Raw genomic sequence first — 115,343 nt, 5'->3', positions numbered from 1 at the left:
TGCTGCCCGGATCTTTCCCGCGGATTCCTCCGACGGGCCGGCCCGGTCGGCGCGCAGTGAGTCACCGAAGTTCCCCCGTGAAGAAGACCGGGGGCACTCACACTCTCACCTGAATGGAGCACGCAGTGTCGCTTGACGCCGCAACGAAGAAGCAGATCATGACGGAGTACGCCACCAAGGACGGCGACACCGGCTCCCCCGAGGTCCAGATCGCGCTGCTGTCGCGCCGGATCAACGACCTCACCGAGCACCTGAAGCAGCACAAGCACGACCACCACAGCCGTCGTGGCCTGCTGCTGCTCGTCGGTCAGCGCCGCCGCCTGCTGAAGTACCTGGCCAAGGTCGACATCGAGCGCTACCGCTCGCTGATCGTCCGCCTGGGCATCCGCGCCGGCTCGACGGGCGTTCGCTAAACCGCACAGTGAAGGAGCGGCTCTCCGAGCCGCTCCTTCGCCGTATCAGGACACAGTTTTTGTAGGCTGTGACGCAGCGGTGTGGTGCGTGACACCACACTGCGGCGAAGCAGTTCAACCACCGGGAGTGCCGCACACGCGGCGCAGGCGTCGGCCCAAGGCGCCGGTCCTCGGTAGTGGCCCCCGGGGCCCGGCACATCAGCCGGAACCGACCCGGTGGCTTCGATCGAAGACCGGCCCGGCCGAGCCTGACCCGTCGCGTACACCGCGCACTCCCTTGAAGTGACGAGGAGGGTGCCCCGTGGAGGGTACCGATGTGACCTTCGCCGAAGCCGTCATCGACAACGGCAGCTTCGGCACCCGTACGATCCGCTTCGAGACCGGACGCCTGGCCCGCCAGGCCGCCGGTTCGGCCGTGGCCTACCTGGACGACGACACCATGGTGCTGTCGGCCACCACCGCCTCGAAGCGTCCGAAGGACCAGCTCGACTTCTTCCCCCTGACGGTGGACGTCGAGGAGCGCATGTACGCCGCGGGCAAGATCCCCGGCTCGTTCTTCCGCCGTGAGGGCCGCCCGTCCGAGGACGCCGTCCTCACCTGCCGCCTGATCGACCGCCCGCTGCGCCCGTCCTTCAAGAAGGGCCTGCGCAACGAGATCCAGATCGTCGCGACGATCATGGCGCTCAACCCCGATCACCTGTACGACGTCGTCGCGATCAACGCGGCCTCCATGTCGACGCAGCTGGCCGGTCTGCCGTTCTCCGGCCCGATCGGCGGCGTCCGCGTCGCGCTGATCGACGGCCAGTGGGTGGCGTTCCCGACGCACTCCGAGCTGGAGCGCGCGGTCTTCGACATGGTCGTCGCGGGCCGCGTCCTGGCCGACGGCGACGTCGCCATCATGATGGTGGAGGCCGAGGCCACGACCTCCACGATTGAGCTCGTCAAGGGCGGCGCCGGCGCGCCGACCGAGGAGATCGTCGCCGAGGGCCTGGAAGCGTCCAAGCCCTTCATCAAGGCGCTCTGCGCCGCGCAGCTCCAGGTCGCCGAGAAGGCCGCCAAGGAGACCGCCGAGTACCCGGTGTTCCTGGACTACCAGGACGACGTGTTCGAGGCCCTGTCGTCCGCCGTCTCCGACGAGCTGTCCGCCGCGCTCACCATCGCCGGCAAGCAGGCCCGCGAGACCGAGCTCGACCGCGTCAAGGACCTCGCCGCCGAGAAGCTGCTGCCGCAGTTCGAGGGCCGCGAGAAGGAGATCGGCGGCGCGTTCCGCGCGCTCACCAAGAAGCTGGTCCGCCAGCGGGTGCTGCGCGACAAGGTCCGCATCGACGGCCGCGGCCTGACCGACATCCGCACCCTCGCGGCCGAGGTCGAGGTCATCCCGCGCGTGCACGGCTCGGCGCTCTTCGAGCGCGGCGAGACCCAGATCCTGGGTGTCACCACGCTCAACATGCTCCGCATGGAGCAGATGATCGACACGCTGAACCCCGAGACGCGCAAGCGCTACATGCACAACTACAACTTCCCGCCGTACTCGGTCGGCGAGACCGGCCGCGTGGGCTCGCCCAAGCGCCGCGAGATCGGCCACGGCGCGCTCGCCGAGCGCGCGCTGCTGCCGGTGCTGCCGACGCGCGAGGAGTTCCCGTACGCGATCCGCCAGGTGTCCGAGGCGCTCGGCTCCAACGGCTCGACCTCGATGGGCTCGGTCTGCGCGTCCACGATGTCGCTGCTCAACGCCGGTGTGCCGCTCAAGGCGCCGGTCGCGGGCATCGCGATGGGCCTCATCTCCGACGACGTCGACGGCAAGACCGAGTACGTCACGCTGACCGACATCCTCGGTGCCGAGGACGCGTACGGCGACATGGACTTCAAGGTCGCCGGCACCAAGGAGTTCGTCACCGCGCTCCAGCTCGACACCAAGCTCGACGGCATCCCGGCCTCGGTGCTGGCCGCCGCGCTGAAGCAGGCCAAGGACGCCCGCCTGCACATCCTCGACGTGATGAACGAGGCGATCGACGTCCCGGACGAGATGTCCGAGTTCGCGCCGCGCATCATCACCGTCAAGATCCCGGTGGACAAGATCGGCGAGGTCATCGGCCCGAAGGGCAAGATGATCAACCAGATCCAGGACGACACCGGCGCCGACATCACCATCGAGGACGACGGCACGATCTACATCGGCGCCGTCAACGGCACCTCGGCCGAGGCCGCGCGGAACGTGATCAACCAGATCGCGAACCCGACGATGCCCGAGGTCGGCGAGCGCTACCTGGGCACGGTCGTCAAGACCACGACCTTCGGCGCGTTCGTCTCGCTCATGCCCGGCAAGGACGGCCTGCTGCACGTCTCGCAGCTGCGCAAGATGGCGGGCGGCAAGCGCGTCGAGAACGTCGAGGACGTCGTCAAGGTCGGCGACAAGGTCCAGGTCGAGATCGCCGAGATCGACCAGCGCGGCAAGCTGTCGCTGGTGCCGGTCGTCGAGGGCGAGGACTCGGCCGACGACAAGGCCGCGGACGCAGCCGGTGACAAGGCCGGGGACGACTCCGCCAAGTGACCAGGACGGTAGCCAAGAGCCCGGTCGCCGCGTACGCGCAGCGGCCGGGCTCTACCAAGACCCTGCTCAAGGGCGAGGACGGCGGCATAGTCCGCCGGACCGTCCTGCCCGGCGGGCTGCGCGTGATCACCGAGGCGATGCCGGGCGTACGCTCGGCCACCTTCGGCATCTGGGTCGGCATCGGCTCGCGCGACGAGACGCCCGCGCTGGCCGGCGCCACGCACTACCTCGAGCACCTGCTCTTCAAGGGCACCGCCAAGCGCGACGCCCTGGAGATCTCGGCGGCGCTCGACGCGGTCGGCGGCGAGATGAACGCGTTCACCTCGAAGGAGTACACGTGCTACTACGCACGTGTCCTCGACACCGACCTGCCGCTGGCCATCGACGTGGTCTCCGACATGGTGACCTCGTCGCTGATCCGCGCCGAGGACGTCGACAGCGAGCGCGGCGTCATCCTCGAAGAGATCGCCATGAACGAGGACGACCCGGGCGACCTGGTGCACGAGCTGTTCTCCGAGGCCCTGCTCGGCGACGCCCCGCTCGGGCGCCCGGTCCTGGGCACCGTCGACTCGATCAACTCCCTGACCCGGCCCCAGATCGCGGGCTACTACCGGCGGCGCTACCGGCCGCCGAACATGGTGGTCACCGCGGCCGGCAACGTCGACCACGGCAAGGTCGTGCGGCTGGTCAAGAAGGCGTTCGCCGACGTCGTGGCCGACGCCGACGCGATGCCCGCGGCGCCGCGGGGCGGCGAGCGGACCATTCGCGGCGGGGGTACCGTACGCATCCTCGAGCGCCCGACCGAGCAGGCCCACCTCGTCCTGGGCATGCCCGGCGTCTCGCGCTCCGACGACCGGCGCTTCGCGCTGGCGGTGCTCAACGCGGCGCTCGGCGGCGGGATGAGCTCGCGGCTGTTCCAGGAGGTCCGGGAGAAGCGCGGCCTGGCGTACTCCGTGTACTCCTACACCGCCGCGTACGCCGACCTGGGCATGTTCGGCATCTACGCGGGCTGCCTCCCCGGCAAGGTCCACGAAGTGCTGCGCATCTGCCGCGAGGAACTCGCCAAGGTCGCCGCGGACGGCATCACCGACGAGGAACTGCAGCGCGCCATCGGCCAATTGCACGGCTCGCTCGTCCTCGGCCTGGAGGACTCCGGGTCCCGCATGAGCCGCATCGGCAAGAGCGAACTGGTCTACGGCGACCACCTCTCGGTCGACGAGCAGCTCGCGATCATCGGTGCGGTCACCGCGGAGCAGGTCCGGGAGGTGGCGCGGGACATCCTCGGGGCACGTCCTACGCTGGCCCTGGTCGGCCCCTTCCCCGACCCCGGCGCGTTCGCCGGGGCGGTGGCCTGACCTCTCGGCGACGCCCGACCGGCGGGCACACCGGACAGCGAAGACAGGAGCAAGAGACATGACCGCGCTGCGGGTCGCCGTGACCGGCGCCAAGGGCCGCATGGGCGCCGAGGCGTGCCGTGCCGTCGAGGCGGCCGAGGGGCTGGAGCTGGTGGCGCGCGTCGACCAGGACGACGCCCTCGAGACGCTCACCGAGGCCGGCACCGAGGTCGTCGTCGACTTCACCCATCCGGGCGTCGTCATGGGCAACCTGGAGTTCTGCGTGCGCAACGGCATCCACGCCGTCGTCGGCACCAGCGGCTTCACCCCGGACCGTCTCGACACCATCCGCGGGTGGCTCGCCGACGCGCCGTCGGTCGGCGTGCTGATCGCCCCCAACTTCGGCATCGGCGCGGTCCTGATGATGCAGTTCGCGGCGAAGGCGGCGCGCTACTACGAGTCGGTCGAGATCGTCGAGCTGCACCACCCGAACAAGGTGGACGCGCCGAGCGGCACGGCGCGGCGTACCGCCGAGATGATCGCCGAGGCCCGCTCCGCCGCCGACCTCCCCGCCGTGCCGGACGCCACGACCGACGACCCCGACGGCGCCCGCGGCGCCCGGGTCGACGGCATCCCGGTGCACGCGGTCCGGCTGCGCGGTCTGGTCGCCCACCAGGAGGTCCTGCTCGGCGACGCCGGCGAGATGCTCACCATCCGCCACGACTCGTTCGACCGCACCTCCTTCATGCCCGGCGTGGTCCTCGGCGTGCGACGCGTGGGCGGCGCCCCGGGCCTCACGCTCGGGCTCGAACACTTCCTCGACCTGGACCCGCGGACGTGAGGACAACCCGCCCGTGAAGCAACGCGTCACAGCCCTCGTCCTGATCGGCGTCCTCGTCTTCTACGTGCTGCTCGTCGGCAGCCGCGGCGTCCTCGCGATCAAGGACGGCCGGCTCACCATGATGGCGCTCGGCGTCGGGGTGCTGATCATCCCGGTCATCGGAGTCTGGTACATCTGGCGCGAGCTGCGCTTCGGATTCACCATGCAGCAGCTGGCGCGGGAGCTGGAGGCCGAGGGAGAGCTGCCGGCCGACGAGCTGGAGCGTACGCCGGGAGGCCGCATCGACCGCGCCAGCGCGGACGAAATCTTCGCCAAGCGGAAGGCGGAGACGGAGGCGGACCCGGAGAACTGGCGTACGTGGTACCGGCTTGCCGTCGCGTACTCCGACGCACGCGACAACGCGCGCGGGCGCAAGGCCATGCTCAAGGCCATCAAGCTGCACCGCGCCGAACGGGCCTGACCACCCGAGGGCGCGGCCACCGGCGACACCGCCGCTGCGTCGCACTTGCGCCGCGAGCGCGTCGGTTGCCGTGCGTACGTGTCGGCCTCAGCCGGCCGCGAACCGGCCCGCCTGCCCATCCGGCGACGCGGTCGGGGCCGCGGTCGGAGCGGCGGCCGCCACGGAGCCCGGCTCCGCACGCCCGGGGCGCCGCACCGCGACCCACGCCTCGTCCTCCGGCACGCACCCCGTGCTCACGATCGACGCGAGCGTCTCCTCCGACACCGGCGCCGAGAAGATGCCCACGACCGCGTCCACCAGATCCGCGACGAACACCAGCGGCGGCAGCACATCCTCGGGCATGCCCCCGTGCACCCGCTGCTCCCGGTCGGCCATGGCGTGCACCGCCAGGCTCCCGCCCAACTGGAGCCTGCTGCGCCGTACCAGCGACGGCAGGTGCACCAGCGCGGCACCGATCATCCGGCCGATCCGCGTCGAGCTCCCCTCCACGCCCATCGCGGGCAGCGCGTACACCGACGCCCCCGCGTGCTGGTGCACACGGGCCAGGAACCGCACATAAAAGCTGCCGCCCCCGTCGATCTGCTCGGCCAGCGGACGCACCATCGCCTCGGTCAGCGCCCGCAGATCCGCCGTGCGCCCGTCGCGCACCAGGATGTCCACCATCTCCTCGCGGCGCCGGTTGATCGTCGCCAACCGGAACGCGAAGATCGCCCGAATCAGGTCGTCCTTCGTGCCGAAGTGGTACTGCGCCGCCGAATTGTTGCGCTGCCCGGCCGCCACACTGATCTGGCGCAGCGACACCGCGTCGATCCCGTGAACGGCGAAAAGGCGTTCGGCGGTCAGGAGCAGGCGCTCCCGCGTCAGGGCGCGATTCGAGGTCGGCGTCACGCGCCAACGTTAAGACGCATGTCTTACTACTTCAATGCGTGATCGCCGCGACTTTCCCCACTGTTGGCACGCGCGTCAGCTGTCGCCCACCTCGGCCAACGACGTGTGCAACCGCCACTGCCGAACCCGCTGCGCGCCGCTCTCGTCCAACTCCAACTCACGGTGCGCCCCGTCCGCGGCCCAGCCCGCGGCCTCGAGAAACTCCCGCAGCGGGACGTCCGGTTCCAGCACCCACATCACGAGCGTCCCGGCGCCGCCGCCCCGCGCGTACTCCACCGCCGCGGTCAACAGCCGCGACCCGTGCCCGTGCCGCTGCTCGCCCGGAGCCACCACCAGAATGCTCAACTCGGCGGCCGTCTCGTCCAGATCCGGATCCTGCGCGGGCACCACCGCGGCAAACCCCACCGGCTCCGGCCCGGCACACGCCACCAACACCGTGTGCCGCCGCGACGGCGGATGCGCGGCGGCATGCCCCCACCCCGCCCCCAACACCGCCGCGTCGAACGGCTCCAGCGCGACCTCGGGCAACACCCCGTCGTACGCCGCCCGCCACGCCGTCGACTGGACGACCCCCAGCGCGGGTCCGTCCGCACCCCGCGCGGTTCGCACACTTACGTCCGCCATGCCGACTCCTTCACCACAAAGTACGCCCTGCGGATTGTGCCGCGAATCCCCGCTCCACGTCTGCCGATCGAACGCAACACCCCGACACGCCCCAGGGGGAGGCGGCGACCCCACCACCCGTGCCACGCTGTCCCCGACGCATCCCGCCAGGCGAGAGGAACGCACGATGGGGGCCCGGACGTGGCGCACAACCACCACTTGCGCGGCACTACTGCTCACCGCCACCGGATGCATGGTCGGCCCCACGATCAAAGACACCCCAAAAAAACCCGCAGCGGCCACAAGTGACTTCCCGACGGCAGCACCGCCCAATGGCGGCGGTGTCGCGCCGCCAAACGGCGCTGGGGGCGCAACGGGCACACATCGGCCTGGTGCACCTGCTCCAGCTCCCACGACCACACCGCCGCCGAAGTACGTGATCGGCGCTGACACACCGTTCCAGTTCGCGGACAAGACCAAGGTGACGGTGAAGCGCGTCTTCTCCGACGGGCCTTCGGACAAGTCAGGGATGGTGCGCGTCGGAGTCGAGCTTGAAGTGCGGAACGACTCCATCCGGAGCCTGAAGCCGTACGGTCTCGACATTCGCCTCAACGGCTGTGTCGCAACAGCATGCACGAAGCGAGACGCGCAGGAGCCCAACGCGATCCCCGTCGGCGGCCGCGCCACCGTGATCCGGTACTTCGACGTCGACCCTCAGGAACTGTCGGCGTTCAGCGTCGAGGTCGTCGACTATGAGTCTCGTCCGGCGGTCTTCGTGTGGCCAGGAGCATCCTGACGGTCTGGACCCCAGGGTTGGATCCGTCTCAGCTCGACAACGCAGGCCCCGCCACGATCACCGCGGCTATGACCACCGCACATGCCACCACCACCGTCACAACCGCTATGACGGTGTCTCGCCGCCGTCGGCCACTGTGCTCGTGGAGGTCCACCGGTTCGCCGTGGCGGGGTCTGTCGTCGCTGGATTGCGTGTTGGGCATGACGAGCTCCGAGGTTGCGCCAAATGGGGGCAAACGCCCGTCCACTAAACGCCCAAATGGGTCGTCGCAGTTGCCCCGTTCCCGGCAAATCGGCGGCGAGACGTACGCCTGGCCCCCACGACGTCATCCCCGCGGCTGACGCAGAGCCGCCGCGGTACGGCGCGAGTCGCACTGGCACGCGCTTGCGGACAGTCGCAACCGGGTGCCGACCCGCCGCCTCGGCGGCGCGCCCGAAAGTGCAGGATCGTGGGCGAATCCACCCCCACACCCCACCGGCAGGCGTACCGTGCCTAGCAGGACGCGGCGGCAGCACATGGCGCGGCGTTTGATCGGCGCGCGTGTTGGCGCATTGCCCCTGGACCATCGGTCGCGCCCGGCGATTCACCGAAGGTTTTCGGACGGTCGGGCCAGGGTGAACGCGCATCGTCGGGCCTGCGGCGGCCAGGGAGCCGGACGCCGCGCAGGTTAACCCGGATTCGGATGCCGCGCGTACTCAAATCGGCACAAAGGGTGACGTACAACTTTTTTCGCGTCATTACCCGGCATTTTTCCCGCATGTGCCTGATACTGAAGAAGACCTCGGCGCTGCTTGAACCCCCGAGCAGGCAGCGCCGGGGTCCCTTGCTGTCCGGGGCGGACGAACTAGCGGCCGACGAGCGCAAGAGCGGCGGATGGCCGGAATCCATCCCGACTCGGGAGGCGCCTCCGCGAGACCCCGGCCAAGCCGGCGACACGCCCCAAACTCCGGTGCAACAGCCATCACGCGGCTCCACAGCGCCACGCCGACACCGGCCCCGTGGCCGCGTCGTCGCAACTTTCGCAGCCTTGGCGGAGTCCGAAAGGCGCGCTGGTGAGGACCGGAATGTGGGCCGATACAGCCGTGTTGGTACCTGGCCCGGTACCGTTTGGGGCATGGCTCCGACCTCCACCCCCCAGACCCCTTTCGGCAGGGTTCTCACCGCGATGGTGACGCCGTTCGATGCCGAGGGCGCGCTCGACCTGGACGCCGCGCAGCGTCTGGCCGTGCATCTCGTCGACGCAGGCAACGACGGCCTGGTCCTGAACGGCACCACCGGCGAGTCGCCGACCACGACCGACGCCGAAAAAGCGCTGCTGGTACGGGCCGTCGTGGAGGCCGTGGGCGACCGCGCGTTCGTGGTCGCGGGAGCCGGGAGCAACGACACGGCGCACAGCGTCGAGCTGGCGCAGGCGGCCGCGAAGGCCGGAGCGCACGGGCTGCTGCTGGTGACGCCGTACTACAGCAAGCCGCCGCAGGAGGGGCTGTACCGCCACACGGTGCGCGTCGCGGACGCGACCGAGCTGCCGGTGATGCTGTACGACATCCCGGGACGCACCGCCGTCGCGCTGGAGACCGAGACGATCGTCCGCCTCGCGGAGCACCCGCGCATCGTGGCGAACAAGGACGCCAAGGCCGACCTCGGCGCGGCGTCGTGGGTCATGGCCCGCACCGACCTGGCGTACTACTCCGGCGACGACATGTTGAACCTGCCGCTGCTTTCGGTCGGGGCGGTCGGTTTCGTGAGCGTTGTGGGACATGTTGTGACGCCCGAGCTGCGAGCTCTGGTGGACGCGTACTCGGCCGGCGACGTCGCCAAGGCCCGCGAGATCCACCAGGGCCTGCTGCCGGTCTACACAGGGATCTTCCGCACCCAGGGTGTGATTTTGAGCAAGGCCGCCCTCGCGGCGCAGGGCCTCGTCACCGGCACGCTTCGGCTGCCCCTGATCGAGGCCTCCGACGAGCAGATCGCCCAGCTGAGGCAGGATCTCGCGGCGGGCGGGGTACAGCTGTAGAAAGTGCCCGGACGGGAGCACAACCTGTCCGGGTTTGAACGCATCAATTGCGCGGGCCGTCCGAAAGCGGGCGCCCGCGTGGCGAGGAGAGAACTTGAGTCATCCGCATCCGGAACTCGGAACGCCCCCGGAACTCCCCGAGGGCGGGCTGCGTGTCATCCCTCTCGGTGGTCTCGGCGAGATCGGCCGGAACATGACCGTCTTCGAGTACGCCGGGCGGCTGCTGATCGTCGACTGCGGGGTGCTCTTCCCCGAAGAGGAGCAGCCCGGTGTCGACCTGATCCTGCCGGACTTCACCGCCATCCGGGACCGGCTGGACGACATCGAGGCGATCGTGCTCACGCACGCGCACGAGGACCACATCGGCGCCGTGCCGTACCTGCTGCGCGAGAAGGCCGACATCCCGCTCATCGGGTCCAAGCTCACGCTCGCGCTCATCGAGGCGAAGCTGAACGAGCACCGGATCCGCCCGTACACGCTCGAGGTCTCCGAGGGCGACCGCGAGCGGCTCGGCCCGTTCGACTGCGAGTTCATCGCGGTCAACCACTCGATCCCCGACGCGCTGGCGCTGGCGATCCGTACGCCGGCCGGCATGGTCGTGCACACCGGCGACTTCAAGATGGACCAGCTGCCGCTGGACGGCCGCCTGACCGACCTTCCGGCCTTCGCCCGACTGGGTGAAGAGGGCATCGACCTGCTGCTCGCCGACTCGACGAACGCCGAGGTCCCCGGGTTCATCCCGCCGGAGCGCGACATCGCCGGCGTGCTGGACCGGGTGTTCGCGGACGCCGACCAGCGGATCATCGTGGCGAGTTTCGCGAGCCACGTGCACCGCATCCAGCAGGTGCTGGACACGGCGTACGCGTACGAGCGCAAGGTCGCCTTCGTCGGCCGCTCGATGGTCCGCAACATGGGCGTGGCCCGCGACCTCGGCTACCTGAAGGTGCCCGCTGGCCTCGTCGTCGACGTCAAGACGCTCGACGACCTGCGCCCGGACGAAGTCGTGCTGGTATGCACGGGTTCGCAGGGCGAGCCGATGGCCGCGCTGTCGCGCATGGCCAATCGCGACCACCAGCAAATCCGCATCGTGCAGGGCGACACGGTCGTGCTCGCGTCGTCGCTGATTCCGGGCAACGAGACCGCGGTCTTCCGGGTCATCAACGGGCTCACGCGCTGGGGTGCCAACGTCGTGCACAAGGGCAACGCCAAGGTGCATGTGTCGGGTCACGCGTCGGCGGGCGAACTGCTGTACTTCTTCAACATCGCCAAGCCCCGCAACTTCATGCCGGTGCACGGTGAGTGGCGCCACTTGCGGGCGGCCGCCGACCTGGCGCACAAGACCGGCGTCCGCAAGGACCGCATCGTGATCGCCGAGGACGGCGTCGTGGTCGACCTGGTCGAGGGCGTCGCCCGCATCACGGGCAAGGTCCAGGCGGGGTACGTGTACGTCGACGGCCTGTCGGTCGGCGACGTCACCGAGTCCTCGCTCAAGGACCGCCGGATCCTCGGCGACGAGGGCTTCGTGTCGGTCTTCCTGGTCGTCGACTCGTCGACCGGCAAGGTCGTCGGCGGTCCGCAGATCACCGCGCGCGGGTCCGGCATCGACGACGCCAAGTTCGACGACGTGATCCCGCGTATCGAGGACGTCCTGACGAAGGCGGCGGCGGATGGTGTGGCCGAGCCGTACCAGTTGCAGCAGCAGGTGCGCCGCGTCGTCGGGAAGTGGGTCAGCGACACGTTCCGCCGCCGGCCGATGATCCTGCCGGTGGTCGTCGAGGTGTGAGACACCGCGAGGCAAGGGCCGCAGGGCCGTAGGCCCGGTACGACCTTCAAGGGGGCCCGAGACGGTACGCCGTCACGGGCCCCTTTGCGTTCGCTCCGCGCACCGGCACTGCGCGGGTTTGCGGCAGCCCTTAGGTCGGCCTCGCCCGCCAACCCGTCCCTTCCGCCGTCCAGTCCGCTCCCGCGTCTCTTCCAGGCCGGTCTTCCCGTCGTCCTCGTCCAGCCGGGCTCGATCCGGCGCTACTTTCGCCCCGCCCAGCGTGATCTTGTAATCCTGGTTGGGCCTGTGGGCGTGTCGCCGACCGGTTGTGCGACCCCGACGTCCGCCGGCCGTCAATGCCCGTCGAGACGACCGGCGTGCCATCCGGATTCCTGCGCGAACTACCCCGCCAAACCCGGCAAATCCCCACTCGCCGGTGTGATGATCTGCCTTCTCTGCGTGCCCACGGGACCTCCGTAGCGTCAGCCGTGCCCCGGGAATCGACCCGCGGCACGACGCTCAGGAGGAGCCATGCGTTCCATCTCCCGTATCGCCCGCCGCAGCCGTACGCGCGCCGCGGTGATCATGCTGTCCGGCGCGGTGGCGGCGGGTGCCGGCATCGTCGCCCCGACCGCGGGCGCGTCCGCCCACGCCGCCGGGACGCAGGTCTCCGCGGCGCCGCGGTGCAACTTCGTCCCGCAGGACTTCCGTCCGGAGTTGGGGGAGAGCTCCGAGGGTGAGGCGGTCGCCCAGGTGCAGTGCCTGATCACCACGCGGTCGGCCTACACGAAGAAGTTCGACGTGTCGGGGATCTACGGCCCGGAGACCACGCGCGCCGTGCTGTGGGTCCAGAAGTGCAACAAGGTCACCGAGACCGGGTACACCGATCCGGCCACCTGGAAGGTCCTCTACCGGGCGAAGAAGGGCTGCGGCAAGTCCGCCGCCACCAAGCCGCCTGCCAAGCCCGTCACCAAGCCACCGGCCAAGCCCACCAAGCCCGCCACAACCAAGCCGACCAAGCCGGCCAAGCCCACGAAGCCGGCCAAGCCCGCCGGCGCCACCAAGCCCGGTAAGCCGACCACGACCAAGCCGACCAAGCCGAGTACCCCGACAAAGCCGGCCAAGCCCGTGGCCTACGCCGCACCGTTCGACATCGGCGGCGGGGAACTGCCGTGGGACCAGCGCCTGGTGTGATGAGCGGAACGCAAGGGCCCACCTGTGGACGGCGCGCCGCGCCGCCGTCCGCAGGTGCCCACACTGACGGCATGCCCGGCGATGTCGATCTCACGGACCTGTTCTCCAAACCCTTCACGGCCGCGCAAGCCGCAGAGCGTGGCTTCAGCCTGTCGGTGCTCAGGCGCTGGTTGCGCAACGGCGACATCCGGCGCGTCGTGCAAGGGGTGTACGTCGGCAGCCATCTGCCCGACACACCCACGCTCCGCGCCAAGGCGGTCGCCGCCTTCCTCCCCGGTGCCGTCATCTGTGGGCGAACCGCGGCCTGGATATGGGGGATCGGGGCCGCCGGCACGCACGACGACAAAGGCAAGCCCCTGCCGGCCGAGTTCGCCGTGCCGTCCGGGACCACGCTGCCCCGCCGCAACGGGTGTCTGGGGCGGATCAGGAACTTCGAGAAGGGAGACGTGACCACCGTCGCGGGGGTGCAAGTGACGACACCTCTGCGTACCGCCGCCGACGTCGCCCGTACGGAACCACTCCCGGAGGGCATTGCGATCCTGGACGCCTTCCTGCATCAACGCCAGGTGAGCAAACGCCAACTGGAGTCCATGGCGGGGCGATTCGCCGGGTTCGCCGGGGTGCGGCGCCTGACCGAGGCCGTACGCCTGGCGGACGCGGGCAGCACGGGGCCGGAGGAGACCCGGCTTCGCCTGTCCCTCGCGGAGGCAGGGGTGCCGCCGGCCGAACCGGGCTGGCGGGTCATGTCCGCCTTCGGCCGTGTTCTGCACCGCTTCTCACTGGCCTGGCCGGATCTCCATCTCGCGGCAGACGTGGAGCCGCCAAGGAAACCGACCGCACTCGCCGGAGCTCCGGACCCATCGACGACGTTCCACGGCCCATCTGCCGTGTCACGGGCAGACGTTGGTGAACGAGCGGCACCGTCCGCACCGGACGGCATCCCCGCCATCCGGGTCCGCAGCCGCAGTATCGGCGGCGTCACCTGGCGCGTCGTGGAGTGCGGCGCGGGCGAAGTCACCGCCAATCGAGACATCGTGGTCGCCCACGTGCGCCACGAACTGATGACCCGTTCCACCGCAGGCCCTGAGCCTGCCCGACAAGCGGCCTGAACGCGCCCTGGCGCCACCTGCCCCCCAGGTGACGCGACGGGGGAGCGCCTTCAGGCCAGGGCGCGCCCGACCAGCCCCCCTCGGGCGCGCCCGCCGGGCCGTCGAGACTGCACGCGGGGCCGCTAGAAGATGGTCCGAACTCGGGTAGGCGGCGTCGACTGCTCAGTTCTCGGCGACGCGGAGGACGACGATGGCCATGTCGTCGCGTGCGGGTTCGGCGGCGAAGGCTTCGACCGCCCGGTGGACGCGGGCGGCGACCGCGCCGGCGGTGAGACCGGTGCACCCCGCCAGCACTGTGGCGAGGCCGTCCTCGCCCATCATGCGGCTGCCCTCGCGGCGTTCGGTGACGCCGTCGGTGACACACAGCAGTACGTCGCCCGGGTCGAGGTCGACGGTCTCCGAGACCAGATCCAGTTCGTCCAGCACACCGAGCAACGGCTGTGGTGTGGCCACCTGTTCGACGGTTCCGTCGGGACGTAGCCGGAGCGGAAGGGGGTGTCCGGCCGACACCAGGTTGAGGCGTACGCCGCCGCCGTCGCGGTGGGTGATGTGGCCGTGGAGCAGCGTGAGGAAGCGGCTGCGCGGACCCTCGTCCAGGATCGCGGTGTTGAGGCGCTGCAGCACCGCGGGGACGGGCATGCCCTCGCGGGCCAGCAGGCGCAGGGCCTGGCGGGCGAGGCCGGTGACGGCCGCCGCCTCGGGGCCGGTGCCGCAGACATCGCCGATCGCGAAGCCCCACAGGTCGGGACCGATGGTGAACAAGTCGTAGAAGTCGCCGCCGACTTCGTTGCTCTCGCCGGACGCCTGGTAGACCACCTCGACGTCCAGGCCCGGCACCTGCGGCAGGTCGGGCGGCAGGAGGCTGCGCTGCAGGGCCTGGCTGGTGGCACTGCGCTCGGAGTACAGGCGGGCGTTGTCCATCGCGAGTGCGGCCCTGCGCGACAGGTCCTCGGCGAGCTCCAGGGTTTCGCGCCGGAAGCGTTCGCCGGTCGCGTTGCCCAGGGTCAGCATGCCGATGCCGCGGCCTCGGGCGACCAGCGGGAGGGACACCACCTCGCCGGTCACCAGGTCCTCGTGCTGCGCCGCGGCTTCCGGGCCCAGGCGCCGCAGCCCCGGCCACGCTCGGGCACCCGGCGTCGGGTGGGCGCGCGGCGGGTCGGCCTTGTCCAACAACTCGCGGAGGTCGTCGATGCGCATCTCGTCGGTGTGCCAGACACAGCTGAGGGTCGGGTCATGACCCTCGCCGATCGTGTGCACGGCACACCACGTCGCCAGCCGGGGGACGACGATCTGCGCGACCATCGCCAGCGTCATCTCCGGGTCGAGGGTGCCGGCGAGCAGGTCGGAGGCCTCGGCGAGGAACGACAGCGAGCCGCGGCGGACCCGTTCGAGTTCGGACAGCCGCGCGCTCTCCACGGACAGCGAGATGCGGTCGGCCGCACGTTGCAGGCGCGCCGCGGCGTCGTTGTCGAAGTGCGACGGCGATTCCGAGGCGACGCCGAGCGTGCCGGTCAGTCGGCCCTCGACCTTGAGCGGAGCGGTGACGGCGGAGCGCATGACGGTGTCGGCGAGCAGCGGGACGGCATCGCGGACCGCCTCGGCGTCGTCGTGGACCGCGGGCATGCGTGCGGTGCCGAAGCGGCCGGTCGTGGTCTCCACCGGCACCCGGGCGAACCGCTGTTGCGCGGAGCCGAGGCCGGTGGTGGCGCGAACCTCCATCTCGCTCTCGTCGTCGGTGGCGATGAGCACGAACGCGGCGTCGCCGTCGAGGAGATCGCGGGCGCGCTCGATGGCACGCTGCAGGAGGTCGTCGAGTCCGGGGCGGTTCGCGCCGTCGAGGCCGTCCCATTCCGCGTCGGTGGGCGGCGGCACCGGTGTGCGTCCGGCGGCCGCCGCGGCGCGGTTCTCCAGCACCGCCCGGGCCCGGGCGGGGACGGCCAGCAGGACGAGCTGGGGGTTGTCCGACGCGTCGCGCAGGCGCACGTGCGAGGCGAAGACCCGTACGGGGCGTCCTTCGCCGTGCCGGATGTCGTACATGCCCTGCCAGCGGGACAGTTCGAGCATCGCCGCGAACGGGAGGTCGGCGTCCGAGTTGTCGGGGGTGTGCGGCCAGTCGACCAGTTCGGACAGGCGCATGCCCACCGCGTCCTGTGCCGAGCGGCCGAACAGGTCCGCGGCGTCCACGTTCCAGTGCGTCACGCGCTGGTGCGCGTCGGCGTGCACGACCGCGACGCGGACGGGTGTGTCCGCGCCGGGCAGCACATGCGTGGGCAGGGTCGGTCCGGCCAGGCTGGTGGCGGACCCGCCGTCGGGCAGGTCGAGGCGGAACCACACCTGCTTGACGGACTTGGTGTACTCCACGCCCCACGCCGAGGCGATCGACGCAGACAGGAAGAGGCCGCGGCCGCTTTCGTCGTCGGCGTCGAAGACGCCCACCGGAGCGGGCAGCTCCAGGGTCGGGTAGCGGTCGACGACCTCGATCTGCACGGCGGCGTCGTACCGCACGCAGGACACCTCGGTGGCGGTGCCGGCGTGCACGATGGCATTGGTCACAAGCTCGCTGACGAGCAGGACGGCGTCGTCCACGACCCCCGCCGCGTCCCACTCGGTCAGGGTCTGGCGGACGAAGGATCGCGCGGCGGCCACCGAACGGCCCTCAGGGGCGAACGTGGCGCTCACTCTCGCGGTGACGACCATGTCGGTTTCCGGATCCATGTGCATCCTGCGACGTCGGTGATTGCGGTGGCGCGACCTCGCTGCCCTTCCCGATCTGTCTCGTGGCGAACTGTCGCGATCAGGTGTTATGCCTGGTTCACGACAATTCTGCGGACCTGTCTCGTTGTGCCACGGCTTGACTACCAGGCGCAACGTAGTCACGCGGCAGCTCCGCACATTACCGCGTCGCCGCGACACGGGCGCAGGTCCTTGACGAACATTGACCCCTGTGTACGGCCGTCGGACCTGGGGACTCGGCCCTGCGCCGCGTGGGATGGTGGAAGACTGCCGCTATCAGCGGCGACCGCCCCACCCGGGCCGAGGGACCGGGCGGGCGCCGGGGCCGGGTGGAGGAATCTCGAGATGGCGAACGCTTCCAGGCGGGACGGACGCGCCGCAGGCGCGGCGAAGGGTGTGGGCAAGGCTGCCGGCGGCAGCTCGGCCAAGGCACCGGGAAACTCGCGCAAGGGCGTGCCGCAGGACGAAGCTCCGGGCGCGGGCGGCGGTGTCGCGACCGCCCGTCGCGACGACGAGCGTGAGTTGCGCCAGCTGCTCGACGCGCTGACCGCGGTACGCGACGGCAATTTCCGGCGCCGCCTGTCCGTGTCGAGCGACGGGCTCATGGGCGAGATCTCGGCGGTCTTCAACGACGTCGTGGACCGCAACCAGCACCTGGCCAACGAGCTGGCCCGGGTCCGCCGCGTGGTCGGCCGCGAGGGGAAGCTGAGCGAGCGGTTCGTGCCCGGCCCGGGGGAGGGCGCCTGGGCGACCAGCTTCGACGCCGCGAACGCCCTGGTCGACGACCTGGTCCGGCCGACCGTCGAGGTCGGCCGGGTGCTCGCCGCGGTCGCCGAGGGCGACCTGTCGCAGCGGATGGACCAGCGCATCGGCGACCAGCCGCTGCGCGGTGAGTTCAACCGCATGGGCCGTACGGTCAACGGCCTGGTGGACCAGTTGTCCGCGTTCACCAACGAGGTCACCCGGGTGGCGCGCGAGGTCGGCACCGAGGGCAAGCTCGGCGGCCAGGCGCAGGTGCGCGGCGTCTCCGGAAGCTGGAAGGACCTCACCGACTCGGTCAACACGATGGCCAGCCGACTGACCCTGCAGGTCCGCGACATCGCACTGGTCACCACCGCGGTGGCGAAGGGCGACCTGTCGCGCAAGGTGACCGTCGAGGTCGCCGGCGAGATGCTGGAGCTCAAGAACACCGTCAACACCATGGTCGACCAGCTCTCCGGCTTCGCCGACGAAGTGACCCGCATGGCCCGGGAGGTCGGTACCGAGGGGCGCCTCGGCGGCCAGGCCCGCGTCGAAGGGGTCTCCGGTACCTGGAAGGACCTGACGGACTCGGTCAACGTCATGGCGGGCAACCTCACCGCCCAGGTACGCGACATCGCGCAGGTGACCACAGCCGTCGCGTACGGCGACCTGACCCAGCGCATCACCGTGTCGGCGCGCGGTGAGATGGCCCAGCTCGCCGAGACCATCAACTCCATGACCGGGACCCTGCGGACCTTCGCGTCGGAGGTGACCCGCGTGGCCCGCGAGGTCGGCTTCGAGGGCCGACTCGGCGTCCAGGCCCAGGTGCCCGGCGTGGCCGGCACCTGGAAGGACCTGACGGACAACGTCAACACGGCGTTCTTCAACCTGACCGCCCAGGTACGCGACATCGCGCAGGTCACCACCGCGGTCGCGCAGGGTGATCTGTCGCAGAAGATCACGGTGGACGTCTCCGGCGAGATGCTGGAGCTGAAGAACACCGTGAACACGATGGTCGACCAACTGTCCGCGTTCGCGTCCGAAGTCACCCGCGTCGCCCGCGAGGTCGGCAGCGACGGCATCCTGGGCGGCCAGGCCCAGGTGCCCGGCGTCGCCGGAACGTGGAAGGACCTGACCGACTCCGTCAACTTCATGGCCGGCAACCTCACCGGCCAGGTCCGCAACATCGCCCAGGTGTCCACAGCCGTCGCCCGCGGCGACCTGTCGCAAAAGATCACGGTGGACGTCTCCGGCGAGATGCTGGAGCTGAAGAACACCGTCAACACGATGGTCGACCAACTGTCCGCGTTCGCGTCCGAAGTCACCCGCGTCGCGCGAGAAGTGGGCAGCGACGGCATTCTCGGCGGCCAGGCGCGCGTCGTGCCCGGGGTCGCCGGCGTCTGGCTCGACCTGACCGACTCGGTGAACTTCATGGCCGGGAACCTCACCGGCCAGGTCCGCAACATCGCCGACGTGACCACCGCGGTCGCGCGCGGCGACCTGTCCAAGAAGATCGACGTCGACGCGCGCGGCGAGATCCTCGAACTCAAGAACACCGTCAACACGATGGTCGACCAGCTGTCGGCCTTCGCGTCCGAGGTGACCCGTGTCGCCCGCGAGGTGGGCACCGAAGGCATCCTGGGCGGCCAGGCGCAGGTTCTCGGCCTCGGCGGTGTGTGGCGCGACCTGACGTACTCCGTGAACTTCATGGCGGGCAACCTCACGGGGCAGGTGCGCAGCATCGCGTCCGTGGCCACCGCCGTTGTACAGGGTGACCTGTCGCAGAAGATCACGGTCGACGCGCGCGGCGAGATCCTGGAGCTCAAGACCACGATCAACACGATGGTCGACCAGCTGTCCGCGTTCGCCGGCGAGGTGACCCGTGTGGCCCGCGAGGTCGGCACCGAAGGCCGCCTCGGCGGGCAGGCCGACGTCAAGGGCGTCTCGGGTACGTGGAAGGACCTCACCGAGTCCGTCAACGTCATGGCGAGCAACCTGACGGGCCAGGTGCGCAGCATCGCCGAGGTCACCACCGCGGTCGCCAGGGGCGACCTCACCCAGAAGATCATGGTCGACGCGCGCGGCGAGATCCTGGAACTCAAGGACACCATCAACACGATGGTCGACCAGCTCTCCGCGTTCGCCGACGAAGTGACGCGGGTGGCGCGCGAGGTGGGTACGGAGGGCATCCTCGGCGGCCAGGCGCGCGTACGCGGGGTGTCGGGTACCTGGAAGGACCTGACGGACAACGTCAACTCGATGGGCAACAACCTGACCAGTCAGGTCCGCAACATCGCGCAGGTCGCCACCGCGGTCGCCGACGGCGACCTGTCGCAGAAGATCACCGTCGACGCCCGCGGCGAGGTCCTCGAACTGAAGAACACCATCAACACGATGGTCGACACCCTGCGCGCGTTCGCCGACGAAGTGACGCGGGTGGCGCGCGAGGTGGGTACGGAGGGCATCCTCGGCGGCCAGGCGCACGTGCCCGGGGTGGCGGGGACCTGGAAGGACCTCACCGACAACGTCAACTCGATGGCGGACAATCTCACGGGCCAGGTCCGGAGTATCGCCGAGGTCACCACGGCGGTCGCCCGAGGCGACCTGTCGCAGAAGATCACCGTCGACGCGCGCGGCGAGATCCTGGAGCTCAAGACCACGATCAACACGATGGTCGACCAGCTGTCCGCGTTCGCCGGTGAGGTCACCCGTGTGGCCCGCGAGGTGGGCACCGACGGAATCCTCGGCGGCCAGGCCGAGGTCGAGGGCGTCTCGGGCACCTGGAAGCAGCTGACCGAGAACGTGAACGAACTGGCCGGGAACCTGACCCGCCAGGTGCGTGCCATCGCCGAGGTCGCCACCGCGGTGACCCGCGGCGACCTGACCCTCCAGATCGACGTCGACGCGCGCGGCGAGATCCTGGAGCTCAAGGACAACATCAACCAGATGATCGCCAACCTCGGCGAGACGACGCGGGCCAACCGCGAGCAGGACTGGCTCAAGACCAACCTCGCGCGCATCTCCGGCCTGATGCAGGGCCGCCGCGACCTGATGGCGGTCGCCGCGCTCATCATGAGCGAGCTGACCCCGGTGGTGTCCGCCCAGCACGGCGCCTTCTTCCTCGCCGAGCCGACCGTCGAGGACCGCATCGAGCTGCGCCTGATCGCCAGCTACGGCTACCAGAACGGCGGCGCCCCGACGCGCTTCCGGCTCGGCCAGTCGCTGGTCGGCCAGGCCGCGCTGGAGAAGCGGTCGATCCTCGTCGAGAAGGCGCCGCCCGGCTACATCAAGATCTCCTCGGGCCTCGGCGAGGCGTCCCCGGTCAATGTGGTCGTGCTCCCGGTGCTGTTCGAAGACCAACTGCTCGGCGTCCTGGAACTGGCCTCGTTCAGCGCGTTCACCCAGGTGCACCGCAACTTCCTGGAGCAGCTCAACGAGCAGATCGGCGTCACGGTCAACACGATCATGGCGAACTCGCGTACCGAGATGCTGCTCGCCGAGTCGCAGCGGCTGACCGAGGAGCTGCAGGAGCGGTCCGAGGAACTCCAGCGCCAGCAGGGCGAGTTGCGGCACTCCAACGCCGAACTCGAGGACAAGGCCGAGCTGCTGGCCCGGCAGAACCGCGACATCGAGATCAAGAACAGCGAGATCGAGCAGGCCCGCAAGGCGCTGGAGGAGCGCGCCGAGCAGCTCGCGCTTTCGTCGCGCTACAAGTCCGAGTTCCTCGCGAACATGTCGCACGAACTGCGGACCCCGCTCAACAGCCTGCTGATCCTCGCCAAGCTGCTCGCCGACAACGTCGAGGGCAACCTCACCCGCAAGCAGGTGGAGTTCTCCGAGACCATCCACGCGGCCGGTTCGGACCTGCTGCAACTGATCAACGACATCCTCGACCTGTCCAAGGTGCAGGCCGGGAAGATGGACGTACGACCGGCACGGATCGCGCTGGTCCAGCTCATGGACTACGTCGAGGCCACCATCCGCCCGCTGACCTCCGAGAAGGGGTTGGACTTCACCGTCCACGTCTCGTCCGAGGTGCCGGCCACGCTCTACACGGACGAGCAGCGCCTCCAGCAGGTGCTGCGCAACCTGCTGTCGAACGCGGTCAAGTTCACCGACAGCGGGTCCGTCGAGGTGGTGATCCGGCTCACCGACGACATCCCGGTCAGCGGCGGCGACCTGGAGGACGCCGAGCAGGCCATCGCCTTCTCCGTGGTCGACACCGGGATCGGGATCGCGGAGGACAAGCTCAAGGTCATCTTCGAGGCGTTCCAGCAGGCCGACGGCACGACCAGCCGCCGCTACGGCGGCACCGGCCTCGGGTTGTCGATCAGCCGGGAGATCGCCTGGCTGCTCGGCGGCGAGATCCACGCCGAGAGCGAGCCGGGCCGCGGCAGCACGTTCACGCTCTACATCCCGCTCGACAACGTGCTCGCGGAGGACGACCCGACGCCCGTCGGCGTGGCCCTGGCCCGCCAGGGCGGGGTCCACGGGGAGACCCGGCAGATCGCCGCGCCCTCCGAGGCGCCGGCGGGCGCGGTCGAGGCACCGCGCCGTGCCCCCAACGCCCCCGCGCGCCGCCGCGTCCTGGCGGTCGAGGAGCCGCGCCAGGACGGCGGCCCGATCGTCACGACACTCGCCGGACTCGGCGACCAGGTGGAGGTGGCGACCGCGGCGACGGCCTCCGAGGCCACCGCGGCGGTCGAGCTGTTCGCCCCCGCGTGCATCGTGGTCGACCTGAGGCTGGCCGAGGAGGGCGCCTGGCGGCTCCTGGACGCACTGACGGACCGCGTCGATCTGGAGGACGTCCCGGTACTGGTGCACATCCCAGGGCGCCCCACCCGCTCCGAGGCGGCCCGCCTGCGCGGGTACCGGCGCCGCATCGCCACCCTGCACCGGGTCTCGTCGCCGGACGCACTCGCCGACTTCGTCGCGGACGTGGCGCGGCCCACACCCGCGGAGGCCCGGACCAAGCCGGCCGTGCAGCCGTTCGAGGGGGCCTTCCATGGCGAAAAGGTGCTCATCGTCGACGACGACGTCCGCAATGTGTTCGCTCTCACAAGCGTGCTGGAGCAGTACGGCCTTGTGGTCACCTACGCGGAGAACGGCCGCGAGGGAATCGAGAAACTTCAGGCGGAAGAGGACATCGCCATCGTCCTGATGGACATCATGATGCCGGAGATGGACGGATACGCCACGACTTCGGCCATCCGGCGTATGCCGCAGTACGCTGGACTGCCGATTGTTGCGCTGACGGCGAAGGCGATGAAGGGCGACCAGGAGAAGAGCATTGCCTCCGGTGCGTCCGACTATGTGGCCAAGCCCGTGGACACCGCGCACCTCCTCGGCCTCATCCGCACCTGGCTGGAACAGTGAGGTGGGGCAGGGGAGTTGACGCTGTCCGGCATGTCCGGTTCCCTGACGAATAGTGCATTGTCGTGCCAGGGCTCCGGGCCCGCCCGGGAACCCTGGGGGTGTCGGCGGCGTTGAATCCGTGGGAGGGTTCTGCGGGGTTTTCCGACACCGTACGTTGGTTTTCGGTTACGCCGTGCGGTCGTCGCTTCCGGAACCGCCTGCCTCGGCCCGGCCGAGAGCACTACCATGACCGGGACGACCACAGACCTCGACCAGTATGTGTACGAAGCGGCAGAACACTGAGCCAGAGACGAGCGGAGCCGACCGGGACGCGGGCATGCCCGGGTCGCCGGATCGAAGAGGGTGGGCCATGACGGAGAAGGCCAAGATCCTCCTGGTCGATGACCGTCAGGAGAACCTCCTCGCACTGGAGGCGATCCTGTCCGCACTGGATCAGACCCTCGTGCGCGCCCACTCGGGCGAGGAGGCGTTGAAGGCGCTGCTCACGGACGAGTTCGCGGTCATCCTGCTGGACGTGCAGATGCCCGGCATGGACGGATTCGAGACAGCCGCGCACATCAAGCGGCGCGAGAAGACCCGGGACATCCCGATCATCTTCCTGACCGCCATCAACCACGGGCCGCACCACACCTTCCGCGGATACGCGGCGGGTGCGGTCGACTACATCTCCAAGCCGTTCGACCCGTGGGTGCTGCGCGCCAAGGTCGCCGTGTTCGTCGACCTCTACAAGAAGAACTGCCAGCTGCGCGAGCAGGCGGCGCTGCTGCGCGGCCGCCTGGACGCGGTGCCGGGGGAGACCCGCACCGGCGACGTGCTGGCCGAGCTCTTCACGCGCCTCACGGCGCTGGAGGAGAGCGCGGACGGCATGGCCAAGCAGGTCGAGCTGTCCGAGGACCCGTCCTTGACCGCGTCGGCGAACCAGGTCCTCAGCCGAGTGGCCAGGCTCCGTGCCGCCCTGGACGCCCTCGTCCCGGCTCCCGCGGGCCACGGCGGCCCGCCGCCCGCGGACCAGCGCCAGTCCACCCCGCCCGCGGCACGCCGTCCTCCCGACGCCACCTCCTGATCGCGCGTCCCGGTCGCCTGCCCCGAGCCACCCGTCCTGAGCCACCCGCGCCGAGCCGGTACGCCCCCTCCTGACGGGCCCGCGCCGACCGTCCCCGAGGTGCCGCACGGCCACCGGAACGAATGGGGCGGACCGGGTGGGAGCGGGCGACACGCGCCGGTGAGTTCGTTGTGACACGTGAGACGCGCGTGCCCGGGGGGTAGCCTCGCTTTTATGGCCACGCGTACGTCCGGCGGCGGCGCCCGCACCGGCGGCGCCGCGAAGAAGAAGGCACCGGCCAAGAAGCCGGCGCCTCCGCCGCCGCCGCCCAAGAAGGGCGTGTTCGAGAAGATCGGGGATCTGGTCTTCCGCGCGGTCAAGGGCATCTGGCTCGGCATCGCACACGCCCTCGGCGGGGTCTTCCGCAGCATCGGGCAGGGTGCGCGAGGGCTGGATCCGGCGCACCGCAGGGACGGGCTCGGCCTGGCCCTCTTCGGTCTCGCGATCGTGGTCGCCGCCGGTGTGTGGGGCAACGTCGACGGTCCGGTGGGCGACCTGGTGGACGCCGTGGTCGCCGGGCTCGTCGGGCGGCTGGACGTCCTGGTCCCGTTCCTGGTGGCCGCGCTCGCGATCCGCGTCCTGCGGCACCCCGAACTCGTCGACGCGACCGGCCGCATCGTCATCGGCTGCACGGCGCTGGTGGCCGGCGTCCTCGGCATGATCCACGTCGGTTCCGGCACCCCGCGGCCCGGCGACGGCGCCACCGCGATGCGCACCGCCGGCGGCTTCGTCGGGTACGTCTTCTCCGCCCCGCTGGTGGAGTCCGTCACCAAGTGGGCGGCCATACCGCTGCTCCTCCTCGTCATCTTCTTCGGCCTGCTGGTCGTCACCGCGACGCCGATCGCGTCGGTTCCCTACCGGTTGCGCGGCTACCTGGGCTTCCCCGGCGGGGAGGAGATGTACGACGAGTACGACCCGTACGACGACGAGTACGAGGACGACGTCCGTGCCGAGCCCCTGGAAGAGGAGCCACGTCGCGGGCGCAGACGCTCCACCCCTGCCGCCGACCCCCTCGCGAAGCAGGCCCCCGAGGGCGAGGACGAGGCCCCGCGCCGCGCCCGCCCCCGCCGCCGGCAGGGCGCCATGGGCAAGGGCCCCGACCCCATCGACGTCGCCGCCGCGGCGGCCGCCGCGCTGGACGCCGCGGCACTCCCGGTCCCCTCGGCGCGCAGCCGCAAGACCGTTCCGGACAACACGCGCAAGGCGCCGCCGCACAGCCCGGCGCCGCCGCGCAGCGAGCAGTTGCGGCTCTCCGGCGACGTGACCTACCACCTGCCGGCCAGCGACCTGCTGACGCGTGGTGGCCCTGGCAAGGCCCGCAGCAAGGCCAACGACGACGTCGTCGCCGCGCTGACCCAGGTTTTCGAGCAGTTCAACGTCGACGCGCAGGTCACCGGCTTCACGCGCGGTCCCACGGTGACGCGCTACGTGGTCGAGCTGGGCCCGGCGGTCAAGGTCGAGCGGATCACCGCACTCGCCAAGAACATCGCGTACGCGGTCGCCAGCGCCGATGTGCGCATCATCAGCCCGATCCCCGGCAAGTCCGCCGTCGGCATCGAGATTCCGAACACCGACCGCGAGATGGTCAACCTCGGCGACGTGCTGTGCTCGGACGAGGCGGTCACCGACCTCCACCCGATGCTGGTCGCGCTCGGCAAGGACGTCGAGGGCGGCTTCGTCGTCGCGAACCTCGCCAAGATGCCGCACGTGCTCGTCGCGGGCGCCACCGGCGCGGGCAAGTCGTCCTGCATCAACGGCCTGATCACCTCGATCATGATGCGCGCGACACCGGACGAGGTACGCCTCGTGCTGGTCGACCCCAAGCGCGTGGAGCTGACCGCGTACGAGGGCATCCCGCACCTGATCACCCCGATCATCACCAACCCGAAGCGCGCCGCGGAGGCCCTCCAGTGGGTCGTCCGCGAGATGGACATGCGCTACGACGACCTGGCGAACTTCGGGTTCCGGCACGTCGACGACTTCAACAAGGCCCTGCGGTCCGGCAAGTTGACCACGCCGCCCGGCAGCGAACGCGAACTGACGCCGTACCCCTACCTGTTGGTGATCGTCGACGAGCTGGCCGACCTGATGATGGTGGCGCCGCGCGACGTCGAGGACTCGATCGTGCGCATCACCCAGCTGGCCCGCGCGGCCGGCATCCACCTGGTGCTCGCGACGCAGCGGCCGAGCGTGGACGTCGTGACCGGGCTGATCAAGGCCAACGTGCCGTCGCGGCTGGCGTTCGCGACGAGCTCGCTCGCCGACAGCCGGGTGATCCTCGACCAGCCGGGCGCCGAGAAGTTGATCGGCAAGGGTGACGGACTGTTCCTCCCAATGGGTGCCAACAAACCGGTGCGCATGCAGGGTGCGTACGTCACCGAGGCCGAGGTCGAGGCGGTCGTCCGGCACTGCAAGGAGCAGCTGCAGCCGGAGTACCGCGAGGACGTCGCGGAGGCGGCCGGTCCGAAGAAGCAGATCGACGAGGAGATCGGCGACGACCTCGACCTGCTGTGCCAGGCCGCGGAGTTGGTGGTCTCCACGCAGTTCGGTTCGACCTCGATGCTGCAGCGCAAATTGCGCGTAGGGTTCGCCAAGGCGGGCCGGCTGATGGACCTGATGGAGTCGCGCGGGATCGTCGGTCCGAGTGAGGGTTCCAAGGCCCGCGATGTGCTCATCAAGCCGGATGAACTTGATCAGGTGTTGAGCACGCTGCGCGGGGAATGAGCAAAAATAGTCAACTCATGATCATCTGTGTTTCAGCTGAGCTACAAGGCGCCTGTGAGGCCACTCAGCCGCGAAACCACCGTTCCGCCCAGCCCTAGACTGATTTCCGCCGCAGTGGCTGCACGCTCGGAGGCGCGCTCGTGTCCATCGGTCAGACTCTCGCCGACGCCCGCACCAAAGCGGGACTCACCGTCGATCAGGTGAGTGAGGTCACGCGCATCAGGCAGCCCCTGGTGGAGGCGATCGAGCACGACGACTTCGCGGCCTGCGGCGGCGACTTCTACGCTCGCGGCCACATCCGCTCGTTCGCCCGCGCGGTCGACACCGACCCCGAGCCGCTGCTCGCCGAGTACGACGCGCGCTACGGCAGCGGCCCGGTGCCGAGCCCCACGGTGATCTTCGAACCCGAACGGGTCAAACCCGAGCGGCGGATCGCCCCGAACTGGACCGCCGCGATGGCCGCCGCGGTCGTCGCCGTGATCGGCTTCGTCGCGTTCCAGGTGTTCAGTGGCAAGGACGACGACAAGGGCAGTACGGCGACCGCCACGCCCACCCCGCCGCCGCCCGCCACCCAGGCCGCCCCGGTTCCGCCGCCCCCCGCGCCCCCGCAGGAGGTCGTCGCGCAGGCGCCGGTCGACGTCAAGGTCCGCATCGACGCGGTCACCGGCTCCACCTGGGCCAGCGTCACCAACAGCGCGGGCAAAGAGGTGTTCGACGGCGTCATCGCCAAGGGCAAGGGCCAGGAGTTCACCGATCCCACCCAGCTCAAGGTGGTCCTCGGCAACGGCCCGGCCGCCCGGCTCAACGTGAACGGCAAGGACCTCGGCCCGGCGAGCATCAAGGACCACGTCGTACGCTTCACCTTCAAGCCCGGCGATCCCCAGCAGGGCTGATCCGGCGCCCCGGGCCGCTCCGACGACCCGAACCGCCGCCGGAATGCTTCCCGCGTCGGGTCCGGGTCCCGTCCTGACGTAGGCTTTCCGGCATGCCCGCCCCCCGCACCGCGTCCGATGAACGCCCCGCAGACCACGCCGCAGACTCCGTTGCCGCCACGGCGGGCGGCGGTCGCACCGTGGCGTTGGTCACGCTCGGCTGCGCCCGCAACGAGGTCGACTCCGAGGAGCTGGCCGGGCGGCTGGAAGCGGACGGCTGGCGCCTCACCGAAGACGCCTCGGACGCCTCGGTCGTCCTCGTCAACACCTGCGGCTTCGTCGAGTCCGCGAAGAAGGACTCCATCGACACCGTCCTGGAGGCCGCCGACCTGAAGAAGGACGGCGGCCCCACGCAAGCGGTCGTCGCCGTCGGCTGCATGGCCGAGCGCTACGGCGACCAACTCGCGGGCGCGCTGCCCGAGGCCGACGCGGTGCTCGGCTTCGACGACTACGAGGACATCGCGGGTCGGCTCCGCGCGATCCTCGCGGGCGAGAAGCACACCTCGCACGTACCGCGCGACCGCCGCAAGCTGCTGCCGCTGAGTCCCGCCGAGCGGCAGGACGCCGCCGGAGCCGTCCCGGGCCACGGGGACACCGAGCGCGCCGACGCGGCCGTCCCCGAGGACCTTCCCGAGGGCGTCGCCCCCGCGTCCGGTCCGCGCACCCTGCGCCGGCGCCTCGGCGACGGGCCGGTGGCCTCGGTCAAGCTCGCGTCCGGCTGCGACCGCCGTTGCTCGTTCTGCGCGATTCCGTCCTTCCGCGGCTCGTTCCTGTCGCGGCGGCCGACCGACCTGCTGGACGAGGCGCGCTGGCTCGCCTCGGAGGGCGTGCGCGAAATCGTGCTGGTGAGCGAGAACTCCACGTCGTACGGCAAGGACCTGGGCGACATCCGCCTCCTGGAGACGCTGCTGCCCGAACTCGCCGCCGTCGAAGGCATCGAGCGCGTGCGCGTCAACTACCTCCAGCCGGCCGAAATGCGCCCCGGGCTGGTCGACGTGCTCACCGGAACCGCCGGCGTCACCCCGTACTTCGACCTGTCGTTCCAGCACGCCAGCGAGCCGGTGCTGCGCCGTATGCGCCGGTTCGGCTCGCGCGAGGCGTTCACCGGCCTGCTCGACCAGGTGCGGGCCAAGGCCCCCGAGGCGGGCGCCCGCTCTAACTTCATCGTCGGCTTCCCCGGGGAGACCGAGGAGGACGTCGAGGAGCTCATGCGGTTCCTCACCGAGGCCCGCCTCGACGCGATCGGCGTGTTCGGGTACTCCGACGAGGAGGGCACCGAGGCCGCCGGATACGACGGCAAGCTGCCCGACGAGGTGGTCGCCGAGCGGTTGGAGCGCGTCACGCGCCTGGCCGAGGAGCTGACCGCGCAGCGCGCCGAGGAGCGCGTCGGCACCGAAGTCACGGTCCTCGTCGAGGAGATCGTCGACATCGCCGACGACGGCACCGTCACCGCCGAGGGCCGGGCGGCGCACCAGGCGCCGGAGATCGACGGCCTGACCGTCCTGCGCGGCCGCGATCTGACGGTCGGCACGTTCGTACGCGCCCTCGTGGTCGGCAGCGAGGGGGTCGACCTGTACGCCGACACCGACCTCGACGCCGACCTCGACATCGAACCCGATCCCGATCCCGCCGCCGGGACGGCCGCCGACGCCGCCGCGGCCATCTCCGCCCCGGGCGTACCCGACGACGTGCCATCGGGACCTATGCGGTGACCGAAGACCCCACACCCACGACACCGTCGTCCCGCCCCCGCCCGTCCGAGGCCGCCCGAGCCGCGGCGGCCAAGCGGGCGGAAGCGGTACGCACCGCCGCGGCCCACCGCGCCGAGGCCGTGCGCGCTGCGACCCACCAGCGCGCCGAGGCGGTCCGCGCGGCCGCCGCGCATCCCGCCGAAGCGGTCCGCACCGCGGCGGCCAACCACCCGCCCAAGCCGGACCGCCTGGGCGACCCGACGACGTCGGTCAGTGTGTGGAACGCCGCCAACGGCCTCACGGTGATGCGCATCGCCATCGTGCCGCTGTTCGTGTACCTGCTTGTCCAGGACGGCGGCCACGACCCCGTCTGGCGCGCCTACGCGTGGGCCGCGTTCGCCGTCGCCAGCATCAGCGACCGCTTCGACGGCATGCTCGCGCGCCGGCACGGTCTGGTGACCGACTTCGGCAAGCTCGTCGACCCCATCGCCGACAAAGCCCTGATGGGTGCCGCGCTGATCGGCCTGTCCGCATTGGGCGATCTGCCCTGGTGGGTCACCGGCGTGGTGCTGTTCCGCGAGATCGGCATCACCCTGATGCGTTTCTGGGTGATCAAACGGGGAGTGATCCCGGCAAGCCGCGGGGGCAAGCTCAAGACACTGCTGCAGGGCACCGCGATCGGTATGTATGTCCTCGTGATGACCGGCCCGCTCGCGTCGTTCCGTGCGTGGGTCATGGCCGTCGCGGTGATCGCCACCGTCGTCACGGGCGTGGACTACGTGGTCAAGGCGCTGCGTGGCGGGGATTCGGCCGACGATGCGGCTGACGACCCGGCCGGTTCCTCGGCTGGTTCCTCGGCCGGCAACGCGGCCGGTGACTCGACCGGTGCCGCCGAATCGGCGGCGGGCAGCGGCGTCGGAGCGGCCGTGGACCCGGGACGCGCCCAGCCGGTGCATCCCGAGCTGGGGCGCACCGACTAGGGACACCACAAGGACCACAAGGGACAGGGGGCACGCCAGGTGAAGGTCGAACTTGTCGCGGTCGGCGACGAACTGCTCATCGGCGACGTCGTCAACACCAACGCGAGCCGCCTCGGGCGCATGCTCACCGACGCCGGTCTGCGCGTCACCGGCGTGTCCACGGTCGGCGACGGCCTCGGCGAACTGGTCGAGGTCCTGCGCATCGCGGTCGACCGCGCCGACGCCGTGCTGATCACCGGTGGCCTCGGACCCACCTCCGACGACCGCACCCGCGAGGCCGTGGCCCGGGTGGCCGGCGTGGAACTGCGCCGCGACCCCGAGGTCGAGCAGTGGCTGCGCGACCGCTACCGGGACACCAACCGCACGCTGACCGGCCTCGGACTCCAGCAGGCCGACCTGCCCGAAGGCGGCCGCATTCTCCCCAACGACCGGGGCAGCGCGCCCGGCCTGACCATCGAGGTCCGCGGCACCGTCGTGTACGCGACCCCGGGCGTCCCGCACGAGATGGCCGCGATGGTGGGCGACCAGGTCCTGCCCGACCTGCTGCGCCGCTCCGGCGCCCCCGCGCCGCGGGCGCAGCGGGTGCTGCGCACGGTCGGCGTCGGCGAGGGCGTCGTCGCGCAGCACCTCGAACCGCTGGAGAAAGACCTCGCCGCGTCCGGCGCGGTCGAGGTCGCCTATCTCGCAGAGCCGGGCGAGACCCGCGTCAAACTCACCTCGACGGGCCCGGGCGGCGGCGCCGAGGTGGACGCCGCCGCGCTGCGGGCGTACGAGCTGCTGGGCGACTGCGTGTACGCCGAGGGAACCGAGTCGCTGGTCGCAGTCGTTGCACGGTTGCTGGTGGAACGCGGCGCGACCCTCGCGGCCGCCGAGTCGCTGACCGGCGGGCTGCTGGCCGCGACCGTGGTGACCGTGCCCGGCGTGTCCGCGGCGTTCCGCGGTTCGGTGACGGCGTACGCCACCGACGTCAAGACCTCGGTGCTCGGCGTCGGCGCGGCACTGCTGGCCGCCGAAGGCGCCGTACACCCGCAGGTGGCACGGGAGATGGCCGAGGGTGTGCGGGCGCTGCTGTCGGGTACCTACGGTGTGGCCACGACCGGCGTGGCCGGCCCGGAACCGCAGGACGGCCGTCCGGTGGGCGAGGTGCACATCGCGGTGGCGGGCCCGGAGGGCACCGTGACCGTCTCCCCGCACCTGCCGGGAGACCGTGACAGGATCCGGACTCTGACCGTGGTGCGGACCTTGGAACTGCTGCGGCGCACGATCCTGGGGCTGCCGCAGGAGCCCGCCCGGGAATTCACGGGCTGAGAGGGGGGTTGTGCGACCGATGCGGAACGAAGGTTTTGAACGGTGCGAAAGCGACAAGCCGTCACCCAGGGCGCGTTGGCTCCACGCTCTCGGTGAACAGGACGGCAGACCCGGTACGCAGTCGAGGGATGCCGGGTACGGTGGGGCTGTGTCCGTTGCAGCCGGGGTCCTAGGAGGGAGCGACCGATGATTCTGCTCCGTCGCCTGCTGGGTGACGTGCTGCGTCGGCAACGCCAGCGCCAGGGCCGCACCCTGCGCGAGGTGTCGTCGGCGGCCCGGGTGTCCCTCGGGTACCTCTCGGAGGTCGAGCGCGGTCAGAAGGAAGCGTCGTCCGAGCTTCTCGCCGCCATCTGCGAGGCGTTGGACGTACGAATGTCGATAGTGCTTCGGGAGGTCAGCGACGAGCTGGCGCTTTCCGAGCTGGCGCACAACGAGGGACTGACCTCGCGTCCGGTGCTGGAACCGGTCGGACCGTCGGGGTCGGAGCGCGTTCCCGGGCCGGGGTCGTCCGGTTCGGTCAAGGCCACGAGCCAGGTGGACGTGGTCGTCGCGGCGTAGTCCGCCGGGCCGGGCCCGCGAGGGCGGCGCCCCGGCTGCGGACCTGTGGAGGGCGGTGCGGATCCCGAGGGATCCGGCGCCGCCCTCACGCGTTCCCGTACGCACGAGTCCGCAAGGCACCCGCCCGCGCGTGCAGCCGGTAGCCGATACCACACAAATCATCACGCATGGTGACTACGACATGCGCCGATCGGGTGATTGGCCACCCGCTTCCTGGCCCGACCGGATGTTCCGGGGTGAGGCTGGGGATGCCCCCAAAAGGGGAACCGAGGAGGCCGACCATGAACCAGGTTGGGCAACACCTTGGCAGGACCGCTGGCGGCGCCGCAGGCAGGATCCCTGGGCGCGCTCCCGGCGGCCGACCGGACCGCACGCTGCGGTCCCTGGTGCACGACGTCGTGTACCGCGACGTACGCGACCGCGACGCGGCCACCTGGCTGCTCGCCTCGGTCCTCACGCTGGCCTGGCTCGCCGGCATGGCCTGGGCGCTGCACGCGGAGGCCACCGCCCCGCGCCCCGGCTCCGCGGCCGTGCTGCTCGGCGGGTGGAGCCTGACGCTGCTGCCGGTGCACTGCGCCGCCCGGCGCTTCCGGCGCGCGGCCCGGGTGCCGAACCCGGCGGGCGCGACCGCCGCGGCGGCCGGTACGGGCCTCCCCGTCACGCACGCCGAAAGCGCCGACCGGGACGAGTCCCCGCCGGCGCCTCCCGGGCCCTGGGCAATGTGAGGCACGACGCGGTACGCACCGGCTGGTGCGTACCGCGTGAGACGTGCGCCGTCACGACGCGAAACGCGTCACCAAGGCATCGTCACGCCGCCGTTGGGGCGCAGCACCTGGCCGGTCATGAACTTGGCGGCGTCGGACGCGAGGTAGGCCACCGCGTACGCGATGTCCTCCGGCTCGCCGACGCGCCTCAGCGGCGACATCTTCATCATCGGCGCGGCGACGGCGGCCTTGCGCTCCTCGTCCTGCGTGCCGTCCTCGGCCGTCCAGTGGCGGCCGGTCATGCCGGTCACGGTCCAGCCGGGCGCGACCGCGTTGACGCGTACGCCCCGCGGCCCGACCTCGGTCGCGAGGGTCTTGGTCAGCTGGTACATCGCGGCCTTGGCGGCGCCGTAGCACAGAAGCCCCGCGTTGGCGGTGTCGATGGCGCTGGACGCCATGTTGACGATGCTTCCGGAGCCCTGCTCGACCATGACGCGCGCGGCCGCACGGCAGCCGTAGAAGACACCCTTGAAGTTGATCGACAGGACCCGCTCCAGGTCCTCGTCGGTCGTCTCGATCACGGTGCTGGTGTGCATGATGCCGGCGATGTTGGCCATGACGTCCAGGCGCCCGTGCTCGGCGACGGCCGCGGCGACGAGGGCGTCGACCGAGGCGGCCGACGACACGTCCACGGTGGTGCCGGTCGCGCTGCCGCCCGCGTCGGCGATCAGCTTCGCGGTGGCCTCGGCGCCGGCCTGGTTGATGTCGGCGCAGACGACCGCGGCGCCGAGTTCGGCCAGAACCTGCGCGCTGCTGCGGCCGATTCCGCTCGCGGCACCGGTGACGACGGCCACGCGGCCGGACAGATCGAGGGCTGTGCGCAACACGGGTTCCCCTCCCAAGGAGTGCCTGGGGCCGGGATACCGGGCCCACGGGGGACCGTAGATTCGATCTGACGAACAGTCAATAAACGTCCGCTGTGGGTCCGGTCGCTCCGCCGCAGGTCAGCCCGCCGATGTCGGGCCGGTGGTGTCAGTACGCCGGTGTCAGTACGCCTGCTGCCGACTCAGGCACCACTGGTGCGCCGAGCCGCCCTCCGGGAACACGCCGTACCGCGCGAGCCCGTCGCACGCGTTGCCGGGCAGCGTCGTCGGGGACGGCGCGGCGGACGGCGCCGGAGCGGGACGCCGCGGCGGGACGGTCCCGTGCGTCGGCCCCGGTCGGCGTGGCGGCTGCCGTGGTACGGAGGCCTCGCCGTCGTGCGGTGCGTCCACCGCGGGCACCACTGGCGGCACCACCGACGGTCCGCCGCTCGGCGGCACCGGCGACGGCGACGTCCACGAAACCATCGGCGGCCCGACCGACACCGCCGGCCCCGACGCCGGCGTGGTGGCCACCGCCGGCCCCGCCGGCGCGGCCACCGCCGCGGGCGCGGGTGGCGGCGGCATGTCGAACACCCCCGCGGCGCGCGGCCCGCCGGAGACGCACCCGGCGACCAGCGGCAGGCACAGCAGAACGCCCAGTCGGGGAACGGACAGCCGGTACGCGGTCACAGGAACCTCCGAGGCGGTCGCGCGGACGCCCTGTACGACGACCCAGGCGCCCGGCGGTCACCCCAAGTCCCCCCGAAGAGTGGTCCGCGGCGATCCGCGGAACCGCGGCCCTGGCCCGACCGGTGTCGGCCTCAGATCCCGAACGGCGCCGCGTACTCGATCGTGCCCTGCGGCAGGGGGCGGGCCGGGTCGAGTGCGAGCACCATCATGGCCTCGTCCGGCACCTCCATCGGCGGCCTGATCCCGTGCCCGGAGGCCCGTACGAAGCCGAACTTCGGGTAGTAGTCCGGGTGTCCGAGCACCGTGACGGCGTTCTCGCCGCGCTCGCGGGCCGCCTCCAGGAGCGCCCGGACGCACGCCGAGCCCGCGCCGGTCTTCTGGAACTCGGGCAGCACCGACACCGGGGCCAGGCACAGCGCCGGCACGCCGTCGATGTGGCAGCGGGTCAGCAGCGCATGCCCCGCCACGGTGCCGTCCGGGGTCACGGCCACGACCGAAAGCCCCTCGATCCACGCCGGGTCGGCGCGCAGCGCGTCGACGAGGTCGGCTTCCATCGGGGTCTCGAAGGCGGCCGCGGTGATCGCGTGGATGACGGGGACGTCGGCCCGCGTCTCGGGGCGGACGGTCCAGGTGATGGAGGGGTTCATGGCGCCCATCATCCCGTTCATCCCGTCCTCAGCGCGTGCTTCGGGCATCGTGGTCGCCCGGCTGGCATCGCGGGCACCAGAACACAACGCGCGGCGGTTCGCCCGCCTCGACCTTGCGGATCAGGGTGCCGCAGCGGCGGCAGGGGCGACCGAGGCGCCCGTACACCCAGTGCTGGTGGCCGGGCCGCGGATCGCCCGTCGTGATGTGCCCGTGGCGCTCGCGGTTCGCCTCAAGGGCACGCTTGGCCAGGTCGACCATCGCATGCAGGTCGCCCGCCGCGTCGACGCGCGCGAAAGGGGACACGCCGTGCAGGAAGCACAGTTCGGCCCGGTAGACATTGCCCACGCCGGCAAGGTTGCGCTGGTCGAGAAGAGCCTCGCCGACCGGACGCCCGGGCCGCGCGGCCAACCGCCGCACCGCCTCGTCCGCATCCCAGTCGGGACCGAGCAGGTCGGGCCCGAGGTGGCCGACCACCCGCGACTCGTCCGCGGTTCGCACCAAGTCCACGACCGGCAGCCGCAGCCCGATCGCGGTGTACGCGTCGTTGGCCAGCACCACGCGCACCTGATCCCGCGGACTTGCCCCGACGCGCCCGCCCGCTTCCCGTACGCGCCACGCCCCGTCCATCCGCAAGTGCGTGTGCAGGGTCACGTTGCCCTCGAAGCGGACGAGCAGGTGCTTGCCGCGCGACTCGGCCGCGAGGACCCGGCGGCCCGCGAAGTCCACCGTCGCGTACCGGGGTACGCGGAAGTCCGTGTGCGTGAGAACCCGCCCCGCCAGCGCGCCGCGCAGCAGGGTCGCGGTCTGGAACACCGTGTCGCCTTCAGGCATGGGTCCATTGTCCGTGCGGGCGGCCCGGAAGCGCGGGGAGGGTCGCCGACGGGTACGCGCGCCGCGCTGTCGGGCGCTGCGTCATCTCGGGCACCGCTTCACCGGATGCCGCTCCCGAGAGGCCCTGCGCTGGGCAGGCGCGGCCCCAGGGCACAAAAAATGATCACAACCGGTGTCGCACCCGCGCGGCCAGGAACACGTGCGCGACACCAGTTGCGATCGTCCCCTACCGTGGCGCGTGCAGGGTCGCCACGGGCGAGGTTCCTCCTGGTGGGGAGGTACGGAATGGCGCTGCATCCGTGACTCGATACTGCGCGACCCACGTGACCGGGGTGTTTCGTACGGCAGGCGGACGCGTAACGAAAAGGTCTCACCCACGCAGCCGCAGACCGCGCGGCGTCGCGTGGAATCCGGCGGCCTCCAGGGCCCGGCCCAGCGACGAGGTCAAGACGCCTTCGCCGTCCGCCCGTTCGACGGTGAGCTTGCCGAGCGCCCCTTCGCGCACCGCGAGCGCCAGCGCGTCGACGGCCGGTTGCAGCCGCTCGGGCTGCTCGGTCCAGGTGAGCAGCGACCGGCCGCCCCGCTCGACGTAGAGCACCAGTTCGCCGTCCACGAGTACCACGAGGGCACCGGCCTTGCGGCCCGCCCGGTGTCCGCCCGCGGCCTCGCCGGGGCGGTCCGGCCAGGGCAGCGCCGCGCCGTACGGGTTGGCGGGGTCGGCCGCCGCGAGCAGCAGCGCCCGCGGCCCCGCGTCGTCGCGCGCCTGGGTGAAGCCGGACCGCCGCGCGCCGGCGTCCGCGAAGCCGGGCGGGATGCCGCCGGACGACGCGTCCCCCGTGAACGCCCCGAAAGCCCCGGACGACTCGGCCCGCCGCTCCGCCGCCTGTTGCAGCGCGCGCAGCCGGTCCACCGCCCCGTCGGCCGCGAACTGGGCGGCCCCGAGACCTTCGACGAAGTAGCCGCGGCGTACCCGTCCGGTCTCCTCGAACGCCGACAGCACCCGGTACGCCGCCGAGAACCCGCCCGGGCTCCCCTCCGCGACCACGGCGCCGCGCGTCACGACACCGTGCCGGTCCAACAGCGTCTCGGCCAACGCGTGCGCCCGACGCGTCGGATCCTCCTCGCGCTCGGGCACGAGCGACCACCGGCCCACCGCGATGGGCGGCGCGGACCGCGCGGGGGCGACGGGACGGCCACGGCTGAGCCCGCCGTACCGGCCGCGCGGGGTGGCCCGGCGCGCCCGGTGCGCCGTCGATCCGGCGGTACGCCCGGACCCCATCAGCGCGCGCAGCGGCGCGAGCGTGTCGCCCGTGACATGGCCCGCCCACGCCAGATCCCACAAAGCCGTGACGACCTCGGCATCACTCGGCACGGTGGCGTCGGGCGGCAGGAACTGCGGGACGCGGTCCGCGATCTGCCGGAAGAACAGGCCGTACCCGCCGTCCAGCGCGGTCAGGACCGCCCGGTGCAGCGGACCGAGGTCGAGCGGCGCGGGTGGCGGCAGAAGCAGCGGAGCGGCGTCGGCGAGGTAGAGCGACACCCATCCGTCGTTGCCCGGCAGCGCGCCGTGGCCGGCCCACACCACCTCGCCCGTCGCGCACAACTCGTCGAGCAGCGCCGGGTTGTACGCCGCCACGCGCGACGGCAGCACCAGCTTCTCCAGCGCCGACGCCGGAACCGCCGCCCCCTGCAACTGCTCCACCGCGCGCACCAGGCCGTCGACGCCGCGCAGCCCGCGGGCTGCGGAACCGCCTGCCCCCTGCCACACCGGCAGGAACCGGGCGAGCGCGAGCGGCGGCACCGGCTCGACCTCGTGGCGCAGCGCGGCCAGCGAACGCCTCCGCAGCATCCGCAACACCTCGGCGTCGCACCACTCGGTGCCCGCGCCGCCGGGCCGGAACTCGCCGGACACCACCCGGCCGTTCGCCGACAGGCGCTGGTACGCCCCGGTCACCACGGCCGTCCCCAGCCCGAACCGGGCCGCGGCGTCGGCCGCGTGGAAGGGCCCCCGGGTGCGCGCGTGCCGGGCCAACAGGTCGCCGAGCGGGTCCTTGACCGGTTCGGTGAACGCCTCGGGAACCCCCACGGGCAGCGGTGTGCCCAGCGCGTCGCGCAGCCGCCCGGCGTCCTCGATCGCCGCCCAGCGCTCGACACCCGCGACCCGCACCCGGATCGCCCGGCGCGCCTCTTCCAGCGCGACCAGCCATCGCGAGGTGTCGGCGGGCGTGCCGAGGCTGCGCTCGGCCACCTCATCGGTGCCCAGCGGCCCGAGCAGGCGCAGCAGGTCGGCGACACCCTCGACGTCGCGCGCCCGCCGGTCCTCGGCCAGCCGCTGCAACTCGGCCTCGGTACGCGCGACCACGTCCGCGTCGAGGAGTTCGCGCAGTTCCGCCTGGCCGAGCAGCTCGGACAGCAGGCGAGAGTCGAGGGCGAGAGCGGCGGCACGGCGCTCGGCGAGGGGCGAGTCGCCCTCGTACATGAACTGGGCGACGTACCCGAACAGCAGCGAGCGGGCGAACGGCGAGGGCTCGGGGGTGGTCACCTCGACGATGCGCACCTTGCGGGCGGCGATGTCGGCCATGAGCTCCGCCAGGCCCGGGACGTCGAAGACGTCTTGAAGGCACTCGCGCATCGTCTCCAGGACGATCGGGAACGACCCGTACTCGCTGGCCACCGACAGCAGTTGGGCGGCGCGCTGGCGCTGCTGCCACAACGGGGTACGTCGGCCCGGCATCCGCCGCGGCAGCAGCAGGGCCCGGGCCGCGCACTCCCGGAACCGCGACGCGAACAGCGCCGAGCCGCCCACCTCGGCGGTCACCAGCGGCTCGACCTCCGCCGCGTCGAAGACCGCGAAGTCGGGCGGCAGGCTGAACTCGGCGTCGGCGTCCGCGTTTCCTGGGCTCGATGTCGGGAGCAGGTCGACCCCGGACTCGGGGGCACCGCCCAGCCGCCAGGCTGGGGGAGGATCGCCGGTGTCGGGCAGCCGCAGCACGATGCCGTCGTCGCCGTGCATCGTCTGCACGTCGAGCCCGGTGCGCTCGCGCAGCCGAGCCGCCACCGCGAGCGCCCACGGGGCGTGCACCTGCGCGCCGAACGGCGAGTGCACCACGACGCGCCAGTCGCCCAGCTCGTCGCGGAACCGCTCGACGACGATCGTCCGGTCGTCCGGGATGTGGCCGCACGCCTCGCGCTGCTCCGCGAGGTAGGCGAGCAGGTTGTCCACCGCCCACGCGTCCAGTCCCGCCGCCGCGACCCGCTCGCGCGCGCTCTCGGCGTCCATCGCACCGACCTCGCGCAGGAACGCCCCCAGCGCGCGCCCCAGTTCCACCGGCCGCCCGAGGGCGTCGCCGTGCCAGAACGGCAGCTTGCCGGGGACGCCCGGCGCGGGGGAGACGAGCACCTTGTCGTGCGTGATGTCCTCGATGCGCCACGACGACGTGCCCAGGGTGAACACGTCGCCGACGCGCGACTCGTAGACCATCTCCTCGTCGAGTTCCCCGACGCGCGACTTCTGCTTGCCGTCACCCGCGGCCAGGAAGACGCCGAAGAGCCCGCGGTCCGGGATGGTCCCGCCGCTGGTCACCGCGAGGCGCTGGGCTCCGGGCCGGGCGGTCAGCGTGCCGCCGACTCGATCCCACACCAGGCGCGGGCGCAGCTCGGCGAACGCGTCGCTCGGGTAGCGCCCGGCGAGCATGTCGAGCACGGCCTCGTACGCCGACACCGGCAGGGACGCGAACGGCGCGGCCCGGCGTACCAGCGTCAGCAGCTCCTCGACGTCCCAGTCCTCGACCGACACCATCGAGACGATCTGCTGGGCCAGGACGTCGAGCGGGTTGCGCGGCGGCCGCACGGCCTCGATAGCGCCCGTGCGCATGCGCTCGGTCACCACCGCGGTCTGCACGAGGTCGCCGCGGAACTTCGGGAACACGACGCCGCGCGACACCGCACCGACCTGGTGGCCCGCGCGCCCGACGCGCTGGAGGCCGGAGGCGACCGACGGCGGCGACTCGACCTGCACGACCAGGTCGACGGCGCCCATGTCGATGCCCAGTTCGAGGCTGGAGGTCGCGACTACGGCCGGAAGGCGCCCCGCCTTGAGGTCTTCCTCGACGAGCGCGCGCTGCTCCTTGGACACCGATCCGTGGTGCGCGCGGGCGAGCACCGGCGGGGCGCCCTTGAGGCTCCCGGCCTGGGCCATGAGTTCGGCGGGCGGCCCCGACTCGGGCATCGCCTCGCCGGTCGCCCGCTCGTAGGCGATCTCGTTCAGCCGCCCGCACAGCCGCTCGGCGAGGCGCCGCGAGTTGGCGAAGACGATCGTGGAGCGGTGCGCCTGCACGAGGTCGACGATGCGTTCCTCGACGTGCGGCCACACCGAGGCACGCTGGACCTGGCCGAGTTCGTCGTACTCGGTGGGCCGCTGGGCCAGTTCGCCGAGGTCCTCGACGGGCACGATCACCGACAGGTCGAAGGTCTTGGCGGCGGGCGGCTGTACGACGGTGACCTCGCGCGTGCCGCACAGGAAGCGGGCCACCTCGTCGACGGGCCGCACGGTCGCGGACAGCCCGATGCGCCGCGCCGGGCGGTCGAGGAGCTGGTCGAGGCGTTCCAGGGTCAGCGCGAGGTGGGCGCCGCGCTTGGTGCCGGCGACGGCGTGCACCTCGTCGACGATGACGGTGTCGACGCCGCGCAGCGCGTCGCGGGCCTGCGAGGTGAGGATCAGGAACAACGACTCGGGGGTCGTGATCAGGATGTCCGGCGGCTTCGTGGCGAAGCGGCGGCGGTCGGCGGCGGGAGTGTCGCCGGAGCGTACGCCGACCTCGACCTGCGGCTCGGGCAGCCCCAGCCGCACCGACGCCTGCCGGATCCCGGCGAGCGGGCCGCGCAGGTTGCGCTCGACGTCGACCGCGAGCGCTTTCAGCGGCGAGATGTACAGGACGCGGCAGCGCCGCCGGGCGTCGACCGGCGGCGGCTCGGCGGCCAGCCGGTCCAGCGCCGACAGGAAGGCCGCGAGGGTCTTGCCGGAGCCGGTGGGGGCGACGACCAGGGCGTCGCGGTCCGCGGCGATCGCCGCCCAGGCGCCCGCCTGTGCGGCGGTGGGCCGGTGGAAGGCCCCCGTGAACCAGTCCCGCGTCGCGGGCGAGAACCCGGCCAGAACCTCGGCGGGGTCGACCAAGGCCTCGGCCTCGGTCGGGGCGGCTTCGGGGGGCGTCGCGTCAGGGTCGTCATGCATGGCCATTCCATGGTGCCGGGTCCCACCGACAATCGGCCCCGACAGCGGCCCGGACACGCGGCCGCGGTCCTCTCGGCCGCGCGCACGACCGGACCGGCAGGGCTGTCCGGCCTGGGATAATCGACCCATGCGACTGACCGACTTCTGGGAGCGGATGCGGGCCCACTTCGGCGAGACGTACGCCGACTCGTTCGCCAACGACCACGTCATGACCGAGCTGGGCGGACGCACCGTCGTACAGGCGCTGGACGCCGGCTACGAAGCCAAGGACGTATGGCGCGCCGTCTGCGCAGCCATGGACATACCCCCCTCCCGCCGCTGACCCGCGCGGTCCCGACCCCGTTCCATCTCTGCAGGATCTGCTCGAAGCGGGCGTCAGGCGCTCGGAGGCGGTCCGGAGAGCGAGTCGAGTGCTGCCAGGATCTCGCTGACGAGGACGAGGCCAAGGTCGGCGAACGTCCGGCTGTGCACGGCGGAGGCGTACGCGCCCCGTCCCGTACGGGTGAGTTCGATCGCTTCCAGCGCCTGCGTCGGATTCATGGTCGGCACGCCCGCGTAGATGCCCGGGTGGTAGGACAGCGTCACCTCCCACCCGTCGCCGAGTGGCAACACGCTTGCGCACTGGTATCCGCCCTGACCAGGAGCCTCGCGAAGCCACCCGCGCCGCTCCAGACCCAGCAGCTTGGCCGTCTCGACCGTCGCCCCGGCGTACCGCGCCACCTGGGCGTCCGCCGACTCGCCGGGCAGCGGGGTGTGCACCGCACGGTCGAGTTGCGCGAACGGCTGGGCGATCTCACGGTCCGCGAAGACCTCCACCCATCGCGGGAGGTCGTCGCCCAGCACGGCGGGGTGCGCCACGGCCACGGCCGCGTCGGAGGTCTCGTCGGGCGGCAGAGCGACGACATCGCCGTGAACGTCTGTGAACGCTCCGTCCTCGGAGATCCGGAAGGTGACGGGATCGGCCGCGCCGACCTTGGCGGACCACAAAAGGCGCCGGGCGATGTGCCGGATCAGCGGCTGCTCGGCGATGAACTCGCGGAACTCGTCGGCGGTCCACGTACGGCCGCTGACCATTGCGGCCTCCAGACGCCGCAGCGCCGCGGTCGCCGTCTTGCGGACGTCCTTCTTGAGCGCCGCGAACCGTTCACGGGCGGCACCCGCAATCTCGGCGTCGTCCGCGGGGCCCACCGAGGGCAGGTCCTTGCGGTGCTTCCCGGCCTCGTCGAGGACGTAGGGCCTGAGCTGCGCGTCGAATCCCACCGTGAAGCGGCGCGGTCCGAAGTCGAGAACGGTCGTTCCGTCGGCGTCCAACCCGAAGTCCGGGACGAGGCGCTCGGCGAGCTGGGCGTCGCTCAGCCCGAGCGACGCGGCCACCTCGGCCACTTTGTCCTTCGCCCGGGTACGCACCGCGCGCAGCCCTTGGCCTCGGGACAACGCGAGCAGCCGCCGCAAGGTCGCCGGGGTGCCGATCGCGGCCAGCACGTCGACGCCGTCGACCGCACGCTTGTGTACGCCCTGGTGCGGCCACCGCAGCACAAGGGGTTCCAGTCGTGCCGCCGTGTCGTCCGTACCGAGCACGCCCAGCGCGTGGAACGCCCACGCTTCCTTGGTCGGCATGCCCGCGAGGCGCCAGGCCTCGAAGAGCGCCCAGGCGAACGCGGCCGCCGCCTCGGGGTCGCAGGCGGCCTTGACTTCGACCAGTCCGGCGTACGGCATGCCGGGCTTGGAAATCGCCAGCATCGCCACGAGAGCACCGGCGGCCTCGTCGGGCAGCGCGGTGCCGGACCGGAGGGTGACCTGCGGAAGCATGGACGGAGAGGCCCACTGCGGGATGGCCGGCATGCGCGCCGGCAAACCGAGCGACAGCGGGTCGGTCGCGAACATCGCGTCGATCGCCGCAGCCGCTCTGCTTCCGTACGTCGCGGCGGCCTTGCGTACCACCGCCTCGCCGTCGTCGGCGGCGATGTGGCGCAACGCGCGCTCAGCCGCCCGGCGTTCGGGACCGGCTTTGCCGACGGCGTCGGGGACGAGCAGGCGCGCGGCATCGTCCTGATGCCGGGTGAGCCAGACCGCAGCCACGTCGCGCGGGGCGTCCGAACGGCGGTGCAGCCAACCGGCCATGAGGCGCGCGGTGTCGAGATCCACGACGGGCATGAGCACGTCGGCCCTGTGGTTCGGCGACTCGAGCGCCACGGCGAGCACCAGGGGAATCGCGTCGGCTTCGTACGCGGCCAGCAGCGCGCGGGCGTCGGAGGACGCGAACCACCGGAGGTTCGGCCGCCAGCACAGCAGCTCGTCGGTGAGGCCCGCGTCCGAATTCTGGAGGAAGAGCTGGACGGCCTCCCAATCGGACAGTTCGCCGGCGCGCAGGGCGTCGACACGCGCGGTGGTCAGAGGTATCGGCCGCGGGCTCGGGCTTTGCCGCGCGGCGGCGGCGAACGCTTCGCGCTCCCCGGCTTGCCAGACCAATCGGCCGGTCGCCCCTGCTGCGAGGCCCGGGACCGCGACCGGACGAGTGCGCTTGCGCGTCCACGGGGGAGTCGCGAGCACGGGCGGAACTTCCGCGGCGGACGCGGGCGGCGCCGTGACGACGACGCGCGTCTGCGCATCGATGATCCCGACGGTCTCCGGGTCGAGCATCGGGCGCACCGCCGCGACGAGGTCGCGGTGCGCGTCGATGTGCGTGGTGAGCAGCAGTCGGGCCGTGGCGGCAGCGGGCTCGGGATCCTCCGCGACCGCGTCCGCCAGCAGGCGCAGCGCGCGGACCGGGTAGCGCTTCGCCGCGGCGAGCACCGCAGCCCGAGCGTGGTCCACATGATCGAGCAGGACGCGGAACGCCTCGTCGGTGGGCAGTTCGACGAGGATGCCGTAGAGCTTGCGCCGGTCGGACGGAGAGATGTAGTTGTACGTGTTCTCCATGGTGCCGCTCAGCTCGTGGACGACCGTGGCGGCCCAGACGACGTCGACGCCGTCGAGAGCTGCCGCGTCGGCCTCGCTCCCGGCTGCCGCGGCCAGCCAGTGGGAGATGTACCCGCTGAGCGTGGCGGCGAGCCGCTCGGGGTCGTGCGGCGCCGACGCGCGGAGGGTCGTGGATCGATTCCAGGCGTCCGGCAGAACGAACGTTCCCTCGTGGCGAGTTGCGCGCGTCGCGGTCGTCGGCGTTTCGGTGCCCACCTTGGTCCCCTTTCCGGCCCCGGTGGCCGAGCGCGACGAATCTAGCCAACCGCTCCGACAGGGGGCCGGCGCGTGCGGTGAACGGTCCGCGGGCCGCACGGTCGCCCGTACGGCCGACCGTGCGGTCATATGCCCTAAATTGCATGGATCGCGGCATAGGGTGCATTCCGTGACAGCTACGTCTGCCGTGCCCGAGGGTCCGCGCGCGCCTGCCGCCGGGGGAGATGGCTCGGGGGGCGAGGGGGGTGGGGGCGACGGGGCGGTGCCGTCGGGTGGCGGGATTCTGGGGGAACGCATGCCGCCGTGGCTGCCGCGCGCCGTCCTGCTGGTGTTCGCGACGTTCATCGGGTTCCTGCTGCTGCGGTGGGCGTTCGGGCACTTACGCGGCTTCCTCACCGACTTGTTGATCGCGCTCTTCCTGTCCCTCGCGATCGAACCCGCGGTCGACCGGTTGGCCCGGCGCGGCATGCGGCGCGGTGTCGCCACCGGCATCGTGTTCGTCGTCGTCCTCATCGCCTTCGCCGGGATCATCGCCGCGATCGGCTCGCTCCTGGTCGACCAGGTCGTGGAGCTCGCACACGACCTGCCGGACCACATCCAGTCGCTGCTCGACTGGATCAACAAGCGCTTCGACGCCGAGCTGACGATGGAGAAGATCCAGGGCGGTCTGTTCAAGGACTCGAACACCGTGCAGGGCTATGCCGAGACGATCGCGGACAACGCGCTCGGGCTCGGCGCGGCCATCGTGGGCGGGCTCTTCGAGCTGTTCACCATCGGGCTGTTCACGTTCTACTTCGCCGCCGAAGGCCCGCGCGTACGCCGAGCGCTGTGCTCGCTGCTGCCCCCGACCCGGCAGGCCGAGGTGCTGCGGGCCTGGGAGATCGCGATCGACAAGACCGGCGGCTATCTCTACTCGCGGGCGCTGATGGCCTTGGTGTCGGCCGTCGCGCACTACATCTTCTTCCTCGCCATCGGTCTCGACTACGCGATCGCGCTGGCCATGTGGGTGGGGCTGATCAGCCAGTTCATCCCGACCGTGGGCACGTACCTGGCCGCCGCGCTGCCCGCGATCGTGGCGCTGACCGAGAGCCCGGTGGACGCGTTGTGGGTGATCGTGTTCGCCACCGCGTACCAGCAGTTCGAGAACTACCTGCTGCACCCGCGCATCACGTCGATGACCGTCGACATCCACCCCGCGGTCGCGTTCGGCTCGGTGATCGCGGGGGCCGCGCTGCTCGGTCCGACGGGCGCGCTCATCGCGATCCCGGCGACGGCGACCGCGACGGCGTTCTCCAGCACGTACGTGCGCCGGTACGCGGTCACCGAGCACCCGCTCGCGCCCGCGCACCAGGAACGCCCGAAGCGCCGACGGCTGGGGCGGAAGCGCCCGGACGGCAGCGGTCCCGGCCGCGGGGGTGAGGACGGTTAGCGGCCTCGCGCTACTTCCAGAACTGGAAGAGGCGGTAGCCCGCGGACGCCCATTCGTCCGGGACGTCGAGCGCGTTCGTGAGGGTGTGGACCTGGTCGAAGAACCAGTGGTTGATCTCCGGCGTCAGCAGCAGGCCGAAGAGCAGCAGGGGGGCGTACGGCGCGAACGGCGCGATCGAGCGCCGGAAGTCGTACGGCAGCCACGGCTCGATGATCCCGTAGCCGTCGAGGCCCGGCACCGGCAGCAGGTTGATGACCGCCGCGATGATCTGCAGCTGGGTGAAGAAGACGACCGCCGCGTAGAAGGCCGGGCTCGACCCGTCGAAGACCGACGAGTTGATGAGCGCGACACCCACGCCCGCGAACACGATGTTGACCAGCGGCCCGGCGGCCGAGACCAGGCTGTGCTGCGCCTTGCCGCGGATGAGTCCGCGCTCGATCCAGACCGCGCCGCCGGTCAGCGGGATGCCGCCGAGCAGGACGAATACGGTCGGGATGGCGAAGGTGAACAGCGGGTCGCTGTACTTGAGCGGGTCGAGCGTCAGGTAGCCCTTGTCGATCACCGACGTGTCGCCCGCCCGCAGCGCGGTGAAGGCGTGCATGAACTCGTGGAGGCACAGCGAGACGAGCCAGCCGGTCATGACGAAGAGGAAGACCGGGATCTCCTGGTCGCCGCTGCCGTTCCACAACACGGCACCGGAGATCCCGAAGACGGCGACGAGTGCGAGGAAAAGTGGCGACGGCCGCACGTGGCGCAGGTGTGAACCGCGGCGGGTCCAGGCGTCGGTCATCCCGAAAGTATGCCCCGTCCGCCGCCTCGGCACAGGAGGCGGGGACGGGGCACAAGGGATCCGGACGGGTCTACGCGGGTTGGAGGTCGGCCCGCTCGGCAGCGGGCGGACCGCCCCTGCTCCCCGCGGTCCCGGCAGCCCGTTCGGCAGCCCGGGCTACCTCAGTGGAACGCGTGCTCCGGGCCCGGGTACGCGCCGCCGACCACGTCGGACGCGAACGCCCGCGCCGCGTCGCCGAGGGTGGCACGCAGGTCCGCGTACTGCTTGACGAACTTGGGCAGCTTGCCGGGGGTGAGCCCGGCCATGTCGGTCCAGACGAGGACCTGGGCGTCGCAGCCGGAGCCCGCGCCGATGCCGACGGTCGGGATGTCGAGCTGCGCGGTGACCTTGGCGGCCAGTTCCTCTGGCACGAGTTCGAGGACGACGGCGAAGGCGCCCGCCGCCTGCATGGCCTTGGCGTCGGCGAGGAGCTGGGCCGCCGCCTCGTCGCCGCGGCCCTGCACGCGGTAGCCGCCGAGCACGTTGACGGACTGCGGGGTGAGGCCGATGTGCGCCATGACCGGCACGCCGGCCGTGACCAGGGCCTCGACCTGCGGTGCCATGGCGACGCCGCCTTCGAGCTTGACCGCTCCGGCGCCGGCCTCCTTCATGAAGCGCGCGCCGGTCTCCAGCGCCTGCGCCGGGGAGACCTGGTAGGAGCCGAACGGGAGGTCGGCCACGACCATCGCGCGCTTGGTGCCGCGTACGACCGCACCGGTGAGCATGACCAACTGGTCCACGGTGACGGGGATGGTGTTCTCGTAGCCGAGGTGGTTGTTGCCCGCGGAGTCCCCGACGAGCAGCACGGGTATGCCCGCGTCGTCGAACACCGAGGCGATCATCGCGTCGTACGCGGTGAGCATCGGCCACCGCTCGCCGGTCTGCTTCGCACGGGCCAGGTCGCGGACGGTCACGCGCCGACCGGTGCCGTTGCCGCCGTAGAGGGTGAGCCCGGGGCCTTCCGGTGCCGCCTTGGGTGCGGCCGGGGCGCCTGCTGCGGGCGAGGTGGCGGGGGGCTGTACGGCGGACTGCTGCGAAAGCTGCTCGGACATTGTCTGACTCCTCATCTCGAGGCGCACGGTCGGCGTCCCCGGACTAACGCCATGGTGGCACGTGCCGCGCGACGACAAAAGGGTCGCCGGTCCCTCTTCGGTCCGGTCGGCCGGGGGACCGGACGGCCGCTCGGGCGTCCGCCGCAGTTTGCCGAGTATTTACGATACGAGACTAAACCGTTTCGTAAAAGGGAGTACCGTCGACACGTAAACGAGACCCGTTCGTATCGATTCCCTCGACAGTCCGTCGAGCACCCGTCGAGCACCCGTCGAGCAACCACCGACCGCCTCGCCGGTCACCTCACCGATCGCTCCACCAAGAGGCCCGGACGGGCCGGGACCTGGGGGGACACCTCATGGCAACAGCCGACAACCCGGCGGCCGCGCCGCCCACAACCGTCGACCCGCACGTGCACAAGCGCCGCTGGTACATCCTCGCGGTGCTGGTCGTGAGCCTGCTGGTCGTCGTCCTCGACAACTCGATCCTCAACGTCGCCATCAAGGTCATCGCCGACCCCGACGAGGGCCTCGGCGCATCGCAGAGCCAGCTCCAGTGGGCGATCAACTCCTACACGCTGGTCTTCGCCGGCCTGCTGTTCACCGCCGGCATCCTGGGTGACCGCTTCGGCCGCAAGAAGCTGCTGCTGTTCGGCATGGTCGTCTTCGGCGTCGCGTCGCTGCTCTCCGCGATGTCCCAGAGCCCGACCCAGCTGATCGCCGCCCGCGCGGTGATGGGCTTCGGCGCCGCGTTCGTCATGCCCGCGACGCTCTCGATCATCAGCAACGTCTTCGAGCCGCACGAGCGGGCCAAGGCCATCGGCATCTGGTCCGGCGCGGTCGGACTGGCCATCGCCATAGGTCCGATCACCGGCGGAGCGCTGCTCGAACACTTCTGGTGGGGCTCGGTCTTCCTCATCAACGTGCCGATCGTCATCATCGGCGTCGCCGCCATGATCCTGATCGTGCCGGACTCCAAGGACCCCCGCCCCGGCAGGCTCGACCCCGTCGGCGTCGCGCTGTCCATCGCGGGCCTCGTCTCCCTCGTGTACGGCATCATCAAGGGCGGCGAGGACTCCTGGACGAACCCCGAGGTGCTCGCCACCATCGCGGTCGGCCTCGCGATCCTGGCCACCTTCGTCTGGTACGAGAAGCGCAGCGACCACCCGGCGCTCGACATCCGCTTCTTCCGCGAGCGGTCCTTCTCCGCCGCGTCGGCCGCCATAGGCCTGGTGTTCTTCGCGCTCATGGGCGTGACCTTCTTCATGGCGTTCTACCTGCAGAGCGTGCGCGGGTACACGCCGCTGGAGACCGGCCTGTTCCTGCTCCCGCTCGCGATCGGCCAGCTGCTGTTCGCGCCGCGCAGTGCGGGGCTCGTACGCAAATTCGGCGTCCGCGCGGTCACGACCGTCGGCATGCTGGTGGTCACCGGGACGCTGTCGTCCTTCACCCTCATGGGCCGGGACACCCCCATGTGGATCCTGTGCGTGGTGTTCTTCCTCCAGGGCATCGGAATGTCGCTGGTCATGCCGCCCGCGACCAACTCCGTGATGGCCTCGCTGCCGCGTGAGAAGGCCGGGGCCGGCTCCGCGGTGACGAACACCGTGCGGCAGGTCGGCGGTGCGCTCGGCGTCGCGGTCCTCGGCTCGGTCCTGTCGTCGGTCTACCGCGACGAGATCGCCGGCAACGGCGTACCGAAGGGTGCCGACGAGTCGATCGAGGCGACCCTCGGCGCGGCCGCCCATGCGGGGCCGGCCGGGGCCGGATGGGTGGACCCGGCCAAGGACGCCTTCATCCAGGCGATGCACTACTCCGCGCTGGGATCCGCGCTCGTCGGTGCCATCGGCGCGGTCGTGGTGTTCAAGTGGATGCCTCGCAAGCCGGTGGAGGGCGCGCCGGAGCAGCCGGAACAGCATCGCGAGACCGCTAAGGTCTGACCGATGAACCCGGTGAGAAACGACGCGGCAGACCCCGCCGAGCAGCACGCCGGCGGGGTCGAGCCGCGTGTCGCGGAGGATGCGCCCTGCCCGGTGGGCGACGCTCCGCAGGTCCCGTCCGCGCGACCGAGGGGACGGCCGCGGAGCGCGACCGTGGAGCGCGCGATCCTGGACACGACGCTGCGGCTCATCGGCGAACAGGGCAGCGTGGGCGCGCTGTCCATCGAGGCCGTCGCGCAGCAGGCCGGGGTCGGGAAGGCGACCATCTACCGGCGCTGGCCCAACAAGGAGGCGCTGGTCATCGCGGCCGTCGAGGCCGCGGAGGAGCCGATCCCCGAGTTGGTCGGCGAGAACGTGCGGGACGACCTCGTACGCCTTCTGGAGGCCATGCGCGCCAACCTGGTCGGCCGGCGCGGCGAAGGCCTGGTCGCGATGGTGCTCACCGAGGTCCACCAGCACCCGGAGCTGTATCGCCGCTACCACGAGATGGTCATCGAGCGGCGCCGCGAGGCCATGCGGGTCGTCCTGCGCCGCGGCATCGAGACGGGCGAGCTGCGTGCGGACCTGTCGGTGGAGCTGATGCGGGACCTGCTCGCGGCCCCGATGCTGATCCGCAAGCTCGTGCACGAGACCGAGGTGCCACAGGAGTTGCCGGCGCAGGTGGTGGACACGGTCCTGCGCGGGATCAGCGGGCGGGGGGTTGGTGCCGGGTCGGCGGCTGATTCGGCGGACGGGCCGGGGACCGGCTCGGCGGCCGGCTCGCAGCACAGCGCGGACGTCGGCACGGCGGGTGGTCCGGTGTAGGGCGGAGACCGGTCGGTAGCCCCTCCGATCCCGCTCGAACGAGTGGTTTGTGACGGTCGTGTCCCGGAAACGTCCCGGCGGTGTCGCCGGGGAACCTCCCGGCGTGCGGCGTGCGTCCTCAGAGGACGTATGCGACATTCGCCGCAGGGGGAATCGGCCTCCGCGCCGAGCTACCCCAGGAGACAGCAATGACGTGGCCCACCGCGGAGACCCACGCGCCGCCGGCGACCGCGGCCGGACGGGGCACCCGTCGCGGGCTGCCCCAGTGGCCCGGTTTCAAGGCGCTCATGGAGCGGCCGTCGTGGCGCCGCGGCCGGATCGTCGCCGGGTGCGCGGCCGCCGTCGCGCTGTTCATCGGCGGACACGCGTTCATCCCCAACACCCCGGGACAGATCGGCTCGCTCGTGGAGACGTTCCTGCCGTGGACGGGACTGCTGGTGCTGCCGCTGCTGGTCGCGGCGGGCGTACGGCGGTCCTGGACCGCCCTCGTCGCCACCCTGCTCCCGGTCGCCGTCTGGCTCGCGATGTTCGGCGGCACGGCGTTCTCCGCGGCGGGGAGCGGGCCGTACGACGTGCGCGTGGTCACCCACAACATCAACGCCGAGAACCCCGACCCCTCGGGCACCGCGCAATCGCTGCTGGCCTCGAAGGCCGACATCGTCGCGCTCCAGGAGATCCCCTCGGGCGAGAGCGGGCGGTACGGCACGGTGCTGGACGACGCGTACGAGTACCACGTCGCCGAAGGCACCGTCGCGCTCTGGAGCCGCTACCCGATCGAGAACGTCAGTGCGGTCGACGTCGGCATGGGCTGGACCCGCGCGATCCGCGCCGAGGTCAGGACCCCCAAGGGCGAGCTCACGGTGTACGTCGCCCACCTCGCCTCCGTCCGCTTCGGCCCGAGCGGCTTCGGCGTGGCCTCGCGCGACGACACGGTCCGCCGGCTCGCGGCCGCCGTCGACCGCGACGATTCCGACAACATTGTGCTGATGGGCGACCTCAACGGCACCGTCGACGACCGTGGCCTCGAACCGCTCACCGACGGCCTGACCGACGCGCAGGAGGCCGCGGGCGGTGGCTTCGGCTTCACCTGGCCCTCGTCGCTGCCGATGGCCGCTATCGACCACGTGATGGTGCGCGGCGTCGACACGGTCAGCGCCAAGGTGCTGCCCAAGACGTCGAGCGACCACCGTCCGGTGAGCGCGGACCTCAAGTTCTGACGCTCGGCGCCGGCCTCCGCAGGTGCCAGTCGGTCCGCGTCTGCAGCGCGTGGGCGGCTGTCAGCAGGCGGTGGTCCGCCGCCGGTGCGGCCGCCAATTGCAGGCCGATCGGCAGGCCCGCGTCGTTCGGCGGGCCGGGGAGCGAGACCGCCGGGAAGCCCGTGGCGTTCCACACCGAGGGTAGAAGAGCGGGAGCAGGTGCAGGAGTCCGGCGTCCAGCCGGGGCGCGGCGGTGCCGACGGTGGCACTGAGCACGACGTCGTATTCGCCCAGGAACTCCGCGACCTGTCGACGCCCGCGGGCGCGCACGCGCTGGGCGTGCAGGTAGTCGCGGGCCGTCCAGAAGGCTCCGGCGGCCATGAACACGCGGGTGAGCGAGCCGTACGCCGACCAGTGCCGCGCGAGCCGCTCGCGGTGCGTGTCGTACGTCTCCGCACCCTGCACGATCCGGCACGCCGTCTCCAGGTCCGCGAGACCCGGAACCGCCTGCTCGCGGATGACGGCGCCCGCGTCGGCCAGAACACGGACCGCGTCCGCCACCGCGCGCCCCGCCGCCGGATCCGCACCCGGCCGGTCGAGCCCTGTCGTGTCCACCGCGACCCGCAGCCCGCGCAGGATCCCGGGATCGCCCGGTCCTCGGGCCGGCACGCCCGCGATGACCTGGTAGAGCGCGAGGCAGTCGGCCGCGTCGGCGGCGATCGGCCCGACGGTGTCCACGGTCGGCGCACCCGGCACGACGCCGTCGACGGGGACCGCGCCGAACGTCGGCTTGAAGCCGGTCACGCCGCACAGCGCGGACGGGATGCGGATGCTGCCGCCGGTGTCCGTTCCGATGGACGCGGGGAAAAGCCCGGCGGCGACGCCCGCCGCGCTGCCCGAGCTCGAACCGCCCGGCCAGCGTTCGGTGTCCCACGGATTGCGCGTCACCGGCAGTTCGGGGTCGTCGGAGGCGCCGAAGCCGAACTCCGAGAGCGACACCTTGCCGAGCACGACCGCCCCCGCGTCGCGCAGCCGCCTGGTGACGAGTGCGTCCTCGCCGCCGGTGTGCCGCGGCGGGACCGCGGAGTGAGCGGTCGTGGGTCCTTCGCCCGAGGCGATCAGGTCCTTGAGTGTGATGGGGACGCCGTGCAGAGGTCCGCGTACGTCGCCCCGGGCCCGCGCGTCGTCCGCGTCGCGGGCGGCGGCCAGCGCGGCGTCGTCGAACCGCGCGAGGTAGACGCCGAGCCCGGGGTCGGACGCGTCGGCGCGGGCGAGTAGTTCGGTGACCAGTTCGACGCTCGACACCTTCCCCTGCGCGAGCGCGTCGGCGGTGCGGAGGAGGGAGCCGTCAGGAGTGTGCGTGGCGTCCGGGGCGGTGCCCTCGGCGAAGGCCGGTGCGCGGCCGGGGAGTCCGGCGTTCTCGCCTTCGGCAGGTGCGGTGGCGTGCAGTGTCCGGGCGTCCGCTTCCGCCTGGGCGCGTGCGGCGGCCAGTGCCGCGAGCTCACCTTCCGAGGGCGTGATGCCGTCGGAGGCGAGGAAGTCGCGCACCGCGCCGGAATCAGACGTGCTCACAGGGCCTCCCGGGGCCGAGGCGACGGGGCCGAAAGTCATCAGCCGAGGACTTCTCGAACGTAAGCTGATGCCCCGTCAGGTGCAAGCGACCCGTGGTCACGGCCGTCAGCGCGCCCGGGGCAGACCCAGTACGCGCTGCGCCACGATGTCGCGCTGTATCTGCTCGGTCCCACCGTAGATTCCGGCCGCGCGCGACCACAGATACCCGGTCATCGCCTCGTCGCCCACCAGGTCGAGTCGGAGCCGCCCGATGAGCTTGTCGACGCGCGTGAGCAGCAGCTTGTCGATCGAGCCCTCGGGGCCGGGGCCGGGGACGCGGTCGGCATCGGCGCTGTCGTTCGTGTCACGGGCGTTCAGGCGGGCTCGCACCCGGAGGCGTAGTGCGTACAGCCACCGCTCGGCGTGGTCGAGGCGGTGGGCGAGCACCGGATCGCCGCCGGTTCCCCGGGCGCGCATCTCCGCGACGGCGGCGGCGAGGCGGGACGTCCAGCCGATGTCGGCCGGGCCCCGCTCGTACGCCAGCAGCGCCATCGCGATGGCCCACCCGTCGCCCTCGCCGCCGAGCCGGTCGGCGGCGGGCACGCGTACGTCGTCGAAGAAGACCTGCGCGAACTCCCGCGTCTCGAAGGCGGTGACGATCGGATCGACGCGTACCCCGGGGGCGTCCATCGGCACGATCAGCATCGACAGGCCCCGGTGCCCGGCCTCGCCGGTCCGGCACAGCAGCAGGCACCGGTCGGAGTCCACGGCGTCGCTGGTCCAGATCTTGGTGCCGTTCACGCGGTACGCGTCGCTCTCGCGACGGGCCTTCGTCGTCAGCGCCGCGAGGTCCGACCCCGCTCCCGGCTCGCTGAACCCCTGGCACCACGCGACCGCGCCCGACAGCAGATCGGCAAGGTACGTCTCCCGCTGCGCGTCGCTACCGAACCGCCGCAACGCGTGCGCGAGATGACCGATCGGCGGGACCGGCGGCATGCCGCGGAACCCCAACTCGTCGTTGACGACGGCCTCGTACGCCGCCGGCATACCCCGTCCGCCCGAGGCCGCCGGGAAGGACACCCCCACGTATCCGGCCGAGTAGAGCGCCCGATGCCACGCGAGGCGAGGCCGCCCCGCGCTGTCGTCGGCCCCCGCCTCGAACCCGTCGATCCACGCGACCAGTTCCGCCCTGAACGCCGCCTCGGCAGGCGAGTCCAGCCCTCGAAGATCCGGAAGCACGCCGCTCGCCGTCGTCCCGTCGACCTCCCGCCGCCGACCCGCGTGGGCCCGCCGGAGCCGTATGTGTGCCAGATGCTCCCAGGTCATCCCCATGCCGCCGAGGACCTGGATGGCCGTCTCGCAGACGGCGACGGCAGCCTCTGCGCATACCTCGCGCGCCGCCGCGGCCACGGCGAGTGCCTCGTCGGCCGCCAACGCGTCCACCGCCCAGGCGGCATGCGAAGCGAACGCCTCCGCCGCCGCGAGTTCCACCGCCGCCTCGGCCGCCAGATGCGCGACGGCCTGGAACGCCCCGATCGCCCGCCCGAACTGCGTCCGCGTACGCGCGTGCCGCAAGGCATCGTCCAGCGCCCCGCGCGCGACACCCACGAGATCCGCGCACACCAACGCCAGCGTGAGGGCGGCTTCGCCGCCCGACTCGCCGTCGACGTACGCGACGGGCGCCGACGTACGCGCCAACTCGGTGGCGACCACGGCCACCTGAGCGGCGGTCGCCCCCGCCGCCCGCATCCCCGTCAGCCCGGCCCGTTCCAGAACCGCCAACGCCTGCGCACTGTCCGCGGCCATAAGGCGCGTCGTATCCGCAGGCCGCAGCGACTCGGCGATACGCGCGGCGGTGTCCCGAAGCAGGTCCAGCTCGTCGTCCTCCACCCGCGCAAGCTAACAGGGCAATCTTTACAAGGAAAGACATCCGGCGATTGCCCACAGGGGCGAACTCACTCGCTCAGCGGGATCACATACACATGGACGAAGTACGGCCCACCGACCTCGCCCGCGTGCAAGTGCCCGGAGCGCGCCCGACCGCCCTCCAGCCCGCGCGGATCGGGATCGACAGGGTCGACTACGCGACGCCGTACGGACCGACGAATGCGGGAGTTCCCACAATTAACGCCTTGGTCGAGACGGACCGTCCGCGCCAACGGTGGCGGTCTTGGCTGTCACTTGTCGGGGTGGAGTTGGAGGGTCAGTTCGGCGGTTAGTGGGGCTTCGCGGGGGAGGTCCGGTTGGTAGAGGGCTATGCGGGCGTGTTTGCCGAGTTCGGGGCCGAAGACCTCGATGAGGAGGTCCGAGGCGCCGTTCAGGACGGCGGGGGCTTGGGCGAAGCCCGGGGCGCAATTGATGTAGCCGGCCAGGCGGACCACACGCAGGACCTTGTCGAGGCTGCCGAGTTCCGCGCGAGCCATCGCGAGGAGGTTGATCGCCACGAGGCGGGCGGATGCCTGGCCTTCCTCGATGGTGAGTTCGCGGCCGAGCTTGCCGGTGATCGGGAGTTGGTCGTTGCCGTCCGCGTCCTTGGTGGTGCCGTACGTGCCGGACACGAAGAACAGGTCGCCCGCGCGTACGCCGAAGCAGAAGTTGCCGATCGGCGCAGGCGGCCGTACGTCGGCAAGTCCCAGACGTACCAGCGCTGTTTCGGGGGAGACCGGGGAGGTCGGTGACATGCGGACGATGTTAGGCGTCGCGATAGCCTCGGCCGCTGTGACCGGTCCGATCGCGCCGCCGTGGGTCGACGACCTGTTTCCGTTCGCCACGCCGCCCGCGCTGCGCGTGTTGATCGACGTCGCTTGGCAGCACGCCTACGACACCCTCCTCGAGACCGAGGTGTACGACCGCACCCTCGTTGAATCCCACTACGACTTCATGTTCGACCTGGTCGCGGCGCCGCGTCCGTACAACGGCTGGGAGCAGTACCCGCCGCCGGACGAGGACGACCGGCGACTGCCGGTATCGCTCTACGCCACACCGGAGTTCGTGCCGTTCGGGGCCCTGGGGACCGGTGCGTACGTCGGCTGGCTCGTGCCCGCTCCGGAGCTGGGGTGGACGGACCACCCGGTCGCGCTCGCGAGCGGTCACGAGCACGGGGTGACCTTCATCGGCCCGGACACCCGTTCCGGCCTGGAGTTCATGCTGTCGTGGGCGCTGCGGCGGCTGCGTCAGCACGACGCACCCCCGACGGAAAGACGGGAGCTCGTCGGTCGGCTGCCCGCGGAACTGCACGTGCGGCCGGACCCGGACCGGGTCTACCCGGGGTCGTCCTGGCACGGCTCCGGCGTGACGAGAGACGACGAGTTCGAGATCGTGTTCGACGTTCCGAGAGGGTGGCGCAACGACCCCGGGTACGACGGCATCGGAGTTCTCGCCCCGGCCGCCGCCTTCGACGTCGGGGAACCCTTCGCGCCCGGCGACGAACCGTCCCTGGCCGAGACGTTGGCCGCGGCCCGCCGCGCCCTCGCCGCCGGGCATCCGGCGACTGCTCTCCTCGTGCTCATGGACGCGTTCGTCACCTCTCCCACCTGCCACTTCGCGGAGCTCAAGCCACTGTGGGCGAGGGCCTACCGCGACCTCGGCCGGGCAGCGTACGCCGAGCGGCTCGACCGCATGGCAGCCGGCTACCCGAACTCCTGCGCCTGCCCGGCTCCCCACTGACGAGCCGACCGGGTCAGCTCTCGCGCCAGCGGTTGGTGATGGGCAGGCGGCGGTCGCGGCCGAAGGCCTTGAGGGAGATCTTGGTCCCGGGCGGGTACTGGCGGCGCTTGTACTCGGCACTGTCGACGAGCTTGAGGACACGGTCGACGAGGTCGGGGTCGAAGCCCGCGGCGACGATCTCGTCGCGGCCCATGTCGAGTTCGACGTAGTCGTCCAGAATGTCGTCGAGGATCTCGTAGTCCGGCAGCGAGTCGGAGTCCTTCTGGTCCGGCCGCAGTTCGGCGCTCGGGGGCTTGGTGATGGAGTTCTCCGGGATGGGCGGCACGGTGCCGCGGCGCAGCGCCTCCTCGTTGCGCCAGCGCGCGATGCGCCACACGACCGTCTTCGGGAGGTCCTTGACCGGCGCGAAGCCGCCGACCGCGTCACCGTACAAGGTCGAGTAGCCGCAGGCGAGTTCGCTCTTGTTGCCGGTCGCGAGGACGAGGTGGCCGTCCTGGTTGGAGACGCCCATCAGGGTCGTGCCGCGCACGCGCGCCTGGAGGTTCTCCTCGGCGACGCCGGTCAGGTGCACCGCGTCGAGGTACGCGTCGACCATCGGCGCGATGGGAACCTGCCGGTAGTTGAGGCCGATGCGCTCGGCGGTGTCGGCGGCGTCGTCCTTGGAATGGTCGGAGGAGTACTTGCTCGGCATGGAGATGCCGTACACGTTCTCCGCTCCCACGGCGTCGGCCGCGATGGCCGCCACGAGCGCGGAGTCGATGCCGCCGGACAGGCCCAGGACCACGGACTTGAAGCCGTTCTTCGCGGCGTAGTCGCGCAGGCCGACGACCGTTGCGGAGTAGATCTCGGCGTCGTCGGAGAGGTGGTCGGCGACGGTGGGCGCCAGCGGCTCGTAGGGCGGCACGGGCGTCTCGGACACCGTCGCCTGCACGATCGTCAGTCCGTCTGCGACCACGTCGCCCGCGTTGTACGCGCTCTCGTCCGTCGACGCCGCCGGCAGCTCCAGGTCGGTGATCAGCAGCGCCTCCTCGAACTGCGGGGCGCGGGCGACGAGTCGGCCGTCGTAGCCGACGACCAGGGAGTCCCCCTCGAAGACCAGTTCGTCCTGCCCGCCGACCATGTTGACGTATGCCAGCGCGCACCCCGCCTCGGAGGCCCGCCTCCGGGCGAGGTCGAGGCGTACGTCGTCCTTGGCCAGCTCGTACGGCGACCCGTTGACGACCATGAGCAGCCCCGCCCCGGCCGCCCGCACCGCCGCGACCGGACCGCCGTCCTGCCACAGGTCCTCGCAGATGGCGAGGGCGACGTCGATGCCGTGTACCCGCACGACCGCCAGCGTGTCGCCCGGCACGAAGTAGCGGGCCTCGTCGAACACGCCGTAGTTGGGCAGGTGGTGCTTCGCGGTACGCACGACCACCCGGCCGTCGTGCAGCACGGCCGCCGCGTTCTGCGGTGCCCCGGCCGGGAGGCCGAGCCGCGGCGTGGAGGTGTCGCAGCGGTCGAGGTAGCCGACGACGACGGTGGTGTCGCCCAGGCCCTCGGCGGCGAGCCGCAGCGCGAGCGCGTCGAGCGTGCGGCGCGACGCCTCGACGAAGGACGCCCGCAGGGCGAGGTCTTCGACCGGGTAGCCGGTGAGCACCATCTCGGGGAAGGCGACCAGGTGCGCACCCTTGGCGGCGGCGCGCCGGGTCCAGGCGACGACCAGGTCCGCGTTGCGGGTCAGGTCGCCGACGGTGGGGTTGAGCTGGCTGAGGGCGATCCGAAGCTGAGGCACGACGGCAGTCTAGCCGACCTTGACGTCAAAGTGACGAATAGTGAAGGAGGTCTCGGCGCGCCGCGCGGGTCAGGCCGGCGGGAAGTCCTCCGGCCGGTACTCGAAGTACGGTTCACCGTCCGGCGTGGCGACCGTGCCGAGCTTGTCCGGGTTCACAACTCCCTGGATCCCCACGATGATTCCGTCGCCCGTCTCGAAGCTCAGCAGCAGCCGGACGGTGTCGAAGTCCAGCAGCAGCGCGGGGCCGCCGTTGACCTCGATGCGGTGCGCGCGGGTACGGGGCCAGCGGTCCATGACGCCGAGCAGGAAGCGTACGACCCGCTCCGGCCCGTAGATGGGATTGCGCGCGGCGCTGACCCGGCCGCCGCCGTCGTTCCACAGCACCACGTCGCGCGCCAGCAGCGATTCGAGCCCCTTGCGGTCGCCCGACGCCGCGGCCGCCACGAACCGGTCGACCAGCGCATGGTGTTCGCCGCTGTCGACGCGGAAGCGGACACGGTCCCGGTCCAGCCGTCCGGCCGCGCGGCGGTGCAGCTGCCGGGCGTTGGCGGCCTCGATGCCCAGCGCGTCGGCGATTTCCTGGTACGGCAGTTCGAACGCCTCGCGCAGCAGGAAGACCGCCCGTTCGGGTGGCGACAACTGCTCCATCAGCCGCAACGCGGCCAGCGACACCGTGGACCGCCGCGCCGCGGTCTCGGCGGGGTCGAGCGCGAGCCGGCCCGTGGGCACCGGCTCGGGCACCCAGGGGCCGACGTACGTCTCCCGCCGGTGCCGCGCCGAACGCAGCTGGTCGAGCGCGAGCCGGGTGGTGGCGGTGACGAGCCAGCCGCGCGGGTCGTCGATCGGCGCGGCGCCGGGGTCGGCGGTCGCCCGGCGCCAGCGCAGCCACGCCTCCTGGACGCAGTCCTCGGCGTCCCACCAGCTGCCGAGCATGCGGTACGCGAGGCCGAGCAGCACCTGCCGGTGCCGCTCGAAGACCTCGTCGTACCCGCTCCCGGCGCCGTTCCCGGACGCCGGCCGTTCGGTGAGCGTCTCCGTCACAGGGCCGGGGGCTGGAGGTGTGTGCTCACTGCGACCCGGTTCCACACGTTGATCGTACTGATCGCGAGGATGATGTCGGCGAGCTCCTTGTCCGAGAACGCGTCCTGCGCCGCCGCCCAGACCTGGTCCGTGACACCGTGCTCGCCGAGCGCCGTGACCTCGTCGGTCAGCTCCAGCGCGGCCCGCTCGACCTCGGAGAAGAACGGCGACTCGCGCCACGCGCTCACCGCGAAGAGGCGCCGGCCCTGCTCGCCGTCCTTCAGCGCCTCGGTGCTGTGCATGTCGACGCAGAAGGCGCAGCCGTTGACGACGGACGCGCGCAGCTTGATCAGGTGGAGGAGGGTCGGGTCGACGTTGGCCCGGACGTACTTCTCCAGGCCGATGACGGCCTGGTAGCCCTGCGGTGCGGCCTGGGAGATGTCCATGCGCTGCTGCATTTGAGGCGGTCCTTCCGGTGTTTTTGCGGCCCGCCGCCCGGATGCGGCGGACGTGAGAACGACGGTGCGGCCCCCTGCGGATGTGACAGTCCCCGGGAGCCGCCGGTGTGATGCCGGTCACGCCCGGGGGGCTGATTCGCGCCGCGCTCCCTTTGTTGGAGGGCCCGTAATGTGTTCGCAACCGGGACAGGCCAAGATGTACCCATGGATAAGCAGCAGGAGTTCGTGCTTCGCACGCTGGAGGAGCGCGACATTCGGTTCGTGCGCCTGTGGTTCACCGATGTGCTCGGCTTTCTCAAGTCGGTCGCCGTGGCCCCTGCCGAGCTTGAACAGGCGTTTGCCGAGGGGATCGGCTTCGATGGTTCGGCCATCGAGGGCTTCGCGCGCGTGCACGAGTCGGACATGCTGGCCAAGCCGGATCCTGCGACCTTCCAGATACTGCCGTGGCGCGCCGAGGCGCCCGGGACCGCCCGCATGTTCTGCGACATCCTCATGCCCGACGGCTCGCCGTCGTTCGCGGACCCGCGGTACGTCCTGAAGCGCACCCTGGAGCGCGCGTCCGACCGGGGCTTCACCTTCTACACGCACCCCGAGATCGAGTTCTTCCTGTTCAAGGACATGCCGCTGGACGGCACGCCGCCCACGCCGGTCGACCACAGCGGCTACTTCGACCACACGCCCCAGATGGTCAGCCACGACTTCCGCCGCCAGGCGATCACCATGCTGGAGAACATGGGGATCTCGGTGGAGTTCAGCCACCACGAGGGCGCCCCCGGCCAGCAGGAGATCGACCTGCGGTACGCCGACGCGCTCAGCACCGCGGACAACATCATGACCTTCCGCCTGGTGGTCAAGGAGGTCGCGCTGGAGCAGGGCGTGCACGCGTCCTTCATGCCGAAGCCGTTCTCGCAGTACCCGGGCTCGGGCATGCACACCCACCTGTCGCTGTTCGAGGGCGACCGCAACGCCTTCTACGAGGCCGGTGCGGAGTACCAGCTCTCCAAGGTGGGGCGCTCCTTCATCGCGGGCCTGCTGCGGCACGCGGGGGAGATGGCGGCTATCACGAACCAGTGGGTCAACTCGTACAAGCGGCTGTGGGGCGCGTCGGCGCGTACCGCGGGCATGGGCGGCGAGGCCCCGTCGTACATCTGCTGGGGGCACAACAACCGCTCGGCGCTCGTACGGGTGCCGATGTACAAGCCCACCAAGGGCCAGTCGACGCGCATCGAGGTGCGGTCGATCGACTCGGCGTGCAACCCGTACCTGACCTTCGCCGTCCTGCTCGGTGCAGGGCTCAAGGGCGTCGAAGAGGGTTACGAGCTGCCGGCCGGTGCCGAGGACGACGTGTGGGCGCTGACCGATGCCGAGCGCCGCGCGCTGGGCATCGCGCCGCTGCCGCAGAACCTGGCCGAGGCCATCGCCCTGATGGAACGGAGCGAGCTGCTGCCCGAGGTGCTGGGCGAGCACGTCTTCGAGTTCTTCCTGCGTAACAAGCGCCAGGAGTGGGAGGAGTACCGGCAGCAGGTCACGCCGTTCGAGCTGCAAAAGTACCTGCCGGTCCTGTAACCCGCGCATGCCGTCGGCCGCGTGACGTGTCGGCCGGCGGATGTGCCGACCGCCCGCGCCACCGCCGTACCGACCCGCAACCTGACCGCCTGCCGACGCGTCCCTTCGGGGACACCTCGGCAGGCGTGCCGCATCGCGCGCCGCCCGTTCCCCCGTGGGCGGCGGACCGCCGCGGGCCGCCGAGCCGTCCCCGGTACGCCCGCCGAGGCGGGCGCGCCGGTCACGGCCTCGGGCGCAGCAGCTCCATGATGTAGCGCTTGAACGCGTCGGACTCGTCACCCTGCGGGAGCAGTTGCGGCGCGCCGCGGCGGACCAGCGCGATGCCTACCGCGACCATCCAGGCGGCCAGCGCGTGCTGCCGCGCGGCCTCCGGGGCGAGGCCCAGCTCCTCGTTGAGGGACGCGCCCCACGCGATGCGCTGCTCGGTGACGCGCTCCAGGAAGGGGCCGACGACCGGGTGCGTCGAGTTCACCAGCAGGGTGGTGCTGATGTCCGCGCCCTGCGGTCCGGTGAACGCGAACTCGGTGAGCCACCGCCCGCGTTCGGCCGGATCGGTGATGCGGGCGGCGGCCGACATCATCGCGTCGGACTCTTCGACCCACAGTTCGAGGGCGGCGTGGATGAGCGCGTCGCGGTCCTTGAAGTGCCAGTAGAAGCTGCCCTTGGTCGTCCCGAGACGTTCGGCGAGCGGTTCCACGGCGATGGCGCCGAGGCCGCTTTCGCGCATCGCCTCGAGAGCGGCGCGTGCCCAATCGTCCCGCGACAGCGTGCGTCTGCCGGCCCGTGCGGGTCTGTCTGTTCGGACACTGTCCGGGGGAACACCGTTGCGCATGCCTCACACGCTAACGTAGGGTGACTTCCCGTACGGTGGCGTATGGAGAACTGGCAAGACGGAGGATCCCCCAGGCCGTGGGACGGACGACCTGACGGGACGGTTCTCCTGAACCACCGGGCGGGTAGCGCGTCGGCACCGGTCATCGCGGTCGGGGGACTCGATGGTCGGGACGCGCCTACGGCGTGCGGCCGTCGGGAGCTCCCTCCCGGCGGCCGCATGTTGCGTTCCACCGCAGCTCCCCGCCCGACCCGCCTGTGTCGCCTGGCCTGTGCTGCTCGACGTGTGCCCTGGCCTGATGCTCGTGCCCGCCCAGGCGAGCGCGCCGCCGCCTCGCCGTCCGCATTCCCACATCTGACGGTGGGTCAGCTGTTGGGAGCGGGCCCCCGCGAGGCTACGCTCGGCAGGTGACCACATGGGACCCGGTATCCACGGGAGTGTCGACAGCGCGCCTGGTCAGGCTGGGTTTCACCGATGCGGCCGTGGCCGCGCGGCGCCTGGCCGACCCGGTCCTCGCGGGCATACGCGACGACTCGCAACTGCTCGAAGGCCTGTCCGCGACGGCCGACCCCGACCTTGCGCTGCTCGGCCTGGTACGCCTGGCCGAAGCCGCCGACGACCGCCCGGTCCTGCTGTCCACACTCGCCTCGGCCAAGCCCCTGCGCGACCGGCTGCTCGGCGTGCTCGGCGTCAGCGCCGCCCTCGGCGACCACCTCGCCCGGCACCCCGAGGACTGGCGGACGCTGGTCACGTACGACGTACAGGACGCGCACCCGACCCCCGAGTATTTCCGCCGTACGCTCGGCGCCGCTCTGGACGACCGCACGAACGGCACGCTGGCCGGCGACGACGCCCTCGACGCCCTGCGTGTCGCGTACCGCCGCTGCCTGCTCTCCATCGCCGCCCGCGACGTGTGCGGAACCGCCGACGTCGCCCAGGTCGCCGCCGAACTCGCCGACCTGGCCGGGGCCACACTCGACGCGGCGCTCGACCTCGTGGCCCGCGAACACCCCGTCGAGGCCGGGCAGTGCCGCCTCGCGGTCATCGGCATGGGCAAGTGCGGCGGCCGGGAGCTCAACTACGTCAGCGACGTCGACGTGGTCTTCGTCGCCGACGCCCGGCCCGGGGTCGAGGAGGGCACCGCGATCGCCGCGGCCTCCCGCATCGCCGCCGCCATGATGCGCGCCTGCTCGCACACCACGCGCGAGGGCACGATCTGGCCGGTCGACGCCAACCTGCGGCCGGAGGGCCGCAACGGGCCGCTGGTCCGCACGCTCACCAGCCACCTGGCGTACTACGAGCGCTGGGCCAAGACCTGGGAGTTCCAGGCGCTGCTGAAGGCCCGCCCGGTGGCCGGCGACATGGCCCTCGGCCGCAAGTACGTCGAGCGCATCGCCCCCCTCGTGTGGACCGCCGCCCAGCGCGAGAACTTCGTCCCCGACGTCCAGGCCATGCGCCGCCGCGTCGTCGAGTCCATCCCGCACACCGAAGTCGAGCGCGAGCTCAAGCTCGGCCCCGGCGGCCTGCGCGACATCGAGTTCGCCGTACAGCTGCTGCAACTCGTGCACGGCCGCGCCGACTCGTCGCTGCGCAGCGGATCCACCCTGGAGGCACTGGCCGCGCTGTCCGCCGAGGGGTACGTCGGCCGCGCCGACGGGGCCTCGCTCGACGAGGCGTACCGCTTCCTGCGCCTGCTCGAACACCGCATCCAGCTGCACCGCCTGCGCCGCACCCACCTCCTGCCGACCGACTCCGTCGACCTGCGCCGGCTCGGCCGCTCGGTGGGGTTCCGCGCGAACCCGGTCGGTGAGCTGGAGGCCACCTGGCGCCGCACCCGGCACGAGGTGCGCCGTCTGCACGAGAAGTTGTTCTACCGCCCGCTGCTCGACGCGGTGGCCCGGCTCCAGCCCGGCGAGACCAGGCTGACCGCGGAAGCCGCCGCCCAGCGCTTGGAGGCGCTCGGGTACGCCGACCCCGCCGGCGCCCTGCGCCACCTGGAGGCGCTCGCCTCCGGTGTGAGCCGCCGCGCGTCCATCCAGCGCACGCTGCTGCCCGTCATGCTCGGCTGGTTCGCCGACTCCGCCGATCCGGACGCGGGTCTGCTGGCTTTCCGGCAGATCTCCGACGCGCTCGGCAACACGCACTGGTACCTGCGCCTGCTGCGCGACTCGGGGGCCGGGCACGCCGGCGGCGCGGCGGCCGAGAACATGGCCCGCGTGCTGGCCTCCGGGCGTCTCGCCCCCGACCTGCTGCTGCGTGCGCCCGAGGCGGTCGCCCTGCTCGGCGACCCGGACGGCCTGCGGCCCCGCTCCCGCGCGGCCCTGGAGTCCGAGGTGCTGGCCGCGGTGGGCCGCGCGCCCAGCGCCGAGGTCGCCGTGCAGATCGCCCGCAGCGTGCGCCGCCGCGAGCTGTTCCGCATCGTCGCCGCCGACGTGCTCGGCAGGCTGGACGTCGACGAGGTGGGCCGCGCGTTGTCCGACGTCACCGCGGCGACCCTCACCGGCGCCCTGCGGGCGGCGGCCGACGAGTACGCGCGCCAGACCGGCAAGGCGATCGGCACCCGCCTCGCGGTGATCGCGATGGGCCGTTTCGGCGGGCACGAACAGGGCTACGCGAGCGATGCCGACGTCGTCTTCGTGCACGAGCCCGAGGAGGGCACCGGCGAGGAGGTGGCGGCCAAGCAGGCACACGCCATCGCCAACGAGATGCGCCGCCTGCTGCAACTGCCCGCCACCGACCCGCCGCTCGTGGTCGACGCCGACCTGCGGCCGGAAGGGCGGCAGGGCCCGCTCGTACGGACGCTCGCGTCGTACCGGGCCTACTACGAGCGCTGGTCCAAGTTGTGGGAGAGCCAGGCGCTGCTGCGGGCCGCGCCGGTCGCGGGCGATGCCGACCTCGGCGCCCGGTTCGTCGACCTCATCGCGCCGCTGCGCTGGCCCACGGCCGGGTTGACCGACAACGAGGTACGCGAGATCCGGCGCATGAAGGCCCGTATCGAGGCCGAGCGGCTGCCGCGCGGCGCGGACCCGACCACGCACACCAAGCTGGGGCGCGGCGGCCTGGCCGACGTCGAGTGGGTCGCGCAGTTGCTGCAGATGAAGCACGCGCACGCGGTGCCGGCGCTGCGTACCACCGGGACTCGCGAGGCGCTGGCCGCGGCGGCCGAGGCCGGGCTACTGGACGCGCAGGACGCCAAGGTGCTCGACGACGCGTGGCTGGAGGCGACGCGCGTGCGCAACGCGGTGATGGTGGTACGCGGCCGCCCGTCCGACCAGTTCCCCTCCGACGTGCGCGAACTGGCCGGGGTCGCACGTCTGCTCGGCTACCGCGCGACCGGCGCGGGCCCGGTGGGGGCGGGCACCGTGATCGAGGACTACCGCCGCATCACGCGGCACGCCAGGGCCGTCGTCGACCGGGTGTTCTACGGCGAGACCTACGGTGACGGGAACGAAGCGGCCGGCTCGCGCTGACTGCCGGAGGAATTGTCCGGCCCTCGGGGGGATTTCGCACCTTCTGCCGGGGACCGCCCGGATGCGTGGGCGGCATCCCGCCCCGAAGGGCCGCCGTCCCCGCGTCCGTCGTGGTCGCCGTCGGCGTCACCGTGCCGGTCGCCGCCGTGCTCCTCGTACCGCGGGTCGTCGGGCGTGTAGCGCGGGAACTGGTAGGCCGAGCACCCGTTCACCAGCCGTTGCACGGCGAACCCGGCGGCCAGCGTGATCCAGCCGCCGACCGCGTCGAGGATGAAGTGGTTGCCCGTCGCCATGATCACCACGAGCGTCATCAGCGGGTACAGCACGCCGAGCACGCGCACCCACATCGGCTTCGCGAACTTCCAGATGGCGACCGCACACCAGGTCGACCAGCCGATGTGCATCGACGGCATCGCGGCGAACTGGTTCGACACGCTCTTCATGTTGCCCGAGGCCATCGAACCCCAGGTGTTGTGCACGAGCACGGTGTCGATGTAGCCCGCGCCGGGCAGCAGGCGCGGCGGGGCGAGCGCGTAGAAGAAGTACCCGAACAGCGCGAGCCCCGTGGTGACGAACAGGACTGTGCGCACGGCCCGATAGCGGCCCGGATGCCAGCGGAACAGCCACACCAGCACGCCTATGGTCACGATGAAGTGCAGCGTGGCGTAGTAGTAGTTCATGCCGACGATCAGCCAGGTCACCTTGTCGGCGGCGTGGTTGATCGTGTACTCCACGTCGATGTGCAGCGACTTCTCGAAGTCGAGGAGCTGCCACGCGCGTTCCACGGCGAGGGACTCGCGGTTGGGCACCGCGTTGCGGATGAGGGAGTAGACCCAGTAGCTGAGCGCCACGAGCGCCAGCTCCACGACGAAGCGCGGGCGGCGGGGTGTCCGCAGGTACGTGCGCACGCGCACGTAGAGCGGAGTCGGCTCACCCGCTGCCGACGCGGGACCCATCGCCGCCGAAGCGTCCGGCGACGACTGCGGCGGGCTCTGCTGGGTTTGCGTTTCCCCCATAAGGACCCAGTCTGCCAGAGGCAGGCGGTGCGCCGATCACCCGCGGGTACGGTTCGGACGATCACGTGTACCCCCTGCGGACGACCCCGGGTCCCCCATGCGGGCGGGACCCGGGGTCGTGCACGGCCGCGTGCGGTGGCGGCCGACCGGCGGGCTCGGCGGTGTGCCGGGCGATACGCGGGCGGTGTGCGGGACGCGTTAGCGCAGCGGCACCGAGATCCACGAGGGGTCGGCGCTCGGGGAGCCGAACGCGAGCGTCGAGAAAGCCGGGTTCTGCTCGATGTAGAGCGGGTCGACGGTGTCGATGACGAGGGCGAGCCGGTGGCCTGCCGGGACGTCGTACACCGTCGCGAGCAGGTCCAGGTCGGCGGCGAAGGGCCGTCCCGCCTGCTTGCCGAAGAACGTGTAGGGCATGTGCGTGACGAGTTTGCCGACGCCGAGCGAGTCCACGTCGTACAGGTAGGCCACGAATGTGCCGGCGGATGCGCTCGGATTCACGGTCACGTGCAGGCTCGTCGTGCCGCGTACCAGGCTTTCGGAGGCCAGGCGGTCCGACTGCCACACCGCCGCGACCGCCCGCGGCAGCAGCGGCACCGACACCATCGGCGGGATGCGCAGGTACTCCTCGACCAGGTTGGTCAGGAAGATCACGCCTCCATTGGCGCCTGAATCGATATTTGTGCCGATGGGCGTGGTCCAGCCGGTGCCCGCACTCGGCGCGAGCGGGCCGGTGCGCGACCAGCCGTTGTCGCCGAGCCGCAGGTTCAGCCGCGACCCGGTCAGGTCCGCCCAGTCGGCGTAGCCCTCGTACCCGCCCTCGATGCGCGGCTTGATCTGCACGGGCGGCTGCCGGTCGATGCCGTTGTCGACGCCCTTGAGGTGGTGGTCGAGCCAGGCGCGGGTGTTGGCCCAGGTGTCGTTGGGTAGCCCGGCCAGCCCCGGGATCTCCGGTGTGGCGTGGTCGCCGGGCCGGAACTCCAGGCGCTTGGGCACGGTCAGCTTCTCGTAGAACTCGGCGAGTTGGTTGGGCGGGAAGATGCTGTCGCCCCACGCGTTGGCCAGCATGACGGCCGGGCCGTTCGCGTTGATCCGGTCCAGGTACGTGGCGGGGGAGCGTACGTTCGCCCACGCGATCAGCTCGGGCACGTTGGCCGTGGTGAGGAAGTCGACCAGGAACTGCCCGAATTCGTCGCTGGGACGGCCGGTCACGTAACCGGCCACGGCAAGTCCGGCGGCGGACTGGATGTGCTGCGTCTGGCCCGCGTAGATCGAGTCGACCAGATCGGCCCAACCGCTCAGTGCGGCAACGGTCTTGATGCGCGGGTCGTGGCCGGCGGCGAGGAGGCCGAGGCCCGCGCCGTAGGAGACGCCGACGGTTCCGATGCGCGCCGGGTCCGCTGGGGTGTTGGCGAGCGCCCAGTCGATCATGCGCGACACGTCGGCGACGTCGTCCGGGCCGGCGACGCCGATCTCGCCGCCGGACAGCCAGAATCCCCGCGCCGTGTAGGACAGGGCGATGTAGCCGTTCTCGGCGAGTTGCTTCGCCTGGACGACGTACTCGATCTGCGGCATCGACCAACTCGCCGGCAGCACCACGACGGGCGCGCGGTGGGCGGCGTCGGCTCCCGCCGGGACGAATACGTTGGCCTTGAGGACGACGCCGGGTGCCACCGGCACGTCGACGAACCGGAACGCCGGCCCGGCCGCGGCGGCCTGCGGCGCGGCGCCGACGCCCGGAACCAGCAGGGCGGCGAGTACGGCGAGCACGACCGCCAGGCGGGATCTGACGGTGCGTGCGCGCGGAACCTTTCCTGAGCTCATGCCTGCTCCCTCTGCGACGGGGGGATCGTGGGGTGGTGCGGTGAGCCCGTACGGCGCCCTCTCTGCCGGATGCCGCCGGGCACGCGACGCCGGGGACGCGCGCTCGCTGCGTTGCAGGGCCTGGCGAGTACGACCGAGTACGAGCTGCGGCCCTGTGCCTTGCGATCGCACGCGCCAGACGACGCGGGCTTTCCGACAAGATCCGGAAGAGAGGACCTAAGTGACTGGAGGGTAACCCCCAGGAGTTACCGCTGGTAACAGAAAATCGGGTAACGAAAACGCAAAGCCGGGCGGGTCGCGGGGAGGGTCAACTCCCCGCGACCCGCCCGGAGTCCCGGGGCGTCATCCGGTGACCAGCACCAACTTGCCCCGGGTGTGGCCCGATTCGCTCGCGCGATGCGCCTCGGCAGCGTCGGGGAGGGCGTAGACACCGGCCAGTGGCACCGACAAGGTGCCCGCCTCGAACAGTTCGGCCGCCTTGGCCAGCGCACGCAACAGGTAGTCCTCGCCGTCGTGGCCGGACGAGAACCGCACGCCGTTGGCCGCGGCGTCCGCCGGGTCCACGATGCTCACCGCCCGGCCCGCGTCGCCGGTCAGCTCGACCGAGTCGCGCAGCACTCCGCCGCCGACCAGGTCGACCGCCGCGTCCACCCCGTCCGCGGACAGTTCGCGTACCCGGTCGACCAGACCGGGTCCGTAGTCGACCGGCTCGGCGCCCAGGTCGCGCAGGTACGCGTGGTTGCGCCCGCTCGCCGTGCCGATGACCCGTGCGCCCCCGGCCACCGCGAACTGCACGGCGAGGCCGCCCACTCCGCCCGCCGCCGCGTGCACGAGAACCGTCTCGCCCGACCGCACGCCGGCCTCCGCGAGCGCCCGGTACGCCGCATCCGCCGCGGTCGGCAGCGCGCCTGCGAGCTCCCACGGCATCGCGGCCGGCTTGGCGGCGAGGCGGTCCTCGCCGGTGACGACGTGATCCGCGTACGTCCGCGTGCCCAGGCCGAACACCTCGTCGCCCGCCCGCCACCGGGTCACACCCTCGCCGACCGCGTCGACGACGCCCGCGAGATCCTGGCCGGGGACATGGGGGAGAACGACCGGGAAGACCGCGGCCATCGCGCCCGAGCGGATCTTCCAGTCGATCGGGTTGACGCCGACCGCCTGCACCCGGATCCGGACCTCGCCTGGGCCGGGCTCGGGCAGGCGGTCCACTTCGACGAGTTCCAGCACGTCGGCGCTGCCGTGCGCGGCGAAGTGGACCGCGCGGGACGGGCGTCCGGCTTCCGCCGCGGCGGATTCCGCGGCCGATGCCGGGGCGGATCCCGCCGATGCGGACGCGAAGGGAGCGGTGGGGGCGACGGCGGTGTTTTCGGACATGCGATCATCCTGCTTTCGTGTGTTCGTTCGGGAACATCCATGACCCTTCCGGACTTGGCACGCGATGAGGAGCGGACCGTCCAGCCTGGGACCAACGGTCCCTGGATACGCCGCCGGCACGGGAAGGGCACGCACATGGCCACCGGGATGGACCGCCGCGAACTGGCCGACTTCCTGCGCCGCTCACGCGAGCGGCTGCGCCCGGCCGACGTCGGGCTGCCCGACGGCCCGCGCCGACGTACACCGGGACTCCGCCGCGAGGAAGTCGCGACCCTCACCGGCATGTCCGCCGACTACTACATCCGTCTCGAACAGGCGCGCGGGCCGCAGCCGTCCCCGCAGATACTCGCCGCCCTCGCCCGTGCCCTCGGCCTCGGCGACGACGAGCGAGACCACCTGTACCTCCTCGCCGGGCACCGGCCGCCCGCGGGGCGGCAGGCCGGCGAGACCATCAGCCCGGCGCTGCGGCACTTGTTGGACCGACTCGCCGACACCCCCGCGCAGATCCTGGGCGACCTGGGCGACGTGCTGGCGCAGAACTGCCTCGCCGAGGAACTGTTCGGCGGCGTCTGCACGGTCTCCGAGCACGGGCGCAACATCGTGTGGCGCTGGTTCACGGATCCGGTCGTGCGCGGCGCGTACCCGGTCGAGGAGTGGGAGCACTACGGCCGCCAACACGTCGCCGACCTGCGCGCGGCCGTCGCGCGGCGCTCGCACGACGAGGCGGCCGTGCGCCTGGTCCGCCGGCTCCGGGACGTGAGCGAGGAGTTCGTACGCCTGTGGGAGCTGCACGAGGTCGGCGTGCGCCGCAGCAGCCGCATGCGTGTGGTGCACCCCGTGGTCGGCACCGTGGACCTGATGTGCGAGCGGCTCCTGACGCCCAACGAGGACCAGCAACTGCTGATCTTCACGCCGCCCGACGGGTCGCCGTACACCGCGCAGCTCGAACTCCTGCGCTCGGCCACCGGCGTCGTGCCCGGCCTCTCGCCGGTGCCGTTCACGGCATCCGCCGCGTCCTCCGCCGCCCCGGTTACGGTGGCCACATGAGTGATCTGGAAACGAAGCCCACCCTCAAGGAGTGCGGCGGGCGCGAGGACGTCTCGGCCGAGCCGGCCCTCGAACTCACCCCCGGGCGCGAGGTCAGCATCGGCGACGACCGGCCGGTACGGCGCATGCTGCCTACCCTCGGCCGCCGCATGGTCGGTCCGTGGTGCTTCCTGGACCACTATGGCCCCGACGACATCGCCGACGGGCCCGGCGCCCAAGTGGCCCCGCACCCGCACATGGGCCTCCAGACGGTGAGTTGGCTGCGCGAGGGCGAGATGCTGCACCGCGACAGCGAAGGCCACACCGCCACGATCCTGCCCGGGCACCTCGGGCTCATGACCTCCGGGCGCGGCATCTCGCACTCCGAGGAGTCGCCGGTGCCGCACGCACGATTCCTGCACGGCGTGCAGCTGTGGGTGGCCCTGCCCGACGGTGCGCGCAACGGCGACCCGCACTTCGAACTGCACACCGAGCTGCCGCGGTTCGAGGCGCCCGGCGTGTCCGGCACCGTGATCATGGGCGAGATCGACGGGGCCCGGTCGCCGGGTCAGGCGTACTCGCCGATCACGGGTGCGGACCTGACGCTGGCCGACGGCGTCGACGTACGCCTGCCGCTGGAACGGGACTTCGAGTACGCGGTCGTCGCGACCGAGCCCGGTGCGGTGGTCGACGGCGTACCCGTGCCGATCGGTTCGCTGCTCTACCTCGGCTGCGGCCGCCGAGACGTGCACATCCGCACCGAGGCGGCGTCGAACCTGATCCTCGTCGGCGGCGAGCCGTTCGCGGAGAAGATCGTGATGTGGTGGAACTTCGTGGGGCGCACCTCCGAGGAGATCGCCGAGGCGCGGACGCAGTGGCAGGCGGAGGAGCGCTTCGGCGTCGTGCACGGATACCACGCGCCGCGTCTTGACGCCCCCGAGTTGCCGCCGACGCCGCTCAAGCCCCGTGGCCGCGTGCGCTGACGGCAGAACCGCACCGCCCACGGCATCTGCCCGCGACTGGCGGGTGCCGTGGGCCAGGGTGGCGAATCGACTGACAGGCCGCCGTGCGCTGTGAGATCAATGGGATATGAGCAGCGACAAATCGGATGATCCCGATCCCCTGGTCATGCGGGTCCAGGTCGACGACCACCCTGTTGCGGCGGCCGTGGAGGCGGACGCGTCGATAGCGCGCACGCGCTACACCACGCTGAACGTCCGCGGGCCGGTGTTCGGCATCGCCACCCAGTCACCGCCGGGGCACGGCCATTGGCAGGTGCTCACTCCGATCACCGACGGATTCGCGCAGCAGGCACGCGACTCCCTCAACTCGCACCTGTGGTTCAAGGCGAAGGACGACACCGACGATCCGCTCGTACGCCGCGAACTCCTCGCCGCCGTACGGGTCCTGGAAACCGAGCCCGTCGACGAACTCACCGTGCTCGACGTCCGCTACCGGGTGGTCCGCGCCGACGAATTCGTCTTCAGCCGCGACAGCGTGCCGGAGCCGCCGCGCCCCACGGACCCGGAGCCCGCCGTACCGGACTGGGACGGCTACGACGACACGCCGCTCGACCGCGACTTCGTCATCGACCACTCCGCGGCGGCGGGCCTCGTCGCGACGACCGAACGCCTGGCCCTGCAACGCCTCCACTACCGGGGTGAGCGCTATCCGCCTGAGGTACGCCACGACTCCGAGCAGGCGATGGCGACCCACCCCGGCGTGGTCCTGCTGCCGCCGGCGTACTGCGTCGTCGAACACACCGGTGATTCCTGGACCCCGCTCACCGGTCTCATGAGCACCCCGCACGGCGCCCGGCGTGCGCTGACGAACTGGCTGATCCGGTTCTGGCCGCTCATGCGCGACCTGCCGGAAGCCGAGGCCGCCCGCTACGCCGCCCTCGCCCGGGAGTTCCAGGCACAGGTACGGGCCAACAGCCTCTGCGTGGACGACCGCCTGTACTCCGTCGCCCGCGTCGGCCGCACGGTCCGCATCGGCGGCGACGGACCCGAATCCGCCCGCCCGTCCGACGTGGACAACTACGGCCCCAGCCAGATCCACCCCGTGATGGACGAGCACGGCACCATCACGCACGAGGACACGCACGAGGAGGAGTAGCCGAGGGCCCCCCTCGCGCATTCCGGCCGACGTGCAACGTAATCGCGGTGTCCGGATCCGTGCCGTCCGCCGCCTCCGACCGGTGTGCGATCGGTGGCGGGGCGGCATGGCCTGGCTGTGCAGGTGCGTACTCCGGGAAGGCTAGGCGGCGAGGCGGTGCGCGTTGTCCGCGGCCCAGGTCCGGTAGTCGCGGGGAGGCCGGCCGACGACCTCGCCGACGGCCGGGAAAACCACGGATTCGTCGATCAGGTCGTCCACGTAGAAACCGAAGTACGCGTCCACCCGCTCCTTGGGCATACGCGATTCCATTTCGATGCGGGCCTCGTCGTTCGACACGGCCTCGAAGCGCAGCTTCCGCCCGAGTGCCGCTCCCAGAATCTCCACCTGCTCCGCGGGCAGGATGGCGTCAGGGCCGGTCAACTCCAGGACTGCGCCACGGTGTTCGTCGGCGACGAGGGCCCGTGCCGCGACGGCGGCGATGTCGCCGGGGTCGATGAACGCCGTCCGCCGCCAGGAGAAGGGCACACGGACCAGGTTGCCTGCACGCAACTGGGGTGCCCAGCGCAGGGAGTTGGACATGAACGCCCGGGGCCGCAGAAAAGTCCAGGTCATCCCGGATTCGCGAATCGCGCGCTCGCTCAGCGTCATGTAGCGGGAGATCGCGTTGTCCATGCGCTGGATCCCGGCGGAGCCACCGGTCATCAGCACGACGTGTTCCACACCCTGGTCACGCATGGTGGCCGCGAGTGCCGGCATGTCGTCGTATCCGGCGAGTGTGAACACGGCCTTGACGCCGGTGAACGCGCCGTCCAGGGACTTCGGCTTGTTCAGATCGCCGATGACGTGCTGGATTTCGTCCTGGGGTCCGGTGGTCAGGGGATTGCGGGTGAGTGTACGTATGCGGTGCCCAGCCGCAGTGAGTATGTCGACCAAAGCCGATCCGACATTGCCCGTCGCTCCGGCCACTAGCAGCACGGCGGCTCCTTCACTTCGGAAACAAGGAAAGGAGTGACGCGGGTTCACCCCACGTGCACTCCCTGAGCCATCGTCACCCAAGAAACCGAGTATGCACATCGCATTGCGCGATTCGGATAGTCGAACGCTTCGTCGGACGTCCGCCCTTGTCGTGTTCTTCCTGCCGAAAGCAGCCGCGGCGGCGATTTCCGGTCACCGCAAAGGAGTTGGCGTCTCGCCGACGCTCTCGGCCGCCGGGCTCCGGACACATCGAAGGCCCCGCCAGAGCGAGTCATGGCGGGGCCTTCGAGTTGCGGGGCGGTCACCTCATCCGGGGAGTCCCGGAAGAGGGCCGCGGCACGGTGCTCGGATGTCCTAGATGTCGAAGTACATCTCGAACTCGTGCGGGTGCGGACGCAGGCGGATCGGGTCCACCTCGTTGGTGCGCTTGTAGTCGACCCAGGTCTCGATGAGGTCCTGGGTGAAGACGCCGCCCTCGAGGAGGTACTCGTGGTCGGCCTCGAGCGCGTTCAGGACCTCGGGCAGCGAGCCCGGCACCTGCGGGACGGCCGAGTGCTCCTCGGGCGCCAGCTCGTACAGGTCCTTGTCGACCGGCTCCAGCGGCTCGATCTTGTTCTTGATGCCGTCGAGGCCGGCCATCAGCATCGCGGAGAACGCCAGGTACGGGTTCGACGACGGGTCCGGCACGCGGAACTCGATGCGCTTGGCCTTCGGGTTCGAACCGGTGATCGGGATGCGGATGCACGCCGAGCGGTTGCGCTGCGAGTAGACCAGGTTGACCGGGGCCTCGAAGCCCGGGACCAGGCGGTGGTACGAGTTCACCGTCGGGTTCGTGAAGGCCAGCAGCGACGGGGCGTGCTTCAGCAGGCCGCCGATGTAGTAGCGGGCCGTGTCGGACAGGCCCGCGTAACCGACCTCGTCGTAGAACAGCGGCACGCCTTCCTTCCACAGCGACTGGTGGCAGTGCATGCCCGAGCCGTTGTCGCCGAAGATGGGCTTCGGCATGAAGGTCGCGGTCTTGCCGTTGCGCCACGCGACGTTCTTCACGATGTACTTGAAGAGCATCAGGTCGTCGGCTGCGGCCAGCAGCGTGTTGAACTTGTAGTTGATCTCGGCCTGGCCGGCGGTGCCCACCTCGTGGTGCTGGCGCTCGACCTGGAGGCCTGCGGCGGCCAGCTCCAGGGAGATCTCGGCACGCAGGTCGGCGAAGTGGTCGACCGGCGGGGCCGGGAAGTAACCGCCCTTGTAGCGGACCTTGTAGCCGCGGTTGCCGCCCTCTTCGACGCGGCCGGTGTTCCAGGCGCCGGCGACGGAGTCGATGTGGTAGTACGACTCGTGCTGGTTCGTCTCGAAACGCACGTCGTCGAAGACGTAGAACTCGGCCTCAGGGCCGAAGAACACGGTGTCGGCGATGCCGGTTCCCGCGAGGTAGCGCTCGGCCTTCTTCGCGATGTTGCGCGGGTCGCGGCTGTACTCCTCATCCGTGAGCGGGTCGTGGATGAAGAAGTTGATGTTGAGCGTCTTGTCCTTGCGGAACGCGTCGACACGCGCCGTCGAGAGGTCCGGGCGGAGGGCCATGTCGGACTCGTGGATCGCCTGGAAACCACGGATCGACGAGCCGTCGAACGCCAGCGTCTCGTTCGGCTCGAAGATCTCGGCCGGGATCGTGAAGTGCTGCATGACGCCAGGCAGGTCGCAGAACCGGACATCGACGAACTTGACGTCGTTGTCGGTGATGTACCGCGACACCTCGTCGGCGTTGTTGAACATCCATGCCTCCTCGACCCGGCTCCGGGCTCGGGTTAGCTTCTCGTTCGGGGGGCGGCCCTTCTCCCCGCTGGCCACTGGTCCCGAAGGTATGGCGGGGCGGTTTCCCGCCGGTGTCCCGAATGTTTCACACAAGTTACGTGGTCGCCCAATCGGGCCACTGTGCTTGCGAGCCCGCCGAACTTGACGCATCCTTCGCGATTGCCCCGGTGGGGATGTTGCCCACATCACTCATCTACCGTGGTGTCGTGACCAGGAAACAGGCCGGTAAGCGGACCGGCAACGGAACCGGCAATCGGCAGGGCGGACGGAGCGGCCCCGGCGGCGCCCCGGCCGCCGCGGCGCGGCCCCCGAGGCAGGCGGAGCGGCGTACCGCGCCAGCCCCCGCGCCCGACGCGGAAGAGGACGAGTTCGGCTACCGGGGCAAGCGCCTCGGCCTCCCCGAGGACGGCTCGAACTCGCTCGCACCCACCGGCAGACGCCTGATCGCGCTCGTGATCGACTGGCTGCTCTGCTACGTCATCGCGTTCGCCTTCATAGGCCGCGGCGACCTCAACGCCACCGGCACCAACATGGGCACCCTCGCCGTCTTCGCGGCCGAGAACCTGCTGCTCGTCAGCACGCTCGGCTACACGGTCGGCAAGCGCTTCATGGGCCTGCGCGTGGTGTCGGTGACGCGCGACCACCTGACGCCGCTCGCGGTCGTGGTACGCACACTGCTGCTGTGCCTCGTGCTCCCGGCCGCGGTGTACGACCGCGACGGCCGCGGATTCCACGACAAGGCGGTCGGCACGGCCGTCGTCCGCGCCTGACGGCGCACAGCACGTCCCGCGCGGCGCTGCGGCGCACACAAAAGAAGCAACGAACAACGGCGGTGGTACGGGCCCGGCAGGCCCGTACCACCGCCGTTTTGCAGCGATGTGGGTGTCACAGTGGCGCGGGTGTCCGCGACAGGGGCGTCAGCGACGCGGGCCGCGCGGCATGCGCGCGTTCCTCGGCATCGGGCCCTTCGGCACCGGCATGTTGTCCATCAGGCTGCCGAGCGCACGGAGCCGGTCGTTGATCTGCGCGACCTGCGCCTTCGACATCGTGCGCGGCAGCTTGACGAGGTGGCCCTGCAGCTTGCGCAGCGGAACCTGGCCCTCGCCGTCGCCCACGGTCACGTCCGTGACCACGACGCCTTCGGCGATCTTCGACATCTTGCGCTTCTCGGCCGCCAGCAGGTTGCCGACGCGGCTCGGCTGGCCCTCGCCGACGAGCACGATGCCCGCCTGGCCGACCGCGCGGTGCACGACGTCCTGGTTGCGGGTCACGGCCACCGCCGGGGTCACGACCCAGCCGCGGCGCAGCGACTGCAGCACCGCCGCCGCGGCACCCGGCTGGCCGGCCATGTCGCCGAGCACGGCCTTCTCGGCGCGGCGTCCGAACACGAAGGCCGCCGCCACCAGGCCGAAGAGGAGGCCGATGATGCCGAGGATGATGTAGTGGTCGATCAGGAAGCCGATCGCCAGGAAAACCCCGAAGACGCCCAGGCCCCATGCCGCCACAACCAGTCCGACCCACTTGTCGGACTTCTTGGTCATTTTGTAGGCGAGCCGGATCTGCTTGAGTCGGCCGCTCTTCTCGGGTGATTCCTTGCTCGCCATGTGGCAAAGAATACCTACCCCGGGCGGCGTCGTACCGGGGGCCGGGGGCATGAGTTCGACCCGACCGCGAATTGACGCGCAAACGGTCCTTCAGGGGGTGCCCGGCGGGTCCTCGGCAGGCCCTTCGGCCGACCCTCGACGGGTCCGGCGAAGATCGCCCGAAGGAGGCGGCGGCGTTGCGCCGGACGGCCCTGCGGGCGAGGGGCGGGTCAGCCGCCGACGCGCACCGGCTTCTCGGCCGCCGACAGCCGCTCCAGGATGTCGCTGGCCTCGGCACGCGCCCGGGCCCTGCTGCGGTCCGCGCAGACCGAGTCCCACGCGTTCCGGCGGGCCGTACGCTGCCCGCCCTGGAACAGCAGCAGCGACTCCATGGTCCGCAGCATGACGCCCACAGTGGCCTTGGGGGCCGACGCGCCCCGGTCGAACGCACCGCGCAGTGCCGCGGCGTTGCCGAGCGCGATCCGGCCGAATGGAACGTTGCCGACCTGCATGTCTTTTGTCCCCCTGTCACCGGATCCGCGTCGCGGACCGGATAGGCGTGTGAGTGGCGCGATGTCGATGTGTCGTCGTGCACTTTTGGTGATCGGGTGATCTGTGCCCGCGATGTGTTCCACCCTCACCACCCTGTGTTACCAGCGGATGACGTAAGGGTCAAACCATCGTGAAAAACGCGTCGTGTCGTGCTCGGCGACGCCCGGCACCCCGGAATCCGCCGAGGTCAGGCGCGGGTCGCGCCGCGCGATTCGCGCAGCTCGAGCGCCTGGCGGTACAGCCGGCCCGCGCGGTACGACGAGCGCACCAGCGGCCCGGACATGACCCCGGAGAAGCCGATGTCCTCGGCCTCTTCCTGGAGGCCGACGAACTCCTCCGGCTTGACCCAGCGCTCCACGGGGTGGTGGCGCACGGTCGGCCGCAGGTACTGCGTGATGGTCAGCAGCTCGCAGCCCGCGTCGTGCAGGTCCTGCATGGCCTGGCTGATCTCGTCCCGCTCCTCGCCCATGCCCAGGATCAGGTTGGACTTGGTGACCAGCCCGGCTTCCCGCGCGGCCGTGATGACCTGCAGCGAGCGCTCGTAGCGGAAGCCCGGGCGGATGCGCTTGAAGATGCGCGGCACGGTCTCGATGTTGTGCGCGAGGACCTCGGGCCGCGACGAGAACACCTCGGCGAGCTGGTCCGGCTGCGCGGTGAAGTCGGGGATCAGCAGCTCGACGCCGGTCCCCGGGTTGAGCGCGTGGATCTGCCGGGTCGTCTCCGCGTACAGCCAGGCGCCGCCGTCGGGCAGGTCGTCGCGGGCGACGCCGGTCACGGTCGCGTACTTCAGGCCCATCGCCTGCACCGACTCGGCGACCCGGCGCGGCTCGTCGCGGTCCAGCTCGGCGGGCTTGCCGGTGTCGATCTGGCAGAAGTCGCAGCGCCGCGTGCACTGGTCGCCGCCGATGAGGAAGGTCGCCTCACGGTCTTCCCAACATTCGTAGATGTTGGGGCACCCCGCCTCCTCGCACACCGTGTGCAGGCCTTCCCGGCGGACCAGGCCCTTGAGCTCGGTGTACTCCGGGCCCATCTTCGCGCGGGTCTTGATCCACGAAGGCTTGCGCTCGATCGGGGTCTCGGCGTTGCGGACCTCGAGACGAAGCATCTTGCGGCCGTCGGGTGCGACAGCGGACACGCGAGCTCCCTGGTGTGGAGTTAACCGGTCGGTGCGAGGGCGGTGAAACCAGGGTACGCCCCCAGCTCGGCCCTTCCAGCATGGGGAACGTGCGGGCGGCACGGGTGATTCCCGAACAGGCCGGAACAGGCCGGAACGGGCCGGAACAGGCGTACGTCACACGCCGATCGGCGCGAAGACCTCCGCGAGGTGCCGCTCGACCACCGGCATCACCTCGGCCACGGTGACGCGGCGGCCGAGCTCCTCGCTCAGCGACGAGACGCCCGCGTCGCGGATGCCGCAGGGCACGATGCGGTCGAACCACGTCATGTCGGGATCGCAGTTGACGGCGAAGCCGTGCATCGTCACCTTGCGGGAGACGCGTACGCCGATGGCGGCCAGTTTGCGGTCGTCGCCGCGCTGCCCGGCGTTGGAGGGGGCGTACTCGGGTCCGGCCAGCCGCGGGTCGAACTCGGGGTGGTCGCGCGGGTCGGGGGCGCTGATGCGCGGGTCCAGGCGCAGGCTGAGTCCGCCGGCGCCTTCGCCGGCGGGGGCGGGGGGCGGCGCCGCGGACACCGGGTCGCCGAGCACCCAGACGCCGCTGCGGCCTTCGATGCGGGTGGTCTCCAGGCCGAATTCGGTGCAGGTGCGGATCAGGGCCTCTTCGAGGCGGCGTACGTGCGCGACGACGTCGACGGGCTCGGTGAGCCGCACGATGGGGTAGCCCACGAGCTGGCCGGGGCCGTGCCAGGTGATCTTGCCGCCGCGGTCCACGTCGATGACCGGCGTGCCGTCGACGGGCCGCTCGGAGTCCTCGGTGCGGCGGCCCGCGGTGTACACGGCGGGGTGTTCGAGCAGCAGGCAGGTGTCGGGCCGCTCGCCCGCCACGACGGCGGCGTGCACGCGGCGCTGCTCGTCCCAGGCGAGGTCGTAGGGGACGGCCTGGGAACCGATACCGGCGTGTACGAAGTGCAAGTCAGCCACGGACCCAGAGTACGGCGGCCCACTCAGGGCCCTCGACGGGGTTACGAGGGGGCACTGATCGGGATGGTGAACCTTACGCCTTGGAACGTGTAAGTGACTGTGTCCTGGCCCCATCGTGGGAAGAAGGTGAAAGTCAGCGTGACAGTCGTCGCCCCGATCAATCCACCGCTTGCTGCGGCAGTGTCGTCATCCGAGAACGAGACGGGCCCGCCTTCGGCTGCGGCATTGGCACGCCGCACGTTGTCGAGTTCGACGCGCCAGGCTCCGAGCGGGGTCGCGTTCGGATTCTTCACAGTGATGGTCAGCGAAGTACGGCCGAAATAGTCCCTCGTCGCACCGGCCGTGACCGCATAGTCCTTCGCCTTCGGAGGTGCGCTGGTCGTCGGCGGCGGGGGAGGTGCCGACGATGACGGTGGCGGCGGAGGGGCCGAACTCGGTGGGGCGGAAGTGGCCGGTTTTGTGGGGCTCTTCGACGAGGTGGGGCTCTTCGACCCTGTCGCCGACGCGGTCGGACTTGCCGACGACTGGTTCGGTTTCTCGCCCTGTATGCCCCTGCCGCCCGCCGTCGGGTCGTCCGCGGCGGTGCCGTTCGTCCCAGGGGCCTCGGTGGGTACGTTCAGTCCGATCGGAGTGGCTTCCCGCTCGTCGTCGCCCTTCTCCGCGGTGATCAGCCACACGCCCGAGGTCGCCAGCAGGCACACGAGTACCGCGGCTGCCAGGGGTATGACCACACCCCCCGCCTTCTTGTCACCGCGCGGCGTTCTCTCGCCAGTTGCGCGGTCCCCGTGCCGACCCACCCCGAATACCCCGCCTCATGGTGTCGGTTCCGCCGGTTCCCGTTTCGCCCCCTCCGGCGCGATCAGCCTAGCGACCGGTCCGGACGACCGGGCCGGACGATCGGCGGGCGGTGTGCGGCATGTTGCCCGAGGTCGCGTGCGGTGACAAGAACAAACGTTCACCTGAACACCCGGCGCCGCGCGGGGTAGTCCGGCGCGGGGCGGCGCGGTAGTCCGTGACCGGCGTGCGGCGGGTGGCGGCGCCCTGGCGTACGGGACACACCGCATCACCCGAAAGGGTCATTCTCTGCGCCATTGGGAGTCCCAACCTTCCAGGGTCGCTAAGTTCTCGCGCGATCCGACCCGAACTCGGGAGGCGTGCACAGGAATGACGACCAGGGCCGAACGGCGTCCCAACCACCGGCTTGCCACGCTTGTCGAGGAGGCCGGGTTCTCGCATGCCGGTCTCGCCCGACGCGTCGATCAGCTCGGTGCCGAGCAGGGCCTCGACCTCCGCTATGACAAGACCTCGGTGGCCCGCTGGTTACGCGGGCAACACCCGCGCGGCATCGTGCCCATACTGCTCGCCGAGGTCTTCACGCAGCGCCTGTCGCGCAAGTTGAGTGCGGAGGACTTGGGGATGGCAGGGTGCCGTCCCGACTACGCCGGCCTTGAGTACGCCTCGGGGCCCACGGAGGCGGTCGAAATCGTCTCCGGCATGTGGCAGGCGGATTCGGCGCACCGCCCCGCGCTCGTCGAGGCCGCGTTCACGCCCGGCGCGCTCGTCGTGCCCAGCCGGGACTGGCTGATCGGCGACCCCGACGAGGAGCCGCAGCGCTCCGACGGGACGCGCGTGGGTGCGGGCGATGTCGCGGCGGTCCGGGCCGTGGGCGAAGCGTTCCGGCGCCTCGACAACACGTTCGGAGGCGGACACGCGCGGCAGGCCCTGGTGCGCTACCTCGACACAGAGGTGGCCACGATGCTGCGCGGCACGTACGGCGGTGCGGTGGGCCGCGAACTCTTCGCCGCCGCGGCGGTGTTGACGCGGCTGGTGGGGTGGATGGCCTATGACGTGGGCGTGCACGGTATGGCCCAGCGCTACTTCGTGCAGGCCCTGCGGCTCGCGCAGGCGTCCGGCGACCGGGCGCTGGGGGCCTACGTTCTCGCCACGATGAGCAGGCAGGCCGTCTACCTCGGACACGGGCGCGAGGCCGTCCAGTTGGCCCGTGTCGCCCAGCAGGGGGCGCTTGCCGTGGCCACCCCGCGCGTACGCGTACTCCTGCACGCCGTCGAGGCACGCGGCCACGGGCTGTTGGGCGACGGCCGCGCGTGCATGGCGGCGTTGGTACGTGCCGAGCAGGCGCTCGGCCAGGCCGGTCCGGCCGCGGAGGAGCCGGAGTGGTCCCGGTACGTCGACGAGGCGCAATTGGCGGACGAGCACGCGCACTGCTTTCGCGACCTCGAAGACCACCGCAGGGCAAGGGAGTACGCCGAGCGTTCGCTCAAGCTGCGGGACGCGCAGTATGCGCGCAGCCTGCTGTTCTGCCGGACCGTCCTGGCCACGGCCCTCCTGGGCCTGGGTGAACTCGACCGGGCCTGCGCCCTGGAGGCCGAGGCGACCGAGGAGGCGGGCGGCCTGCGGTCGGCGCGCGCGGTGGACTACGTACGGGAGTTCTCGCTGCGCCTGACGCCGTACCGGGACACGCCCGCGGTGAAGGACTTCATGGTGCGCACGGACGAGTTCCTGCACTCGGCGACCTAGTGCTGTGACCGGAAAGGTTCACCGGTTCCCGGCGCCCGGCACCCCACCTCGCCGCGTTGCAGACCCTCGCGAGTACGACCGAGTACGAGCTTCGGGCCTGCGCCTTGCGATGCACGGCACCGAACACCAGGAACCGGCAAACCTTCCCGGCCACAGCACTAGCCGTGCGGGCGGCGCCGCACGTCGCCGCGCACGGTTCGCAGGGGACGGCGCGTCGGGCCCGATCGGGGATGCGGGCCCGACGCCGCCTTGGGCGGCACCTGGCGGCTCCTGGACGGCTCACTCAGGGGGCGACCACGCCGACCAGGCCGACCACGCCGACTACGCAGCAGGAGCCTTGCCGCCGCCCGGGCGGACACCGGCGGCGAACGCCGTCAGAGCCCCGAGGTCGGCCAGCGCCGAACGCGCGGCCCGGCGGCCCGAGGCCAATGCGCCCTGGACCGAGGACGAGTCGCGGTGGTCGCCGCAGACGTACAGGCCGGCGAGGACGCGTACCGGGCGGCGGAAGTTGTGGCCGGGCTCGACGACGGGCAGGGCTTCGGGGAGGTGCCGGGTCGCAAGGTGCGACCAGTCGCGGGTGGCGGCGCCGTAAATGGCGGATATGCGCTCCCTGACCACGATTTCGAGCTTTCCGGGGTCGGTGCCGTCGTGGTCCAGGACCGTGGAGCACACCAGCGCGCGGCGGTCGGGGGAGTAGCTCGGTGCGACCTCGGACATCACGACGGTGTGGGTCAGCGGCCCCGGATCGTCCGAGTCGACGATCAGGACGGGCTCGGCGGGCGGGGCCGTCGGGGCGATGTGCCACAGCGTCGTCAGTCGGCGGAAGGCCGGTCGCCGCAGGCCGGGGAGCAGGTTCACGGCGGTCGTCGGGTCGGTGGCCACGATGACCGCGCGCGTGGGGATCTCGCCGTCCACGTCGGTGGTGACGCGGTCTGTCGCAATGGCCGTGACGCGTACGCCGTAGCGGATCGTGCCCGAGGGCAGCGCGCCGGCCAACTGCTGCGGTACCGCGGCCATGCCCAGCGCCGGAACGGCCGCACGCCCACGCAGGTAGGACCGCAGTACGAGGTCCGCGAAGCGGCGGGACGAGGTCAGTTCGGTGTCGTGCAGAAGGGCCGTCAGCAGCGGACGCAGCGCGGGCGGCCAGCCGGCCTCCGCGACCGCGACGTCGGGGGCGGCCAGGATCCGCGGAACGGGCAGCGCCGACGCCCTGCCGAGGGCGGCCGCCACACGGGCCCGGTCGGCGTTGCCGGGCGTACGCAACGCCCCGATCGCCCCGCGCATCCGCCGCACGTCGCCGATCCGCCGCCCCCCGCCTCGTCGGCCGACCGCCGCCACCGGCCCGTCGCCCGCCACTTGCACCCCCGGCGCGAAGGAGTGAAGGTCGAGCCGGGCCAGGTCGAGCCGGGCCGCGACCTGCGGGTACGCCGTCGCGAGGTGTTGCAGGCCGTTGTCGACCAGGAAGCCGTCGACGGAATCGGTGCGGACCCGGCCGCCGGGGCGGGGGCCCGCCTCCAGCACGGTGACGTCGACTCCCGCGGCGGCGAGACGGTGTGCCGCGCTCAGTCCGGCCAGTCCGGCCCCTACGACGATGACATCGGTGCGGTGTGCCTCGGCCACGGTGTCCCCTCCCGCTGCCCGGGCGCGGCGCGTTCGGCCGCGCATCGCCATGGAGTCATACCCAACGCAAACCATGGAAAGCGCTTAGGTCGTGCCCAGGAAGCGTAAAGCCGTACGAATTGCCGCGGCACGAATTGCCGTGGACGGCAAGGCCGTTGCGGGGGAGAGGGAGCCGGGCAGCGGGAGCCGCGGAGAAGGAGTCGGGCAGAGAGAGCCGAGCAGAGGGCGGGCGCAGCCGGGACGGACGCGCCGGCGCGTCAGCCGTGCCGGGCCACCGCCACCGCGAGGTCGATCGTCGGATGCGCGAACACGAACCCGCTCTTCTCCAGCACGCGCGGGGCGACCCGCTGGCTCGACAGCACGTCGTCGGCGAACTCGCCCAGCACGGCGCGCAGGGCCGGGCGCGGCACCGGGAACAGCGCGGGCCTGCGCAGCAGCCGCGACATCGCTTTCGTGGCCTCGGCGTTGGTCACCGGATTGGGAGCGGTCAGGTTGACCGGCCCGCGCACGGCGTCGGCGTCCAGCAGGAACCGGATCGCGTTGATCTCGTCACGCAGCGAGATGAAGCTCCAGTACTGGCGGCCGTTCCCCATCCGGCCGCCCACCCCGAACCGGAACGCGCGGAAGAGCGGGCCCCAGGCGCCGCCCTTGCTCGCGACGACGAGGCCGGTGCGCATGTGTGCGACGCGTACGCCCGCTTCCTCGGCAGGCGCGGTCGCGGCCTCCCACTCCACACACAGTTCGGCGAGGAACCCGCTGCCCGCGGGGGCGGTTTCGGTCACCAGACGGTCCCCGGTGTCGCCGTAGTAGCCCACCGCGGAACCGGACAGGAAGACCGACGGCGGACGCTCCATCGCGGCGATCGCACGGGCCAGCGTCGCGGTGCCGAGCACCCGGGAGTCCCGCAGTTCGCGCTTGTACGACTTCGTCCACCGGTGGTCGCCCACCCCGGCCCCCGCGAGGCTCACGACGGCCTCCACGCCAAGCAGGGCGTCGGTGTCGAGAGTGCCCGCGACCGGGTCCCACCGCGCCTCGTCCGCGGCCTTGGGGGCGCGGCGTACGAACCGCACCAACTCGTGCCCGTCGGCGCGCAACGAGCGCACCAGAGGCGAACCGATAAGTCCCGACGACCCCGTCACGGCGATGCGCATGGTCGTCATACTGCCCGAAACGGCGGAGGCGATCCCGGTTGCCCGGGATCGCCTCCGACCGCGTGTGCCCGGACCGTGTCCGGACGGGTGTTGCCCAGTCGCCCTTACAGGCCGAGGTCGCCCTCGAACGCGCCCTCTTCCAGACGCGCCTTGACCGTGGTCAGGAAGCGTGCGGCGTCGGCTCCGTCGACGATGCGGTGGTCGTACGACAGGGCCAGGTACACCATGTCGCGGATCGCGATCGTCTCGCCGAGGTCGGGGTGGTTCACCACGACCGGGCGCCGGACCGTCGCGCCGATGCCGAGCATCGCGACCTGCGGCTGGTTGAGGATCGGCGTGTCGAACAGCGCGCCGCGCGAACCGGTGTTGGTGACCGTGAAGGTCCCGCCCGCCAGCTCGTCCGGCTTGACCTTGTTGTCGCGCGTGCGCGCGGCGAGGTCCGCGGTCTTCTTCGCGATGCCCGCGATGTTGAGGTCACCCGCGTCGTGGATGACCGGCACCATCAGGCCGCGCTCGGTGTCGACCGCGATGCCGATGTTCTCGACCGCGTGGTAGGTGATCGTGTCGTCGTCGTTCACCCGGGCGTTGACGACCGCGTGGCCCTTGAGGGCCTCGGCCACCGCCTTGACGAAGAACGGCATCGGCGACAGCTTGACGCCCTCGCGCGCGAGGAAGTCGTTCTTCGCCTTGTTGCGCAGCCGCATGATGTTGGTGACGTCGACCTCGACCACCGTGGTCAGCTGCGCCGAGACCTTCAGCGAGTTGACCATGTGGTTCGCGATGGCCTTGCGGATGCGCGTCATCGGGAGGGTCTGACCGCGCAGCGCGGACGGCTCGACGACGGTCGCGGCGGGCTTGGCCGCCGGGGCCGCGGCGGCCGGTTCGGCCGCCGCCGGGGCGGGAGCCTGCTTGCGCGCGGCGTCGAGGACGTCCTGCTTGCGGATCCGGCCGCCGATGCCGGTGCCGTCCACCGTGGACAGGTCCACGTTGTGCTCGGCGGCCAGCTTGCGGACCAGCGGCGTGACGTACGCCGACTCCGTGTCGCCCTCGGCGGCCGGGGCCGCGGGCGCGGCCGGAGCCGCAACCGGGGCGGCGGCCGGGGCTGCGGCGGGAGCCGCCGGAGCGGGCGCCGGGGCCGGGGCGGGAGCGGGTGCCGGAGCGGGGGCCGGAGCCTCCGCCGGGGCGGCGGGAGCGGGGGCGGCGGCCGGGGCGGACGCGCCCGGGGCACCGATCACCGCGAGCTGTGCGCCGACCTCGACCGTCTCGTCCTCGGCGACGTTGATCGCCAGGAGCACGCCACCGACCGGCGCGGGGATCTCGGTGTCGACCTTGTCCGTCGAGACCTCGAGCAGCGGCTCGTCGGCGGCGACGTTGTCGCCCACCTGCTTGAGCCAGCGCGTGATCGTTCCTTCCTGCACGCTCTCGCCGAGCGCGGGCAGCAGGACCGGGGTGCCCTCGGCCTCGCCGCCCGCCGGGGCGGCAGGGGCGGCGGCGGGCGCGGGGGCCTCGGCGGCGGGCGCGGGCGCCGGCTGCGCGGGGGCCTCGGCGGCCGGAGCCGGCGCGGGCGGGGCCTCGGCGGCGGGTGCCGACGCCGCGGGGGCGGCCTCCGCACCGGAGCCGTCGTCGATGATCGCGAGTTCGGCGCCGACCTCGACGGTGTCGTCCTCGGCCGCCTTGATGGAGACGAGGATGCCGGAGGCCGGCGCGGGGATCTCGGTGTCGACCTTGTCCGTCGAGACCTCGAGGAGCGGCTCGTCCATCTCGACGCGCTCACCCTCCCGCTTGAGCCAGCGGGTGATGATGCCCTCCTGCACGCTCTCGCCGAGCGCGGGCAGTGTTACAGAGACCGGCATGGGGTCAGTGACTCCTTCGTACGCTTCCGGGCAAAAGTGTCAGCAGGGGCGCGTCAGTCGTGCACGTGCAACGGCTTGCCGGCGAGGGCCAAGTGGGCCTCGCCGATCGCCTCGGACTGGGACGGGTGCGGGTGGATCAGCTGGGCGACCTCGGACGGCAGGGCTTCCCAGTTGTAGATCAGCTGGGCCTCGGCCACGAGTTCGCCCATCCGGGCGCCCACCATGTGGATGCCGACGACCGGGCCGTCCTTGACCGAGACGACCTTGACGGAGCCGGCCGTCTTGAGGATCTGGCTCTTGCCGTTGCCGCCGAGGTTGTAGTCGAGCGTCGCGATCTTGTCGGCGCCGTAGCGCTCGACCGCCTGCGCCTGCGTGAGTCCGACGGAGGCGACCTCCGGGTCGCAGTACGTCACCCGGGGCACGCCCGCGTAGTCGATCGGCGCGACCTTGAGGCCCGCGATGCGCTCGGCGACGAGGATGCCCTCGCCGAAGCCCACGTGGGCGAGCTGCAGAGTCGGGATCAGGTCGCCGACCGCGGAGATGGTCGGCACGTTGGTCTGGCAGTACTCGTCGACCAGGACGTAGCCGCGGTCCGTCGCGACCCCGGCCTCCTCGTACCCGAGCCCGGCCGAGACCGGGCCGCGGCCGACGGCGACGAGCAGCAGCTCGGCCTCGACCTGCTTGCCGTTCTCCAACGACACGCGGACGCCGGAGTCGGTGTACTCGACGCCGCTGAAGCGGGAGCCGAGCTCGAACTTGATGCCGCGCTTGCGGAACGCCCGCTCCAGGAGCTTGCTGCTGCTCTCGTCCTCGACCGGGACCAGGTGCGGCAGCGCCTCGACGATGGTCACGTCGACGCCGAACGACTTCCAGGCGCTCGCGAACTCGACGCCGATGACACCGCCGCCCAGGATCACCGCGGACGCGGGTACCCGGTCCAGGACCAGCGCGTGGTCGCTGTTGACGATCCGGTTGCCGTCGATCTCCAGGCCCGGCAGCGACTTGGGCACGGAGCCGGTGGCCAGCACGACGTGGCGGCCCTCGTAGCGGGTGCCGGCGACCTCGACCGCGGTCGGGGAGACCAGGCGGCCCTCGCCCTCCACCACGGTGATCTTGCGGCTCGCGATGAGGCCGGTCAGGCCCTTGAACAGACGGGAGACGACCCCGTCCTTGTACTTGTGGACCGCCGCGATGTCGATGCCCTCGAACGTCGACTTGATGCCGAACTGCTCGCTCTCGCGGGTCTGGTCCGCGACCTCCCCCGCGTGCAGGAGCGCCTTCGTCGGGATACAGCCCTGGTGGAGGCAGGTGCCGCCGAGCTTGCCCTTCTCGATGAGCACGACCTGCATTCCCAGTTCGGCGGCACGCAGCGCGCAGGCGTACCCGCCGCTTCCGCCTCCGAGAATCACTACATCGAAAACGGCTCCGGCGTCGTTCGCCACGTCACGTCCTCCTGCTGGATTGCGATGTGCTCACCCGGGCTTGGGCGCCGGGTAGCACCCCCTTCTTGTGGAAGGCTCTAAGTGCCGGTACAACATCCTCCCACTTGTTGTCGGGAGGCGGGCACCGCGGGGGCGTACGGCACGTTTCCCTGGTGTGTTGCCTGGGCCACAAGGGCCGCGCCAAGCTGGTGCTCCGCACAAAGCCACCAGCGCACAAGCTATCTGCCACGGCACCCAGACTGTTCCGGAAGCGGCCACGGGACCGGATCGGCCGAGGAAGGAACCGGACGTGGGACTGTTCCGACGCGGGACGCGTGGGGGCGTCGATCGCGACGCGGCCTCCGCGGCCGTCGACCACCTGAGAGAGTTCGCCAAGAGCCGGCGCGGCGTCGAGGCGTACCTGGAGCCCACCACGACGGTGAGCGGGACGACGATCGTCCTGGTGGCCGACACGGGCGAGTGGACGCGGCGGCGGATCGCCGGGCCCGAGGCGGGGCGCTCGTTGGCCCGCAAGCTGAAGATCCCGCTCTACGAGGCCGGGATCGTCGGGTACCCGCAGCGCATGCGCGAGTGGACGCAGAAGAACCGCGGCACGAGCTGACGCGCGGCCCGCTCGCGCGCAGCGGACATCGCCGGGAGATGCGCGGGCGCCGGGACTTCGGGTCACGCCCGTCCGCAACAGCGGGGTCGACGCGGGGATTCCCGCACCGGCCCCGCCGTACGCGGATCAGATCGTGCCGTCGGCGACGTCGGCCGCCACCTGCACGAGAGTGCGCACCGCGACGCCCGTGCCGCCCTTGGCGGTGTAACCGGACACCTCGCCCTCGTTGTACGCCGGGCCGGCGATGTCCAGGTGCGCCCACGCCACGCCCTCGGCGACGAACTCGCGCAGGAACACGCCGGCCGACAGGCCGCCGCCCATGCGCTCGCCGATGTTCTTGATGTCGGCGATCGTCGAGTCCATCGAGCGGCGCAGCTCGGCCGGGGTCGGCATCGGCCACGAGGGCTCGCCGGTACGCTCGGCCGCGTCGTGCACGGCGCTGCGGAAGTCGTCGTCGTTGGCGATGATGCCGTACGTCTTGTTGCCGAGGGCCACCATCATCGCGCCGGTCAGGGTCGCGACGTCGATGATCTTCTCGGGGCTCTCCTCGCACGCGCGCGTGATGGCGTCGGCCAGCACCAGGCGGCCTTCGGCGTCGGTGTTCAGCACCTCGACCGTGCGCCCGCCGTACATCCGCAGGACGTCGCCGGGGCGCGTCGCGGTGCCGGACGGCATGTTCTCGGCGAGGGCCAGCCAGCCGGTGACGTTCACCTGGAGGCCGATGCGGGCGATCGCGGTCACCGCGCCCAGCACCGCGGCGGCGCCGGCCATGTCCATCTTCATGGTCTCGTTGGCGCCGGCGGGCTTGAGCGAGATGCCGCCCGAGTCGTACGTGATGCCCTTGCCGATCAGCGCGATCGTGCGCTTGGCCTTGGGGTGCGTGTAGCCGAGGCGGACCAGGCGGGGCGGGGTCGCGGAGCCCTGGCCGACGCCGAGGATGCCGCCGTACGCGCCCTTCGCGAGCGCCTTCTCGTCCATCACCTCGACCTTGAAGCCGAAGTTCTTGCCGAGGTCGACCGCGATGCCCGCGAAGACCTTCGGGTTCAGGTCGTTGGGCGGCGTGTTGACCAGGTCACGTGCCTTGTTGACGCTCTCCGCGACGACGAGGGCCTCCTCGAACGCCGCCTTGACCGCCTTGTCGCGCGCCTTCGCGCCGACCAGCACGACGTCCTTCACGGCCGGCTTGCGCCCCTCGAGGGAGTTCTCGCGGTAGGCGTCGAAGGTGTACGCGCCGAGCAGCACGCCCTGCGCGAACGCGCCGACCGACGCGGCGTCGCCCAGCGCGATCGCGACGGCGGCCTTCTTCAGCCCCGCCACGGCGCGCGCCGCGTTGCCGCCCGCCTTGCGCAGCTGGTCGGTGCCGAACCCGTCCTCGGGCGCGGCACCCAGGCCGACCGCGACGACCACGGGCGCCTTGAGCGACCCCGCGCCCGCGGCGGCCGGTACGCGGGTGATCTCGCCTTCCGCTCCGGTCGCGCCCAGCGCGGTGAGGACCGAGTCCAGCGCGCCACCGAAAGCGGTCTCGACAGCCTCGCCGCCGGCGACGACGGAAGGGCCGTCGTCGCCCTTGGCGAGTCCGATGACGACGGCGTCGGCGCGGAGCGTCGCCGCCGAGCTGGTGCTCAGGCTCAGAGTGGTCACGAGTGTCCTGTTCTCTTCTCGTCGATTGCCCGTCGAAGCGCGGAGTGCCCCCGGGGGTGCCGGGGTTCCGCCGGGGAACCTGGTGGGTCCCGCCATATGCCCACAGCATTACACGCCGGTGCACGGCACGCGTCAGCCTGTGGACAGGACCACCAATACGGTGGTGGCCGCCGTCTCGGTCAACGCGCCCAGCACGTCACCGGTGATGCCGCCGAAGCGGCGAACCGTATGCCACAGCAAGGCGGTTGCCGCCAGCATTCCGGCCCCGACGGCGATCGGCGGCCGTACCGGCCCGAGTTCGCCGGCCGCGCCGAGTCCGGCCGCGGCCGCGGCGAGCAGCACGGCGAGCCCGACGACGGTGGCCGGGCGGAGAGTTCCGGCCACCATGGCACCGAGCCCGCCGGGCCGCGCGGCGGGTACCCGACGCAGGCAGCCGAGCCCGATCGCGATCCGCCCGCACACCACCGCGACGACCAGTGCGACGGCGGCCGCGTCGGCGCCGTGCCGCGCGCCGGTCTGCGTGAGTGCGGCGGTCTGGGCGAGCAGCGTGAACAGCAGCGCGAGGACGCCGAACGGGCCGATGTCGGACGCCTTCATGATGCGCAGCGCGCCCTCGGGTGGCTTGCCGGACCCGAGCCCGTCCGCGACGTCGGCGAGCCCGTCGAGATGCAGGCCGCGGGTGAGCAGCGCGAGCGAGCCGAGTGCGAGGACGGCGGCGAGCAGCGGGCCGGTGTCCGCGTACGACGCCACCGCGAGGACTCCGGCGGCGAGCCCGCCGAGGACCAGGCCGACCAGCGGGGCCGCGGCCATCGCCCGGCCGGCCACCGCCCGGTCGACGTTCGGGACGCGGACGGGCAGCACCGACAGTGTGCCGAACGCGAGGCGCAGGCCGTCACCGGTGCGCGCGACGCCCGGCCCGGTGGGTGCGGGCGGATCCGGTCGCGCGGGTGGGTCGGGCGGAGAGCTCACGGAGACGCGGGCGGCGTGTGCTTGAGAAAGGACGGCTGGCCGGTGTCGGGGTCGACGTACCGCGGGCCGACGCCGGGAGTCGGACCGGCGGAGACACCTGACTCGGGTTCCCGGCCCGCCTCGACGGCGCTGCCGTCGCCCGGCCACGTGTCGTCGGACGAGTCGCCCGCGTCGTCGCCGGTGCCGTCGGCGGGCGCGGCCTCGGCGGCACCCGCTTCCTCTCCGGGCTCCTTCTCGTCTTCGTCCCTTGCGTCTTCTTCCGCTGCGTCGACCGGGAGTTCGGCGGCCAGGCAGGCCGCGGCCCGCACGATCGGCAGCGCCAGCAGCGCGCCGGTGGCCTCGCCGTACCGGAGCTTGTAGTCGAGCAGCGGCTCCAGCGCCATGCGGTCGAGCGCCTTCGCGTGGCTCGGCTCGGGCGTCACGTGGCCGGCCAGCCACCAGTCCGGGGCGCGGTACGCGATGCGCTGCACCACCAGCGCGGAAGCCGCCGACGCCACCCCGTCCAGCACCACCGGAGTACGCCGGATGGCCGCTTGCAGCAGGAACCCGCTCATCGCGGCGAAGTCCGCCCCGCCGGACACCGCGAGCAGCCGCAGCGGATCGCCGAGCACCGGCCGCGCGCGCCGGAGCGCGTCGCGGATCGCGGCGCACTTGCGGATCCAGGTGGCGTCGTCGATGCCCGAGCCGCGGCCGATGGCGGCCGCCGCGTCCGTTCCGGTCAGCGCGCCGATGAGGACGGCCGCGGCCGTCGTGCTGCCGACCCCGATGTCGCCGATCACCAGCAGGTCCGCGCCGCCGTCGATCTCGGCGTCGGCGACCTCCATGCCGGTGCGGAACGCCTGTTCGGCCTCCGCGGTGGTGAGGGCGTCGTGCCGGTCGATGCTGCCGCTGGCCGTGCGTACCCGGTGCCGGGTGACCGCGTCGGGCAGCAGTGCGGCGTCGGTGTCGACGGCCATGTCGACCACCCGGACGCTCGCGCCGTAGAGCCCGGCGAGCAGCCCCACGGCTCCGCCGCCGGACACCGCCTCGCGGACGGCCCGTGCGGTGTGTCCGGCCGGGTGGGCCGAGACGTTCTTCCCGGCGATGCCGTGGTCGCCCGCGAAGACGACGACGCGCGGAGCCGTCACCGGTCGCCCGGCGTCTCCGCGTACGCCCGCGAGCCACACTGCGACGTCCTCGAGACGCCCCAGGGATCCGGCCGATCCGGTCTGCTTCGGCAGTCGCGCGCGCAGCCGTGCCCGCGCCTCGTCGTCGGGCCGTTCGACGAGGGCGGAGAGCGAGTCGAGGTCGATAGTCATCGCGGGTCAGCGTAGTGCGTGGGGGTGCGGGACGGGACCGAGGAGGGGAGCGCCGCGGGCCGCGCGCGGCCGGGGGCGATCAGCGTGCCGGGCAGGCGGCCCGGACTACGCGCCCGCGATCAGTTCGGACAGCGGGACCGCCGAGTCCGCGAGCCGCTCCGGGTCGACCGGGCGGCCGCTCGTGACCAGGTCGCGGATCGGGTCGGTGACGTCCCATACGTTCACGTTCATGCCCGCCAGCACGTGCCCGCCGGACAACCAGAAGGCGATGAACTCGCGGGCCTCGCGGTCGCCGCGGAAGACGACCTGGTCGTAGGAGCCGGGGGCGACGTACCCCGTGTACTCCATGCCGAGGTCGTATTGGTCGGTGAAGAAGTACGGCACCCGGTCGTACTGCACGTCCTGCCCCAGCATCGCCTTGGCCGCCGTCTGCGGCTGGTTGAGCGCGTTCGCCCAGTGCTCCACCCGGATGTGCCTGCCGAGCAGCGGGTGGAAGGCGTTGGCCACATCGCCCGCCGCGAAGACGTCGGGGTCGGACGTCCGCAAACGGGCGTCGACGAGCACGCCGTTGCCGACGGTCAGCCCGGCGTCCTCGGCAAGTTGGGTGTTCGGGCGGATGCCGACGCCGACGACCACGGCGTCCGCGTCGACCGTGGAGCCGTCGGCGAGGCGCACTCCCGTCGCCCGCCCGCCGTCGCCGAGGATCTCCGCCACCTGGACGCCGCACCGCAGGTCGACGCCATGGCTCGTGTGCAGGTCGGCGAACACCTGGGCGGCCTCGGGGCCGAGCGGTCCCAGCAGCGGCAGTTCGGCGGCCTCCAGCACGGTCACCGCGACCCCGGCGGTACGCGCGACCGCCGCGCTCTCCAGGCCGATCCAGCCGGCGCCGATCACCACGACGCGGTCGGCGGCGGCGAAGGCCTCCTTGAGCCGGTCGCTGTCGGCCAGCCGCCGCAGGTACAGGACACCGTCGAGGTCCCCGCCGGGCAGCGGGAGGCGGCACGGGGAGGAACCCGTGGCGAGCAGCAGTTTGGCGTACCGCAGCCGGGACCCGTCGTCGCAGGCCAGTTCGCGGGAGGCGGTGTCCAGGGCAGTCGCGGTGAGGCCGAGGCGCAGGTCGACGTCGTTCTCGCGGTACCACTCCGCCGTGTGCACGAAGACGTCGTCGCGATCGCTCTTGCCCAGGAGGTAGCCCTTGGACAGCGGAGGCCGCTCGTACGGCCGCTCCCGCTCGTCGCCCAGCAGCACGATCCGCCCGGTGAAGCCCTCCCCGCGCAACGTCTCGGCCGCCTTGGCGCCGGCGAGACCGGCTCCCACGATGACGAATGCGTTGTCGTCCGCCATGTCGCTCCTCAGGTCGCTTCCACGGGCTCGGGTGTGCGACTCCAGTTTCGCCCTCTTTCGGGCGATTCCGAGGGATCAACTCCGGGCGTGCCGCGGCTTCCTGGGCAGCCCGCGCAGGGTGAGGGACAGGCCGGCCACCACGAGCAGCACCTCGTCCGACTCCGCGGCGATCGCCGCGTTGAGCCGACCCAGCTCGTCGCGGAAGCGCCGCCCCGACGACGTGGGTGGCACGACGCCGCTGCCGACCTCGTTGCCGACCGCGACCAGCGGCGCCCGGCAGGCCCGCCACGCGGCGGCGAGTTCGTCGACGCGCGCCCGCACCGCGTCACACGCGCCGGAGTCCCAGGCCTCGTCGTCCCACGCACCGCATTCGTCCATCACCGCGGTGAGCCACAGCGACAGGCAGTCGATCAGCATCGGGCCGGCCGCGGCACCGATGAGCGCGGCCAGGTCGGTCGATTCCACCGTCGTCCAGGAGGCGGGGCGCCGGTCGCGGTGCGCGGCCACCCGCGTCGCCCACTCGGCGTCGCCGTCGCGCGTGCCGCCGGTCGCGACATAGACGACGTCGGGGACGGCGGAGAGGCGGCGCTCCGCCTCGGCGGACTTGCCGGAGCGGGCACCGCCGAGGATGAGCGTGCGGTGCGGGCGCACCGGCTGCCGGTCGGGGTCGGCGCCGAGGCGTACGACGCCGCCATCCGACACCGCACGCGCGCCCCACGCCGCCAGCCTGCGCTGCAACTCCTCGCCCGGCGGCGCCTCATGCGACAAGTGCACGGCGAGTACGTCGGTCTCCTCCGTCACCGCGCCCTCGCGCCGCAGTGCGGCCAGCCGCTCTGGCCACGCCACGACGTCCAACAGGACGGCGTCGTAGGGACGTCCGTCCGCCCACGCGGGTGCGGCCTCCGCCTCGGGAGCGAGCACCGAGGAGGGTATGTAGAGCAGGCGGGCCCCGCCGGGCCCGGTCACGGCGTAGGCGACCCGCCCCGGCGAGCCGCCCGGCAGCACCCGCACATGGTGGCTGCCCAGCGTGAACTGCTCGCCCGGCTCGACGGTTTGCCACGGCGGCCCGCCCGCGGTGGGGGCGGGCAAGCCGGACGGCGGACCGGACGGGGCCGCGACCAGGTCGAGCCCCGCGGCCGGCAGCCAGCCGAGGGACGCGCTCTCCCCCGGGCCGCTGAGCAGAAGGTGGCGTACGCCGGTGAGCGGGCGCGCCGCCCGGGCCGCCGCGTGCGCGGGCTCGGGCCCGCAGTCGATCAGCAGCGTGCCGTCGACCAGCACGCAGCTGGGCTCGCGCACCGCGGATCCGGTGCAGCCCAGGCAGGAGGCACATGTGCAGAACGGCTGCGGCCAGCCCCGCGGTCCGGCCGTGCCGAGGAACGTCAACTCCATGGTGTTCTGCGCTACTCCCGAGCGGTACGGCGTTACGGAATGTCTGGTGGGTCCCGGTCGGCTACTGTGCGGACCGTTCATGAGCTGATGTCGAAGAGATCCGGTGCCGCCGAATCCGCCCGAAACCCGTGGTAGTCGGACGGAATCCGGCAGAACCCGACCGAAGGAGCCCACGATGATGTGGCAGTGGCGGTACGAGAACGCGGAGGGCGCCCCGGTCTCCGGCCCGAAGTCCGAGGAGTTCTCGAACCAGTCGGACGCGGAGTCCTGGCTCGGCGAGAACTGGCGCGGACTGCTCGACGCGGGGGTCGAGCAGGTCAGCCTGCTCGAAGGCGACGACGTGGTCTACTCCGCGATGAGCCTGCGCGCGGCCGAGTAACCGAGTCGAGTAGCCGGTCGAGCCGCGCCCGGTCGGGCAGTCCACGAGTCGCGCAGTGCACCCAGTCGCGCGGTGCACCCGGCCTAGCAGTGCACCCGGTCGGGCGTCCGCCGGGCGACGCGTTGGGGGGCGGTCCGGAGGCCCGGACCGCCCCCCAACGCGGTTCACCGCATCAGGGCCGGGTGGCCGGGCTCTGGGTCTGTGCCGCGTCGCGCTCCACGAACGGTTCGAGGATGACGTCGATCTTCGACAGCAGCTCCTCCTCGAGCTTCACGCCCGCCGCCTTCACGTTCTCGGTGACCTGCTCGGGGCGCGACGCCCCGATGATCGCCGCCGAGACGTTCGGGTTCTGCAGCACCCACGCCACCGCGAGCTGCGCCATCGTGAGCCCGGCCGACTCGGCCAGCGGGCGCAGCGACTGCACGGCGGTGAGCAACTCGTCGCCCATCATCCGCGAGATGAAGTTCTGGCCGCCCTTGTCGTCGGTCGCGCGCGAACCGGCCGGCGGGGCCTGGCCCGGCAGGTACTTGCCGGTGAGCACGCCCTGCGCGATCGGCGACCATACGATCTGGCCGAGGCCCAGGTCCTCGCTGGTCGGCACGACCTCGGTCTCGATGACACGCCAGAGCATCGAGTACTGCGGCTGGTTCGAGATGAACGGCACGCGCAGTTCGCGAGCCAGGTCGGCGCCCGCGCGGATCTGCTCCGCGTTCCACTCCGAGACGCCGATATAGAGCGCCTTGCCGGAGCGCACGACGTCGGCGAACGCCAGCATCGTCTCTTCCAGCGGAGTCGAGTGGTCGAAACGGTGCGCCTGGTACAGGTCGACGTAGTCGGTGCCGAGGCGCGTCAGCGACGCGTCGATCGACTCCATGATGTGCTTGCGGGACAGCCCGCGGTCGTTGCGGCCGGGGCCGGTCGGCCAGTAGACCTTGGTGAAGATCTCCAGGCCCTCGCGCCGCTCGCCCTTGAGCGCGCGGCCGAGCACGGACTCGGCGCGCGTCTCGGCGTACACGTCGGCGGTGTCGAAGGTGGTGATCCCGGCGTCGAGGGCGGCGCGCACACAAGCGAGCGCGGCCTCCTCCTCGACCTGGGAACCGTGCGTCAGCCAGTTGCCGTACGCGATCTCACTGATGACCAGACCACTGCGGCCGAGGTGTCGGAACTCCATGGGCACCAGCCTATGCCGGGCCTCAGCGGATGGTCTTCTCACCCACCAAGTGCAGCGTGGCGGCGATGCCGCGGTACGGGTCGCCCCGCCCGGCCTCCTCCTCGACGGCGACCAGGTTCTGCCAGGTCTTGCCGCCGCGCGGTGGTGCGGGCTCCTCGGGACGCAGCGCGCTGAACACGCCGACGCCGTACCACGCGAGCACCGGCGTACCGAGATCGGCGAGGACGGTCGACAGTCCTTCGGGAGAGTCGGTGCGCACGCCGTCGCCCGCGCCCAGGTCGCGCGACGCCAGCGCCTTGCGGGTGGCGGACCACTCGCCGGCGGTGCCGGGCCGCATCGCGGCCGCGGCGCCGTTGACGGCGGTGACGGACAGCAGGCCGCCGGCGTTCAGGATGCGGGCGAGCGCGGCGAGCATCGCGTCCGGCTCGGCCAGGTCCTCGAGCACGCCGTGGCACAGCGCGAGGTCGAAGCTGCCGGGGGAGAAGTGCCGTCCGGCCTCGCTGCCGTCGCCCTCGACGAGGCGCAGCCGGGCGCGTACGTCCTCCGGCTCGCCGGCCATGCCGTCGTGCAGCGCGGTCAACAGCAAGGTGTCGGTGCTCACCGCGGTCACGCTGTGGCCCGCACGGGCGAGCAGCAGGGCCGGGGTGGCGGGGCCGCAGCCGACGTCCAGGACGGTCAGCGGGCCGCGCGAGCGAAGGCGGACCAGGTGCTCGGCGAGCTGCCGGGACACGATCTCGCGCTGGACGCTCGTGTTCAGGTCCGTGGGCCAGGTGGTCGCGTCGTGCAGGGCGGTCGTCATGGTGCTCCGTCGTGGGGGACTGAGTTCGCCGTGTTCGAGTTCGCCGGTGTCGCCGGTGGAGCGCGCCCCGGTGCCGGCAGTGCCCGGCGCCGCGGGACTGCCGTGGCGCGGGTGGGGTACGTCCGGCCCGCGCCCGCTCCGCGTCAGATCTTCTCGCCGCGCTTGACCTGCGGCTTGGGCAGGCGGAGGCGACGCATCTGGAGCGACCTCATGATGGCGTACGGGGTGCAGCCCTTGAGGTTGGCGTCCGGGAAGCGCTTGCGCAGCTGCTTCTTGAGCGTGAAGTTGAGCCGGAACGAGTCCAGGATGATCAGGACGATCGCGAAGGCCCACGCGAGAAGCGAGATGTTCTTGAGGGTCGCGCTCGGCATGATGCTCATGATGAGGATGAGCACGGCGGACGGCAGGAAGAACTCCGCCGCCGAGATACGCGAGTCGACGAAGTCGCGGCAGAAGCGCCGGACCGGCCCCTTGTCGCGTACCGGGAGCGCGCGCTCGTCGCCCGTGATCAGCGCGGTCCGCTGCGCCTCGCGGTCCTCGCGGGCCCGCTGGCGTGCCACTTTCGAGGCTTCCTTGCGGTCCTTGGGCGGGGTCACGCGCGTCTTGCGGTTGGCCTGGGCCTCGCTGCGCTTGGGCGTGGGGCGGCCCTTCGGGGCCTCGGGGTCGCGGACCTCCGACTCGACGGTGACCGTCTCGGGGGCCTCGGACTCTGCCTGGGAACGACGTCTGAACACGCCACCAGGGTACGTGTCCCGGCAAGCCCTCCGGACATGCGTCCGGCTCCCGGGGCGATCGGCTGCCGCCTCGTGCTGATGGACTGCCCTCCTGCCGGAAGGTCCATTCGCCATTTAGGCTGGTACAGCGCACAGCTTGCCTACGAAGGGGGCGCGCGAGGCTCATGACCGGCGTTATGAAGCGGATGGCGATGATCTTCCGCGCAAAGGCGAACAAAACGCTCGACAAGTACGAGGATCCTCGCGAAATGCTGGATTACTCGTACCAGAAGCAACTTGAGCTGTTGCAGAAGGTGCGTCGTGGTGTGGCCGACGTCGCGACCTCCCGCAAGCGCCTCGAACTCCAGCTCCGCCAGCTCGAGCAGCAGGCGGCCAAGCACGAGGACCAGGGCCGCAAGGCGCTGTCGCTCGGACGCGAGGACCTGGCGCGCGAGGCTTTGACCCGGCGTAGCGGCATCCAGCAGCAGATCGGCGACCTCCAACTGCAGTACCAGCAGCTGCAGTCGGAGGAGGAGAAGCTCACGCTGGCCTCGCAGCGGCTGCAGGCGCGCGTGGACGCGTTCCGGATCCGCAAGGAGACCATCAAGGCGACGTACACCGCCTCCGAGGCGCAGGCCAACATCGGCGGCGCGATCGCCGGCATCTCGGAGGAGATGTCCGACGTCGGCCTGGCGATGCAGCGTGCGGAGGACAAGACCGCGCAGATGCAGGCGCGGGCCGGGGCGATCGACGAGCTGCTCGCCTCCGGCGCGCTCGACGACCCGACCGGGATGACCAAGGACGACATCACCGCCGAGCTGGAGCGGCTTTCCAGCGGGTCCGATGTCGAGCTGGAGCTCATGCGCATGAAGCAGGAGCTCGGGCAGGCGCCGACGCCCGCACCGCAGGCGCTGGGCCAGGGGCAGCCGCAGGCCCTCGGCCAGGGCCGGCCGACCGCGCCCGGTACGCAGGCGCCGCAGCAGGCCGACCCCGAGTACCACCCCCGGTTCGAGAAGCAAGGGGAGTAACCATGATCGTCCGCATCATGGGCGAGGGGCAGCTGGACGTCGCCGACGAGCACATCGCGGCACTGGACCTGCTGGACAACGCGATCGAGTCGGCCGTCGAGGCGGACGACGAGGCGGCGTTCCGCGCCGCGCTCGTCGCCCTCCTGGACCGGGTGCGCGAGGTGGGCACGCCCGTGCCGGACGACGTGCTCGAACCTTCGCAGCTGATCCTCCCCGCCGCGGACGCGCACGTGGACGACGTCCGCGAGTTGTTCAAGGAAGGCGGGCTGATCCCCGGCTGAGTCCGGCCCGGTCCGGGCGGGGCCCATGCGGGCCCGGTGCGCCGCCCGGACAAGGTCGGTCAGCTTTCGGCGAGCCGGTGTCGCAGCATGGTGACGGTCCCGTCGAAGGTGCGGGTCTCGACGAGTTCGAGCCGCCGACGCAGGCCGGATTTCCGCAGCACCGGGCGTCCACCGCTCAGCAGCACCGGATGCACGAAGATCCGGTACTCGTCGACCGCACCCTGCTCGGTCAGGTACGACGCCAGTTCCGAGCCGCCGAACAGCACCAGGTCCCGCCCGGCCGCCTTGATCGCGGCCAGCTCCGCGACCACGTTGTCGTTGACGACGCGGGTGTTCCAGTCGGCCTTCTCCAGCGTGTGCGACACGACGACCTTGTCCGCCGCCCGCCACACCGGCGCGAATGCCAGGTCGTGCGGGTGCTGCGAGTGTTCCTCGGCGTTCGGCCAGTACGACGCCATGAGCTCGAAGACCACGCGGCCGTAGAGGAACACCTTGTCGCCGCCGGTGAGCTCGTGCGAGTAGGCGGAGAGTTCCGGGCCCATGGACGGCCAGTCGAACTCGCCGTTCGGCCCCTCGATGTAGCCGTCGAGCGACTGGTGCACGAAGTGGATGAGCTTGCCCATGATGATCGCCCTGCCTTTGCGTCGGTCCTGATGCGCCTTCCCGGCGCGCTCTCGACCGGTACGTCGGAGCGCCTCGACGCTTCTCGACACCTCTCGCGAAATTTCCCGAACTTTTTCGTCCACCCTGCGGACCGCCTGTAGAGACCCTCCCCGGAACACGCGCTCACGAGGTGGGCAGCAGAACGGGCCCGGTCGGGGGTGCCGACCGGGCCCGTCGCGGGAGCTTCGGTGCGCTACGGGAGCGCGAGCATCTGGTTGAGCGCCTGGTTGGCGAACTTCTGCGTGTCGGGATCGACCTGGATGCGATTGACGACCTTGCCGTCTACCAGGGACTCCAGCGCCCACACCAGGTGGGGCAGGTCGATGCGGTTCATCGTCGAGCAGAAGCAGACGGTCTTGTCGAGGAACACCACCTGCTTGTCCGGGTGCGCGTTGGCGAGCCGGCGGACCAGGTTGAGCTCGGTGCCGATGGCCCACGCGCTGCCGGGCGCGGCCGCGTCCAGGGCCTTGATGATGTATTCGGTCGAGCCCACGTAGTCGGCCGCGGTGACGACCTCGTGCTTGCACTCCGGGTGCACGAGCACGTTCACGCCGGGTATGCGGTTGCGGACGTCCTCGACCGAGTCGAGGCCGAAGCGCCCGTGCACCGAGCAGTGGCCGCGCCACAGGATCATCTTGGCCGCGCGGAGCTGGTCGGGGGTGACGCCGCCGCCCGGCTTGTGCGGGTTGTAGACCACGCAGTCGTCGAGCGAGAAGCCCATCTCCAGCACGGCGGTGTTGCGGCCGAGGTGCTGGTCCGGCATGAACAGGACCTTCTCGCCCTGCTCGAAGGCCCACTCCAGGGCGCGCTTGGCGTTGGAGGAGGTGCAGATCGTGCCGTTGTGGCGGCCGGTGAACGCCTTGATGTCGGCCGAGGAGTTCATGTACGAGACGGGGACCGTCACGTCGGCTATGCCCGCGTCGGTCAGGACGTCCCAGCACTCCTCGACCTGGTCGTACGTCGCCATGTCGGCCATCGAGCAGCCCGCGGCGAGGTCCGGCAGGATCACCTGCTGGCCGTCGTTGGTCAGGATGTCCGCGCTCTCGGCCATGAAGTGCACGCCGCAGAAGACGATGTACGGAGCGTCCGGCCGGGCCGCCGCCTCGCGCGCGAGCTTGAACGAGTCGCCGGTCACGTCGGCGAACTGGATGACCTCGTCGCGCTGGTAGTGGTGGCCGAGTATGAAGACGGAGTCGCCGAGCTTCTCCTTCGCGGCCCGGGCGCGCGCGACCAGCGTGGGGTCGGCCGGGTTCGGCAGGTCGCCGGGGCACTCGACGCCGCGCTCGCTGTACGGGTCGGCGCCGCGGCCCAGGAGCAGCAGCGCCAGCGGGGTCGCCTCGACGCCCGGCGGCAGGTCCAGATCGTTGGTCGCGGTCACGGTGCCCATCCTTTTCGTCTAACTGACGCAATGGATACTACCTTGATTTCGTCGGATTGACGAGAGTGGGTCCTGCTTACACGATTCACGCGACGCGGCTCACAATGCCGGGCCCGCCCCGCCACGGTCGGCGGTATGCGACCATGAACGGATCGGGCCTGGAATAGAAACCAGGGCACCGTTCGTTGCGGACGGTGATAGCCGTATCCAGCACCGAACCACCACGTGGGAGCTTCCAGATGACGGTCAAGGACGAGACCACGACCAGTGGCGTCATCCTCACCGATGAGGCCGCGGCCAAGGTCAAGGCCCTGCTCGAGCAGGAGGGTCGCGACGACCTCGCGCTGCGCGTGCAGGTCCAGCCGGGCGGCTGTTCCGGTATGCGCTACCAGCTGTACTTCGACGAGCGCTCGCTCGACGGCGACTCCGTCCAGGAGTTCGGTGGCGTGCGTGTGGTCACCGACCGCATGAGCGTTCCGTACCTCGGCGGCGCGACCATCGACTTCGTCGACACCATCGAGAAGCAGGGCTTCACGATCGACAACCCGAACGCGGCCGGCTCCTGCGCCTGCGGCGACTCGTTCAGCTGACGCGACCCGTTCGGCCGAGTGGCGCCTGCGGCGATTCGTTCGGCTGATCTTCGGCGGCGGTGACGCCGCGGGCGCCACGAACACAACTGCGGCGGCAGTCCTCACCGAGGACTGCCGCCGCAGTTTGCTGTCCGGAGAAGGGGTGTCAGTGAAGAGGCGTCAGTCGCCGAACTCCGCGAGGCCGGCGACCATCGCCGCACCGCGCGCCGGGACCTCGACGGCCGGGGCGGTCGGCGAGAACGGCGTCGTCGGGAGGGGCTTGGCGACGTGCGGAGTCGTCCACGACACGTCGATCCGGGCGCAGTCGCCGCGCAGCTCGGCCATCGACTCGGCCTCGGCCTTCGGCGGAAGGTACGAGCGCACCTGGCCGGACGAAGCAGACATTAAGCACTCCTCGCGATGAAGCCGGGATAAATCGCCGCAAAGTCGCGGCCACGTCCTCAGCCTATTTCGCACACTGCGTGACCGCACCGTCTACCGATGGGTAGTTTCCGGCCGCCGCGCCGCCCCCGTCGCGCGTTCCGGCCGCCCGATCAGCCCACCCGCCGGCAAGCGCACGTCCACCGGCGGCAACCGGTCTGTCGCGGCGCGCACCACGCAACCTCCGGGGCCGGTACCGTGAACGGGCCTTCCGGCGCCGGGCCTGCTCGCGGCGCCGCCCCCTCATCCCAGGAGCAAGCCCGTGCGCATCGCCGTGACGGGGTCGATCGCCACCGACCACCTGATGACCTTCCCCGGCCGTTTCGCGGACCAGCTCCTTCCCGAGGAGCTGCACCGGGTATCGCTCTCGTTCCTCGTGGACACCCTCGACGTACGCCGGGGCGGTTGCGCCCCGAACATCTGCTTCGGAATGGGCTGCCTCGGCCTCAAGCCGATCCTCGTGGGCGCCGCGGGCGCTGACTTCACCGACTACCGCTCCTGGCTGGACCGGCACCGCGTGGACACCCACTCGGTGCACATCTCCGAGACGCACCACACCGCGCGATTCCTGTGCACCACGGACGAGGACCACAACCAGATCGCGTCCTTCTACACCGGCGCGATGAGCGAGGCCCGCGAGATCGAACTGCGCCCGATCGCCGAGCGCGTGGGCGGCCTCGACCTGGTGGTCATCGCCGCCAACGACCCCGAGGCGATGCTGCGGCACAGCGAGGAGTGCCGGGAGCGCGGCTACACCTTCGCCGCCGACCCCTCGCAGCAGCTCGCGCGCATGGGCAAGCACGACATCCGCAGCCTGGTCGACGGCGCCGCGTACCTGTTCACCAACGAGTACGAGGCCGCCCTCATCGAGGAGAAGACCGGCTGGTCCAGCGAGGAGATCCTGGACCGCGTCGGCATCCGCGTCACCACGCTCGGCCCCAAGGGCGTGCGCATCGACCGGCGCGGCGAGGCGACCATCCGCGTCGAATGCGCGCTGGAGCGCAAGAAGGCCGACCCGACCGGCGTCGGTGACGCCTTCCGGGCCGGCTTCCTGGCGGGCCTCGCCTGGGGGCTCGACCTGGAGCGCTCGGCTCAGGTCGGCTGCATGCTGGCCACGCTGGTGATCGAGACGGTCGGCACACAGGAGTACTCGCTGCGCCGCGCGCCGTTCCTGGAGCGGTTCGCGCAGGCGTACGGCGACGCGGCCGCCGCGGACGTGAGCGCGCACCTCACCGTCTGAACGCCGTCCGGTTCCGTCGGAGCCCGGCCGGCACCGCGGGCGATCGCGGACAGCCGCGAACGGCCGCGGATCGGACCGCCGTTCACGAGCGCCGGACGAGGTAGGCCGTGCCGCCCGCCTCGCCCGGCCGCTCGCCGACGTACTCGTTGCCCGTCATGTCGCACCACGCCGGGACGTCCAGCCGCGCGGCCTCGTCGTCGGACAGCACCGCCACCACCGCACCCCTCGGCACCTCGCCGATGTGCCGGGCCAGTTCGATGACCGGGATCGGGCAGCGGCGGCCGAGCGTGTCCAGCACCAGCGCGGGGACGTCGTCCGCCGGGACGGACTCGTCCGCGGCCTGCCCCGCGACGGCCGCCGGGTCCGGGGCCGGCACCGTCGCCGCGCCGCCCGCGCTCGTCACCGCGCGCAGGTCGGCCACGATTCCCGGCAGCACCGCGAGGAAGCGGTCGACCTCGGCCTCCGGCGTGCCCTGCGGCAGCGAGACGCGCACATTGCCTTGCGACAACACGCCCATGGCTTCCAGGACATGACTCGGCGTCAGCGTGGACGAGGTGCACGACGAGCCCGACGAGACCGCGAACCCGGCGCGGTCCAGTGCGGTGAGCAGGGCCTCGCCGTCGACGTACAGGCACGAGAACGTCACCAGATGGGGGAGCCGGGCGACCGGGTCGCCGACCACCTCGGTGTCCGGGACGGTCCGCGGGACGCGTTCGCGGATCTTGTCGACGAGCAACGACAGCCGCCGGTTCTCGTCGTCGGACGTCGTCGCCATCGCGCCGAGTGCGACCGCCGCCGACACGATCGCCGGGACGTTCACGAACCCGGGTACGCGCCGGGCCTCGCGCTCGTCGTACGGCAGCGGCGAGACGTACCGGGTGCCCTTGCGCACCACCAGCACGCCGACGCCGGCCGGGCCGCCCCACTTGTGCGCGCTCGCGGCGAGCACCGACCAGCCTTCCGGCACCGCGACACGCCCGACCGACTGTGCGGCGTCGACGACAAGCGGAATGCCGCGCGCGGCGCACAGTTCGGCCACCTCGGCGACCGGCTGGAGCGTGCCCACCTCGTGGTTCGCGCTCTGCACGGCCACGGCCGCGGTGTCGTCGCGCAGCGCGGCTTCGAGCGCCTTGAGGTCCACGCGTCCGGTGCGGTCCACCACCGTCCGGGTGATTTCCCCGCCGCCCGCCTCGTGCAGTTCGGCGGCGTGCAGCACCGAGGAGTGTTCGACCGCGCTGACCACCGCGTGCGCGCCGACACGGCGTCGGCCGGCGAGCGTGCCGAGCAGCCCCAACTGCGCGGCCTGGGTGCCCGATCCGGTGAAGACCACCTCGTCCGGACGCGCGCCGAGTACCGTCGCGACGGTCTCGCGGGCGGCGTCCAGCAGCATGCGGGCCCGCCGGCCGTCGTGGTACTGCCGCGCGGGGTCCGCCCAGCCCTCCTCCATTGCGCTGAGGAAAGCCGAGCGCGCGGCAGTGTTCAGGGGTTCGGCGGAGGCCGCGTCGAAGTACGCCATACAGGGACGGTAGTCCGCCTTCCGGCCGGTGCGTGAACCGGCTGTTCGAGTGCGCGTTCGCGGGTCGCGCCCGGGAACTTCACTCGATCGGACGGCTCATCACATTCCTCTTTTCCGCCACACCGGACCTCGGCGCGCGACCCGAATACCGCTCCAGTAGGGTTGCCCCGCAGAAACATCCAAACCTGCCCGTGCGACGGACCGCCGGGGGATGAAGTTCCCCGTCAGCACGCCGTTATGGGCGAGACATTCGGGAAGGCGCTACGTGAGTCCCTACGGCTCCGACCGCTCGCCGCGGCGCTGGATGCGGCGCAGGGTGCCGCAGCTGCTGGCTCTGGGCCTCGTCACCGCGACCGCCACCGGCTGCTCCGTCGACTCCAAGGATCTGCCCAGACTCGGACTGCCGAACCCGGCGACCGAGCAGGGCCACAGGGTTCTCTCACTCTGGCAGGGCTCCTGGATCGCAGCCCTCATCGTCGGCGTTGTCGTGTGGGGGCTCATCCTGTGGAGCATCGTGTTCCACCGGCGCAGTCGCACGAAGCAGGAGATCCCGCCGCAGACCCGGTACAACCTCCCGCTCGAGGTCCTGTACACGGTGATCCCCGGCATCATCATCGCGGTCTTCTTCTACTTCACCGCGCGCGACGAGACCAAGATCCAGGAAACCACCAAGAGGTCGGACCCGGCGTTCCAGTCGGTCAACGTCATCGAGGTGGCCGCTTTCCAGTGGCAGTGGGCCTTCAACTACAAGGAAGGCCCGATGAACAAGACCGGCGCGGTCTATGACACCGGGTCGACCCAGGACATCCCCACGCTCTACCTGCCGCAGGGTCAGAAGGTGCAGTTCGAACTGAACTCGCCCGACGTGATCCACTCGTTCTACGTGCCGTCGTTCCTCTACAAGCTGGACGTCATCCCCGGCAAGACGAACAAGTTCGAGATCACGCCCGAGGTCTTGGGCGACTACGACGGCAAGTGCGCGGAGCTGTGTGGCGCCGACCATTCCCGCATGCTCTTCAAGGTGAAGATCGTCACCCCCGAGGAGTACCAGCGTCACCTGGCGCTGCTGAAGGAACAGGGTCAGACCGGGGCCGTTCGCAGCCAGATCAACATGCCGGCCCAGGCTGAGCACACCCCGGGAAGTGAAAAGTGACCATCCTCAACGAGCCACAGAGCGTGGCGGTGGGCGCGACGGGGGTGCGTCGCAAGAAGGCCCCCGGCAACGCCGTGGTCAAGTGGATGACGACCACTGACCACAAGACCATCGGCAGCCTGTACCTCATCACGTCGTTCGTCTTCTTCTGCATCGGCGGTGTGCTGGCGCTGTTCATGCGCGCCGAGCTCGCCCGTCCGGGCACGCAGGTGATGTCGAACGAGCAATTCAACCAGGCGTTCACGATGCACGGCACGATCATGCTGCTGATGTTCGCGACGCCGCTGTTCGCCGGCTTCACGAACTGGATCATGCCGCTGCAGATCGGCGCGCCCGACGTGGCGTTCCCGCGGCTGAACATGTTCGCCTACTGGCTCTACCTGTTCGGCTCGATCATCGCGGTGGCCGGCTTCCTCACCCCGCAGGGTGCGGCGGACTTCGGCTGGTTCGCGTACGCGCCGCTGTCGGACTCGATCCGGTCTCCCGGAATCGGCGCCGACATGTGGATCATGGGCCTGGCGATGTCCGGCTTCGGCACGATCCTCGGTGCGGTCAACTTCATCACGACCATCATCGCGATGCGCGCGCCCGGTCTGACGATGTTCCGCATGTCGATCTTCTGCTGGAACGTCCTGCTGACCTCGATCCTGGTCCTGATGGCGTTCCCGGTCCTGGCCGCCGCGCTGTTCGCGCTGGAGGCCGACCGCAAGTTCGGCACCCATATCTTCGATCCGGCCAACGGCGGACCGATCCTGTGGCAGCACCTCTTCTGGTTCTTCGGACACCCAGAGGTGTACATCATCGCGTTGCCGTTCTTCGGCATCGTCTCCGAGGTCATCCCGGTCTTCGCCCGCAAGCCGATGTTCGGCTACAAGGGCCTGATCGGCGCGACCATCGCGATCGCCGGTCTCTCGGTCACCGTGTGGGCACACCACATGTTCGTGACCGGGTCGGTCCTGCTGCCGTTCTTCTCGTTCATGACGTTCCTCATCGCGGTGCCCACCGGTGTGAAGTTCTTCAACTGGATCGGCACGATGTGGCGCGGCTCGCTGTCCTTCGAGACACCGATGCTGTGGACGATCGGCTTCCTCGTGACGTTCGTGTTCGGCGGTCTGACGGGTGTCATCCTCGCGTCGCCGCCGCTCGACTTCGCGGTGTCCGACACGTACTTCGTCGTCGCGCACTTCCACTACGTGGTGTTCGGCACCGTCGTGTTCGCGATGTTCGCCGGCTTCCACTTCTGGTGGCCGAAGTTCACCGGCAAGATGCTGGACGAGCGCCTCGGCAAGATCACCTTCTGGACGCTGTTCATCGGCTTCCACACCACGTTCCTGGTGCAGCACTGGCTGGGTGCGGAGGGCATGCCGCGGCGGTACGCGGACTACCTCGACTCAGACGGCTACACGTCGCTGAACATGGTGTCGACGATCGGCTCGTTCCTGCTGGGCCTGTCGATCCTGCCGTTCCTCTACAACGTGTGGAAGACGCACAAGTACGGCAAGAAGATCACCGTGGACGACCCGTGGGGCTACGGCCGTTCGCTCGAATGGGCGACGTCCTGCCCGCCGCCGCGGCACAACTTCACCTCGATGCCGCGCATCCGTTCGGAGTCGCCGGCCTTCGACCTCCACCACCCGGAGATCGCCGCCCTGGACTACCTGGGCGACGACAGGCAGGCCGTCTCGGCGGGCAAGGAGAGTGAGCGGTGAAGTTCACCGGTGCGCTCATGACGCTGGTCGCGCTGTTCATCCTTCCGGTCACCATCATCTATTGGGTGCTCTCGGAAGACCCGACCGGAACCACGGCGCTGGCCCTGGCCTTCGGTCTGTCGATCATGATCGGCTACTACCTCTGGTTCACCGCGCGGCGCAGCGAGCTGCTGCCGCAGGACAACGAAGAGGGCGATGTCGCCGACGACGCGGGCGAGCTGGGCTTCTTCAGCCCGCACAGCTGGGCTCCGCTCATGCTCGCCTGCGGCAGCGCGTTGATGTTCCTCGGCGTCATCTTCGGCTGGTGGCTCTGCTACTTCGGGGCCCCGATCGTCGGAATCGCTCTGTTCGGGTGGGTCTTCGAGTACTACCGCGGAGAGAACCAGAACCAGTGATCCGCTGAGAGGCCCCGGGTCTCGGATCACCAGGACACACGCGAGGCCGGTCACCCAGATGGGTGACCGGCTTCGTCCATTCGGATCATTTGCCGGTCGTACCGCAACAAATTGGCCGAGCGATCGCACGCGCATGCGTGTGTGGTGCGGCCCCGGTTCCCGGAGTTGTCACTGTTGTGTGACTGTCTCCGGAATCCGGAACCCCGTGCGCTGAGGGGGCGTCAAAAACAGCGCATACGGTTCGCAGCAGGTCTGCGCAAGCGATAAGGGAGGGATCGCGTGCCCCGCATCACAGGAGCGACGCGTACGGGGGCCACCAGGCTGGCCGCGGGACTGCTCGTCGTACCGCTGGCATTGCTGACCGCGTGTTCGTCGGGCGGTGGGAAGGCCGACCCCAAGGAGTCCGGCGGCGCGATATCCGCCGACCAGGTCGGCGGCGGGGGCAAGAACAAGCCGGCGGCCCCGCCCGCGGCACTGGCCATCGCGCCCGCGGACGGTGCGAAGTCGGTGGAGACCGACGGCGCGCTGGCGGTCGACGCGACGAACGGCAAGGTCACCTCGGTGACGGTCACCGACGCCAAGGGGAAGGCCGTCGAGGGCAAGACGTCGGCGGACGGGGCCAAGTGGACCCCCGCGACGCCGCTGGCCAACAACACCAAGTACACGGTCGCCGCGAAGGCGGCGAACGCCGACGGCGTCGAGGTCACCGCGAACAGCAGCTTCACCACCGTGGCTGCGGGCAAGAACTTCGAGTACTCCTACATGCCCGACGGCGACTCCGGCGCGACGCTGGGCGTCGGTACGGTCATCTCGCTCAAGTTCGACCGGCCGATCAAGGACAAGGCCGCGGTCGAGCGGAACCTGAGCGTCGTCGCCGAGCCCGCGGTCGAGGGTTCGTGGGCCTGGGTCATGGATCACGACGGCAAGGAGCGCGTCGACTACCGCCCCAAGGCGTACTGGCAGCCGGGCACCAAGGTGACTTGGAAGGCCAACCTCGCGGGCGCCAAGTCGGCGGACGGCACGTACGGCACCCAGAACCGCGGCGGCACCTTCACCATCGGCGACTCGATCGTGGCGACCGCCGACCTCAAGTCCAAGCAGATGACCGTCAAGAAGAACGGCGAGGTCATCAACACGCTGCCGATCTCCGCCGGTGGTCCGTCGTACCCGACCTGGACCGGCACGATGGTCGTCATGGACAAGGTCGACGGCATCGACATGAACTCCGAGACGGTCGGCCTGCCCGGCGAGTACAACATGAAGAACGTGCGGTACGCGGTGCACATGACGTCGTCCGGCACCTACGCACACGCCGCGCCGTGGAACGAGGGCAAGTTCGGCAAGCTGAACGACTCGCACGGCTGCATCGGCATGAGCACGGCCAACGCCGGCAAGTTCTTCGACACCGTGAACACCGGTGACGTCATCGAGGTCGTCAACGGGACCGAGAAGAAGGTCAAGTACGGCAACGGCTGGGGCGACTGGAACGCGGACTGGGACACCTGGCTGAAGGCGAGCGCGCTGGCCAACCCCGGTGCCACCATCACCCCGCTGGGTTCCGCCTCGTAACACCCGCACACCGTGCGCACGCGGGGGCCGTCTCCTGGGAGGCGGCCCCCGCGGCGTTCCCGGAGACGGGACGCGCCCGCGCATACGTGTGATCTTTGAGCCCGAATGGGTGCACCAACGATCCTTCTTGATCAATTCAGGTGACACTTGATCAGACAGTGCCCCCTGACGCAGGAGGTTCCGGGTGCGCGCCATCACGGTTCCCTTCGGTCCCCAGCGCCTGCTGCGGCCGATAGCCCTGACGACGGCGGCGATGCTGGCCCTCGGGGGCTGCGCGATATTCGGGACGGACGCCAAGCCGGCGCCCAAACCCACGGTCAGCACCGCCCGATTCACCATGACGCCGCAGGACGGCAGCGCGGCGGTGGCCCCGGAGAGCGTGGTCACCGTCGGCTCCGGCGGCGGCGTGTTGTCCGGCGTCAGCCTGACGGCCGCCGACGGTACGGCCGTTCCCGGCAGCATCAGCCCAGGCGGCGCCTCGTGGCACAGCGAGAAGCCCCTTCAGTACGGCACCAAGTACACCGTGCAGGCCACCGCCGTGGACGGCCACGGCCTGACCTCGACCCGCAGTTCCACCTTCACCACCGCGACCCCGACGGCGATCGTCTCCGCCAAGGAGGTCCTGCCGGAGAAGGGCAGCACGGTCGGTGTCGGTATGCCGATCAGCATCGAGTTCGACCAGAAGATCGAGGACCCCGCGGCGCGGGAGGCGGTCGAGAAGCGGCTCGTCGTCACCGCCAGCACGCCTGTCGAGGGCGCCTGGGGCTGGGTCGACGAGCAGACCGTGCGGTTCCGCCCCAAGACCTACTGGCCGGCCGGGACCGAGGTGACCGTGTCCAGCGACCTGTACGGCGTGCCCATGGGCGGCGGCGTGTACGGCGGACCGGGCACCATCACGGACTTCACCATCGGCGACGCGTTCGTCGCGACCGTCGACTCGGCCGCCCACCAGATGACGGTGACGCGCAACGGCGAGGTCCTGCGTACCGTCCCGGTGACCACCGGCAAGCCCGGCTTCACCACGCGCGCCGGGACCAAGGTGATCCTCGGCAAGGAGGAGCACGTCCTGATGGACGGCACCACCGTCGGTATCGCCGAGGGCAGTTCGGAGGGCTACCGGCTCGACGTCTACTGGGCCGCCCGGGTGACGTGGAGCGGCGAGTACCTGCACGCCGCGCCCTGGTCGGTCGGTTCGCAGGGCAGCGCCAACGTCAGCCACGGCTGCGTCGGGATGAGCACCGAGAACGCACGCTGGTTCTTCGGCGAGGTCAGGGTCGGAGACGTGGTCAACGTCGTGAACACCGGCAGCAGCAAGTCGATGGAGCTGTCCGGCAACGGGTACGGCGAATGGAACATGTCGTTCGACCAGTGGCTCGGCCAGAGCGTGGCGGGCTCGACGACGACGGAGCCGGCGACGGCCGCCTGACGGGCCGCCGGGCCGCATCCGGCACGCGGTCGACCCCTGCACCCGTGGTGGGCGCAGGGGTCGACGGCGTGACGGCGTGCGGTCGGGGTCGGCCGGTCCGGGCCGGCTGGCGTGGGTCGGCTGGCGTGGGTCGGTTCGGGTGGATCAGCCGGTCGCGCGGTCGATCGCGGTCTGCAGGATCTGCGGTGCGAACTCGGTGGCGAACGGCCCGCCTTGCAGGTAGCCGATCACGACGATCGTCTTGCCGGATCGGATGTAGCCCTCGTAGCCGCGATACGAATCGGGGGCGTGGTCCCACTTCCAGATCGGCGCGTCCGCGGTGCCCAACTGCGTCAGCGACGCGCCGGGGTACCGCGCCTGGCAGGTTGCCGCGGCGGCGGCGAGCTTCGCCTCGGCCGCCTGGGCCTCGGCCTCGGTGGCGAAGGTCGCGATGGTCTCGGTGACGTTGCCGATCGCCTGCCCCGGGCCCGACGGCACCCCGAAGGAGTGGGAAGTACGCAGCATTTCCGTCGTGGGCGGCACCTCGACACCCGTGATGTACACGTCCGGGTGGCTCGCGTTGACGGTGGTCCACGTCGAGGGAAGGCAGAACACGCTGGGGGACACCCGGTTCTCCGCGGCGGTTCCCGACCAGGTGCCCTGGGCGTACTCCGGCTGGGTCCAGCCTCCGGCCACGGCGGGCAGGTCGGCGGAGCGCAGCGCCTTGGGGGACAGGGGTCCCTGCGTCCCGGCCGGCGGTTCGGCGCACCAGGGCCCGTACGAAAGACCCTGTTCGGCGGAGTACTGCTGCAAGGCCCCCATGGCCGACAGCGGCATCTGCCCGCCCGGCGGGGCGGTCGCATCAGAGGAGGCAGTCGAGCCGGACGGATTGGGCTTGACCTCCATCGGACCCCCGCCGGGCGGACATGAGGCGGTCGGCCCGGCCGGCTGCCCGGTGGCCCGGCCGTCGGAACCGCCGAGCGCGACGAACCCGGTCGCGATCATCCCGGCGGCCGCCGCGGCGGCGACGCCCGCCGCCGTGCGGTGGCGCAGCTTGCGCCGGGTGCCCCGGGCGCGGGTCTCGCTCGCCGGCGAGATGACAACCGCCGGCTCGATGTCGTCCACCAGGCCGCGGAGGCGGCGGTCGAGGTCGTCGGTCATGGTCATGGTCTCCCTGTCTGCGTGCCTGCGTGTGTACGTCTGCGCGTGCGCAGGTGCGTGTGTGCGTTGTGACGGGACGTCAGCGGGTGCTGGAGGGGGCCGGGGCGGGTTCGGCGGCGGATTCCTCGCCAAGGTGTTCGGCGAGTGCCTGCCGGGCCCGGAAGAGCCGGGTCCGCACCGCGCCTGCCGAGCAGCCCAGTTCGCGGGCGACCGCCTCGGCGGGCAGGTCGTACAGGTGGAACAGGACGACCACGCGTCGCTGGTCCTTCGGCAGCTTCTGCAGCGCCGCCACCAGGGCCACGTGGTCCGGCCCCAACTCCGGGACCGCGGACGGGGAACCGTGCCGGACGTGGGCCCGCAGCCGGTTCCGTGCCTTGCGCCAGGAACTGATCGCGAGACGCTGCGCCACCACGCGGACCCAGCCGCCGGGATCGCCGTCGGCCTGGAGCCGGGTCCACTTGGCCCACGCCCTGGCGTACGCCTCCTGGACCGCGTCCTCGGCGTCCGCCAGGTTGCCGGTCAGGGCGTAGACCGCCGCGACCATGCGCCGCGCCGTCGCGGCGTAGAACGCGTCGAACTCCGCACGGGCGGTGGCGGCGGACGCCGCCGCGGCCACCGCGTCCTCCGCCGCCCCCGCGTTGTTGCCGGCGTCCCGCGCGTCCCCGGCCGCCGGCTCCTGCCCGGTGCCGGGGGCGGCACCGTGCCCCGCGTCGTCGTCCCGCATCCCCTGCCGACCCTGCCGCATCCCGTGACCCGTCCCCTTGGCGCCTGCTGACGTCCTATACACGCGGGAGGGAGCACGGATGTTACGCGGTGGCCGGAAAGGCGCCCAGGAGGCCGCTCAGGGCCGTGCGGGGGCGCGTATGCGGGCACGCAAAGGCCGAGGGCCCCACCGGAACTCCGGTGGGGCCCTCGGCCCGCTGATGTGGCGTCAGCAGTCGGATCAGTGGTGGCCGTGGCCGCTCGTGATCTCCTCGTACTCCGCGGCGGTCGGCTTCTCGATCGGCTCGGCGAAGTACCAGCGCGACAGGCGCACCCGCAGCTTCTCGCCGGGCTTGAGCTTGCGCGCCACGCCGTTCTCGTCGACCGCGGGCGGCAGTTCGGCCGCGGCCGGCTGCTCGTGCGCGGTCAGGAAGAAGCGCTTCTCGGCGTCGAGGGGCTCGTGCACCTCGATGAACTCGCCGTGCGGGAGCTTCTTGATGATGCCGGTCTCGCGGCCGTGCAGGACCTTGTCGCGGTCCCGGCGCTGCAGCGCCATCGCGATCCGGCGGGCCACCACGAAGGCGAGCACCGGGGCGACGAAGAACAGCACGCGCATGGTCCACGTGATCGCGTTGATCGACAGATGGAAGTGCGTGGCGATGATGTCGTTGCCGCCACCGATCCACAGCACCAGGTACATCGCGATCCACGCGGCACCGAGGCCGGTGCGGACCGGCACGTTGCGCGGGCGGTCGAGCAGGTGGTGCTCGCGCTTGTCACCGGTGACCCACGCCTCCAGCCACGGGTACGCCGCGATGAAGGTGAACATCACACCCGGTACGACCAGCGACGGGATCAGCACGTTCCAGCTGATCGTGTGGCCCCAGAGGTTGGTCTCCCAGTTCGGCATGATGCGCAGGGAGCCTTCGAGGAAGCCGATGTACCAGTCGGGTTGGGAACCGGCGGTGATCTGCCCTGGGTTGTACGGACCGTACGACCAGATCGGGTTGATCTGCACCAGG

The 115,343-nt window shown here is 71.3% G+C and carries 88 protein-coding genes and 1 pseudogene; 43 read left to right on the top strand and 46 right to left on the bottom strand.

From position 1 onward, the window contains the following. The first annotated feature begins 125 nt into the window (after positions 1 to 125). The 5 genes from rpsO to ACWD12_RS16840 all read left to right on the top strand — a co-directional run bounded on the left by rpsO (position 126) and on the right by ACWD12_RS16840 (position 5,599). Positions 126 to 413 (top strand): 30S ribosomal protein S15, encoded by a 288-nt coding sequence (rpsO, locus tag ACWD12_RS16860; RefSeq protein ID WP_358353991.1) that lies wholly within the window; start codon positions 126 to 128, stop codon positions 411 to 413. 301 nt (positions 414 to 714) lie between these two features. Next, entirely contained in the window at positions 715 to 2,964 is a 2,250-nt protein-coding gene (locus ACWD12_RS16855; RefSeq protein WP_358353961.1) for a polyribonucleotide nucleotidyltransferase, read from the top strand. Then, entirely contained in the window at positions 2,961 to 4,319 is a 1,359-nt protein-coding gene (locus tag ACWD12_RS16850; RefSeq protein ID WP_358353963.1) for a M16 family metallopeptidase, read from the top strand. Before ACWD12_RS16855 ends, ACWD12_RS16850 begins: the two co-directional genes overlap by 4 nt. 58 nt (positions 4,320 to 4,377) lie before the next feature. Beyond that, positions 4,378 to 5,139, top strand: coding sequence for a 4-hydroxy-tetrahydrodipicolinate reductase (dapB, locus tag ACWD12_RS16845; protein ID WP_358353965.1), 762 nt, complete (start codon positions 4,378 to 4,380; stop codon positions 5,137 to 5,139). A 13-nt stretch (positions 5,140 to 5,152) separates the two neighbouring features. Next, positions 5,153 to 5,599, top strand: coding sequence for a hypothetical protein (locus tag ACWD12_RS16840; RefSeq protein ID WP_358353968.1), 447 nt, complete (start codon positions 5,153 to 5,155; stop codon positions 5,597 to 5,599). Between the two features lie 87 nt (positions 5,600 to 5,686). On the opposite strand, the gene ACWD12_RS16835 is transcribed toward ACWD12_RS16840, so the two are convergent. Beyond that, positions 5,687 to 6,487: a TetR/AcrR family transcriptional regulator gene (locus ACWD12_RS16835; protein ID WP_450100139.1), complete on the bottom strand. Its 801-nt coding sequence runs from the start codon at positions 6,485 to 6,487 to the stop codon at positions 5,687 to 5,689. Between the two features lie 75 nt (positions 6,488 to 6,562). Next, the gene (locus ACWD12_RS16830) at positions 6,563 to 7,111 is read right to left on the bottom strand and encodes a GNAT family N-acetyltransferase (protein WP_358353972.1); all 549 of its coding nucleotides are present in this window, start codon (positions 7,109 to 7,111) and stop codon (positions 6,563 to 6,565) included. Between the two features lie 415 nt (positions 7,112 to 7,526). Here ACWD12_RS16830 and ACWD12_RS16825 point away from each other — a divergent pair, with 415 nt between their 5' ends. The 5 genes from ACWD12_RS16825 to ACWD12_RS16805 all read left to right on the top strand — a co-directional run bounded on the left by ACWD12_RS16825 (position 7,527) and on the right by ACWD12_RS16805 (position 13,965). Beyond that, positions 7,527 to 7,886 carry a hypothetical protein gene (locus ACWD12_RS16825; RefSeq protein ID WP_450100138.1) on the top strand — a complete coding sequence of 120 codons (360 nt, stop codon included), beginning with the start codon at positions 7,527 to 7,529 and terminating at the stop codon, positions 7,884 to 7,886. 1,114 nt (positions 7,887 to 9,000) lie between these two features. Then, complete coding sequence (gene dapA, locus ACWD12_RS16820; protein WP_450100137.1) at positions 9,001 to 9,900, top strand: 4-hydroxy-tetrahydrodipicolinate synthase; 900 nt, start codon at positions 9,001 to 9,003, stop codon at positions 9,898 to 9,900. Between the two features lie 94 nt (positions 9,901 to 9,994). Beyond that, complete coding sequence (locus ACWD12_RS16815; RefSeq protein WP_358353976.1) at positions 9,995 to 11,683, top strand: ribonuclease J; 1,689 nt, start codon at positions 9,995 to 9,997, stop codon at positions 11,681 to 11,683. A 510-nt stretch (positions 11,684 to 12,193) separates the two neighbouring features. Continuing rightward, on the top strand, positions 12,194 to 12,856 hold the full coding sequence (locus tag ACWD12_RS16810; RefSeq protein WP_450100136.1) for a peptidoglycan-binding protein: 663 nt from the start codon (positions 12,194 to 12,196) through the stop codon (positions 12,854 to 12,856). A 71-nt stretch (positions 12,857 to 12,927) separates the two neighbouring features. Continuing rightward, positions 12,928 to 13,965 carry a type IV toxin-antitoxin system AbiEi family antitoxin domain-containing protein gene (locus ACWD12_RS16805; protein ID WP_450100135.1) on the top strand — a complete coding sequence of 346 codons (1,038 nt, stop codon included), beginning with the start codon at positions 12,928 to 12,930 and terminating at the stop codon, positions 13,963 to 13,965. A 162-nt stretch (positions 13,966 to 14,127) separates the two neighbouring features. Here ACWD12_RS16805 and ACWD12_RS16800 read toward each other — a convergent pair whose 3' ends face one another. Next, complete coding sequence (locus tag ACWD12_RS16800) at positions 14,128 to 16,680, bottom strand: SpoIIE family protein phosphatase (protein WP_358353982.1); 2,553 nt, start codon at positions 16,678 to 16,680, stop codon at positions 14,128 to 14,130. A gap of 363 nt (positions 16,681 to 17,043) precedes the next feature. On the opposite strand from ACWD12_RS16800, the gene ACWD12_RS16795 reads away from it, so the two are divergent. The 9 genes from ACWD12_RS16795 (at position 17,044) to ACWD12_RS16755 (ending at position 32,835) form a co-directional block, all read left to right on the top strand. Beyond that, positions 17,044 to 22,815 carry a HAMP domain-containing protein gene (locus ACWD12_RS16795; RefSeq protein ID WP_450100134.1) on the top strand — a complete coding sequence of 1,924 codons (5,772 nt, stop codon included), beginning with the start codon at positions 17,044 to 17,046 and terminating at the stop codon, positions 22,813 to 22,815. A gap of 349 nt (positions 22,816 to 23,164) precedes the next feature. Beyond that, positions 23,165 to 23,878, top strand: a complete 714-nt coding sequence (locus ACWD12_RS16790) for a response regulator (protein ID WP_358354737.1) — start codon at positions 23,165 to 23,167, stop codon at positions 23,876 to 23,878. A 213-nt stretch (positions 23,879 to 24,091) separates the two neighbouring features. Further along, complete coding sequence (locus tag ACWD12_RS16785) at positions 24,092 to 26,641, top strand: DNA translocase FtsK (protein WP_450100133.1); 2,550 nt, start codon at positions 24,092 to 24,094, stop codon at positions 26,639 to 26,641. A gap of 140 nt (positions 26,642 to 26,781) precedes the next feature. After that, positions 26,782 to 27,534, top strand: a complete 753-nt coding sequence (locus ACWD12_RS16780; protein ID WP_358354742.1) for a helix-turn-helix domain-containing protein — start codon at positions 26,782 to 26,784, stop codon at positions 27,532 to 27,534. 92 nt (positions 27,535 to 27,626) lie between these two features. Next, the gene (gene rimO / locus ACWD12_RS16775; RefSeq protein ID WP_450100132.1) at positions 27,627 to 29,285 is read left to right on the top strand and encodes a 30S ribosomal protein S12 methylthiotransferase RimO; all 1,659 of its coding nucleotides are present in this window, start codon (positions 27,627 to 27,629) and stop codon (positions 29,283 to 29,285) included. Positions 29,286 to 29,512: 227 nt separating this feature from the next. Then, positions 29,513 to 30,244, top strand: a complete 732-nt coding sequence (gene pgsA / locus ACWD12_RS16770; RefSeq protein WP_450100257.1) for a CDP-diacylglycerol--glycerol-3-phosphate 3-phosphatidyltransferase — start codon at positions 29,513 to 29,515, stop codon at positions 30,242 to 30,244. Positions 30,245 to 30,283: 39 nt separating this feature from the next. Then, positions 30,284 to 31,552 carry a CinA family nicotinamide mononucleotide deamidase-related protein gene (locus tag ACWD12_RS16765; RefSeq protein WP_358354746.1) on the top strand — a complete coding sequence of 423 codons (1,269 nt, stop codon included), beginning with the start codon at positions 30,284 to 30,286 and terminating at the stop codon, positions 31,550 to 31,552. Positions 31,553 to 31,738: 186 nt separating this feature from the next. Then, positions 31,739 to 32,110 carry a helix-turn-helix domain-containing protein gene (locus tag ACWD12_RS16760; protein ID WP_358354749.1) on the top strand — a complete coding sequence of 124 codons (372 nt, stop codon included), beginning with the start codon at positions 31,739 to 31,741 and terminating at the stop codon, positions 32,108 to 32,110. Between the two features lie 281 nt (positions 32,111 to 32,391). Next, the gene (locus ACWD12_RS16755; protein ID WP_450100131.1) at positions 32,392 to 32,835 is read left to right on the top strand and encodes a hypothetical protein; all 444 of its coding nucleotides are present in this window, start codon (positions 32,392 to 32,394) and stop codon (positions 32,833 to 32,835) included. 68 nt (positions 32,836 to 32,903) lie between these two features. On the opposite strand, the gene ACWD12_RS16750 is transcribed toward ACWD12_RS16755, so the two are convergent. From ACWD12_RS16750 to ACWD12_RS16730, 5 genes are all read right to left on the bottom strand, one after another. Next, positions 32,904 to 33,701 carry an SDR family NAD(P)-dependent oxidoreductase gene (locus ACWD12_RS16750; RefSeq protein WP_450100130.1) on the bottom strand — a complete coding sequence of 266 codons (798 nt, stop codon included), beginning with the start codon at positions 33,699 to 33,701 and terminating at the stop codon, positions 32,904 to 32,906. A gap of 159 nt (positions 33,702 to 33,860) precedes the next feature. After that, positions 33,861 to 34,367: a hypothetical protein gene (locus ACWD12_RS16745; RefSeq protein WP_450100129.1), complete on the bottom strand. Its 507-nt coding sequence runs from the start codon at positions 34,365 to 34,367 to the stop codon at positions 33,861 to 33,863. 131 nt (positions 34,368 to 34,498) lie between these two features. After that, the gene (locus ACWD12_RS16740) at positions 34,499 to 35,014 is read right to left on the bottom strand and encodes a GNAT family N-acetyltransferase (protein ID WP_450100128.1); all 516 of its coding nucleotides are present in this window, start codon (positions 35,012 to 35,014) and stop codon (positions 34,499 to 34,501) included. Positions 35,015 to 35,042: 28 nt separating this feature from the next. Next, the gene (locus tag ACWD12_RS16735; protein WP_450100127.1) at positions 35,043 to 35,846 is read right to left on the bottom strand and encodes a DNA-formamidopyrimidine glycosylase family protein; all 804 of its coding nucleotides are present in this window, start codon (positions 35,844 to 35,846) and stop codon (positions 35,043 to 35,045) included. Positions 35,847 to 36,216: 370 nt separating this feature from the next. Continuing rightward, positions 36,217 to 41,076 (bottom strand): Lhr family helicase, encoded by a 4,860-nt coding sequence (locus ACWD12_RS16730; protein ID WP_450100126.1) that lies wholly within the window; start codon positions 41,074 to 41,076, stop codon positions 36,217 to 36,219. 127 nt (positions 41,077 to 41,203) lie between these two features. On the opposite strand from ACWD12_RS16730, the gene ACWD12_RS16725 reads away from it, so the two are divergent. After that, entirely contained in the window at positions 41,204 to 41,398 is a 195-nt protein-coding gene (locus ACWD12_RS16725) for a DUF3046 domain-containing protein (protein WP_358354767.1), read from the top strand. Positions 41,399 to 41,451: 53 nt separating this feature from the next. On the opposite strand, the gene ACWD12_RS16720 is transcribed toward ACWD12_RS16725, so the two are convergent. After that, entirely contained in the window at positions 41,452 to 44,250 is a 2,799-nt protein-coding gene (locus tag ACWD12_RS16720; protein ID WP_450100125.1) for a DUF4132 domain-containing protein, read from the bottom strand. A gap of 295 nt (positions 44,251 to 44,545) precedes the next feature. On the opposite strand from ACWD12_RS16720, the gene ACWD12_RS16715 reads away from it, so the two are divergent. Beyond that, positions 44,546 to 45,679 (top strand): AI-2E family transporter, encoded by a 1,134-nt coding sequence (locus ACWD12_RS16715; protein WP_450100124.1) that lies wholly within the window; start codon positions 44,546 to 44,548, stop codon positions 45,677 to 45,679. A 10-nt stretch (positions 45,680 to 45,689) separates the two neighbouring features. Here ACWD12_RS16715 and ACWD12_RS16710 read toward each other — a convergent pair whose 3' ends face one another. Next, positions 45,690 to 46,469: a site-2 protease family protein gene (locus ACWD12_RS16710; RefSeq protein ID WP_450100123.1), complete on the bottom strand. Its 780-nt coding sequence runs from the start codon at positions 46,467 to 46,469 to the stop codon at positions 45,690 to 45,692. A gap of 161 nt (positions 46,470 to 46,630) precedes the next feature. Continuing rightward, positions 46,631 to 47,560 (bottom strand): 3-methyl-2-oxobutanoate hydroxymethyltransferase, encoded by a 930-nt coding sequence (gene panB, locus ACWD12_RS16705; RefSeq protein WP_450100122.1) that lies wholly within the window; start codon positions 47,558 to 47,560, stop codon positions 46,631 to 46,633. A gap of 356 nt (positions 47,561 to 47,916) precedes the next feature. Here panB and ACWD12_RS16700 point away from each other — a divergent pair, with 356 nt between their 5' ends. The 3 genes from ACWD12_RS16700 (at position 47,917) to ACWD12_RS16690 (ending at position 51,515) form a co-directional block, all read left to right on the top strand. Further along, positions 47,917 to 49,494 (top strand): MFS transporter, encoded by a 1,578-nt coding sequence (locus ACWD12_RS16700; RefSeq protein ID WP_450100121.1) that lies wholly within the window; start codon positions 47,917 to 47,919, stop codon positions 49,492 to 49,494. 3 nt (positions 49,495 to 49,497) lie between these two features. Then, the gene (locus ACWD12_RS16695) at positions 49,498 to 50,298 is read left to right on the top strand and encodes a TetR/AcrR family transcriptional regulator (RefSeq protein ID WP_450100120.1); all 801 of its coding nucleotides are present in this window, start codon (positions 49,498 to 49,500) and stop codon (positions 50,296 to 50,298) included. A gap of 188 nt (positions 50,299 to 50,486) precedes the next feature. Beyond that, positions 50,487 to 51,515 (top strand): endonuclease/exonuclease/phosphatase family protein, encoded by a 1,029-nt coding sequence (locus ACWD12_RS16690; RefSeq protein WP_450100119.1) that lies wholly within the window; start codon positions 50,487 to 50,489, stop codon positions 51,513 to 51,515. 60 nt (positions 51,516 to 51,575) lie between these two features. Here the strand turns inward: ACWD12_RS16690 and ACWD12_RS16685 are convergent, their stop codons facing one another. The 3 genes from ACWD12_RS16685 to ACWD12_RS16675 all read right to left on the bottom strand — a co-directional run bounded on the left by ACWD12_RS16685 (position 51,576) and on the right by ACWD12_RS16675 (position 55,726). Then, positions 51,576 to 53,066 (bottom strand): amidase, encoded by a 1,491-nt coding sequence (locus tag ACWD12_RS16685; RefSeq protein ID WP_450100118.1) that lies wholly within the window; start codon positions 53,064 to 53,066, stop codon positions 51,576 to 51,578. Between the two features lie 105 nt (positions 53,067 to 53,171). Next, positions 53,172 to 54,935, bottom strand: a complete 1,764-nt coding sequence (locus ACWD12_RS16680) for an acyl-CoA dehydrogenase family protein (protein WP_450100117.1) — start codon at positions 54,933 to 54,935, stop codon at positions 53,172 to 53,174. Positions 54,936 to 55,222: 287 nt separating this feature from the next. Then, entirely contained in the window at positions 55,223 to 55,726 is a 504-nt protein-coding gene (locus ACWD12_RS16675; protein WP_450100116.1) for a RidA family protein, read from the bottom strand. A 37-nt stretch (positions 55,727 to 55,763) separates the two neighbouring features. Here ACWD12_RS16675 and ACWD12_RS16670 point away from each other — a divergent pair, with 37 nt between their 5' ends. Next, the gene (locus tag ACWD12_RS16670; RefSeq protein WP_450100115.1) at positions 55,764 to 56,711 is read left to right on the top strand and encodes a hypothetical protein; all 948 of its coding nucleotides are present in this window, start codon (positions 55,764 to 55,766) and stop codon (positions 56,709 to 56,711) included. A gap of 13 nt (positions 56,712 to 56,724) precedes the next feature. Here the strand turns inward: ACWD12_RS16670 and ACWD12_RS16665 are convergent, their stop codons facing one another. The 3 genes from ACWD12_RS16665 to ACWD12_RS16655 all read right to left on the bottom strand — a co-directional run bounded on the left by ACWD12_RS16665 (position 56,725) and on the right by ACWD12_RS16655 (position 59,963). Beyond that, a complete protein-coding gene (locus tag ACWD12_RS16665) occupies positions 56,725 to 58,485 on the bottom strand; it encodes an NAD+ synthase (protein WP_450100114.1) in 1,761 nt (586 codons plus the stop codon). Between the two features lie 69 nt (positions 58,486 to 58,554). Continuing rightward, positions 58,555 to 59,526, bottom strand: coding sequence for an RNA polymerase sigma factor SigJ (sigJ, locus tag ACWD12_RS16660; RefSeq protein WP_450100113.1), 972 nt, complete (start codon positions 59,524 to 59,526; stop codon positions 58,555 to 58,557). Next, the gene (locus ACWD12_RS16655; RefSeq protein WP_358354800.1) at positions 59,523 to 59,963 is read right to left on the bottom strand and encodes a carboxymuconolactone decarboxylase family protein; all 441 of its coding nucleotides are present in this window, start codon (positions 59,961 to 59,963) and stop codon (positions 59,523 to 59,525) included. The genes sigJ and ACWD12_RS16655 overlap by 4 nt, the downstream gene beginning before the upstream one ends. 204 nt (positions 59,964 to 60,167) lie before the next feature. Between ACWD12_RS16655 and ACWD12_RS16650 the strand changes: the two genes are divergently transcribed. Further along, positions 60,168 to 61,529, top strand: coding sequence for a glutamine synthetase family protein (locus ACWD12_RS16650; protein ID WP_358354803.1), 1,362 nt, complete (start codon positions 60,168 to 60,170; stop codon positions 61,527 to 61,529). Positions 61,530 to 61,749: 220 nt separating this feature from the next. On the opposite strand, the gene ACWD12_RS16645 is transcribed toward ACWD12_RS16650, so the two are convergent. Beyond that, the gene (locus ACWD12_RS16645; RefSeq protein WP_358354806.1) at positions 61,750 to 62,361 is read right to left on the bottom strand and encodes a TetR/AcrR family transcriptional regulator; all 612 of its coding nucleotides are present in this window, start codon (positions 62,359 to 62,361) and stop codon (positions 61,750 to 61,752) included. A gap of 407 nt (positions 62,362 to 62,768) precedes the next feature. Between ACWD12_RS16645 and ACWD12_RS16640 the strand changes: the two genes are divergently transcribed. Then, entirely contained in the window at positions 62,769 to 65,831 is a 3,063-nt protein-coding gene (locus tag ACWD12_RS16640; RefSeq protein WP_450100112.1) for a bifunctional [glutamine synthetase] adenylyltransferase/[glutamine synthetase]-adenylyl-L-tyrosine phosphorylase, read from the top strand. Here the strand turns inward: ACWD12_RS16640 and ACWD12_RS16635 are convergent. From ACWD12_RS16635 to ACWD12_RS16625, 3 genes are all read right to left on the bottom strand, one after another. Continuing rightward, positions 65,795 to 66,847 (bottom strand): phosphatase PAP2 family protein, encoded by a 1,053-nt coding sequence (locus tag ACWD12_RS16635; RefSeq protein ID WP_450100111.1) that lies wholly within the window; start codon positions 66,845 to 66,847, stop codon positions 65,795 to 65,797. The genes ACWD12_RS16640 and ACWD12_RS16635 overlap by 37 nt on opposite strands. A 198-nt stretch (positions 66,848 to 67,045) precedes the next feature. Beyond that, positions 67,046 to 68,668: a CocE/NonD family hydrolase gene (locus ACWD12_RS16630; protein WP_450100110.1), complete on the bottom strand. Its 1,623-nt coding sequence runs from the start codon at positions 68,666 to 68,668 to the stop codon at positions 67,046 to 67,048. 342 nt (positions 68,669 to 69,010) lie between these two features. Next, on the bottom strand, positions 69,011 to 70,042 hold the full coding sequence (locus tag ACWD12_RS16625) for an NADP-dependent oxidoreductase (RefSeq protein WP_450100109.1): 1,032 nt from the start codon (positions 70,040 to 70,042) through the stop codon (positions 69,011 to 69,013). 147 nt (positions 70,043 to 70,189) lie between these two features. Here ACWD12_RS16625 and ACWD12_RS16620 point away from each other — a divergent pair, with 147 nt between their 5' ends. The 3 genes from ACWD12_RS16620 (at position 70,190) to ACWD12_RS16610 (ending at position 73,186) form a co-directional block, all read left to right on the top strand. Further along, positions 70,190 to 71,089, top strand: a complete 900-nt coding sequence (locus ACWD12_RS16620) for a helix-turn-helix transcriptional regulator (RefSeq protein WP_450100256.1) — start codon at positions 70,190 to 70,192, stop codon at positions 71,087 to 71,089. Next, entirely contained in the window at positions 71,086 to 72,051 is a 966-nt protein-coding gene (locus ACWD12_RS16615; RefSeq protein WP_450100108.1) for a pirin family protein, read from the top strand. The genes ACWD12_RS16620 and ACWD12_RS16615 overlap by 4 nt, the downstream gene beginning before the upstream one ends. Before the next feature lie 106 nt (positions 72,052 to 72,157). Further along, entirely contained in the window at positions 72,158 to 73,186 is a 1,029-nt protein-coding gene (locus ACWD12_RS16610) for a DUF5954 family protein (protein ID WP_450100107.1), read from the top strand. A 141-nt stretch (positions 73,187 to 73,327) separates the two neighbouring features. On the opposite strand, the gene ACWD12_RS16605 is transcribed toward ACWD12_RS16610, so the two are convergent. Then, on the bottom strand, positions 73,328 to 74,161 hold the full coding sequence (locus ACWD12_RS16605) for an NAD(P)H-binding protein (RefSeq protein WP_450100106.1): 834 nt from the start codon (positions 74,159 to 74,161) through the stop codon (positions 73,328 to 73,330). A gap of 354 nt (positions 74,162 to 74,515) precedes the next feature. Continuing rightward, entirely contained in the window at positions 74,516 to 75,931 is a 1,416-nt protein-coding gene (gene glnA, locus ACWD12_RS16600; protein ID WP_358354823.1) for a type I glutamate--ammonia ligase, read from the bottom strand. A 245-nt stretch (positions 75,932 to 76,176) separates the two neighbouring features. Between glnA and ACWD12_RS16595 the strand changes: the two genes are divergently transcribed. Then, a complete protein-coding gene (locus ACWD12_RS16595; RefSeq protein WP_358354826.1) occupies positions 76,177 to 76,740 on the top strand; it encodes an RDD family protein in 564 nt (187 codons plus the stop codon). A gap of 147 nt (positions 76,741 to 76,887) precedes the next feature. Here ACWD12_RS16595 and ACWD12_RS16590 read toward each other — a convergent pair whose 3' ends face one another. From ACWD12_RS16590 to lipB, 4 genes are all read right to left on the bottom strand, one after another. Beyond that, complete coding sequence (locus tag ACWD12_RS16590; protein ID WP_450100105.1) at positions 76,888 to 77,574, bottom strand: DUF4191 domain-containing protein; 687 nt, start codon at positions 77,572 to 77,574, stop codon at positions 76,888 to 76,890. 209 nt (positions 77,575 to 77,783) lie between these two features. Beyond that, positions 77,784 to 78,065, bottom strand: a complete 282-nt coding sequence (locus ACWD12_RS16585) for a hypothetical protein (RefSeq protein WP_450100263.1) — start codon at positions 78,063 to 78,065, stop codon at positions 77,784 to 77,786. Positions 78,066 to 78,292: 227 nt separating this feature from the next. Next, positions 78,293 to 79,240 carry a lipoyl synthase gene (lipA, locus tag ACWD12_RS16580; protein ID WP_358354832.1) on the bottom strand — a complete coding sequence of 316 codons (948 nt, stop codon included), beginning with the start codon at positions 79,238 to 79,240 and terminating at the stop codon, positions 78,293 to 78,295. A gap of 156 nt (positions 79,241 to 79,396) precedes the next feature. After that, positions 79,397 to 80,203: a lipoyl(octanoyl) transferase LipB gene (gene lipB, locus ACWD12_RS16575; protein WP_450100104.1), complete on the bottom strand. Its 807-nt coding sequence runs from the start codon at positions 80,201 to 80,203 to the stop codon at positions 79,397 to 79,399. A 1,164-nt stretch (positions 80,204 to 81,367) separates the two neighbouring features. Between lipB and ACWD12_RS16570 the strand changes: the two genes are divergently transcribed. Beyond that, positions 81,368 to 82,741, top strand: coding sequence for a regulator (locus ACWD12_RS16570; RefSeq protein WP_450100103.1), 1,374 nt, complete (start codon positions 81,368 to 81,370; stop codon positions 82,739 to 82,741). 321 nt (positions 82,742 to 83,062) lie between these two features. Here ACWD12_RS16570 and ACWD12_RS16565 read toward each other — a convergent pair whose 3' ends face one another. From ACWD12_RS16565 to lpdA, 4 genes are all read right to left on the bottom strand, one after another. Further along, on the bottom strand, positions 83,063 to 84,361 hold the full coding sequence (locus ACWD12_RS16565; protein ID WP_450100102.1) for an NAD(P)/FAD-dependent oxidoreductase: 1,299 nt from the start codon (positions 84,359 to 84,361) through the stop codon (positions 83,063 to 83,065). Positions 84,362 to 84,618: 257 nt separating this feature from the next. Further along, positions 84,619 to 85,521 carry a TIGR01777 family oxidoreductase gene (locus ACWD12_RS16560; RefSeq protein WP_450100101.1) on the bottom strand — a complete coding sequence of 301 codons (903 nt, stop codon included), beginning with the start codon at positions 85,519 to 85,521 and terminating at the stop codon, positions 84,619 to 84,621. 95 nt (positions 85,522 to 85,616) lie between these two features. Further along, positions 85,617 to 87,365 carry a 2-oxoglutarate dehydrogenase, E2 component, dihydrolipoamide succinyltransferase gene (gene sucB / locus ACWD12_RS16555; RefSeq protein WP_450100100.1) on the bottom strand — a complete coding sequence of 583 codons (1,749 nt, stop codon included), beginning with the start codon at positions 87,363 to 87,365 and terminating at the stop codon, positions 85,617 to 85,619. 53 nt (positions 87,366 to 87,418) lie between these two features. After that, positions 87,419 to 88,807 carry a dihydrolipoyl dehydrogenase gene (lpdA, locus tag ACWD12_RS16550; RefSeq protein ID WP_358361887.1) on the bottom strand — a complete coding sequence of 463 codons (1,389 nt, stop codon included), beginning with the start codon at positions 88,805 to 88,807 and terminating at the stop codon, positions 87,419 to 87,421. A 289-nt stretch (positions 88,808 to 89,096) separates the two neighbouring features. Between lpdA and ACWD12_RS16545 the strand changes: the two genes are divergently transcribed. Next, positions 89,097 to 89,408, top strand: coding sequence for a hypothetical protein (locus tag ACWD12_RS16545; protein ID WP_358361884.1), 312 nt, complete (start codon positions 89,097 to 89,099; stop codon positions 89,406 to 89,408). Between the two features lie 126 nt (positions 89,409 to 89,534). On the opposite strand, the gene ACWD12_RS16540 is transcribed toward ACWD12_RS16545, so the two are convergent. The 5 genes from ACWD12_RS16540 to ACWD12_RS16520 all read right to left on the bottom strand — a co-directional run bounded on the left by ACWD12_RS16540 (position 89,535) and on the right by ACWD12_RS16520 (position 96,049). After that, entirely contained in the window at positions 89,535 to 91,049 is a 1,515-nt protein-coding gene (locus tag ACWD12_RS16540; RefSeq protein WP_450100099.1) for a leucyl aminopeptidase, read from the bottom strand. Positions 91,050 to 91,181: 132 nt separating this feature from the next. After that, positions 91,182 to 92,018: an adenosylcobinamide-GDP ribazoletransferase gene (locus ACWD12_RS16535; RefSeq protein WP_450100098.1), complete on the bottom strand. Its 837-nt coding sequence runs from the start codon at positions 92,016 to 92,018 to the stop codon at positions 91,182 to 91,184. Further along, a complete protein-coding gene (gene cobT, locus ACWD12_RS16530) occupies positions 92,015 to 93,316 on the bottom strand; it encodes a nicotinate-nucleotide--dimethylbenzimidazole phosphoribosyltransferase (protein WP_450100097.1) in 1,302 nt (433 codons plus the stop codon). The genes ACWD12_RS16535 and cobT overlap by 4 nt, the downstream gene beginning before the upstream one ends. Before the next feature lie 105 nt (positions 93,317 to 93,421). Then, positions 93,422 to 94,660, bottom strand: coding sequence for an NAD(P)/FAD-dependent oxidoreductase (locus ACWD12_RS16525; protein WP_450100096.1), 1,239 nt, complete (start codon positions 94,658 to 94,660; stop codon positions 93,422 to 93,424). Between the two features lie 75 nt (positions 94,661 to 94,735). Further along, a complete protein-coding gene (locus ACWD12_RS16520) occupies positions 94,736 to 96,049 on the bottom strand; it encodes a bifunctional adenosylcobinamide kinase/adenosylcobinamide-phosphate guanylyltransferase (protein WP_450100095.1) in 1,314 nt (437 codons plus the stop codon). A gap of 175 nt (positions 96,050 to 96,224) precedes the next feature. On the opposite strand from ACWD12_RS16520, the gene ACWD12_RS16515 reads away from it, so the two are divergent. Then, on the top strand, positions 96,225 to 96,428 hold the full coding sequence (locus tag ACWD12_RS16515) for a hypothetical protein (protein ID WP_358361872.1): 204 nt from the start codon (positions 96,225 to 96,227) through the stop codon (positions 96,426 to 96,428). A gap of 172 nt (positions 96,429 to 96,600) precedes the next feature. Here the strand turns inward: ACWD12_RS16515 and ACWD12_RS16510 are convergent, their stop codons facing one another. The 3 genes from ACWD12_RS16510 to ACWD12_RS16500 all read right to left on the bottom strand — a co-directional run bounded on the left by ACWD12_RS16510 (position 96,601) and on the right by ACWD12_RS16500 (position 99,132). Then, the gene (locus tag ACWD12_RS16510) at positions 96,601 to 97,599 is read right to left on the bottom strand and encodes an aldo/keto reductase family protein (RefSeq protein ID WP_450100094.1); all 999 of its coding nucleotides are present in this window, start codon (positions 97,597 to 97,599) and stop codon (positions 96,601 to 96,603) included. A gap of 22 nt (positions 97,600 to 97,621) precedes the next feature. Next, complete coding sequence (locus tag ACWD12_RS16505) at positions 97,622 to 98,398, bottom strand: class I SAM-dependent methyltransferase (protein ID WP_358361869.1); 777 nt, start codon at positions 98,396 to 98,398, stop codon at positions 97,622 to 97,624. Between the two features lie 143 nt (positions 98,399 to 98,541). Continuing rightward, positions 98,542 to 99,132, bottom strand: coding sequence for a DUF3043 domain-containing protein (locus ACWD12_RS16500; RefSeq protein WP_358361866.1), 591 nt, complete (start codon positions 99,130 to 99,132; stop codon positions 98,542 to 98,544). A 176-nt stretch (positions 99,133 to 99,308) separates the two neighbouring features. Between ACWD12_RS16500 and ACWD12_RS16495 the strand changes: the two genes are divergently transcribed. Continuing rightward, positions 99,309 to 100,139, top strand: coding sequence for a PspA/IM30 family protein (locus ACWD12_RS16495; RefSeq protein WP_358361893.1), 831 nt, complete (start codon positions 99,309 to 99,311; stop codon positions 100,137 to 100,139). A 2-nt stretch (positions 100,140 to 100,141) separates the two neighbouring features. Then, complete coding sequence (pspAA, locus tag ACWD12_RS16490; protein WP_358361863.1) at positions 100,142 to 100,420, top strand: PspA-associated protein PspAA; 279 nt, start codon at positions 100,142 to 100,144, stop codon at positions 100,418 to 100,420. A 59-nt stretch (positions 100,421 to 100,479) separates the two neighbouring features. Here the strand turns inward: pspAA and ACWD12_RS16485 are convergent, their stop codons facing one another. Then, positions 100,480 to 101,043: a dihydrofolate reductase family protein gene (locus ACWD12_RS16485; RefSeq protein ID WP_450100093.1), complete on the bottom strand. Its 564-nt coding sequence runs from the start codon at positions 101,041 to 101,043 to the stop codon at positions 100,480 to 100,482. Between the two features lie 233 nt (positions 101,044 to 101,276). Beyond that, positions 101,277 to 102,470, bottom strand: a complete 1,194-nt coding sequence (gene nadA / locus ACWD12_RS16480) for a quinolinate synthase NadA (protein ID WP_358361856.1) — start codon at positions 102,468 to 102,470, stop codon at positions 101,277 to 101,279. A 230-nt stretch (positions 102,471 to 102,700) separates the two neighbouring features. Between nadA and ACWD12_RS16475 the strand changes: the two genes are divergently transcribed. Beyond that, positions 102,701 to 103,051, top strand: coding sequence for a HesB/IscA family protein (locus ACWD12_RS16475; RefSeq protein WP_235055879.1), 351 nt, complete (start codon positions 102,701 to 102,703; stop codon positions 103,049 to 103,051). A gap of 159 nt (positions 103,052 to 103,210) precedes the next feature. Here the strand turns inward: ACWD12_RS16475 and ACWD12_RS16470 are convergent, their stop codons facing one another. Next, positions 103,211 to 103,435 carry a hypothetical protein gene (locus tag ACWD12_RS16470; RefSeq protein WP_358361853.1) on the bottom strand — a complete coding sequence of 75 codons (225 nt, stop codon included), beginning with the start codon at positions 103,433 to 103,435 and terminating at the stop codon, positions 103,211 to 103,213. Positions 103,436 to 103,733: 298 nt separating this feature from the next. On the opposite strand from ACWD12_RS16470, the gene ACWD12_RS16465 reads away from it, so the two are divergent. Further along, complete coding sequence (locus ACWD12_RS16465) at positions 103,734 to 104,711, top strand: carbohydrate kinase family protein (protein WP_450100092.1); 978 nt, start codon at positions 103,734 to 103,736, stop codon at positions 104,709 to 104,711. A gap of 82 nt (positions 104,712 to 104,793) precedes the next feature. Here the strand turns inward: ACWD12_RS16465 and ACWD12_RS16460 are convergent, their stop codons facing one another. Then, complete coding sequence (locus tag ACWD12_RS16460; protein WP_450100091.1) at positions 104,794 to 106,227, bottom strand: aminotransferase class V-fold PLP-dependent enzyme; 1,434 nt, start codon at positions 106,225 to 106,227, stop codon at positions 104,794 to 104,796. Positions 106,228 to 106,492: 265 nt separating this feature from the next. Between ACWD12_RS16460 and ctaC the strand changes: the two genes are divergently transcribed. From ctaC to ACWD12_RS16435, 5 genes are all read left to right on the top strand, one after another. Next, positions 106,493 to 107,380, top strand: a complete 888-nt coding sequence (gene ctaC / locus ACWD12_RS16455) for an aa3-type cytochrome oxidase subunit II (RefSeq protein WP_358361846.1) — start codon at positions 106,493 to 106,495, stop codon at positions 107,378 to 107,380. Then, positions 107,377 to 109,089: an aa3-type cytochrome oxidase subunit I gene (gene ctaD / locus ACWD12_RS16450; protein ID WP_358361843.1), complete on the top strand. Its 1,713-nt coding sequence runs from the start codon at positions 107,377 to 107,379 to the stop codon at positions 109,087 to 109,089. The genes ctaC and ctaD overlap by 4 nt, the downstream gene beginning before the upstream one ends. Beyond that, positions 109,086 to 109,484, top strand: a complete 399-nt coding sequence (locus tag ACWD12_RS16445) for a cytochrome c oxidase subunit 4 (protein WP_358361841.1) — start codon at positions 109,086 to 109,088, stop codon at positions 109,482 to 109,484. The genes ctaD and ACWD12_RS16445 overlap by 4 nt, the downstream gene beginning before the upstream one ends. Before the next feature lie 279 nt (positions 109,485 to 109,763). Then, a complete protein-coding gene (locus ACWD12_RS16440) occupies positions 109,764 to 111,053 on the top strand; it encodes a L,D-transpeptidase (protein ID WP_358361837.1) in 1,290 nt (429 codons plus the stop codon). A 184-nt stretch (positions 111,054 to 111,237) separates the two neighbouring features. Beyond that, a complete protein-coding gene (locus ACWD12_RS16435; RefSeq protein WP_450100090.1) occupies positions 111,238 to 112,479 on the top strand; it encodes an Ig-like domain-containing protein in 1,242 nt (413 codons plus the stop codon). Between the two features lie 144 nt (positions 112,480 to 112,623). Here the strand turns inward: ACWD12_RS16435 and ACWD12_RS16430 are convergent, their stop codons facing one another. From ACWD12_RS16430 to ACWD12_RS16420, 3 genes and pseudogenes are all read right to left on the bottom strand, one after another. Next, positions 112,624 to 113,625 carry a hypothetical protein gene (locus tag ACWD12_RS16430; RefSeq protein ID WP_450100089.1) on the bottom strand — a complete coding sequence of 334 codons (1,002 nt, stop codon included), beginning with the start codon at positions 113,623 to 113,625 and terminating at the stop codon, positions 112,624 to 112,626. 73 nt (positions 113,626 to 113,698) lie between these two features. Then, a complete protein-coding gene (locus tag ACWD12_RS16425) occupies positions 113,699 to 114,163 on the bottom strand; it encodes an RNA polymerase sigma factor (protein WP_450100255.1) in 465 nt (154 codons plus the stop codon). 399 nt (positions 114,164 to 114,562) lie between these two features. After that, positions 114,563 to 115,343: pseudogene (locus ACWD12_RS16420) on the bottom strand (ubiquinol-cytochrome c reductase cytochrome b subunit); the annotation flags it as partial.

The organism is Streptodolium elevatio, assembly GCF_053592165.1.
The sequence above is the reverse complement of the archived record's forward strand: the minus strand, read 5'-3'. Positions and strand labels throughout refer to the sequence as shown.

What these genes read in the sequence shown, in the direction of transcription:
- dapB (WP_358353965.1), top strand. Translation starts at nt 4,378, where the DNA reads ATGACCGCGCTGCGGGTCGCCGTGACCGGCGCCAAGGGCCGCATGGGC.
- ACWD12_RS16830 (WP_358353972.1), bottom strand. Translation starts at nt 7,111, where the DNA reads ATGGCGGACGTAAGTGTGCGAACCGCGCGGGGTGCGGACGGACCCGCG.
- dapA (WP_450100137.1), top strand. Translation starts at nt 9,001, where the DNA reads ATGGCTCCGACCTCCACCCCCCAGACCCCTTTCGGCAGGGTTCTCACC.
- ACWD12_RS16810 (WP_450100136.1), top strand. Translation starts at nt 12,194, where the DNA reads ATGCGTTCCATCTCCCGTATCGCCCGCCGCAGCCGTACGCGCGCCGCG.
- ACWD12_RS16805 (WP_450100135.1), top strand. Translation starts at nt 12,928, where the DNA reads ATGCCCGGCGATGTCGATCTCACGGACCTGTTCTCCAAACCCTTCACG.
- ACWD12_RS16800 (WP_358353982.1), bottom strand. Translation starts at nt 16,680, where the DNA reads ATGGATCCGGAAACCGACATGGTCGTCACCGCGAGAGTGAGCGCCACG.
- ACWD12_RS16795 (WP_450100134.1), top strand. Translation starts at nt 17,044, where the DNA reads ATGGCGAACGCTTCCAGGCGGGACGGACGCGCCGCAGGCGCGGCGAAG.
- ACWD12_RS16790 (WP_358354737.1), top strand. Translation starts at nt 23,165, where the DNA reads ATGACGGAGAAGGCCAAGATCCTCCTGGTCGATGACCGTCAGGAGAAC.
- ACWD12_RS16785 (WP_450100133.1), top strand. Translation starts at nt 24,092, where the DNA reads ATGGCCACGCGTACGTCCGGCGGCGGCGCCCGCACCGGCGGCGCCGCG.
- rimO (WP_450100132.1), top strand. Translation starts at nt 27,627, where the DNA reads ATGCCCGCCCCCCGCACCGCGTCCGATGAACGCCCCGCAGACCACGCC.
- ACWD12_RS16760 (WP_358354749.1), top strand. Translation starts at nt 31,739, where the DNA reads ATGATTCTGCTCCGTCGCCTGCTGGGTGACGTGCTGCGTCGGCAACGC.
- ACWD12_RS16755 (WP_450100131.1), top strand. Translation starts at nt 32,392, where the DNA reads ATGAACCAGGTTGGGCAACACCTTGGCAGGACCGCTGGCGGCGCCGCA.
- ACWD12_RS16740 (WP_450100128.1), bottom strand. Translation starts at nt 35,014, where the DNA reads ATGAACCCCTCCATCACCTGGACCGTCCGCCCCGAGACGCGGGCCGAC.
- ACWD12_RS16735 (WP_450100127.1), bottom strand. Translation starts at nt 35,846, where the DNA reads ATGCCTGAAGGCGACACGGTGTTCCAGACCGCGACCCTGCTGCGCGGC.
- ACWD12_RS16730 (WP_450100126.1), bottom strand. Translation starts at nt 41,076, where the DNA reads ATGCATGACGACCCTGACGCGACGCCCCCCGAAGCCGCCCCGACCGAG.
- ACWD12_RS16725 (WP_358354767.1), top strand. Translation starts at nt 41,204, where the DNA reads ATGCGACTGACCGACTTCTGGGAGCGGATGCGGGCCCACTTCGGCGAG.
- ACWD12_RS16715 (WP_450100124.1), top strand. Translation starts at nt 44,546, where the DNA reads ATGCCGCCGTGGCTGCCGCGCGCCGTCCTGCTGGTGTTCGCGACGTTC.
- ACWD12_RS16710 (WP_450100123.1), bottom strand. Translation starts at nt 46,469, where the DNA reads ATGACCGACGCCTGGACCCGCCGCGGTTCACACCTGCGCCACGTGCGG.
- panB (WP_450100122.1), bottom strand. Translation starts at nt 47,560, where the DNA reads ATGTCCGAGCAGCTTTCGCAGCAGTCCGCCGTACAGCCCCCCGCCACC.
- ACWD12_RS16700 (WP_450100121.1), top strand. Translation starts at nt 47,917, where the DNA reads ATGGCAACAGCCGACAACCCGGCGGCCGCGCCGCCCACAACCGTCGAC.
- ACWD12_RS16695 (WP_450100120.1), top strand. Translation starts at nt 49,498, where the DNA reads ATGAACCCGGTGAGAAACGACGCGGCAGACCCCGCCGAGCAGCACGCC.
- ACWD12_RS16690 (WP_450100119.1), top strand. Translation starts at nt 50,487, where the DNA reads ATGACGTGGCCCACCGCGGAGACCCACGCGCCGCCGGCGACCGCGGCC.
- ACWD12_RS16675 (WP_450100116.1), bottom strand. Translation starts at nt 55,726, where the DNA reads ATGTCACCGACCTCCCCGGTCTCCCCCGAAACAGCGCTGGTACGTCTG.
- ACWD12_RS16655 (WP_358354800.1), bottom strand. Translation starts at nt 59,963, where the DNA reads ATGCAGCAGCGCATGGACATCTCCCAGGCCGCACCGCAGGGCTACCAG.
- ACWD12_RS16650 (WP_358354803.1), top strand. Translation starts at nt 60,168, where the DNA reads ATGGATAAGCAGCAGGAGTTCGTGCTTCGCACGCTGGAGGAGCGCGAC.
- ACWD12_RS16645 (WP_358354806.1), bottom strand. Translation starts at nt 62,361, where the DNA reads ATGCGCAACGGTGTTCCCCCGGACAGTGTCCGAACAGACAGACCCGCA.
- ACWD12_RS16635 (WP_450100111.1), bottom strand. Translation starts at nt 66,847, where the DNA reads ATGGGGGAAACGCAAACCCAGCAGAGCCCGCCGCAGTCGTCGCCGGAC.
- ACWD12_RS16630 (WP_450100110.1), bottom strand. Translation starts at nt 68,668, where the DNA reads ATGAGCTCAGGAAAGGTTCCGCGCGCACGCACCGTCAGATCCCGCCTG.
- ACWD12_RS16625 (WP_450100109.1), bottom strand. Translation starts at nt 70,042, where the DNA reads ATGTCCGAAAACACCGCCGTCGCCCCCACCGCTCCCTTCGCGTCCGCA.
- ACWD12_RS16620 (WP_450100256.1), top strand. Translation starts at nt 70,190, where the DNA reads ATGGACCGCCGCGAACTGGCCGACTTCCTGCGCCGCTCACGCGAGCGG.
- ACWD12_RS16615 (WP_450100108.1), top strand. Translation starts at nt 71,086, where the DNA reads ATGAGTGATCTGGAAACGAAGCCCACCCTCAAGGAGTGCGGCGGGCGC.
- ACWD12_RS16610 (WP_450100107.1), top strand. Translation starts at nt 72,158, where the DNA reads ATGAGCAGCGACAAATCGGATGATCCCGATCCCCTGGTCATGCGGGTC.
- glnA (WP_358354823.1), bottom strand. Translation starts at nt 75,931, where the DNA reads ATGTTCAACAACGCCGACGAGGTGTCGCGGTACATCACCGACAACGAC.
- ACWD12_RS16590 (WP_450100105.1), bottom strand. Translation starts at nt 77,574, where the DNA reads ATGGCGAGCAAGGAATCACCCGAGAAGAGCGGCCGACTCAAGCAGATC.
- ACWD12_RS16585 (WP_450100263.1), bottom strand. Translation starts at nt 78,065, where the DNA reads ATGCAGGTCGGCAACGTTCCATTCGGCCGGATCGCGCTCGGCAACGCC.
- ACWD12_RS16570 (WP_450100103.1), top strand. Translation starts at nt 81,368, where the DNA reads ATGACGACCAGGGCCGAACGGCGTCCCAACCACCGGCTTGCCACGCTT.
- ACWD12_RS16560 (WP_450100101.1), bottom strand. Translation starts at nt 85,521, where the DNA reads ATGACGACCATGCGCATCGCCGTGACGGGGTCGTCGGGACTTATCGGT.
- sucB (WP_450100100.1), bottom strand. Translation starts at nt 87,365, where the DNA reads ATGCCGGTCTCTGTAACACTGCCCGCGCTCGGCGAGAGCGTGCAGGAG.
- cobT (WP_450100097.1), bottom strand. Translation starts at nt 93,316, where the DNA reads ATGACTATCGACCTCGACTCGCTCTCCGCCCTCGTCGAACGGCCCGAC.
- ACWD12_RS16525 (WP_450100096.1), bottom strand. Translation starts at nt 94,660, where the DNA reads ATGGCGGACGACAACGCATTCGTCATCGTGGGAGCCGGTCTCGCCGGC.
- ACWD12_RS16520 (WP_450100095.1), bottom strand. Translation starts at nt 96,049, where the DNA reads ATGGAGTTGACGTTCCTCGGCACGGCCGGACCGCGGGGCTGGCCGCAG.
- ACWD12_RS16515 (WP_358361872.1), top strand. Translation starts at nt 96,225, where the DNA reads ATGATGTGGCAGTGGCGGTACGAGAACGCGGAGGGCGCCCCGGTCTCC.
- ACWD12_RS16510 (WP_450100094.1), bottom strand. Translation starts at nt 97,599, where the DNA reads ATGGAGTTCCGACACCTCGGCCGCAGTGGTCTGGTCATCAGTGAGATC.
- ACWD12_RS16505 (WP_358361869.1), bottom strand. Translation starts at nt 98,398, where the DNA reads ATGACGACCGCCCTGCACGACGCGACCACCTGGCCCACGGACCTGAAC.
- ACWD12_RS16495 (WP_358361893.1), top strand. Translation starts at nt 99,309, where the DNA reads ATGAAGCGGATGGCGATGATCTTCCGCGCAAAGGCGAACAAAACGCTC.
- pspAA (WP_358361863.1), top strand. Translation starts at nt 100,142, where the DNA reads ATGATCGTCCGCATCATGGGCGAGGGGCAGCTGGACGTCGCCGACGAG.
- ACWD12_RS16485 (WP_450100093.1), bottom strand. Translation starts at nt 101,043, where the DNA reads ATGGGCAAGCTCATCCACTTCGTGCACCAGTCGCTCGACGGCTACATC.
- nadA (WP_358361856.1), bottom strand. Translation starts at nt 102,470, where the DNA reads ATGGGCACCGTGACCGCGACCAACGATCTGGACCTGCCGCCGGGCGTC.
- ACWD12_RS16475 (WP_235055879.1), top strand. Translation starts at nt 102,701, where the DNA reads ATGACGGTCAAGGACGAGACCACGACCAGTGGCGTCATCCTCACCGAT.
- ACWD12_RS16470 (WP_358361853.1), bottom strand. Translation starts at nt 103,435, where the DNA reads ATGTCTGCTTCGTCCGGCCAGGTGCGCTCGTACCTTCCGCCGAAGGCC.
- ACWD12_RS16460 (WP_450100091.1), bottom strand. Translation starts at nt 106,227, where the DNA reads ATGGCGTACTTCGACGCGGCCTCCGCCGAACCCCTGAACACTGCCGCG.
- ACWD12_RS16430 (WP_450100089.1), bottom strand. Translation starts at nt 113,625, where the DNA reads ATGACCATGACCGACGACCTCGACCGCCGCCTCCGCGGCCTGGTGGAC.
- ACWD12_RS16425 (WP_450100255.1), bottom strand. Translation starts at nt 114,163, where the DNA reads ATGGTCGCGGCGGTCTACGCCCTGACCGGCAACCTGGCGGACGCCGAG.